The organism is Paenibacillus sp. JNUCC 35, assembly GCF_058269095.1.
Genome location: NZ_CM177771.1, coordinates 3,273,704 through 3,389,046 on the forward strand (window position 1 = coordinate 3,273,704; position 115,343 = coordinate 3,389,046).

At 53.0% G+C, this 115,343-nt stretch carries 97 protein-coding genes and 1 pseudogene (2 of these 98 running past the window's edge); 26 read left to right on the forward strand and 72 right to left on the reverse strand.

What is annotated here, in order from left to right; all coding sequences use genetic code 11:
* The 17 genes from cimA to AC2TF6_RS14940 all read right to left on the reverse strand — a co-directional run.
* Window positions 1-951, reverse strand: partial view of a citramalate synthase gene (gene cimA / locus AC2TF6_RS14860; RefSeq protein WP_491307397.1) — the 5' portion only. It extends 672 nt beyond the left edge of the window; 951 of the gene's 1,623 nt are visible here — the first part of the coding sequence; it begins with the start codon at window positions 949-951; its stop codon lies off the left edge, out of view.
* Window positions 952-1,033: 82 nt separating this feature from the next.
* Window positions 1,034-1,852, reverse strand: coding sequence for a methyltransferase domain-containing protein (locus tag AC2TF6_RS14865; protein ID WP_491307398.1), 819 nt, complete (start codon window positions 1,850-1,852; stop codon window positions 1,034-1,036).
* 32 nt (window positions 1,853-1,884) lie between these two features.
* Complete coding sequence (locus tag AC2TF6_RS14870; RefSeq protein ID WP_491307399.1) at window positions 1,885-3,645, reverse strand: thiamine pyrophosphate-binding protein; 1,761 nt, start codon at window positions 3,643-3,645, stop codon at window positions 1,885-1,887.
* Window positions 3,646-3,707: 62 nt separating this feature from the next.
* The gene (locus AC2TF6_RS14875) at window positions 3,708-4,394 is read right to left on the reverse strand and encodes an RraA family protein (RefSeq protein ID WP_009673861.1); all 687 of its coding nucleotides are present in this window, start codon (window positions 4,392-4,394) and stop codon (window positions 3,708-3,710) included.
* 21 nt (window positions 4,395-4,415) lie between these two features.
* Window positions 4,416-5,597 carry an aminotransferase class III-fold pyridoxal phosphate-dependent enzyme gene (locus AC2TF6_RS14880; RefSeq protein WP_491307400.1) on the reverse strand — a complete coding sequence of 394 codons (1,182 nt, stop codon included), beginning with the start codon at window positions 5,595-5,597 and terminating at the stop codon, window positions 4,416-4,418.
* Between the two features lie 13 nt (window positions 5,598-5,610).
* Window positions 5,611-6,531 carry a 3-oxoacyl-ACP synthase gene (locus AC2TF6_RS14885; RefSeq protein ID WP_491307401.1) on the reverse strand — a complete coding sequence of 307 codons (921 nt, stop codon included), beginning with the start codon at window positions 6,529-6,531 and terminating at the stop codon, window positions 5,611-5,613.
* A gap of 34 nt (window positions 6,532-6,565) precedes the next feature.
* Entirely contained in the window at window positions 6,566-7,732 is a 1,167-nt protein-coding gene (locus AC2TF6_RS14890) for a cytochrome P450 (protein WP_491307402.1), read from the reverse strand.
* Between the two features lie 13 nt (window positions 7,733-7,745).
* A complete protein-coding gene (locus AC2TF6_RS14895; RefSeq protein WP_009673659.1) occupies window positions 7,746-8,006 on the reverse strand; it encodes an acyl carrier protein in 261 nt (86 codons plus the stop codon).
* A 14-nt stretch (window positions 8,007-8,020) separates the two neighbouring features.
* Window positions 8,021-9,580: an amino acid adenylation domain-containing protein gene (locus tag AC2TF6_RS14900; RefSeq protein WP_491307403.1), complete on the reverse strand. Its 1,560-nt coding sequence runs from the start codon at window positions 9,578-9,580 to the stop codon at window positions 8,021-8,023.
* Between the two features lie 256 nt (window positions 9,581-9,836).
* Entirely contained in the window at window positions 9,837-10,457 is a 621-nt protein-coding gene (locus AC2TF6_RS14905) for a response regulator transcription factor (RefSeq protein ID WP_009673854.1), read from the reverse strand.
* 155 nt (window positions 10,458-10,612) lie between these two features.
* On the reverse strand, window positions 10,613-11,464 hold the full coding sequence (locus AC2TF6_RS14910) for a 2-oxo acid dehydrogenase subunit E2 (RefSeq protein WP_491307404.1): 852 nt from the start codon (window positions 11,462-11,464) through the stop codon (window positions 10,613-10,615).
* Window positions 11,465-11,855: 391 nt separating this feature from the next.
* Window positions 11,856-12,389: a DoxX family membrane protein gene (locus AC2TF6_RS14915; RefSeq protein ID WP_491307405.1), complete on the reverse strand. Its 534-nt coding sequence runs from the start codon at window positions 12,387-12,389 to the stop codon at window positions 11,856-11,858.
* Between the two features lie 289 nt (window positions 12,390-12,678).
* Window positions 12,679-13,356 (reverse strand): DUF4166 domain-containing protein, encoded by a 678-nt coding sequence (locus AC2TF6_RS14920; protein WP_491307406.1) that lies wholly within the window; start codon window positions 13,354-13,356, stop codon window positions 12,679-12,681.
* Entirely contained in the window at window positions 13,329-14,285 is a 957-nt protein-coding gene (locus AC2TF6_RS14925) for a DoxX-like family protein (RefSeq protein ID WP_491307407.1), read from the reverse strand. Before AC2TF6_RS14925 ends, AC2TF6_RS14920 begins: the two co-directional genes overlap by 28 nt.
* Before the next feature lie 34 nt (window positions 14,286-14,319).
* The gene (locus tag AC2TF6_RS14930; protein ID WP_491307408.1) at window positions 14,320-14,775 is read right to left on the reverse strand and encodes a thiol-disulfide oxidoreductase DCC family protein; all 456 of its coding nucleotides are present in this window, start codon (window positions 14,773-14,775) and stop codon (window positions 14,320-14,322) included.
* Window positions 14,776-14,933: 158 nt separating this feature from the next.
* The gene (locus AC2TF6_RS14935; RefSeq protein WP_491307409.1) at window positions 14,934-15,572 is read right to left on the reverse strand and encodes a response regulator; all 639 of its coding nucleotides are present in this window, start codon (window positions 15,570-15,572) and stop codon (window positions 14,934-14,936) included.
* The gene (locus AC2TF6_RS14940; protein ID WP_491307410.1) at window positions 15,559-16,908 is read right to left on the reverse strand and encodes an ATP-binding protein; all 1,350 of its coding nucleotides are present in this window, start codon (window positions 16,906-16,908) and stop codon (window positions 15,559-15,561) included. The genes AC2TF6_RS14935 and AC2TF6_RS14940 overlap by 14 nt, the downstream gene beginning before the upstream one ends.
* 222 nt (window positions 16,909-17,130) lie before the next feature.
* Between AC2TF6_RS14940 and AC2TF6_RS14945 the strand changes: the two genes are divergently transcribed.
* The 3 genes from AC2TF6_RS14945 (at window position 17,131) to AC2TF6_RS14955 (ending at window position 19,249) form a co-directional block, all read left to right on the forward strand.
* Entirely contained in the window at window positions 17,131-17,568 is a 438-nt protein-coding gene (locus AC2TF6_RS14945; protein ID WP_491307411.1) for a GreA/GreB family elongation factor, read from the forward strand.
* An 86-nt stretch (window positions 17,569-17,654) separates the two neighbouring features.
* Entirely contained in the window at window positions 17,655-18,527 is an 873-nt protein-coding gene (locus tag AC2TF6_RS14950) for an S-layer homology domain-containing protein (protein ID WP_491307412.1), read from the forward strand.
* A gap of 197 nt (window positions 18,528-18,724) precedes the next feature.
* Window positions 18,725-19,249 carry a GNAT family N-acetyltransferase gene (locus AC2TF6_RS14955; RefSeq protein WP_491307413.1) on the forward strand — a complete coding sequence of 175 codons (525 nt, stop codon included), beginning with the start codon at window positions 18,725-18,727 and terminating at the stop codon, window positions 19,247-19,249.
* Between the two features lie 217 nt (window positions 19,250-19,466).
* Here the strand turns inward: AC2TF6_RS14955 and AC2TF6_RS14960 are convergent, their stop codons facing one another.
* Window positions 19,467-19,880: a VOC family protein gene (locus AC2TF6_RS14960; protein WP_491307414.1), complete on the reverse strand. Its 414-nt coding sequence runs from the start codon at window positions 19,878-19,880 to the stop codon at window positions 19,467-19,469.
* Between the two features lie 307 nt (window positions 19,881-20,187).
* Between AC2TF6_RS14960 and AC2TF6_RS14965 the strand changes: the two genes are divergently transcribed.
* Window positions 20,188-24,564, forward strand: a complete 4,377-nt coding sequence (locus tag AC2TF6_RS14965) for a family 10 glycosylhydrolase (RefSeq protein ID WP_491307415.1) — start codon at window positions 20,188-20,190, stop codon at window positions 24,562-24,564.
* 124 nt (window positions 24,565-24,688) lie between these two features.
* Here the strand turns inward: AC2TF6_RS14965 and AC2TF6_RS14970 are convergent, their stop codons facing one another.
* A complete protein-coding gene (locus AC2TF6_RS14970) occupies window positions 24,689-25,027 on the reverse strand; it encodes a winged helix-turn-helix transcriptional regulator (protein WP_491307416.1) in 339 nt (112 codons plus the stop codon).
* Between the two features lie 390 nt (window positions 25,028-25,417).
* Here AC2TF6_RS14970 and AC2TF6_RS14975 point away from each other — a divergent pair, with 390 nt between their 5' ends.
* Complete coding sequence (locus AC2TF6_RS14975) at window positions 25,418-25,993, forward strand: NAD(P)H oxidoreductase (RefSeq protein WP_491307417.1); 576 nt, start codon at window positions 25,418-25,420, stop codon at window positions 25,991-25,993.
* 124 nt (window positions 25,994-26,117) lie between these two features.
* Here AC2TF6_RS14975 and AC2TF6_RS14980 read toward each other — a convergent pair whose 3' ends face one another.
* Entirely contained in the window at window positions 26,118-26,684 is a 567-nt protein-coding gene (locus tag AC2TF6_RS14980; protein WP_491307418.1) for a CPBP family intramembrane glutamic endopeptidase, read from the reverse strand.
* A gap of 790 nt (window positions 26,685-27,474) precedes the next feature.
* On the opposite strand from AC2TF6_RS14980, the gene AC2TF6_RS14985 reads away from it, so the two are divergent.
* The 5 genes from AC2TF6_RS14985 to AC2TF6_RS15005 all read left to right on the forward strand — a co-directional run bounded on the left by AC2TF6_RS14985 (window position 27,475) and on the right by AC2TF6_RS15005 (window position 33,565).
* Entirely contained in the window at window positions 27,475-29,037 is a 1,563-nt protein-coding gene (locus AC2TF6_RS14985) for a glycosyl hydrolase family 18 protein (RefSeq protein WP_491307419.1), read from the forward strand.
* Between the two features lie 211 nt (window positions 29,038-29,248).
* Window positions 29,249-29,515 (forward strand): ArsR/SmtB family transcription factor, encoded by a 267-nt coding sequence (locus AC2TF6_RS14990; protein WP_491307420.1) that lies wholly within the window; start codon window positions 29,249-29,251, stop codon window positions 29,513-29,515.
* 162 nt (window positions 29,516-29,677) lie between these two features.
* Window positions 29,678-30,859 (forward strand): MFS transporter, encoded by a 1,182-nt coding sequence (locus tag AC2TF6_RS14995; protein ID WP_491307421.1) that lies wholly within the window; start codon window positions 29,678-29,680, stop codon window positions 30,857-30,859.
* Between the two features lie 333 nt (window positions 30,860-31,192).
* Window positions 31,193-31,972 (forward strand): GNAT family N-acetyltransferase, encoded by a 780-nt coding sequence (locus tag AC2TF6_RS15000; protein WP_491307422.1) that lies wholly within the window; start codon window positions 31,193-31,195, stop codon window positions 31,970-31,972.
* Window positions 31,973-32,110: 138 nt separating this feature from the next.
* On the forward strand, window positions 32,111-33,565 hold the full coding sequence (locus tag AC2TF6_RS15005) for an esterase-like activity of phytase family protein (protein ID WP_491307423.1): 1,455 nt from the start codon (window positions 32,111-32,113) through the stop codon (window positions 33,563-33,565).
* 141 nt (window positions 33,566-33,706) lie between these two features.
* Here the strand turns inward: AC2TF6_RS15005 and AC2TF6_RS15010 are convergent, their stop codons facing one another.
* From AC2TF6_RS15010 to AC2TF6_RS15025, 4 genes are all read right to left on the reverse strand, one after another.
* The gene (locus AC2TF6_RS15010) at window positions 33,707-35,152 is read right to left on the reverse strand and encodes an MFS transporter (RefSeq protein WP_491307424.1); all 1,446 of its coding nucleotides are present in this window, start codon (window positions 35,150-35,152) and stop codon (window positions 33,707-33,709) included.
* Between the two features lie 192 nt (window positions 35,153-35,344).
* Window positions 35,345-36,343 carry a helix-turn-helix transcriptional regulator gene (locus AC2TF6_RS15015; protein WP_491307425.1) on the reverse strand — a complete coding sequence of 333 codons (999 nt, stop codon included), beginning with the start codon at window positions 36,341-36,343 and terminating at the stop codon, window positions 35,345-35,347.
* Between the two features lie 76 nt (window positions 36,344-36,419).
* On the reverse strand, window positions 36,420-36,869 hold the full coding sequence (locus tag AC2TF6_RS15020) for a GNAT family N-acetyltransferase (protein WP_491307426.1): 450 nt from the start codon (window positions 36,867-36,869) through the stop codon (window positions 36,420-36,422).
* 109 nt (window positions 36,870-36,978) lie between these two features.
* Window positions 36,979-37,419, reverse strand: coding sequence for an Lrp/AsnC family transcriptional regulator (locus AC2TF6_RS15025; RefSeq protein WP_491307427.1), 441 nt, complete (start codon window positions 37,417-37,419; stop codon window positions 36,979-36,981).
* A 138-nt stretch (window positions 37,420-37,557) separates the two neighbouring features.
* Here AC2TF6_RS15025 and AC2TF6_RS15030 point away from each other — a divergent pair, with 138 nt between their 5' ends.
* Window positions 37,558-38,322, forward strand: a complete 765-nt coding sequence (locus tag AC2TF6_RS15030; RefSeq protein ID WP_491307428.1) for an SDR family oxidoreductase — start codon at window positions 37,558-37,560, stop codon at window positions 38,320-38,322.
* Between the two features lie 263 nt (window positions 38,323-38,585).
* Here AC2TF6_RS15030 and AC2TF6_RS15035 read toward each other — a convergent pair whose 3' ends face one another.
* The 11 genes from AC2TF6_RS15035 to AC2TF6_RS15085 form a co-directional block, all read right to left on the reverse strand.
* The gene (locus tag AC2TF6_RS15035) at window positions 38,586-39,452 is read right to left on the reverse strand and encodes a proline iminopeptidase-family hydrolase (protein WP_491307429.1); all 867 of its coding nucleotides are present in this window, start codon (window positions 39,450-39,452) and stop codon (window positions 38,586-38,588) included.
* A gap of 54 nt (window positions 39,453-39,506) precedes the next feature.
* On the reverse strand, window positions 39,507-40,706 hold the full coding sequence (locus AC2TF6_RS15040; protein WP_491307430.1) for an MFS transporter: 1,200 nt from the start codon (window positions 40,704-40,706) through the stop codon (window positions 39,507-39,509).
* A gap of 152 nt (window positions 40,707-40,858) precedes the next feature.
* Window positions 40,859-41,455, reverse strand: coding sequence for a TetR/AcrR family transcriptional regulator (locus AC2TF6_RS15045; RefSeq protein ID WP_491307431.1), 597 nt, complete (start codon window positions 41,453-41,455; stop codon window positions 40,859-40,861).
* A 239-nt stretch (window positions 41,456-41,694) separates the two neighbouring features.
* Window positions 41,695-43,572, reverse strand: a complete 1,878-nt coding sequence (locus AC2TF6_RS15050) for a chondroitinase-B domain-containing protein (RefSeq protein ID WP_491307432.1) — start codon at window positions 43,570-43,572, stop codon at window positions 41,695-41,697.
* Between the two features lie 174 nt (window positions 43,573-43,746).
* Window positions 43,747-44,397 (reverse strand): SGNH/GDSL hydrolase family protein, encoded by a 651-nt coding sequence (locus tag AC2TF6_RS15055; protein ID WP_491307433.1) that lies wholly within the window; start codon window positions 44,395-44,397, stop codon window positions 43,747-43,749.
* Entirely contained in the window at window positions 44,394-46,661 is a 2,268-nt protein-coding gene (locus tag AC2TF6_RS15060; protein WP_491307434.1) for a glycosyl hydrolase family 95 catalytic domain-containing protein, read from the reverse strand. The genes AC2TF6_RS15055 and AC2TF6_RS15060 overlap by 4 nt, the downstream gene beginning before the upstream one ends.
* Window positions 46,662-46,673: 12 nt before the next feature.
* Complete coding sequence (locus AC2TF6_RS15065) at window positions 46,674-47,549, reverse strand: carbohydrate ABC transporter permease (protein ID WP_491307435.1); 876 nt, start codon at window positions 47,547-47,549, stop codon at window positions 46,674-46,676.
* 18 nt (window positions 47,550-47,567) lie between these two features.
* On the reverse strand, window positions 47,568-48,524 hold the full coding sequence (locus AC2TF6_RS15070; protein ID WP_369996351.1) for an ABC transporter permease: 957 nt from the start codon (window positions 48,522-48,524) through the stop codon (window positions 47,568-47,570).
* A 95-nt stretch (window positions 48,525-48,619) separates the two neighbouring features.
* A complete protein-coding gene (locus tag AC2TF6_RS15075; RefSeq protein ID WP_491307436.1) occupies window positions 48,620-50,245 on the reverse strand; it encodes an extracellular solute-binding protein in 1,626 nt (541 codons plus the stop codon).
* A gap of 205 nt (window positions 50,246-50,450) precedes the next feature.
* Complete coding sequence (locus AC2TF6_RS15080) at window positions 50,451-52,769, reverse strand: helix-turn-helix domain-containing protein (protein WP_491307437.1); 2,319 nt, start codon at window positions 52,767-52,769, stop codon at window positions 50,451-50,453.
* A 188-nt stretch (window positions 52,770-52,957) separates the two neighbouring features.
* Window positions 52,958-53,995, reverse strand: coding sequence for an EamA family transporter (locus AC2TF6_RS15085; protein WP_491307438.1), 1,038 nt, complete (start codon window positions 53,993-53,995; stop codon window positions 52,958-52,960).
* Between the two features lie 495 nt (window positions 53,996-54,490).
* Between AC2TF6_RS15085 and AC2TF6_RS15090 the strand changes: the two genes are divergently transcribed.
* Window positions 54,491-55,204 carry a 2OG-Fe(II) oxygenase gene (locus AC2TF6_RS15090; RefSeq protein WP_491307439.1) on the forward strand — a complete coding sequence of 238 codons (714 nt, stop codon included), beginning with the start codon at window positions 54,491-54,493 and terminating at the stop codon, window positions 55,202-55,204.
* A gap of 156 nt (window positions 55,205-55,360) precedes the next feature.
* Window positions 55,361-55,897 carry a GNAT family N-acetyltransferase gene (locus AC2TF6_RS15095; RefSeq protein WP_491311663.1) on the forward strand — a complete coding sequence of 179 codons (537 nt, stop codon included), beginning with the start codon at window positions 55,361-55,363 and terminating at the stop codon, window positions 55,895-55,897.
* Between the two features lie 142 nt (window positions 55,898-56,039).
* Here AC2TF6_RS15095 and AC2TF6_RS15100 read toward each other — a convergent pair whose 3' ends face one another.
* Window positions 56,040-56,459: a CBM96 family carbohydrate-binding protein gene (locus AC2TF6_RS15100; RefSeq protein ID WP_491307440.1), complete on the reverse strand. Its 420-nt coding sequence runs from the start codon at window positions 56,457-56,459 to the stop codon at window positions 56,040-56,042.
* Between the two features lie 324 nt (window positions 56,460-56,783).
* On the opposite strand from AC2TF6_RS15100, the gene AC2TF6_RS15105 reads away from it, so the two are divergent.
* The 4 genes from AC2TF6_RS15105 to AC2TF6_RS15120 all read left to right on the forward strand — a co-directional run bounded on the left by AC2TF6_RS15105 (window position 56,784) and on the right by AC2TF6_RS15120 (window position 59,980).
* On the forward strand, window positions 56,784-57,335 hold the full coding sequence (locus tag AC2TF6_RS15105) for a PepSY-associated TM helix domain-containing protein (RefSeq protein ID WP_491307441.1): 552 nt from the start codon (window positions 56,784-56,786) through the stop codon (window positions 57,333-57,335).
* Window positions 57,336-57,362: 27 nt separating this feature from the next.
* Window positions 57,363-58,463, forward strand: a complete 1,101-nt coding sequence (locus tag AC2TF6_RS15110) for a PLP-dependent cysteine synthase family protein (RefSeq protein WP_491307442.1) — start codon at window positions 57,363-57,365, stop codon at window positions 58,461-58,463.
* A complete protein-coding gene (gene cntE, locus AC2TF6_RS15115; protein ID WP_491307443.1) occupies window positions 58,456-59,667 on the forward strand; it encodes a staphylopine family metallophore export MFS transporter CntE in 1,212 nt (403 codons plus the stop codon). Before AC2TF6_RS15110 ends, cntE begins: the two co-directional genes overlap by 8 nt.
* A 139-nt stretch (window positions 59,668-59,806) precedes the next feature.
* Window positions 59,807-59,980 (forward strand): oleate hydratase, encoded by a 174-nt coding sequence (locus tag AC2TF6_RS15120; RefSeq protein ID WP_491307444.1) that lies wholly within the window; start codon window positions 59,807-59,809, stop codon window positions 59,978-59,980.
* A gap of 51 nt (window positions 59,981-60,031) precedes the next feature.
* On the opposite strand, the gene AC2TF6_RS15125 is transcribed toward AC2TF6_RS15120, so the two are convergent.
* From AC2TF6_RS15125 to AC2TF6_RS15140, 4 genes are all read right to left on the reverse strand, one after another.
* Window positions 60,032-60,517 carry an SDR family NAD(P)-dependent oxidoreductase gene (locus AC2TF6_RS15125; RefSeq protein WP_491307445.1) on the reverse strand — a complete coding sequence of 162 codons (486 nt, stop codon included), beginning with the start codon at window positions 60,515-60,517 and terminating at the stop codon, window positions 60,032-60,034.
* 92 nt (window positions 60,518-60,609) lie between these two features.
* Window positions 60,610-61,395, reverse strand: coding sequence for a delta-lactam-biosynthetic de-N-acetylase (gene pdaA, locus AC2TF6_RS15130; protein ID WP_491307446.1), 786 nt, complete (start codon window positions 61,393-61,395; stop codon window positions 60,610-60,612).
* 165 nt (window positions 61,396-61,560) lie between these two features.
* Window positions 61,561-62,397, reverse strand: coding sequence for a KPN_02809 family neutral zinc metallopeptidase (ypfJ, locus tag AC2TF6_RS15135; protein ID WP_369996334.1), 837 nt, complete (start codon window positions 62,395-62,397; stop codon window positions 61,561-61,563).
* Between the two features lie 207 nt (window positions 62,398-62,604).
* Window positions 62,605-63,021: a VOC family protein gene (locus AC2TF6_RS15140; RefSeq protein WP_491307447.1), complete on the reverse strand. Its 417-nt coding sequence runs from the start codon at window positions 63,019-63,021 to the stop codon at window positions 62,605-62,607.
* 239 nt (window positions 63,022-63,260) lie between these two features.
* Between AC2TF6_RS15140 and AC2TF6_RS15145 the strand changes: the two genes are divergently transcribed.
* Both AC2TF6_RS15145 and AC2TF6_RS15150 read left to right on the forward strand, forming a co-directional pair.
* Entirely contained in the window at window positions 63,261-63,860 is a 600-nt protein-coding gene (locus AC2TF6_RS15145) for a bifunctional transcriptional activator/DNA repair enzyme AdaA (RefSeq protein ID WP_491307448.1), read from the forward strand.
* 73 nt (window positions 63,861-63,933) lie between these two features.
* Complete coding sequence (locus AC2TF6_RS15150) at window positions 63,934-64,752, forward strand: SPL family radical SAM protein (protein ID WP_491307449.1); 819 nt, start codon at window positions 63,934-63,936, stop codon at window positions 64,750-64,752.
* A gap of 152 nt (window positions 64,753-64,904) precedes the next feature.
* Here the strand turns inward: AC2TF6_RS15150 and AC2TF6_RS15155 are convergent, their stop codons facing one another.
* From AC2TF6_RS15155 to AC2TF6_RS15165, 3 genes are all read right to left on the reverse strand, one after another.
* Window positions 64,905-65,324 carry a VOC family protein gene (locus AC2TF6_RS15155; RefSeq protein WP_491307450.1) on the reverse strand — a complete coding sequence of 140 codons (420 nt, stop codon included), beginning with the start codon at window positions 65,322-65,324 and terminating at the stop codon, window positions 64,905-64,907.
* A gap of 108 nt (window positions 65,325-65,432) precedes the next feature.
* A complete protein-coding gene (locus AC2TF6_RS15160) occupies window positions 65,433-66,227 on the reverse strand; it encodes a helix-turn-helix transcriptional regulator (protein WP_491307451.1) in 795 nt (264 codons plus the stop codon).
* A gap of 178 nt (window positions 66,228-66,405) precedes the next feature.
* The gene (locus AC2TF6_RS15165; protein ID WP_218230290.1) at window positions 66,406-67,962 is read right to left on the reverse strand and encodes an ABC-F family ATP-binding cassette domain-containing protein; all 1,557 of its coding nucleotides are present in this window, start codon (window positions 67,960-67,962) and stop codon (window positions 66,406-66,408) included.
* Window positions 67,963-68,325: 363 nt separating this feature from the next.
* On the opposite strand from AC2TF6_RS15165, the gene AC2TF6_RS15170 reads away from it, so the two are divergent.
* Window positions 68,326-69,690, forward strand: coding sequence for an Ig-like domain-containing protein (locus tag AC2TF6_RS15170; RefSeq protein ID WP_491307452.1), 1,365 nt, complete (start codon window positions 68,326-68,328; stop codon window positions 69,688-69,690).
* Window positions 69,691-69,743: 53 nt separating this feature from the next.
* Here the strand turns inward: AC2TF6_RS15170 and AC2TF6_RS15175 are convergent, their stop codons facing one another.
* Complete coding sequence (locus AC2TF6_RS15175) at window positions 69,744-70,073, reverse strand: DUF3892 domain-containing protein (protein WP_491307453.1); 330 nt, start codon at window positions 70,071-70,073, stop codon at window positions 69,744-69,746.
* Window positions 70,074-70,249: 176 nt separating this feature from the next.
* Entirely contained in the window at window positions 70,250-71,302 is a 1,053-nt protein-coding gene (locus AC2TF6_RS15180; RefSeq protein WP_491307454.1) for an acyl-CoA dehydrogenase family protein, read from the reverse strand.
* Between the two features lie 470 nt (window positions 71,303-71,772).
* On the opposite strand from AC2TF6_RS15180, the gene hflX reads away from it, so the two are divergent.
* Entirely contained in the window at window positions 71,773-73,065 is a 1,293-nt protein-coding gene (gene hflX / locus AC2TF6_RS15185; protein ID WP_491307455.1) for a GTPase HflX, read from the forward strand.
* 176 nt (window positions 73,066-73,241) lie between these two features.
* Here the strand turns inward: hflX and AC2TF6_RS15190 are convergent, their stop codons facing one another.
* The 5 genes from AC2TF6_RS15190 to AC2TF6_RS15210 form a co-directional block, all read right to left on the reverse strand.
* The gene (locus AC2TF6_RS15190; RefSeq protein ID WP_369996317.1) at window positions 73,242-74,519 is read right to left on the reverse strand and encodes an Nramp family divalent metal transporter; all 1,278 of its coding nucleotides are present in this window, start codon (window positions 74,517-74,519) and stop codon (window positions 73,242-73,244) included.
* Window positions 74,520-74,969: 450 nt separating this feature from the next.
* Window positions 74,970-77,525 carry a diguanylate cyclase domain-containing protein gene (locus AC2TF6_RS15195; RefSeq protein ID WP_491307456.1) on the reverse strand — a complete coding sequence of 852 codons (2,556 nt, stop codon included), beginning with the start codon at window positions 77,523-77,525 and terminating at the stop codon, window positions 74,970-74,972.
* Window positions 77,526-77,540: 15 nt separating this feature from the next.
* Window positions 77,541-78,158, reverse strand: coding sequence for a biliverdin-producing heme oxygenase (locus AC2TF6_RS15200; RefSeq protein WP_491307457.1), 618 nt, complete (start codon window positions 78,156-78,158; stop codon window positions 77,541-77,543).
* Window positions 78,159-78,423: 265 nt separating this feature from the next.
* Complete coding sequence (locus AC2TF6_RS15205) at window positions 78,424-80,241, reverse strand: APC family permease (protein ID WP_491307458.1); 1,818 nt, start codon at window positions 80,239-80,241, stop codon at window positions 78,424-78,426.
* Between the two features lie 352 nt (window positions 80,242-80,593).
* Window positions 80,594-81,493: a winged helix-turn-helix domain-containing protein gene (locus AC2TF6_RS15210; protein ID WP_491307459.1), complete on the reverse strand. Its 900-nt coding sequence runs from the start codon at window positions 81,491-81,493 to the stop codon at window positions 80,594-80,596.
* Between the two features lie 197 nt (window positions 81,494-81,690).
* On the opposite strand from AC2TF6_RS15210, the gene AC2TF6_RS15215 reads away from it, so the two are divergent.
* Window positions 81,691-82,965: an MFS transporter gene (locus AC2TF6_RS15215; protein ID WP_491307460.1), complete on the forward strand. Its 1,275-nt coding sequence runs from the start codon at window positions 81,691-81,693 to the stop codon at window positions 82,963-82,965.
* Between the two features lie 85 nt (window positions 82,966-83,050).
* Here the strand turns inward: AC2TF6_RS15215 and AC2TF6_RS15220 are convergent, their stop codons facing one another.
* Window positions 83,051-83,821, reverse strand: a complete 771-nt coding sequence (locus AC2TF6_RS15220) for a DeoR/GlpR family DNA-binding transcription regulator (RefSeq protein ID WP_491307461.1) — start codon at window positions 83,819-83,821, stop codon at window positions 83,051-83,053.
* A 325-nt stretch (window positions 83,822-84,146) separates the two neighbouring features.
* On the opposite strand from AC2TF6_RS15220, the gene AC2TF6_RS15225 reads away from it, so the two are divergent.
* Window positions 84,147-85,007, forward strand: coding sequence for an EamA family transporter (locus AC2TF6_RS15225; RefSeq protein WP_491307462.1), 861 nt, complete (start codon window positions 84,147-84,149; stop codon window positions 85,005-85,007).
* A gap of 206 nt (window positions 85,008-85,213) precedes the next feature.
* Here AC2TF6_RS15225 and AC2TF6_RS15230 read toward each other — a convergent pair whose 3' ends face one another.
* From AC2TF6_RS15230 to AC2TF6_RS15265, 8 genes and pseudogenes are all read right to left on the reverse strand, one after another.
* Window positions 85,214-86,161, reverse strand: coding sequence for a chitosanase (locus tag AC2TF6_RS15230; RefSeq protein ID WP_491307463.1), 948 nt, complete (start codon window positions 86,159-86,161; stop codon window positions 85,214-85,216).
* A 303-nt stretch (window positions 86,162-86,464) separates the two neighbouring features.
* Window positions 86,465-87,061, reverse strand: a complete 597-nt coding sequence (locus tag AC2TF6_RS15235; protein ID WP_491307464.1) for a TetR/AcrR family transcriptional regulator — start codon at window positions 87,059-87,061, stop codon at window positions 86,465-86,467.
* A gap of 46 nt (window positions 87,062-87,107) precedes the next feature.
* Window positions 87,108-88,598, reverse strand: a complete 1,491-nt coding sequence (locus AC2TF6_RS15240) for an NAD(P)/FAD-dependent oxidoreductase (RefSeq protein ID WP_491307465.1) — start codon at window positions 88,596-88,598, stop codon at window positions 87,108-87,110.
* A 197-nt stretch (window positions 88,599-88,795) separates the two neighbouring features.
* Window positions 88,796-89,818, reverse strand: a pseudogene (locus tag AC2TF6_RS15245) (ISL3 family transposase); the annotation flags it as partial.
* 362 nt (window positions 89,819-90,180) lie between these two features.
* Window positions 90,181-91,533 carry a DJ-1/PfpI family protein gene (locus AC2TF6_RS15250; RefSeq protein ID WP_491307466.1) on the reverse strand — a complete coding sequence of 451 codons (1,353 nt, stop codon included), beginning with the start codon at window positions 91,531-91,533 and terminating at the stop codon, window positions 90,181-90,183.
* Window positions 91,534-92,078: 545 nt separating this feature from the next.
* Window positions 92,079-92,627, reverse strand: coding sequence for a GNAT family N-acetyltransferase (locus AC2TF6_RS15255; RefSeq protein ID WP_491307467.1), 549 nt, complete (start codon window positions 92,625-92,627; stop codon window positions 92,079-92,081).
* 136 nt (window positions 92,628-92,763) lie between these two features.
* A complete protein-coding gene (locus tag AC2TF6_RS15260; RefSeq protein WP_491307468.1) occupies window positions 92,764-93,969 on the reverse strand; it encodes an MFS transporter in 1,206 nt (401 codons plus the stop codon).
* A 334-nt stretch (window positions 93,970-94,303) separates the two neighbouring features.
* A complete protein-coding gene (locus AC2TF6_RS15265; protein ID WP_491307469.1) occupies window positions 94,304-95,299 on the reverse strand; it encodes a helix-turn-helix transcriptional regulator in 996 nt (331 codons plus the stop codon).
* A 225-nt stretch (window positions 95,300-95,524) separates the two neighbouring features.
* Here AC2TF6_RS15265 and AC2TF6_RS15270 point away from each other — a divergent pair, with 225 nt between their 5' ends.
* Complete coding sequence (locus tag AC2TF6_RS15270; protein WP_491307470.1) at window positions 95,525-96,679, forward strand: oxalate decarboxylase family bicupin; 1,155 nt, start codon at window positions 95,525-95,527, stop codon at window positions 96,677-96,679.
* Window positions 96,680-96,980: 301 nt separating this feature from the next.
* Here AC2TF6_RS15270 and AC2TF6_RS15275 read toward each other — a convergent pair whose 3' ends face one another.
* From AC2TF6_RS15275 to AC2TF6_RS15290, 4 genes are all read right to left on the reverse strand, one after another.
* Window positions 96,981-98,489, reverse strand: a complete 1,509-nt coding sequence (locus tag AC2TF6_RS15275; RefSeq protein ID WP_491307471.1) for a sensor histidine kinase — start codon at window positions 98,487-98,489, stop codon at window positions 96,981-96,983.
* A 212-nt stretch (window positions 98,490-98,701) separates the two neighbouring features.
* Entirely contained in the window at window positions 98,702-99,544 is an 843-nt protein-coding gene (locus AC2TF6_RS15280) for an aldo/keto reductase (protein ID WP_491307472.1), read from the reverse strand.
* 251 nt (window positions 99,545-99,795) lie between these two features.
* Entirely contained in the window at window positions 99,796-101,028 is a 1,233-nt protein-coding gene (locus AC2TF6_RS15285) for a family 16 glycosylhydrolase (RefSeq protein ID WP_491307473.1), read from the reverse strand.
* A gap of 125 nt (window positions 101,029-101,153) precedes the next feature.
* The gene (locus AC2TF6_RS15290) at window positions 101,154-102,053 is read right to left on the reverse strand and encodes a DMT family transporter (RefSeq protein ID WP_491307474.1); all 900 of its coding nucleotides are present in this window, start codon (window positions 102,051-102,053) and stop codon (window positions 101,154-101,156) included.
* Between the two features lie 309 nt (window positions 102,054-102,362).
* Here AC2TF6_RS15290 and AC2TF6_RS15295 point away from each other — a divergent pair, with 309 nt between their 5' ends.
* Together AC2TF6_RS15295 and AC2TF6_RS15300 are read left to right on the forward strand one after the other, a co-directional pair.
* Window positions 102,363-103,361, forward strand: coding sequence for an ABC transporter substrate-binding protein (locus tag AC2TF6_RS15295; protein ID WP_491307475.1), 999 nt, complete (start codon window positions 102,363-102,365; stop codon window positions 103,359-103,361).
* Between the two features lie 151 nt (window positions 103,362-103,512).
* Window positions 103,513-105,231: a helix-turn-helix domain-containing protein gene (locus AC2TF6_RS15300; protein ID WP_491307476.1), complete on the forward strand. Its 1,719-nt coding sequence runs from the start codon at window positions 103,513-103,515 to the stop codon at window positions 105,229-105,231.
* 52 nt (window positions 105,232-105,283) lie between these two features.
* On the opposite strand, the gene AC2TF6_RS15305 is transcribed toward AC2TF6_RS15300, so the two are convergent.
* From AC2TF6_RS15305 to AC2TF6_RS15345, 9 genes are all read right to left on the reverse strand, one after another.
* Window positions 105,284-106,087 (reverse strand): ABC transporter ATP-binding protein, encoded by an 804-nt coding sequence (locus AC2TF6_RS15305; protein WP_491307477.1) that lies wholly within the window; start codon window positions 106,085-106,087, stop codon window positions 105,284-105,286.
* 196 nt (window positions 106,088-106,283) lie between these two features.
* Window positions 106,284-108,035 (reverse strand): ABC transporter ATP-binding protein, encoded by a 1,752-nt coding sequence (locus AC2TF6_RS15310; RefSeq protein WP_491307478.1) that lies wholly within the window; start codon window positions 108,033-108,035, stop codon window positions 106,284-106,286.
* A 54-nt stretch (window positions 108,036-108,089) separates the two neighbouring features.
* Window positions 108,090-109,109 (reverse strand): FecCD family ABC transporter permease, encoded by a 1,020-nt coding sequence (locus AC2TF6_RS15315; RefSeq protein WP_491311664.1) that lies wholly within the window; start codon window positions 109,107-109,109, stop codon window positions 108,090-108,092.
* Between the two features lie 31 nt (window positions 109,110-109,140).
* Entirely contained in the window at window positions 109,141-110,193 is a 1,053-nt protein-coding gene (locus AC2TF6_RS15320) for a FecCD family ABC transporter permease (RefSeq protein WP_491307479.1), read from the reverse strand.
* A gap of 311 nt (window positions 110,194-110,504) precedes the next feature.
* Entirely contained in the window at window positions 110,505-112,019 is a 1,515-nt protein-coding gene (locus AC2TF6_RS15325) for an FAD-dependent monooxygenase (protein ID WP_491307480.1), read from the reverse strand.
* A gap of 394 nt (window positions 112,020-112,413) precedes the next feature.
* On the reverse strand, window positions 112,414-113,475 hold the full coding sequence (gene rlmN / locus AC2TF6_RS15330; RefSeq protein WP_491307481.1) for a dual-specificity RNA methyltransferase RlmN: 1,062 nt from the start codon (window positions 113,473-113,475) through the stop codon (window positions 112,414-112,416).
* Window positions 113,476-113,638: 163 nt separating this feature from the next.
* Complete coding sequence (locus AC2TF6_RS15335; RefSeq protein WP_491307482.1) at window positions 113,639-114,397, reverse strand: AAA family ATPase; 759 nt, start codon at window positions 114,395-114,397, stop codon at window positions 113,639-113,641.
* A gap of 126 nt (window positions 114,398-114,523) precedes the next feature.
* Entirely contained in the window at window positions 114,524-114,724 is a 201-nt protein-coding gene (locus AC2TF6_RS15340; RefSeq protein ID WP_491311665.1) for a DinB family protein, read from the reverse strand.
* 225 nt (window positions 114,725-114,949) lie between these two features.
* A protein-coding gene (locus tag AC2TF6_RS15345; protein WP_491307483.1) for a DUF418 domain-containing protein crosses the window boundary here: on the reverse strand, window positions 114,950-115,343 show its end. 608 nt of this gene lie beyond the right edge of the window; only the last 394 of its 1,002 coding nucleotides appear in the window; the start codon falls outside the window, past its right edge; it ends in the stop codon at window positions 114,950-114,952.

Here is a 115,343-nt window from a genome sequence, read left to right on the forward strand (position 1 = left end):
TATGTGCTCATACGTGCTCGAATCGCGCAAAATAGCCGAGACATGGACACCGCCCTTGTGAGCAAAGGCCGCATGTCCGGCAAAAGGCTGATTGACGGGCATATGCATGTTCGCAATCTCGCTCACATAACGCGCCGTACTTGTAAGTCCGGCAAGCTGCTCCGCGGTTATAACCGGCAGACCCAGCTTGAGCTGGAGGTTCGGAATAACCGAGATGAGATTTGCGTTGCCGCATCTTTCGCCATAGCCGTTGATCGTTCCCTGCACCTGTGCGGCGCCCGCCATGACGGCGGCAATCGTATTCGCCACGGCGAGCTCGCAATCGTTATGGGCATGAATGCCGAGCGGGCAGTCCAATTGTTCTTTCACGGAAGCGACTATCGCCGCGATCTCGTGAGGGAGTGTTCCCCCGTTCGTATCGCAGAGAACGATCCAGTCGGCCCCGGCTTCGTAAGCTTTGCGAATGGTCGACATGGCGTAAGCGCGGTTGCTCTTGTAGCCGTCGAAAAAATGCTCCGCATCGTAGATCACACCGGTTCCGCTGCGTTTAAGAAACCGGACCGTGTCTTCGATCATGCTCAAGTTTTCGGAAAGCGTCGTCTGGATCGCCGTTTGGACCTGAAAGTCCCACGATTTACCGAAAATCGCCGCCGTGCCTACCCCGATATCCAGCAGCTGCCGGAGGTTCGCGTCACGTTCGGCCGAGCTGTTCTTGCGCCTGGTGGAGCCGAATGCCGTAATTCTGGCCTGGTGCAGGTTCAACTCTCTGGCGCGGATAAAAAATTCCACATCCTTGTGGTTGCTCCCGGGCCAGCCCCCTTCGATGAAAGCAATACCCAGCATATCCAGCCGTTTGGCGATTTTCAGCTTATCCTCGACTGTCAGGCTGACACCTTCTCCTTGCGTGCCGTCCCGCAATGTCGTATCCAAGATCGTAATCCGATTGTCCATATCTCCCTCCCGCTTGAAAATCTCCGCCGACCACTGCCGGGGACCGCCTGCCAGACAGCCCCCGGTCCGTTTTCGGCTGGGATTATTCCGGCTTAACTCCCTCGACGGCAAGCATATACATCGTCTGAGAGACCGCTTCCGTCTGCACCCACTGCCGGTACTCGGTTTCGGCGGCCGCCCGTTCCTGCTCGGACAAGTAGCCGTCCGCAACCATCTGGACACCGCGGGTTGCCGCAACGTCCGCCCAGATTCCGGCTTGCTGGAGGAAGTTCCCGTCTTCACGCGTCACGGTTTCGTGCTGTTCGCTGCTTCGGATATCCACGAGCCCCAGGTCCGCGAAAACGCCGGGAAGCTCGTCGGCTATCCCGTTGCGCATTCCCGCATCGGAACGCCATTTCAGAAAGGCCGCATAGAAGGCCTTCATGCTTGGGGGCGGCTCCGGCTGCCAGCTGATCTTGTCGTGATTATAGTCCAGCACGATCACGCGGCCGCCCGGTTTCGCGGCTTCGATGAGCTGGCCGAGCGCCTGCCGGGGATCGGCCAGCCATTGAAGCACGCGGGCCGTCGTCACGATGTCGAATTCGCCCCTGTACGGCAAATAGTGGATGTCCGCCGTTTCGAAGGCAAGCGGCGCCTGCCCGCCGAAGGTTTCCCGGGCGTAAGAGATCAGTCCTTCGTTATTGTCGATTCCGACGACACGGCCTTCTTCACCGACCGCCTCCGCGATGCCTTTCGTAATAGCTCCAGTCCCGCAGCCGGCATCGAGTACCGACTGTCCCGGCTCGAGAAGCTCAGCCAGTCTCCGGTGCGAGGATCCCACCGTCCTTGCGTCGAACACGCTCCGCACACTGGCCGCGGAACCGTCCAGTCTGGCTCTGTTCTCCGTTATTCCACCGCTCATAAGCGCGTCTCCTTTCGTGCGTACCCCGCTTTTTAATACCGGTTTTTCAGAAAATAACTGACGATTTCTTTCATATCCTCGGAAGACTTCCGGCTTGTCGTGAGCTTCCATGTTTTGTACCTGGCAAGCTGTCTGAATTTAGGCGCGGATACGACCGAACCCACGATTTGAATATCCAAAAGCAGCGGCCGCTCTGCATGAAGAAACGATTTAGCCGCCTCCTGAAGCTCCTCTACCGTTGTTACACGGATCGTATCGATCAGCATCGACTCGCCAAAGGCCACATAGTCGATCGGTTTATACGACGTTCCTACCACGTTCCCTTTGTAGTAGGATTTCTGCGCGTTGTTGATGGACTCGAACTTCTCGTTGTTCAAATTGAGCCAGAGCACCGGTATTTCGTGGGACGTGGCCGTCGCCATCTCCAGCGCCGTCTGGCGGAAGCCGCCGTCACCGAAGATGGAGACGACATACGAATCGGGTTTGGCGCATTTGGCGCCGATCGCGGCCGGAGGCGCATACCCGATAGCCGCACCGTTCAAGCCTTCGATATACGTGCCCGCGCCTTTCGAAAGCAAATGGGTTTCGGTCCACGAGACCGGGTCCGTTACCCAGATCGTATTATCGAGCGGAAGCAGTTTTTGCAGCGTTTCGATGACCTGCACCGGATGCAGCTTGCCTTCGACGGCGGAGACGTAAGACAAATCCTTCTCGCGGTCGGCATCGGCAAATTTGTGCTTGGACTGCCGCAGCGCCGCCGTCGCTTTCTCCCACGAAGCTTCCTCCAGCAGATCGTACAGAGCAAGCAGGAAAGTCTCCGAATCCGCAGCAATGCCTATGCGCACCTTGTAGTTTTTGCCGATCTGCTTCGGGTCGATGTCGACCTGCACAAGCGGAGCTTTATCGAAAATGGAATCCCAGCCCTGCGTCGTAAACTCGCTCATGGACACGCCGACCGCGATGACGAGATCCGCTTCCCGGTACAAATAATAATTGGCGGCCGATTTCCCGTGCAGCCCCGTACAGCCGAGAGCATGCGGATGATTTTCGCTGAGAATCCCCTTTCCTCTGAGCGTCGTGGCTACCGGAATTCCCAGGTCCGCAATCTGCTCGACGACTTCTTCGTTGTGGCTGTAGTTTGCACCGGCTCCGAGCAGCAGCAAGGGCTTCTGCGATTCTTTCAGCAGATTTCCGAGCCGGCTCACTTCTTCTCCGGCCGCGTCAACGATTTCAGTCGGTTTCGGGAAGGCGAACGGCTCAAACCCTTCAAAATGTATTTCCGTGAACTGAACGTCAATCGGTATGCAGATATGTACGGGCCCTTTGCGTCCCGACCATAGGTGCATCTCCGCTTCCTTCAACGTATCGAGCAGGTGGTCTGCAGACTCGACCAGTTTGGAATACTTGGTCACGTTGGACATCAAAGCTTCCAGATCGAACGTGCGCCCCTCGCCGACGCACTCCTGGAGGGCGCCTTTCCCGTAAGTCGATATGGGAACCTGACCGGTCAGAAGTATAACGGGCTGCGAATCTGTGAAAGAGTTCACAATGCCGCTGAGCGCATTCGTGGCTCCTATCCCCGTCGTCGTGATGACGCAGGCGGGTACTGCGCCGGCTTTGGCAAATCCGTCCGCCATCAGCGCCGCACCGTACTCGTGCTGAGAAAGCACAAACCGGATTTCCTTGCGCGAAATTTCGTCGATCATCGGAAGCACATAGCTTCCGGGGATTCCGAAGACCGTATGGATGCCCATCCGTTTTAACCAAAGCGCGACAATTTCCTTGATATACATCGTTTTATTCCCCTTCTTCTAACGGAAATGGAAGAATAACGGGACGGATGCGAAATCCCGCCCTAGACATCAAATTTCAGCGGTCCCTTGCCGGCGAGATAATCGTCCAGCCCCGTAAGGGATGCCATGCTTTTGCCGCTTAAAATTTCTTTCTTCAATTCTTCTTCCCTCTGTTCGACATAAAGGGCTCCCTGAAGAACCGCGTTTAAATATTTGCGCTTAATGAGCAGCAGCCCGTCGTTATCTCCAAAAATCCAGTCCTGCGGCTCGATAACGATATCCCCGGCCTGAACCGTGTCCGGCACTTTCGTCGCAGGCTTAACCGCCGTTTTGGCCGATACGTAAGTGACTTCCGTAGAGAAGACGGGAAAGTCCAGTTTGTTGATATCGTCGATATCCCGGACGGCGCCGTTGATGACAAGACCGCCCAGCTTCCGGCGGATCGCTTCCAGGACGTAAATATCTCCCGCAAGCGCTTCGGAACGTTCGTTCACATTGTTCAAGAACAAGACGCTACCCTGAGGTGCCTTGCTGAGCGCCTCCAAACCCGGCAGCATGTCGTTGTCCGTGTTGACCGTATACACAGGTCCGCACAGCTTAAGATGACGCGTCCGGTTCTGAAATGTCGTCGGAAACGGAACGGTATACTTCTGGGAAGCATCGTTAAGCTGAGCGCAGCCGATGTTGGCAAACTGGCGTCTGACCTGCTCGATCGTAGATAAGTCGATGCCCTTCTCTTCCGTAATCATGTTCAGCACACTCCTTCAGGGTTATAGGGTATGAACTGCGCCTGCGTGCGTCAGCACATCGGCAAGCTGTTTGATGGCGTACACCAGATTCGTCTTCTCAATCGTCAGAGGCGGGGCGAAACGGATTCGTTGTCCGACAGGGCCGCCCGTGAAAATCAGAATTCCGCGTTCGAGGCACTGCTGGACGATGGACTTCCCGGAAACCCCTTCGACTTCGAAGGAAAGAGTCGGACCCGTCAGATGAACGTCCCGCAGCAGGGGAAGCTCGAATGGGAAATGCTCGCGGATCAGCGCCTCGATCTCGCCGCACAGCTCTTCCGGTCGGCTGGCGTCGATATATTCGGCGACCGCCATCGCCGCGAAGCAGCCCAGCGATGAAGTCTGGAACGTATGCGCGAGAAACAGCGAGCCCGGGATCGATTCCTTCAACGAGCCCCGGTATACAACGGCGGAGAACGGGTACAGCCCGTTGGTCATCGACTTGCTGAACAAGTAAATGTCCGCTTCTATTCCGAGATGGCAGGACACGCTTAGGTGACCATGACGGTAAAAGCCGCACTGGATCTCATCGGAAACGACGACCACACCATGCCGCCTGGCTTCGGCGGCCGTATCGGTCAGCCACTTCGCCGGGAGGGGGATGTAGCCGTTGGCTCCCTGCACCGGCTCGTAGATAAAGGTCGAAATCGTCTCCCACGGAATATCCGTCTGCCCCGGCTCGATTTCGATGCAGTGCTTTTCAAGCTCGCCCAACAGGGACGTTTGCTGCAAGGCAAAATTTTTGTGCACACTCGTAACGGCAAGCGCATCAAGGCCCAGTCCGTGGAAAGAGCCTTTGAGATAGGCGATTTTGCCTTCTCTCACGCGCTGGCCGATGGAAAGTGCCGTAGATACGGCCATACTGCCGCCGACTTGAAACAGGAGCTCGTAGCCGGGAGCCTTGAGCTTGCCGAGAAGCCACTGTGCATACTGCTCCGCTTCTTTCGGGTAAAAGCAGGCCGCAATATCCGAGCGCAGCTCGCGGAACGGAGCGATATCCGGGTTGCAGTGACCGAAATTCACCGATGCGTAGGCGCTCATGCAGTCGATATAATGCTTCCGTCTTCCTTCGCGATCTTCCAGGATCAGAAATTCGTTCTTGGAACCGGCCAGATAATAATCCGCACCATAAATTGACTTTTCATCAAAAACGCTCAACGTCATGGGCTCAGCTCCTTCAATTTTTAGTCAATAGCGTTCCCATCCACGAATGGGGAGCCGGAAAGAACGTCAGGATCGAATCTCCCCTGGAAATAATTCCAGCCGTCTTCATATCCAGAAGATTGATAAACACGTCTCCGGCCGGACAGTGAGCCGTTCTCGGGATGTTCAGGCTGAAAAATTTCTCGTACGGAATTTCCCAGTACACCGAAAGGTTTTTGGAAATGGTGAAATTAAAATTGTTCGTCACCACATGATGAATGCTCTCTTTGGGCAGGTTGTTCGCTTCGAGAACCCGCGAGATGACAAGACGGGAATTCGTAAGAAAACTGTCCTGCAGCCCTTTCTTCTCCTGGCCGTACATTAGCCGCCATGAAGAAGAATCCTGAAGCGTCTGAAAAGGAGTCATCGTAAACTGGGGATTCCGGCCCGTCACGATGCAGGAAACGGCACCATCGCTGTGCAGGCCGATCACGCCGGGGATGATGCGCACGATAGGTCCGTAATCGAGGATTTTATCCGCGCTCACGAGCAGGACGTTCGTGCCGTTCGCTTCCGCAAACTGCCCCGCCAGTTGAAGGGCTGCCGCAACGCTTGCGCAGTACTGCATGAATACCCCGTAAAAAAACGCGCTGCCAAGTCCAAGCTCGTCTAGAAGCCGCCCGGCAAAATCCTCTTCGTGCAGCTCCTTGCAGTGATGATTGCCAGTAGCGAAGAAAACGGCGCCGATCGAACTTTTGTCCAATCCGCTTTTTTCCAGAGTAGCCGTGGCCGTCTCCAGCGCGAGCTGGTACATGGTCTTATACGACCCGCAGTATTGACGGACCCCGTTGATCCGGAATTTGGCTAAATTTTCTTTGGAAGTATCCATCTCCGGGATCTCCGTCAAAGGTTTGTAATCGCCCAACACATAATGCACATGACTGATTCCGACCATAGCTAACCTCGTTTCTTCTCTATCGCATCCTGCTTTACGAAAAGGTAAGCAGAAGCTTCTGCGGTATACGGAAAGTTTGTCCTTGAATGACAGGACGCTCGTTTTGGGCAAGCTTTACTCCGCTGAACCGGTTGAACAGCTGCAGGAACGTTTCCTCAAGCTCCAGCTTCGCCAGGTTAAACCCGAGGCAATTGTGGGAGCCCATCGAGAACGATAAATTCGCTTTTTCTTTGCGGGAAGGAATCCACTGGGCCGGATTATCGTACATCTCCTCATCCCGGTTGGCGCTGGCCAAAAGAAGGATAACAAACTTCCCTTTCGGGATGACAACCCCGTCCAGCTCATAATCTTTTTTGCATATCCGGGTCGTCGTATGAAGAGGGGGCTGCCAACGCAGGCTTTCCTGAACAGCAGACTTCAGATACTCGCCATCCTCCATCACGCGCGCCAGCTCTTCCGGTTTGTCCAGCAGAATGGCCATGATATTGGCAATAGAGCAGGCCGTCGTCTCGGAACCGGCAGACAGCAGAAGCAGAATGTGGCGGTTCATATCTTCCTGAGTCCACTGCCCCTTCTCCACAGCCGCACGGAAATGGGCGATCATGCCCCGGGAAGTTCCGCCACGCACGAAGTTCTCGATGTAAGCGTACAGTTCATCGCTAGCTTCCAGGGCGGCCTGAAAATGGCTTTTGGGATTATCCAGATGGATAATAATCGGCCGCATCTTGTGATAGACCCACATGGCATCCTCCGCCGGCAGACCGATTGCTTCCATGATGATGGTCATCGGAATGGGAATCGCGACTTCTTGGATAAAATCGACCTCACGGCCGGAAGGAATTCCGTCCACAATCCGCTTAATGACCTGCCTGACGGCGTCTTCCATCCCTTTTTGCATCGCGCTGGGCTTGAACTGGTTGCTCATGATCGGGCGTCTTTCACTGTGCTTCTTGCCGTCCATATCAATGATCGTGGAGCCGAACAAATGGCGGGTCGTCCGGAACGGATGCTCGACCGTAAAGTTTTCCGTATCGAGCAGGATCTGCTTGATATGTTTAAACTTGCTGAGAAAGTAACACTGCTGTTTTTCCGACCAGTGAATCGGCTCCTCCTGTCTTAAAGCGGTATACAGCGGCCAGGGGTCCTGCCGGAACTCGGTGGACATATAATCAATGACGAGAGGAGTCGCTTCGCTTCTCATAAGATCACCATCCTCAATTGGAGGAAACCAGATGATCTTGGAAGAAGGTTTCGTAAATCGATTTCAGCGTATAAAACTTGCGGATATCATAATCTTCGATCACGATTTCGCGTCCGACCTGTTCCTCCAGAAACACAATCATATCCACCATCGACAAGGAGTCGATATACCCGTGCTCCAGCAGATTATCGTTCTCGTCGATCTGCAGGTCTTCCACCTGATTCGTTTTTTGAATGTGCTCCACAAATTTTGCATACACGTCTTCTTTAGTCACAATCCATCATCTCCTTAACGGGTTAGGGTTGGAATCTGCATTCCTTTAAGCGCCTTCCGGTCGACTTTGCCGTTTGTGTTGAGAGGGAATTCTTTGAGGAAGCTGAAACGCGAAGGAATCATGTAAGACGGCAGCATTTCCGCGCAATAAGCCCGCAATTGCTGCTGTACGGTTTGGGTGTTTTCCTGATCTGTCAGGACCATGAAAGCGTGAAGCTCCGTTTTGTTCCCCTCGTGTACAATCAGACATACGCCGTCGACCTTCGGATGTGAAAGAAGTCTTCTCTCCACCTCCTCCAATTCGACCCGGTAGCCCATAATTTTGACCTGGTTATCGGTCCGGCTGACATAATAAAATTCGCCGTTCTCGTCCATGTACGCCAGGTCGCCGGTTTTGAACACTTTCTCTCCCGTGCAAGGCGTTTCCGGATGAGGGACCAGCCGGCTGCTCGTCAATTCTTCCTCGAGCCAATAGCCTGAGAACAGACAAGCTCCCCGCAGATAAATTTCACCGGTGACTCCCGGCTCGCGAATGATTTTGCCCGCTTCATCGACGAGCAGCATTTCGGTGTTATGCATCCCCGAACCGACGGAGATCGATTCCGTCTCAGGGAGCGGAAGGGGTAAATCCTTAAACGAACACGCAATGGATTCCGATTGCCCGAAACAGTTAATAATCCGCTTCAAGCCGAGCAGAGACTGCAGTTTGCGAAGATCTCGCGCCGAGCAGTACTCGCCCCCGTAGAGGATCGAATGGAGATGAATGTCTTCGACAGGCTGGCGCTCATGAGCGAGGACATTCTTCCAGATGGAAGGAACGCCGCTCATCAAGTCCACCCGCTGCTGATGCAGGTGCTCCAGAAACCGTCTGGGCTGGAAAATGAGCGAACGGGGTACGATGACGAGGGTTCCCCCGGTGCCGAATGCCAGCCCCATATCCACCAGACTGAAATCGAACTGCAGGGACGATACCGAACCGACCCGCGTGTTCTGCGGCAGGGCGCACTGGGCGTTCATCCCGTCGAAATAAGACACCACCGCCCGGTGAGTCATCATGATGCCTTTGGGCTGACCCGTCGTGCCCGAGGTAAAAATAAGATAAACGAGATTCGTATCCAGCAGTTTGGAATCGGTTGACAGATCGTCCGCAGCTTGGCTTACTTCCGGCACAAGCAAATGGCCTTCATCGAGGTAGGCTTGCCCTGCTTCCGCTTGCGGCGAAAGCTTCCGGGAACGGCCTTTTTGAATATGCAGTCTGGCTCCCGTGCGCGTGAGGATGGATTCGAGCCGCTCCTGGGGAGTGTCCGGATTCAAGGGAATGAACACGAATCCCCGGATCGAGCACGCAATCATAACGGCAATCGCCTCCGCAGACGGGTCGAGTTCGAGCACGACCCGGTCTCCGGTACGCAGACCGGCTATTTTCAGCCGTTCCGCATAATCACGGGATTTATCGGCCAGACGGGCGTACGTCCACTTCTCGGAATGGTGCACAATAGCTAAGGATTCCGGGGTTTTCTCGGCAAATTTCAAGAAATAATCATGCAGAAATTTAGGTTCGTCAGAGCGATACATACAGACCTCCACTTAGCGTCAAGTTCGTGTGCCTAGTCATCAGCTGAACGAAGCGATGAGTTCTCGCATGGCTTTTTGCCGTTGTCCGGTCACATCCTTTGCGCATTTAGTCGGGGTGTTCAGAGGGGTTGCTGTCCTTAAATTATCACTACCCCTACCGAAATTAAAATGTGGTCACCCACATAAAAAATGTGGTTCTGTTCCCATCAAAAAAGGCTCCCTGCACCGGATAAAGCCCGGCGGGGAACCTTTTTGCTCACTTCATTTGCATAATTTTCTTTACGGCGCCTCTACGCGAAGACACTTCCAGCTTGTCGTAGATTTTGGTCAGCCGGCTCTCTACTGTCCGTATGGTCACGTTCAGTTCCTTGGCCATCTGGGCGTTGGTATACTCGAGAGCAATCAGCTCCAGCGTCTGGATTTCCACTTCCGTGAATACCGACGAAATATGATTTAACAAATGATAGAAAGAATACGGCAGGAAGAAATGCCCGTCCAGCGTGCACTCGATCACTTGAGCCACCTGTTCCGGTTTCGTATCCATATTCAAGATATTGTTGACTCCCGCTTCCATAAGCGTATGGAAAAACAGGACGTAATTGTATTCGGACAGTACGATGATCCGCAGATCCGCGTAGGTTTTTTTCATTTTCTTAATCCATAAAATATCACAATGCGGGGAGTCACTCATAAGCATAACGACAACGAACGGTTCGGGCAGCACGCCCAAGTGAGTAAAAGACGCCGATTTCATTCCCGTGTCGATTCCGGCAATCTGAAACTGATCGGACTGGCTGAGATAGTCCGCAATCGCGGGATTTTTCCCGGAACTGTTATCCACAATGAAGACATGAATTGGCTTGTTTTTCTCTCTCATCACACATTCTCCGTTTTTGATTCTTATTTTTAAACAGTTCCATCCTCTTGTTCTGCATCCGCCTTAGGACATAGCGGATCAACTCCTTGTCTTGTGGAGTATCGTGAACGGCTTGACCCGGAGTGTAGTGAGCATACGGATAGGAAGCCGGAGCCTCAATAGATTTGGTTCTCCGGATGGAAAGCCTCCAGATTTTCCTTGACTCTCTGCAGGAATTGGCCGGTCACACGGCCTTCGAGGATCCGGTTATCGCTGGAGAGGCAGAGATTGGCCATGGATCGGACGGCAATCATCTCGTCGACGACCCGGGGTCTTTTTACAATCGATTCGATCGTCAGAATAGCTGCCTGGGGGTAATTGATAGTCGGAGAGGAAAGAATGGAACCGAATGCGCCCGTGTTGTTGATCGTGAACGTTCCGTCCTGCATATCGTCCAGAGTGAGGCGGCCCGTCCGTGCTTTCTGCGTAAGGCTTGCGATTTCCAGAGCGATCCCCGAGACGCTTTTCTGGTCCGCGAATTTAATAACGGGGGCAAGGACGGAATCTTCCGTCCCGATGAGCAGGGAAATGTGGACATTTCGCTTCATGATGATTTTATCGACGGCCCACACGGAGTTCATCACCGGATAATCCTTGATGGCCGATACGACCGCTTGAATAAAAAAAGCCAGATAAGTTAAATTAACGCCTTCTCGGCTCATAAAGTCATCTTTAAGCTTCGTCCGGAGCTTTACCAGATCCGTTACATCCGTCTCAATCGACGTCAAGGCGTGGGGAATTTCCCGGACGCTTTGCAGCGTGCGCATGGCTATCGTATGACGGACGGGCGTGACTTTGATAAAATCCTCCGCCTCGCCGACTGTCTCCGCTTCCGTTTGACCAAACGGGGTTGGAGGATTGTCCGACAGATGGATGCCGGTGCTTCTAACGTGAACAGGCTTTTCTTTCGATTCCGTATGGCTTGTCTCGCCTTTCTCCATATGCTCCCGCTCCTTTTCCAAACTCATAACCGGAACAGCCGCCTTTCTTTTGTATAATCCGCATACCTATCCTTCCATTAATGGTTATGACTGCCTTTTATTGTTTAAAAATTGTACCCCACACGTTTACAGCCTGTCAATTGATTCGCAAGCATCCACAAAGTCTCCTTATATCCGACAAAAACCGCCAAATCTCTCTCAATAAAAGAAAAAATCTAGCTAGGCAGCGATTAAATTGGATACAACTGGTAATTACGAGAATATATGATACAATATAGGAATAAATATTAAATAAGTCCTATTCTTGTTTTAGGACGCACATTCTAAGGTGGGCCGACCCGATCCCAGACAAAAAAAAGCCCTGCCGCTAAGGCAAGGCTAATAGACCCGTTTGTAAACTTGCGTAAAGCGTAGAGATTCAACCGTGTTCAAAAGCCGGCTTGTTATCCTTGTCGAAAACAACCGCTTTTCTCTTCCGGCCCGCCTTAGAAGCTAAATACGGAAGCAGGTAATAATCAAGACCGAATCTTCCTGCGTTTGCCCCTGCGGCAGCCACGAAAAACCCGAGCAGGATCATCCACGGATTCGAGCTCACCGTTCCCGCAAACATATACATAAAGTTCATCAGCATTCCGAACGTGGCCGCTACGGCCGTCAGACCGCCAAGTATCAGACCGAGACCGACCAGTAATTCACCCCAGGGAACCAGGATGTTAAACGCTTTAACGCCCGGCAGCGCCACATTTTCCAGAAAAGCCTGGTAGGTCGGATACACAAGCTCATTAGTCGCCTTATCCATCACCGGCTTCGCGATGGCGCCCTTCATAAAACCGCTTGCATCGAAACCGCCCGTAATCTTGCCCCATCCCGCACTTGCCCACTTCCACCCAATATACAGACGAAGCAACAACAGCAAACCCGAAGCGTAAACATTTGTTCTTAACCAATTCATCAAAATGATCATCTCCTTTTGGTATGGCTCTGCATGAACATGTCAGAGCTGTGATTTGGCGAAAATCTCCTTCCAATAGATCCAGACTGGATATAGATACCCTCCTTTCCATGTAATGGTAAAAGATGCCTTAATTGTACTTGATTTTTAAAACGCTATCAATTTATTTTTTGCCATTAAATAATGGACTATTTTGACTCCTACATGGAATGTGAAGCACAACTCCCGCCAATTCAGACTGAAATAAAAAAGCCCCGTGTTAGCCGGGGTAAATTTAATGTAAATGCCCTCACTCCCGAATCTCTTCCCGCAGAGGTTTTACATGATCGGGAATATCGGTCATTCTGCAAGGCACCAGCTGCGCCCGGAACGTTCCTTGATAGCCGAAGACCGGACCGAAGACGGGATTGCTCACATTTACGGAAATTTTATAAGCGTCTTCGGCGTCATCGAACCACTCGCATACTTCGGCCGTCCCCGTCAAACCTGCGGGAAAAGGAAACTGGAGCCAGCCTTCATAAAACCGCTGGTCTCCCGACCGGATGCGGATACCGCCGTTGGGAGCCGCCGCAAGTTCAAGATCTACAGCGAGATGCTGCTTGTTCCCCAAGTAATCGACTATTCGCCGGCGCCGGCTGCTATAGATCATCGTAGCGTCGAAATGCCGGACCCTGGACCTGAACGTGAAGTGCCGGTTCCACGTTACCGTCTCCCGGCCGTAGCCGTCCCGGTAGGCGAAATTTTCGATAGTGAAAGGAATTTCGATGCCGCTCTCCGGAAACATGATGTGCCGCGAGGTGCCGATCAGCAGCGGGAGGGCCGTCCACTTACTGGCCCAGATGCGGTGCATCACGCCTTCGCCAACGGAAGCAACGCCGTCCCCGCTGCTGAAGCCGAACCGCTCCCGGATGCGGGGATGCAGCCTGCCGAATTCCTCTCCTAGCGCCCGCTCGTATATGGATGCCATTTTAGTTCCCCTTCCTTGTGATTGCCGCGCGGCTTACGCAAGCATCTTCCGGCTTGCGGCAGTTCCCGCCTCGACCAGAACGCCAGCAGGCACAAGCCGGCCATCGCTCCGCTGAAGGTCAGCGGATTAAACGGCGCCTGCAGCAGCTGGGGACTCCGGGCGAGGGCGATTGCGGGCAGCACCAGCAGCAGCGCCGCCTGCACGATGTATACGCCCGCCTGTCTGTGTGCCGCCGCCGCAAGCAGGCCGATGCCGATCTCGCCCGCGCCCAGCAGGGCGAGTACAGGCTTTTCGCCTCCGGGGAACCACCCGGCCGCCTGCAGGATGGCCAGCTCGCCTCCCCCGGGGAAGAGCAGCTTCGGCACCAGCCCCTGGTACACCCACAGCAGTGCGAGTAGTCCCGCACTGACATAGTGCATCAGGGCGCGCTGGATGCTGACCGAAGGCGGAATGCCTTTTTCCAGCCAGATGCGGAGCATGTCAAAGCTCCAAGCGGTCGCATAGCCGAAAAGCGGGCGGAACAAGAACCGGTCGAACCAGCGCCCCGCCGCTCCGAAGCGTGTATCGTACGTATAGCGCGTCGCAAACGTCACACCGCCGCCTTTGGGCGAATACTTCCAGTATCCGCTCCCGCTGCGGATCAGCGAGATCCGCTGGGGGGAGCCGAACTTCAAGCCCGACATGCGTTCCCCGGTCAGCAGGTTCATTTTGGTTTTCGTTTCGCCCGTTCCCGCGATATTCATTCCAAAGCCGATTCTTGTCCGGTAATGAAACCGCTGCGGCTCTCTATCCCCGCTTCGGGGCAGGTAGGCGATTTCCGTAAAGCGCAGATCCCACTGCCGATGCAGTTCCGGAGTCTGAGTCGCTTTCCACAGCGTTTCCATGTCCGTTTGAATGTCAAGCTCCACATAGATCGGTTTTGCCGCCATTCTTTATTCCTCCTCCGCGTCCGGACGACGCTCTTCAGATTCCAGTCCCGTCCGTTTCCCGCCCTTCGTCAATAAATCTCTTCCGGATGTCCGAATCGGGGAGAAGGCAGTGCTCCCTCCGTCCGAACCACCTGTAACGGCCCCGCGCAATCCAAGCGTAAACCCGGTCTCTTACCGAAACGGGCACGATTGCGGCCAAACTCAGAACCGGCCAGAACCCCGGCATGCAGCGGAACACGCGCAGAGCCGCCGCGGACTTCGTGTAAGCCCGGCCATCCTGGATCAGCACGAACGTATCCGGGTCGCCGGCCGTCAGCCCCTGCGTCTTCAGGAGGCGTCTGCCTGCCTCCGACTGGATGGCGGCGAACCGAAACCGCCGCGTGGGGTCCCTGCGGATTACAAACCGGGTGATCCCGTGACACAAGATGCAGGATCCGTCGATCAAGAGGATGACGGAATCCTTCGGACAGGCCTTTTGTCGTCTCCCCATAATTCCGCTCCCCGGCAGCTGTTTTCTATCTTCGCTGTCTTAACGCCAGTATAGGGCAGAATAGCGCTTTTGCTCAGTTCTAACTTATTTAGAACGCAGCAAAAAGAGGTTCTACAAATCATAGAACCTCTTACCTGCCGTCCTGTCGGTTGATGAGCTCAGTCCGACTGTTTATCTCGCGAAATCCCCCGTCGCCGCACTTTTTCCACGGCTTCTTTGCTGCTTTTGACTCCCAACTTTTTAAGCATTTTGTTCACCTGATTTTTCAGAGTGCTCTCCGCCTTCACGAGCTTTTTCTCGATCTGGGACTGCGTGTAGCCTTCTTCGATCAGCTCGTATACTTCCCGTTCTGCGGCCGTCAGCTTCTTCAACTGCTCCTCCCTTTTCAACCGGGCAAATTCCCTGAGAAGAGCGTCCATGGCGGCGGGATGACGATAGGCGCTGCGTATGGCGTGCGGCACTTCACGGAACCTCGTTTTTTCAATATAATTGACGGCCCCCGCGGTAAAAGCTTCCGTCATCACATGTTCGTCCGACATGGAAGTCAGCATAATGATTTTGACCGGGCGAAGTTCCAGTATTTCCACGGCCGTATAGATGCCGTCAAGTCCGCGGTCGGTCAGCTGAATGTCCATCAGAACTACGTCAAAATCAAGTTTCCCCGCCATACTGACCGCCTCATCGGGATGAACGGCCGCGCCGACGACGATAAGATCGTCTTCCTTATTTAAATAGGAAGTCATCGCTTTGATCCAATCCGGATCATCCTCCACCAGCAAGACTTTAATGAGTTCCATCGGGCTTCTCTCCGTTTAGTTGAACAATTTTGTTGCGCGGAAAATAAAGACGCACGCACGTTCCGGCTCCCGGTTTGCTAGAAATCTCCACTGAGCCTCCGGATTTCTGCATCACGTTATACACGTACGACAAACCGAGCCCGTAATTGGCCGCTTTTTTCTTCGTCGTATAAAACGGCTCAAATACGCGCGACAGCCGGTCGGAAGGAATTCCGCCGCCTGTATCGGCGACGCTCAGCACCGCGCCATGACGGGCCGATGCCAGCGTCACGGTAAGCGTCCCGCCGTCCGGCATCGCTTCGGCCGCATTGCCGAGCAAATTGCCGATGACCTCCGTCAGATGCACGGGATCGAACCGGACAACCGGACGCCAGTCGAAGACGGTTCTGACCGTAATCCCCTGCCGTGCAAATAACTGTCCGTGCCGGCGGACAACTTCCATGGCCAGCTCGTCGAAGGGGACCGGCCGTTCCTTAAGCGCAATCTCCTTCGTCCGGTTATGAATGCGGCCTACCATTTCGAGCATGTGATCGGAGGCGGCTGCGATAATCCGCAGATGTTCCTTCGCTTCCTCGTCCTTCTCGCCCAGGCCTTCCTGCAAATTCACCGTGCTGAGCGCTATTTTGCCCAGCTCGTTTTTGATCGAATGGTTGAGCAGCGTCGTACCGGATGTGACCGCCTGCATGGTCGTATCGAGCGAATCCCTTTCAAAACGGAGCCGGATGCCCAATACGCCGTATACAAAAACGCAGAGCAGCGCCACCGCGAACGAATACATCATAAAGACGGAAACATAGCTGAAAAAATCGAATTCCGGCGAGAACACCCGCGCCACGTTAATAAACAGCAGTACGCCAAGCAGTGTGGGAACAATGATCAGCGTCGTGATGAGCCGGTTTCTTTTGCGGACGGGATTCCCTTCTCTCCGGAGAGAAAGGACGAGCAGCGAACAGGCGCCCAGATAATAAGGAGCCGTCCACAAAAGCAGCGGACCGTAATGGATGGCAAACGCATCCCGCGAGACCGTATAGATCAGCATGGCCGGAACAGGCAGAAGCAGCAGCCCTTTGGCCGCCCGCCGGGCCCGAGGTCTGTTTTCCAATACGCCCGAGTACACGAGACTAAAGACAAGCACCCCGTAAGGCGTCAGGGTATGATTGATAAATTCCGATGCGTGAGCGAGTTCCGTAAAGCCTTGCTGCCGGAGCAGCCCGGTCAATCCACCTATGGAAGCGCTAAAAAGAAAAAACGCCGCCCACCGGTTCGTCTCTTTATGAAGGTACGGAATCAGAACAATTAGCGAGGCCAGCGAGAGAGCCAGAAAATAATAAAGCATACGATCACCTTCATGGAAGCAGTTATGTTTATCCTACCATATTCCTCCAAGGAAATCCGATCACGGATAGCTTTTACGGAAAATTCTGATAGTATAGAAGGAAGGGCTCCTACCGGGAGTCTTATTTTTACATAAGGAGGCACACCCCTATGACGACAAACTGGAAAGAAAGGCTGACCGGCATTACCGGCGCGGATTTGGGGATGGAAGGAGGAATCTACTATGAACCTTAGTCTGACAGGTTCCCGGCATCAGCTCATCAATCAGCTCGTCTATTTCGATGAGGAACTGCATCAGTTTCTGGAGCTCTACTTCCCCTCCCCTACGAAATCGCGAACCTATACCGAAGAGCGGCTTCAGGAGTATTCCGAAGCTCTCACCGATCTGATCAGCGAATTCAGCGAGGAGCTTCTGCATTCCAAGGTGCTTATTGGCAGCAAGGTACAGATTCGCTACTTGGATGATAACCAGTCGGATACGTATTCGATCGTTTTCCCTTCCAAAACGGACCCTTCCAGCAACCGGATTTCTTTCTTATCCCCTATCGGAAGCCATCTCCTGCTGGGGACGCGGGAACAGACGTTTACGATCCAGACACCGTCCGGCGAATGCAGTGTGCTGATTGAAGATATCCGGTATATGAACGCCGGAGACGTTTAACCGGCATACGCTTCGTATCGACGGTTTGAAAACAAGCAACCTTCTAGAAATTTTTTCCGTCAGTAAGGTTGAGGTGAACTAAAACGATGAAAACTAAAAAGAACATGATTGCAGCGCTGACTCTAGGATGTTCCCTGTTGGCTGCTTCTTCCGCTTCTGCGTTCTCCGATGTTCAGGGAGTGGATGCCGCCGTTGTCACGTCCTTGCAGAGCAAAGGAGTGATTCAGGGCGTGTCGGAGGACGAATTTGCGCCTCAAGGCAAACTGACGTCCGTGCAGGGCGTACATTTGATCGTCAAGGCACTCCAGTTAAAGTCAGTGGACGGAACTTTGCCTAACCCGAACGCGCCCTGGTATGCCGAATCGCTTGAAATCGCCGCAAAAAACGGACTTCCCGTCGAACTCGCGGCAGACCCGTCGGCCGAGTTGACCCGGGAACAGTTCGCACAACTTCTGTATAAAGGAATCCAGGCGACCGGAGATTATCCGCTGATCAAAATGTATATTCAGGTCGCGGATGAAGATCAGATGACCCCGTCGTATCAAGGCAGCATTCAGAACCTGCTGCTTATGAAGGTCGCCGCGCTCGACGATAAAAGCTTGTTCCATCCGCAGGACCGCATTACCCGGATCGAAGCGGCGGGCATGATCGCCAAAGCGATTGATTTTACCGACCGCCACAAGGAACAGACGGACAATCAAGAAAATGAGGAAGTAAGTTTTACGATCGAAAAGGTAAACGCGGATATCAACAAAATCGTACTCACCCGCAGAGAGCAGCCCAGTCCCGGATACGGGCTTTCGATTACGAAAATCGAGATGAACGACAGCAGTCAAGCGAAAATCCATTATAAGCTGACTTCTCCAGAACCGGGTAAAATGTATCCTCAAGTCCTATGGACATCGAAAACGGAAACCTATCTTTCGAGCAAATATAAAGTGGAAATCCAAGCGAACTGACAAACAGGCGCCGCCTCCGGTTATGGAGAGCGGCGCTCTTTTGTCGTTCGCATATGGATTCGATGCGAGCGGATAAACCCTCGGCTGCCCTATATGGCAAGCGTTAATTATACGGATTGAAAATAAATAACGCTTGAAATATAAGAACATTTGTTCTAATATAGAAATATTAGGAAATAACGGAGGGAACGCTAACGATGAACACACCCCATTCCGGCAAACCGGAGAGCTTTGAAATTTCCGTCCGTCCCTGGTCTGAAAATGACCTTACTCTGCTCAAGCGCATGAATACGGCAGAAATGTGGGCCCATCTTGGAGGCCCTGAATCGGAAGAAGCTTTAGCTTCCAGGCATCAGAGATACATGAAAGCCGTACCGGGCAAGGTTCGCATGTTTACGATTCTTTTCGGAGACGAAGCTGTGGGCAACGTAGGCTACTGGGCGCAGCACTGGAGAGATCAGGACGTTTTTGAAGTGGGTTGGGGCGTACTGCAGGAGTTTCAGGGGCACGGTATTGCCATGACCGCAACTTCTGCAATGCTGGATATCCTACGAGACGATGGGCCCGGCGCGATCGTTTATGCGTTTCCCGGTGTGTCCAACTCCCCCTCGAACGCCATTTGCAGGAAGCTCGGCTTCACTCTCGCGGGAGAAACGGAAGTGGAGTTCCCCAAAGGTTCCTGGATGAAGTCTAACGAATGGAGACTTGAATTTCCCGGATAGTCAGGGGAACCTTACTGTTTAAATTTGCTTCTTTTTCTTCTTTTGAAGAACGGCCGTGATCCATTCCGGCGCATAAGGCGTCGTACAGCCCCTGTGTACAGGCCGCGTGTCCACTCTTCCTATCCTCTCTCCGATTTCCATACCTACTATCATCCAGCCACTTTCGGCTTAATTCGCTGCGATAAATAAGGATAACGGCAACGGATTCCTTCCTTTCTTAGCTGCCGGTCAACTGCAGTTGCCAAGTGACTCCGTAACGGTCGCTAATCCAGCCGAACATTTTACTGAACGGATAAGAGGCCAAAGGCATTAATATCTGTCCTCCCCGGGACAACTCTTCGTACACCCGCTGAATTTCTTCCTCTGTCTCGAAAAACGAATGAAGTGAAATAGCGGGGGTAAACGTCCAGTCGTGTTTCACACTGCTGTCTATGCACATGAAGGCTTGTCCGTTTAAGGAAAACGATGCATGCATGACGCTTCCTTCCTCGCCGTGTTCACCCGGACCATACCGCGTAATCCGGATGATTTCGGAGTTTTCGAATACCGATGTATACAGTTTCATAGCTTCCTCCGCCCGCCCTGTAAAGGCCAGGAAAGGTGTTACCGCTGACGGTTTGACTTGACTCATTCCAACCACTCCTTCAGATAGTTATTATACAGCTTCATTCCATCTTCATTTCACTGACTATGGGGTTAAGTATGCGGAGGCGCGGCTCAAAGTTCAATCCGAGGAAAGGCTCGCGCAGGTGTAAGGCGTTTCCTTTTTATTTACACACAAGAAAAATAAAATGGATTGATTCTCCAAATATGTTTTTCTATAATAGAGCTGATTGCCAAAGCAGAAAGGAGGTCTCATCCTACATTCTAAGTGCTCATACAGATTGAGCATTTCCAAAAGCTGACCCTTTTAAAATCAGAGAAGGAGTGATATTTGATTGGATCGCACATTTAGGAGCTACCGTCCCACTCTCTCGTTATTTCTGGCCTTCGCACTCTTGACCGGCTTATTCCCTTCCATTTCTGCAAGCGCTCACTCTCCCTCATCTTCTTCTCTCCCGGTTAGTTCAGTAACCAGCGTCACCTATAATTCGCTCGCCCTGACTCCCAATCCTGTAACCGTTACACCTTCCTCCTTGCAGCAGTTTGCCGTATCTGCCTACGATGCCAACGGGAGTGCAGTTCCCCTGCAGGCTGGTGATGTCAGCTGGTCCGCCGACAGTGCCATCGGCACGATTGATTCGAGCGGCTTGCTGACGGCAGCGGCGGGCGGCGGCGGATTCAAGGCCGGTTACGTCACCGCTGCTTACGGAGGGCTAAGCACCCGAGCGCTCGTAATGGTCGGAAGTAAAGCGACAGCCGTAATTGAAGACTTTGAAACCGTTAACAACGGTAAAGCGCTGTTGAGCGCGGGAACCGCGGGCGCGGCGGGTACGAAGAGTTCCATCAGTTTGGCGGAAAGACCCGAGCCCGTGCTTTACGGCAGCCGCTCCCTTAAATTTGCTTATGATATGAGAGGAACCGCGGGTACGTCCGCCGCATTCGTCAGTCTCCGCAATCCCGATACGGGAGCTCTCGACAGACCGATCGAAGGCACACCGAACAAAATCGGCGTCTGGGTTTACGGGGACGAAAGCAGTCATTGGCTGCGCGCCAGACTCAGAAATCAGGCCGGCGTTTCTTTTACCGTTGATTTTACCAGCAGCACCGGCTTTAACTGGAAAGGATGGCGCTACGTAACCGCAGAGATTCCTTCCTCACAGCCAGGTCCTTTCAAGTTTATGGACCTTTATCTGGTCGAAACGAAAGATACGAACAAAAACGCCGGCGTTCTTTATTACGACCGGTTGAGCGCGATTTATTCCAACACCGAAATTACGGGACTCGACCTGACCGGACTGACTCCGATGAGAACAGGTCAGAGCAAAACCACAGAGGTCTATATGACCAAATCCAACAGCACTTCGCCTCAAAAAGTTGAAAACGGAGTCAGTTTTTACAGCAGCAATCCGGATGTGGCCGTCGTTGACGGCATCGGCCGGGTAAGCACGCTCAAAGCCGGAAAAGCGGTTATTGCCGCCCTCTATTCCGATAGTCAGCCCGCCGCATTTGAATTGGACGTCACCGATGACGAACCGCAGGTGCTGAGCATCCAGGCATTCGCACCGGATCAGCTGGAAGCTGGACGGACCGGTACTCCCAAAGTTTTCGCATCTTACGCCAATAGAGCCGATTCTCTCGAAGTCACGAAAGAAACCCGGTTTGTAAGTTCCAACCCTTCTGTAGCCGAAATATCGGTTGATGGGAAGATTGTGGCAAAATCGCCCGGTTCCGCTTCGGTGACCGTTACTTTCACAGATCGGCAGGCGGTAATACCCGTAACGGTTATCGAACCCGTTTCGGTTCTGACTAAAATCCAGCTGACCGACATGAAATCGATGAATATCGGAGCCGTGCGACAGGCTAAAGTGCTCGCCACCTATACTCTGCTTGACGTTCCCCAGCCACCGGCGGCAGCGACAAGCGGCGTGACTTATAAAAGCAGCAATCCCGCAGTAGCCGAGATCGACGCCAGCGGGACACTCACGGCCAAAACCATAGGTGTCACGACAATCAGTGCCTCGCTAAACGGCAAAACGGACACTTATTCACTCGTCGTTAACAAAGAAACCGGCGCTCCGAAACATGAAATGAGAGCCGCCTGGATTGCGACCGTCGAAAATATCGATTGGCCCGTTAAAGGAACCTACGATGCCGAGCAGCAGAAACGGCAGCTGATCCATTTGCTTGACGAGCTCGAAGCCACCGGAATCAATACGGTGATTTATCAGGTCCGTCCCACTTCGGACGCTTTCTACCGTTCCGCTTTAAATCCCTGGTCAGCCTGGCTGACGGGAACTCAAGGCAAGGACCCGGGATACGATCCTCTTGCCTTCGCCATACAGGAAGCTCATAAACGGAACATGGAGCTTCATGCCTGGTTCAACCCTTACCGTATCAGCAACGATACGGATAAAAGCAAGCTGGCGGATACGAATCCCGCGGTAAGGCACCCCGACTGGGCCGTCTCTTATGGAGGCAAGCTCGGCTATAATCCGGGTAAACCGGAAGTCAAGCGGTATATTATCGACAGCATCATGGAAGTGGTAAACAATTACGATATCGATGCGGTACATTTTGACGACTATTTCTACCCGTATCCTGTAACCGGCGTGGATTATCCCGATGCTGCAGAATATGCGGCCTACGGATCGGGCATGAGCATTGCGGATTGGCGCCGCAGCAACGTAGACTCCCTGATCCGGCAGCTCTCCGCCGAGATTAAAAATTCCAAATCTTATGTCCAATTCGGGATTAGTCCGTTCGGGATCTGGAAAAACAAAGCGAACGACCCGGCAGGCTCCGAGACGAACGGATTGGAAAGCTACTCGGCGATCTATGCGGACAGCAAGAAATGGGTGGATGAACAATGGATCGACTACATCACGCCCCAGCTTTACTGGAACATCAACTACAGTCCCGCCGCCTACGATAAGCTTATCGACTGGTGGAAACGGCAGGTAGAGGGGAAACATGTCCTGCTCTATGCGGGCCACGGCGTTCATAAGATCGGAGCCGACGATCCGAACTGGCTGGATCCGGACCAGCTGCCGAACCAAATCTTATTCAACCGGAACTTCGCGGACGTTAAAGGAAGTATGTTCTTCTCCGCCGTGCAGGTTCTCGAAAATAAACTCGGCTTCCAGGACCGGTTAAAAACCGATTTGTATAAATACCCGTCCCTCATGCCGGAAATGAGCTGGCTTTCCAAGTCGCTTCCGGCCGCCCCGGCCGTAACGGCCGCTGCCGAAGGCAATGCCATCAAGCTGAATATTCAAAAAGAGGCGAGCAGCACGGCCGGCACCTATGTGATTTACAGATCAGCTGGCACCGGCGCACCCGACACGTCGGATCCTGCTCATATCTGGAAACAGGTCAAAGCTGGACCGGCGGGGGTTCAAACTGTCGTTGACAACACCGTTAAGACCGGTACGACATACACGTACGTCGTTACGGCTCTCGAACGCGGAAGCAGCTTGGAAAGCAACGGTACCACCCTTGCGGCAACCGCGCAATCTTCGACGGGCTCCGACGGTTCCGGTTCCGGCGGTACCGGATCAGTTGGCGGATCCGGACCGACAGATCCGTCCGTGCCTACGCCTCCGCCAACACCCGGAGACGGGGTTCTAGTCATAGAACCCGCTAATCTTAAGGAAACGGAGGGCAAAGTTACCGTATCCGTTCCAGCCGGCATCCGCGAAGTTCATCTGCCGGCTGATACGGGCACGACGATTGGCAATAGCCGTCCGCTGCTTCTTCGGTTTGCCAATGTGAGCGTATCGATACCGAACCCGGTAATACAGCAGTGGCAGAATTTGACCGCCGATACAGGTGCGAGGCTCGTTTTCAAAGCGGAGCCCGTCGAAGGGGGTCAACTGCAAGCTTTGGTTCGAGCCGCTGAAAATAAGCTGGGCGCTGAAATCCGCTCCCGGGGAATGTACGACTTCCGGATGGAAGTCCGGGCCGGAGGCAAGACTGCAGCGGTGATGGACCGCTTCTCTACTCCGCTTGAGATCTCGTTTCAGTCCGCGAAAGGAAGCGACCTGAGCCGTACGGGGCTCTATCACTTAGCCGGAGACGGAACGCTTCAGTATATCGCCGATCAGAAACCGTCCGGCAGCGGAACGATCCTGGCGAGTATCCGCCATTTCAGTACTTACGGCCTGCTGGAGGTAACCAAATCGTTCCAAGATGTAAATGCCGATCATTGGGCGTATCCGGCAATCAGCGAGCTGAGCCGCAAGTTGATTGTAACCGGTGTTACCGAGGATCAGTTCAGTCCCCAGCATCAGGTGACCCGGGCCGAATTCGCCGCCCTGCTAGTTCGCGCTCTGGGATTGCCTGCAAAAGCAGCCTCTCCCTTTTCCGACGTAAAAGCAGGAGACTGGTTTGCCGGAGAAGTCGCCGCAGCATTTGATGCGGGAATCGTAACCGGCATGACGGATTCGCTGTTTGAGCCCGGCGGAGCGGTCACCCGCGAGCAGATGGCGGCGATGTTGATCCGCGCTTACGAAGCGAAGCACGGGAAGCTGTCCGCTGAATCACCTTCTGTCTCCTTCACGGATGCCGGCAGCATCCGTGAATGGGCCAAGGGCGATGTCGCGAAAGCTGCCGCCGCCGGGCTGCTGAACGGACGCGAAGGAAACCTATTCGCGCCGCAAGCCGTCCTTACCCGCGCGGAAAGCGCGCAGGCGGTTTACAATCTTTTGAAATAAACGGCCCATTGGGTCCGTGTTCACGACAAAACAAGCTGGCACCGGTTAAGACCGGGCCAGCTTGTTTTATGGGATGGAATGACTGCGTTTTTCTTGTTCCGTTTGCCTTACTTGATATGCTGCCTTACTTGATATGCTCCTTGATATACTGGTCTCCCCAGTCGCACATTAGATCCAGAATCGATTCTAACGACCAGCCGAGCGGGCTTAGTTCGTACACCACTTTAGGCGGAACCTGATTGTATACGGTCCTGGTGATAATTTCGTCTCCCACAAGCTCTTTGAGCTGCTGAGTCAACATCTTCTGGGTGATGGCCGGTATATCTTTTTTCAATTCGCTCGTTCTTTTGGGGCCTTCGGTCAAGCAGCACAAAATAACGGTTTTCCACTTTCCTCCGATAACATCCAAGGTCGCTTCCACCGGAATATTGTACGTGCGCTTATTTTTTGGTTTCGCGGGCATTGGTTGCTGCACATCCTTATTTATCCGAATGTCTATCGTTCGATTCTTACGCCCATTTTAACCTACCCCGGTGCGATTAACCAGTATTTGTCTAAAATGTGAACCCGGCTCCGCTAAGGAGCAAGGCCGGAAAAAAGCCCGGCTGCAAAGGGAATTTTCACGCACCGATTGGTGCCTAGGATACTTTTTGGTAGCAATAAGACGAAAAAGTGCGTACTTCCCCTTTCCCATCCCACGATGCATAATTCCCTTGTACCGATAAAAGGAGGGAATACTCCATGCCTTTGAAAATATGGATAGCCAGCGGTGTGGGCGGTATCCTTGAACGGCATGTCCGGAACCTTTCAAACAATTCGGCGTACACCTATTTCCTACTGAGGAGGTAAAAAAATGAAAGTGCTCACGGTTGTTGCCCACCCCAGAACCGATTCCTTGACCATGGCGGTTACCGACCGCTTCATACGCGGCCTTCAGGACGCAGGCCATGAAACGGAGCTGCTGGATCTTTACCGCAGCGGGTTCAACCCCGTCCTGAATGAACCGGATGAGCCAGACTGGACGGACAGCGGCAAACAGTATTCCGTTGAAGTGATGGCCGAAATAGAACGCATGAAACGACACGACGGTTTGGCTTACATTTTCCCGCTCTGGTGGTACGGCTTGCCGGCCACGCTGAAAGGATACATCGAACGTGTATGGAACCACGGATTCGCCTATGGCCCCCAAAAACTGCCTCATCGGAAAGTATTGTGGCTCAGCCTTGCGGCCCTGACACCCGAGCAATTAGCAAAAAGAAACTACGACCAGATGATCAACCATCAGCTCAATGTCGGCTTGGCGGAATATGCCGGAATTCCAACTTCCAAAGTTGAATTTCTGTATGATACTTTAAGCTCCAATCCAGACCATATTCAGAATTTGCTTCAGCAGGCTTACGAGCACGGGCTTCATTACGGATGCGAATAAGGGTGGGGATTTTTTCCCCGATAAAAAACGGCGCATTCCCCCTTACGGGGCGTATGTGCCGTTTTTCCCAAAATCCTTCCGTACCGCTTGCTTCCGCCTCAACAAATCAAAGCGGCCTGTAAGCCTATTCTCCAATCTCCTTCTGCCGGTTTCTGTTCCGGTACGTCCAGTACAGCAGCACAAGAATACCGATCGTTACAGAACCGAGCGACACCAGATAGCTTCCGTAAGGCGACAAATACTCCACTTCAATAAGAGCAGAGTCCGAAGGAACAATCACAAAACGGACTATTTCCAGCCAAGCCAGATGAAATCCGATACACATCCACAAACTTCCGGTAAAGATCCGGCACAATTGAAGCGCGGTACCGAAGGCAAGCAAGTTAACGACATAGTCGAACGTAATCAGATCCCAGGTGCCTACTCCGGCGGCAACCATGACGGCTGTCAGTGCGACAGGGGCAAGCACAAAGAGAATAATCTGAAGCAGCAGTGCCAGCCATCTGGTGAATCGTGCGCTCAGGTTGCTATATAGATAGCCACGGAACGTTGCTTCTTCCGGAAACGCTTCGTAGAAAAAAGCGATCGGAATGTTAATCAGAATGATGAGCAGAGTCTCCGTAGGCAAGTGAACATCTACCACCCGGATCCAGCCCGCCAGCGTTCCCGCGAGCAGAGCTATGCCCATCATGGCGCGGAAGCGGGCTCAGTCCCAATCCGCTCCAAGGCCGGTTGTCGGCATAGCGTCTCAACAAATAAATGAGCGGCACGGCAATACCCGAAGTCACGACCGCAAGGATAATTTGCTGGGCCAGGACCGGGAATCCGTAATTTTGCGCGGTTAAGGTAACGGCTACAGCCACTCCCAATGCGGCGACGAACGACAGCCAGCCGAGCACGATGCGCCAGACCAAGTGAATTCTTCCTTCCGTATCCCGGATAAAGCCCGTGGATGCACGGCCACCTTGAGTTTCAAGTGAAGGTTTAATCGCCCATTCTCCTCTCCTAAACTATCTGGGTGTCTTTCAACTTTTGATCTCGACACATTCTATATATAGCAGGTTTAAAAGGATTGTGTTCTTGGGAGGTACCCATTTACTCGGCAATTCCCCGAAAATAGCCGGCTGTCCCCGCTTACTGCGTGCTTCAAGACTTGTCCCCAATCGGCCTATGCCTTTTGATGAAAAATGTCAAAAAAGAGAAAATTTCTCCCTGATAATAAAAAAATCCCCCTTTTTCTGGTAAAAATATTAAACGATAATAGGAGAGCAAGCGGATTCATAGACTTGCAGCAGCAACCTTTACAAGAATAAAGGGCTCCCGCTTTCGCATGTCGGAGTATCCGGTCGTTGTTTGCGGATTCCTGCTAGCCTTTTATTGGCCTGAACAAAGGATCGGGAGCCTTTACAAAGCGAGGTGAAGAAGCGAAAAGAAATAATGTAAGCGGTATCACATTTATTCATTAAAGGAGGCTATATGTAATGAATTGGCAATCTATCCGCTCTCAATCTCCCAAGCAGGTCCTGTTCCGTGTTCTGCTGATCGCGTCCCTGCTAGTTTCTCTGCTGCCTTTCCTTGGTTTGAATACCCAGCAGGCTTCCGCGGCTGCAAACGTTTCGGCTGCGGCTGCCGCTTGTACGGATGCGGCCTGGGACTCTACCAAAGTCTACACAGGCGGACAAAAAGTTTCCTACAACGGGAAAGTATTCGAAGCGAAATGGTGGACGCAGGGCGAAACGCCTTCCGAGACAAATACATGGGGCAGCTGGAAATACGTCAGTGACTGCACAGGCAGCGGCACGCCGGATACAACGGCACCGACAGCTCCTACAGCACTGGCCTTGACCAGCAAAACTTCCACAAGTGTTACCCTTTCGTGGAATGCTTCCACGGATAATGTCGGCGTAACCGGCTACAACGTTTACAACGGTTCCGCGCTGGCTACCTCGGTAACCGGCACAACCGCTACGGTAACCGGCCTGGCAGCCAATACGGCTTACTCTTTCAGCGTTAAAGCGAAAGACGCGGCCGGCAACTTGTCGGCAGCAAGCAATGTTCTTGCGGTGACTACGTCCTCGGACGGAGGCGGTACGACGCCTCTGGCTAAAATCAACGGCGCTTACGTTGCTTCCTGGCATTTCCCTGCCGTGAACACGGTTCCCGCCAACAAATTGACGCACATCTTCTATGCATTTGCGGATGTCGCCAATAACGGCGTCAGCGGCGGAGATACTTCGCAAATCGCTCAACTGGTCACGCTGAAACAGAAAAATCCGGACTTGAAGGTTCTGATTTCCGTAGGCGGCTGGGGCCGTTCCGATGGTTTCACGAGCGCAGCTTCCACGGATGCGAACCGTACGGCTTTCGCTAACAGCGCCCTGCAGTATATCCGTACCAACAAACTCGACGGAATCGATCTGGACTGGGAGTATCCGACAACGGCGGATAAACAAAACTACACCCTTTTCCTGAAAAAGCTTCGTGAAGTTCTCGATGCCGGGAGCGCGGCCGACGGCCGTACCGGTACTAAAAAGTATGAAATTACAGCGGCTACGGGCGCTTCCGAGTACGGAGTACAAGGAATCGACCTGGGAAGCGTACACCCTTACTTCACCTTCATTAACATTATGACCTACGACATGCAGGTCGGCGCCAACACCCACCACACGAACCTGTACACGTCTTCCCTGAATTCCAGCTACAGCGTGGACAATGCGGTGAAGCTTTACAAGGGACGCGGCGTTCCATCCGAAAAAATCGTAATCGGCGGAGCTTTCTATTCCCACGGTGCCGGAGATTACACGTATGACGAGCTCAAAGCCAGCTATATCAACAAAAACGGCTGGACCCGCCAATGGGATGACGTTGCCAAAGCCCCTTACCTCACTAACGGCAGCAGCATGCTGAGCTACGATGACGCGGAGTCTCTGACTCAAAAAGTCAACTATCTCAAAAGCAACAACCTGGGCGGCATCATGTTCTGGGAGTATGGTCAGAACCTGGGCGCAGAACTTTTGGATGCCATCTATACGGCATTGAAATAAACCTTCGTTCCGTTCCGGAATAGCAAAAAGCTGTCCCGACGTCCTCCTTGGACGCGGGCAGCTTTTTATTTTTATTGTTAAAATCGTTCAATGGCTTGGTCGCAAGCCGTTTACTTTTGAACGAAGGCATGGTATAGTTGTTTCGAAAAGTTTGGAAATATGAAAAGCGGCAAGCAGCGTGTAAGGCCGGAAGAAAAAGGGTGTAGAACGCATGGAAACCAATCAAGCCGTTAAAGTGCACAGGGCACTAGGTGAGCATACCCGCTATAAAATCGTTCAAATTTTGACCAAGGAAAGCAATCTCTGTCCCGCGGATCTCGAGAGCCGCTTAGAATCGATCGCTCTTTCCACTTTGTCTCATCATTTGAAACAATTATCGGACTGCGGATTGCTTCGCTCCCAGAAAAAAGGGACCTACATTTACTACAGTTTGAATGAAGATACGGTCAAAAAATTTGCGCCTTATTTAACCGAATAGTTTTTTTGTTCGTTATTTCGATATAACTAGAAATATCAAAAATGCGTACTTTTAAAGTTCTGTCTTAAACGCTTATGTGCCTAAACAGCTTTTAACGCCGCTGCCCTTTTTTGTTTCTATATTTCTAGAAATACAATATTATTGAGAAATGAGGATGACCACATGTTTAAAACATGGAAAATTTACATGCTTGCCCTGATCAGCTTTCTGGTGGGAACGTCCGAGTACATCATTGCCGGCATTCTGGATAAAATCGCAGCCAGCCTCGACATCTCACTGGTTGCCGCAGGACAGCTGATTACCGTTTTTTCGCTCGTATACGGGCTGGGGACACCCTTTCTGATCGCTTGGACCGCCCGCTGGGAACGGCGCAAATTACTGATCTATTCACTCGGACTTTTTGTCGTCGCGAACGTACTCGCATTTATCCTGCCGGGCTTTGCCGCATTTATAGGCGCCCGTGTTCTGATGGCGTTCGGTGCGGGGGTGGTCGTCGTAACCGCTTTGACCGTTGCAGCCAAAATTGCGCCCTCCGGTAAGCAGGCAAGCGCGATTGCGACCGTCATTATGGGCTTTACCGCTTCTCTCATCGTGGGCGTTCCGCCCGGAAGGCTGGTTGCGGCGGCTTACGACTGGAAAACGGTTTTCGCCGGAATCGGTGCACTCGGCCTGCTGGCGATGTTCGTCTTGTCCGTTACCATACCGAAAACGGAAGGTGACGCTCCCGTTCCTCTGCGCGAGCAGATGGCTCTTCTCAAACAACCCAGAATCCTTCTGGCTTTATCGGTAAGTTTCTTTTGGCTGGGGGGATACTCCATCGCGTACACCTATATCTCCCCTTATCTGCTGACAATTACCGGAATGAACGAGAAAATGTTAAGCGCCGCACTGCTCGCATTCGGCATCGCCAGCCTAGCCGGTTCCAAGATCGGCGGCTACAGCGCAGATAAATGGGGAGTGCACCGCACGCTCATGTCCGGCATGACGCTGCACGTCATCACACTGCTTCTGCTGACGCTGGCCGCCCACTCCCCTGTCGTCGTATTCGCCGTGCTGATTTTGTGGTCGTTCGCCGCCTGGTCTTCCGGCCCGACCCAGCAGTATAATCTCGTCACAATGGCGCCCGAATCAACCGGAATTATGCTCAGCCTGAACAATTCCGTGATGCAGCTTTCCATGGCGGCCGGTGCCGGAATCGGCGGCATTATCGTCGGGAGCATCTCCCTGAATGCCGTGACATGGATCGGAGCGGTAGGGGTCGCGGCGGCAATCGCCATTAACTTCGTCTCTTTCAAGCTTTCCGTTGGCGAAAAACGCAAGGCGGAGAACATCCGGCACGCCTGAATGAATGCCTGAATGCAGGTGATAAGCTATCCCGGCCGCCCAAAGCGCGGCTTTCCGGGCGCGGTAGCCGACGTATCGGCTGCCGCGTCCCGTTCTTTTTTTGCCCAAATGAGAAGCGATTTTCCAAAGAATGGTGTTTCGGCGGTATATGATGAGCAAGGATTATGCCTGAACTATAACATCGTCAGTGGCGACAACAAGGTAACTCTGCCCAATAGTGGAACGATCGTTTTTGCCACGATTTGGACACTTTAAATTGTGGAAAATTCGATTAAATTCAAACATTCCCAAGCTAATCTTTTCATTATTTTGATACGATTGGAGCAATTATAAATGTCTAAGGAAGTGAACATATTGACAAATCAACAAATTCGAATAAAAAATATGCCTTTATTTTCACAAACGATAACTGACTTTTGGCAGATGCAATTTTTGAACGGAGACGTCCTCTACAGCGATGAAGTCTTTACTATCGTCATCAACCCAGACCTGGAGGAAGACAGTCGGGTCATGGTGCTGGAAACCATCGACGGTCGAGTTATGGCGGTCATTACGCCTGCGGTAGCCGATAAGCTAGGCCTTTATCAACGACAAGACCTGTCTGAAAAGATCTTTCGCCAGAAATTGAATGAAGCAGGAGTCACTCTGCATGGCGCAGATTATCTCTTTTATTTTTCAGAAACCGATAAGAACGTATTGCTGCAAGAAAACCTGGAAGGTGACTTGCGCCGGTTAACAGAGCAAGATGATGCGGTTTTCTCCGAGTTCGAGTCCTCCGCCTCGGAACAAGACTTGGACGACGCTTATGTGGAATTGGATCACTGGGCGGTGTTCGGTTCTTTTGAGGAAAACCGCCTGGTCAGCGCCGCGAGCATGTATCCCTGGGAAAATGCGAAAATTGCGGATCTCGGCGTATTGACGCTTACGTCCTTCAGAGGAAAAGGTCACGCCCGCAAAGTGGTGCGTTCTATCTATAAGTATGCCTGTAAGCAGGGATATGAACCCCAGTACCGATGTCAGCTTGATAACCAGGCGTCTACGTTGCTGGCTAAATCGGCGGGTTTGACGCTCTTTGGAAAGTGGGATGTGATTTCTCCCGACTCCACGGACTGAGAGTCATTGACAGCTGGCCACTCTGCCCCGCCTTTACAAAATCTCTATCATCCACTTACTCAACGTTAACAATGCCCTGCTATAGTCAGGCTTAGTAATTCATACATACTATCCGACTTATGAAGGGGATCTGCAAAAATGAAAAAGAACTGGCTTATCGCCGCATCGGCAGCACTTACGCTCATATCCGGAACAGCGTCCGCATTTGCCGCGGATCTGAAAGGCTCTACGGCGGACTCGGTCACCTACACTAACAACGGGAAAGCCGTTGCTCCGTCCGTTCCGGCCGTTAACATCGACGGCAGCCTGTATCTGCCTTTTCGCGCAATCAGCGAAGCGACCGGCAAATACGTCGATTGGGACGAGTTCCGCAGCCGTGTCTCTCTGACGGACAAGCCTGCACTGACAGGCAAATACAAGCTGAATGCTCCCGATCTGGTAAAAGGGCTCAAAATGGGCATCGGCTCCTCGCTGACCCACCTGCCGGGCGATCCCGACAATGTATTCTACACAACGGCGGACCGCGGTCCGAACGGAGAAGTCGATGTAAAAGGAACCATGGTCCGTACGTTCCCGCTCGCCGATTATACCCCGACCATTTACAAAATCGAAATTAAAGACGGCCAAATCAACATTCTCGACCAATTCCCTCTTAAATTGAACGGCATCAATCCGGCAACAGGGAAAGCCAACATCAGCGGTTTGCCAAACATCAAAGGCCGGGACGAAGCGCCTTTCGACGCCAAAGCCGAGAAAGAACTCGCTTACGATCCGTACGGTCTTGACGTTGAAGGCCTGGCCTACAACCCCAAAGACGATACGTTCTGGATTTCGGACGAATACGGCCCCTCCCTGGTGCATGTAAAACGGGACGGCACCCTGATCGAGCGCATCGTGCCCAAAGGCTGGGCCGCTCAAGTTTCCACACCGCTTGTGCCAGCCCGTGAAACACTGCCGGCCGTCTATAACAAGCTCCGCCAAAACCGCGGCGCCGAAGCGGTAGGCATCACACCGGACGGCCGCTACATGTTCATGGCGATGCAGAGCCCGCTGCGCAGCCCGAACAAGGAATCCGACAATTCGCGTCAACTGCGTATCATCAAATTTAATCTGCAAACGCTGGAGCCGGTGGCCGAATTCGCTTATCTTTCGGAAGACGCCAAAGACTTCAAGGGATTAAAGCAAGCCGATATCGTCATTTCGGACCTTGTGGTGGTGGATGAAAATACGCTGCTTATCGACGAACGCGACAAAAACGCGGGAGACAAAGCGCAGCTGAAGCGTATCTATTCCATCGACCTGTCCAACGCGACCAACATTCTCGGCAAATACGACGATACCAAGGCAGCCGGTAAAACACTGGAGCAAATGTCCCCGGCCGAGCTGAAAGGCCAGAACATCCTTCCTCCTTCCAAACGGACGCTGCTCGATCTGGTCCCTTTCAAATATCCGTATGAGAAAGTCGAAGGCGTTTCTCTCGTAAACGGGAATACGCTTGTCATTGTGAACGACAACGATTTCGGCGTCGACAGCAGCTCCCCGGAAAACGGCACCGAGCTCTGGACGTTCAAGCTCCCATATACCATCAAGTAAAACATGCAAAATCAGCAAACCCGGTCAGGACCTTTTCGGTCCGCCGGGTTTTTAGTTTTTTGAATCGGTTCGAGTAAATAACCAACTATGCCAAGCAGCTCATTTCCGTAAACTTCAAGTAAGTTACTCACATCAGTCGCATCACTTCTCTTTTAACATACAAATGCATGCACAAGCGGCGAAAGCCAGCACTCCGCTCGCAGCGGTTGAAACGGAAAAAGCTCTGACATAATCCCCCAGCCCAGCTTCGGCAAGGGGCGAATTCAGCGCAGCGGAAAACAAAATGCTGATCCATGCTACACCCAAAACGTTCGCCACATACATAAAAGTCGTAAACAGCCCCGAACCGGTTCCGCCCGATGCCGCCGGCACGCGATTCAAGATTGTATGGGCAAGCGGTGTTGTCGCCATGCCCAGACCCAGCCCGTATACCGACAAAATCAATATATTTTGAAAATGAAAGAAATGCACGGCATCGGCATGCAGAGACCAAATCAGCATAAATAAGCTCGCTCCCATCGTAAGCGTCCCTGTTTTTAATACGGCATCTCCCCATCTTTTCACCAACCACGCCGACATGAATGAAGTGGCGAAAAACCCCAAGCCAAGCGGTAAAAAAACAAGGCTGGTCGATTCAAGATCGAATTTCAGTCCCGCCTGCAAATAATAATTTAAAATGAAAAAGAAAGAGAACATACTGAGATAGACAACGACCTCTGTGATGATTCCGATCCGGAATGAACCTATTTTGAACATGGAAAGCTCCATCAACGGCGCGCGTCCCGCCTCTTCTCTCCGTTTCTGATGAAGCACGAATAGAAGCAGTAGCACGAGCGATAAAAGCAAGCATCCCGAGGTCCATATCGGCCATCCTTGTTTTTGCCCGATCGTTAACGGATATATGAGCAAAAGCAATCCGGACACAACAAGAATAATGCCGAACCAGTCGATACTCGGGTCGGAATGCCCTCGTGATTCGGGAACGATCGGCAGTCCCAACATCACAAGCAGTCCAAAAGGCACATTAACTAGAAAAACGATCCTCCAGCTAAGGCCGAACAGGTTCCAGTCCACCAAAAGCCCGCCCAAAATCAGGCCAAGGGTGAAGCCTAGGCCGATAACGGCCCCATAGATGGCAAAAACCAACCCTTTTTCCCGCGGGAGGAAGATGCTCTGCATAATGGACAAAACCTGTGGTTGGATCATCGCTGCCGATAAACCCTGGATGATGCGAATGACAAGGAGTAGAGTCGGGTTCGATACCAATGCGCCGAGCAGGCACATACAGGTAAAACCCGAAACCCCGATCCGTAACAGGCGTTTTCGGCCATATAAGTCACCCAATTTTCCGCCTAAAATCAAAGCACCGGCAAGACCTAACGAATATCCCGAGAAAATAAGCTGCGCTTCGGCAAAGCTGGCATGGACGCTCGCCTGCATCACCGGAAGTGCCACCTGCATCATGTAATTGTTCAGCGAAATCAGAAGCGTCGGCAGCAAAATTAGGACTAAAGCCATCCAGCGGCGTGGATCGGGGTGCGGTGCCGCATCGGGTTCTCTTGTACGTGCAGGAATCAAATCATCCATTGTTAATCCCCCCCATTCAGCGCCAAATTAAGATCAACCAGCATGACCAATTGATCCTTATTATCAGCGAGAATGAAACGGTGTTCTACCTGCACAGGTATTTTCTCTCCCTATAGAAGGAATGGGAGGAACAAAAAAAGATTCCGAACATGATACCTATGTCCGAAATCCCTTTTAAACGGTTAAACTGATCTATTCTGTTTTTGCATCCCGATGGGATAACATCTTGAGGTGTTCACTCGGATTATATCCATAAATTTTATGGAAGGCTGCCGCGAAATTGCTGAAATTGCTGTAGCCGACGGACACCGCCGTTTCCCCGACGTTCATCCGCTGCACTTCCATACAATAAAGCGCCTTTTCCATCCTCTGCTTGCGGACCAGTTCAAATACAGTCATGCCAAAACGTTCCCGAAAACCTTTTTTCAGCTTGAATTCATTGAGTCCGACCTTTCTCGCCAGCTCCCGAATCGATAACGGCTGTTCGAAATGACGAATCACCAGTTCCCTGGCTTGATCCAGCTTCGCGAGATCATCCCGGTTCAAAAACTGTTTTCCAATCTCCGCTTCATAGCCTTCTACTTCCCCGAACAAAGCGATCAGCTCCATGGCTTTGCTCTCCATGTAAAGCCGTTTCATCGCTCCAACATAAGAACAGTTTAGCATATCCGACACACAGTGATGGATTTCCGGCGTATTCGGGTATTTATCGATGTTGCCCTTATGCCGCTGCAGCCAGGATTCCATCCTCTGTTTCTCGGTAAGATCGGCCGCATAATGAAACAGCTCCTGCGGAGACAAGCGGATTTCCAGCATATGATTGCGGACACCCGCCTTTTTCTCTTCATATACCAATTCATTCTCGAAAAATAGCACGTTGCCCGTCCAATGATTGGTATAGCTCTCCTTGCCGCCCCACTCGCAATAAATATCGCCGCTAAGGCAATAACTTAACTCAAACAACGGACATGCCTCCTGAATACGCAGCTTCATATCCTGCGCATAGGTCAGGTCCGTTATCACGATTTCCATGCCAGGACGGATTTGCGTCCTGAGGATGCTTCCTTGTCCAATCTCGTGCGGAATCGTAATATGCTGCTCCCATGCCCGAAGCCGGGATTGTCCTTGAATCAGATCCGTAAATTGATCGAAAAGGCTGTGCACCTCGCTATTAACTATATATAAAGTCAAATGGACACCTTCTTGCCTGATTACTCTAGAGATTATCTGCATTACCAAATGCCCGATTCGGAAATCCGGTGATCGTTTAACTGAAATAATGGAGCGAGTAAAAACCGTCTGAATCCGGTTCCGGATTTTCATAGGTATACCCGGCAGCCTGAAAGCATTTCAGACATGCCGTGTTGTCTTTCTCGATTCCGGCGTACCATTTCCGGACGGCCTTCATCTCAGACAGAGCCATCATTTTCCGGATCAGTTCCCTGCCGTATCCCCTGCCTCGCAAGGAGGGGTCAACGAGCACCGCTATACTGCTCGTAAAATTTTCCTCCATTTCGGCCATCACGATTCCTACCGGCCTATCCTCTTCCCATGCCAACCAAACCCGGTACGTAGGATTATCACGGATAAAACCGTACCATTTCCGAAGAGGGAGCATTCCCCCCAATCGCCGGTAAACCTCTCTGTCTTCAAACCACGTCTCCAAGATCTCAAGGTTCTGCTCCTCTAAGGCTTTAAACCCCTGTCCGTTTGCCATTTTGTCTACTCCTATCTGTATTTTGTGCCTGAGTCTCAAACGGGAACAGGCCTGGCTTCATTTGTAAAAAAACCGGAACATGTTCCCGGATATTATTTGTCCGGGTGAGTCAAAACGGACTTTTATCCTCCACGTGAGCGTGCATGATGATCAGCGTATTCGATACTCCGTAAACCATCATCGCGTCCTGGAACTCGGCAAGCGATTCCATCGATTCGCTCCTCGTTTTCAGCATATAATTGAACTCCCCGCTTATCCGGTACAGCTCGGCAACCTCCGGGGAAGATTCGCAATAACGGACAAACTCCCGGCATTTAACGGTTTTAAACAACATAAATGCCTGTATGCCCCGGTCTAATTTACCGGGATCGAATTTGGCTTTGTAGGCGGTAATAATCCCCTGCTCTTCGAGCTTTTGGATGCGTTCTCTCACTGCCGGCTGGGTCATGGAGATGTGGCGGCCGATTTCGGCAACCGGCATGCGTGCGTTCGTATGCAGTAAGTTCATGATTTTGCGGTCGGTATCGTCGGGCTTTGCCGTTTCTCTCATCCATCATCCTCCTAAAGCGGTTTAGCGGTTTTACTTATAAAACGGAAAGTGATTCGGCATGAATCCCTTTGATTATACCTGTCTCCTCACCCGAATTTCCATATAATTAACTGTATAGAACCGGAAAGGATGATTGGCATGCAGAATTTGCGCGAAATAACGGCACTCGTCACCGGAGCAAGCCGCGGAATCGGAAAGGCGATCGCCAAGAGATTGGCCCATGACGGTGCATGGGTAGCCGTTCATTACGGCCGGGACAAGAAGGCGGCGGAACAGACCGTTGCCGAAATTACGGAATCCGGCGGAAGAGCTTTTAGCGTACAGGCCGATCTGGGCTCCATGCAGGGCGTGGAACGGTTGTTCGAGCAGCTGGACACGCTCACCATCAAACATACGGGCAGCACATCCCTCGATATTCTCGTCAACAATGCCGGAATCGGCACACAAGGGTCCATCGAAACCACGACCGAGAAACAGTTTGATGAGCTGATCGCCGTTAACATCAAGGCACCGTTTTTCATTATTCAAAAAGCGCTGCCCCGGCTGCGCACCGGAGGACGCATCGTGAACATTTCCTCCGCCGAAACCCGCATCGCGTTCCCCGCTTCCATTGCCTACGGGTTGACGAAAGGCGCTTTAAACACCATGACCCTGCCGCTGGCGAAACAGCTGGGCGAAAGGGGCATTACCGTGAACACGATCCTTCCCGGCTACACGGAAACCGATATCAACGCGGACATCCTGAGCGATCCGTCGGTCCGGGAGTACGCGGCAGGCATGTCCGCCTTCGGCCGGCTCGGACAAGTCGGAGATATCGCGGATGCGGCGGCCTTTCTGGCGTCAGAGGACAGCCGCTGGGTCACCGCCCAGATTCTCGATGTATCCGGCGGCGCCCGCCTCTAAGAACCGGGCAGCGACGTTAGTCCAGAGCTGCGGAGCGAGCGGTTAAGGGACGAGCACCCCTTGGTAAATCTAAGGGTGCGATGCGGGCCGGATATCACGTGTTAAACCTCGGCAACCGTGTCGTCTTCCTTTCGGATGGCAGACTGCTGGTTACCCCCGGGTCCCCTTCAGTCACCATCCCGCCCTCAGCGCTTGAATACCCGTTTTCCAACTTAAAAGACAGACTTCCTTTTTAAGAAAGTCTGTCTTTTTTGTCAGCCTGCTTATGAAGTTAAAAAGCGCCGTACGATACGGACATACTCCTCCGGTTCTTCCAGATATCCCGCATGGGAGCTGTTCTCCAGCACTTGAAAGCCCGACTGAGGGACAAGCGAGTGATAGTAAAACGTAGACTCCGGCGCCGCTTCGTCATACCGGCCGCACAGGAACAGCGACGGCACGTTAATTTCATGAAGCCGCGGTGTCACGTCGTACGTTTTCAGACTGCCGGTCGGACAAAACTCGGAAGGGCCCCACATGGACATGTAAATGTCCTTATTAGCCTTGCCCCGGCTTTCCAGCACGACCGCAGGCAGAGGGTCGATTCGGCATACGTGCCTTTTGTAATATTCCTTCATCGCATCCCGATACTCATCCGAATTCGTTGTGCCCTGCTCCTCGCTGCGCGCAATGACCGCTTGGACTTTATCCGGCAATTCAGCCAGGAACCGGTCCGCGTCTTCTTTCCAGCGTGCCGCACTCAGGCAGGGACTGGAGAAAATGACGCTCCGCACTCCGGTTGGCTTGCGTTCGATCAAATAGGAAGCCGCGAGCATCGTGCCCCAGGAATGCCCGAGTATATGAACTTCATCCAGGCCGAGAGCTTCTCTCACACAGGCCAGCTCTTCGATAAACCGTTCCGTACGCCATAAGGAGGCATCTCCCGGTCTGTCCGAATTCCCTCCGCCGAGCTGATCGTAGAAAATAACCGGCCTTTCGTCTCCCAGCACGTGAAGGGCCGCTTTCAGCGGATCATGAGTGTTGCCCGGGCCGCCGTGTAGAACGAGCAGGGGCGTTCCGCCGCCTTCTCCTGCCGAGCTGTACCACACTTTGCCGCCGGGTACCTCGATATAGCCTTCTGTATGCCGCATCCTGCATGCCTCCCGCTTTCTTTTCATCTTTCTAGTATAAAGCTTTCTGCGGCTTTACGAAATACCGGATGCCGATCCTCTTCTTCCCGCCCGCAAGGACAAGGCGAAGCATAGAAACAAGATCAGGGCCGCCGACACATACGGATAATTCAAATTCCGGTCGAAAAGAACCCCGGCCACGATCGGACCCGTAATATTTCCGAGACTGGTATAAGCCGAATTCAGGCCCGCTACATATCCCTGATGCTCGTTCGCCATTTTAGACATCTGAGTACCAATCGCCGGACGCAAAATATCGATCGACAAAAATACGATAAACGTCACGACAACAATCATCCAGTATTGATGGACGAACAGAGTCAATAAAACGAACAGACCGGCCATAGCGAGACAGACCGATATGACGGTTCTTTCCCCGAAACGATTCAAGATCCAGCCGAAAATCGTGACCTGCACGACCGCTCCGGAAATAGAACCGAACGTAATGATAAAAGCGATATCTTTAGGTGTAAATCCGAATTTATGATCCACGAAAAGTCCGAAAACCGTCTCGTAATTCGCCAGGCCGAAAGACATCACGAAGACGATGACAAGGCTGATGAAATACGGTTCCCGGAACGAACTCAGCATCTGGGCCATAAAGCTCTGCTTCTGCGCAGGAACCGCTCCGGCTTTGACGGGCGGTTCCACCGGTTTCGATTCGGGCAGAATAAACAGCGTGACAACCGCCGCGACGGCGCCGACGGCCGCAGCCGCGTAGAAAGGCGCACGTATGCCGAATTCCGCGATAAAGCCGCCGATGCCCGGGCCGATGATGAAGCCCGTCGTGATCGCGGCGTTGATAAATCCCATTCCTTTGGCCCGTTCCGCGGTTGTAGTGACATCGGCTATGTAAGCCATAATCGAAGGCATGATCAGCGCCGCGCCTATCCCTCCGAGCATTCTGGAAGCGAAAAGCAGAACGGGCGAACTCACTACGCCGAATAGCAGCTCGGACACGGTGAAGATGACCATACCGGCCACGATCATTTTCTTCCGGCCCAGCGAATCGGAAAGCCTGCCCGCGAGCGGCGAGAAAATGAGCTGGGTCAGCGAAAACGCGGCCACGAGGAAGCCCATAATGCTCCCGTTTAAATGAAGTTCGTCCATATAAGTCGGCATGATCGGAATAACGAGTCCGATACCGGTAAATACGAGAAAAATATTAAGCATGAGAAGCAGTACGGCTCCTCGATTTTTAAGCAGCAAATCCACTTCCATCCCCTCCTCCACAAATCTGTCTATTTAGTCTATCCCGGGTTCCCTTAATTTCATATACTGAACGTTCGTTCAGTATGAAGGCGTAATAAAAGACGCCAAAGCGCCGAATCGAAAATTTCCTCAGCTGTCACCGGCAGTCTGCCTTGTCAGCTCGGTTTCGCTACTCCGTGCAGGAAGACGCCGAAAGCCAGCCGGTACAGCTTCAATGCTTCCGCCGTGGACGATTTCCGCGACATCTGGCTCAGCCCCATGATCAGACTTTCCAGAATCACCGCAAGAGGTTCCACCTCGGCGCCTTTGAATTCACCGCTGTCCATCCCCTGTTGAATCAGGACTTGATTGAATTTTAAATGCCGGTTCACCAGCTCGGCGATCCGTTCTTCCACGTCGTTCGTTTTCTCTTCGTTATTAAAAAACTCGTCGGCCGCTTGGGTCAAGGGATGGTTCAAATCTTCGATAACCATCTGTTCCGCCATTCCCAAGAGCTTCTCGGTCGTTGTTTTGTAAAGCGGTTCTTTTTCCATCCACTTTTCTTCCCATTCGCGTTCCCATTCGTCGACCAGATAAAGAAATAAGCCTTCTTTACTTTTGAAATGATAATAAATGTTCCCTTTGCTGCTGCCCGTGGCCTCCACGATATCTTCGATAGAAGTGGCTTTGTACCCCTTCTGGACGAACAAGGTCCTGGCAGCATCGGCAACCCGTTTTTTTGTCTGTTCGCTTTGCAGCTGCTTTTTATTCATCCGCTCCGCTTCACTCCTTCGTGGATGGTTTGACGGCATCCGTACCTGCCGGTCGTGTTCACAGGACAATAATACTGAACGTTCGTTCTGTATCTTATCAAAAACAGCCGATTAAGGCAAATTTTTTATTCTTCGCTTTCGTTTCAAGTCATGGAAAAAAACCGGCACAATCTGTGCCGGCTCCATTACATATCCCCCTGCAGACTGCGGATAGCGAAGCTTTCTTTCCCCCTTAAAAGTCAGGGAGCATCCGGGCCCACTTCCGCTTGAGTCAGCGGATGATTCGTAAAGCTTGACGCGCTCGAACGCTCATCGGCTCCGGCATCGTTAACCGAGCGGGTTTCCCCGTCCATGTCCTCCTGGACAAAAGGATAGGAGCCTTTGGCATAATCGATCGCCGGGCTGGAAGCCGATAATTTCTGCAGCCCCTGCACGGCCGTCAGCAGCGGATTCTTATTCCAGATCTCAGCGGACGTTCTGCCTTTGTTTGTCACGGTCCCTCCGTATCCGATGTTGCCTTCGAATACCGTATTGGTCGTTGCCGCCTCGTTATAGAGAATACCGGAGCTGTTTTTCACGATATTGTTGGCTACTCTGCTGTTTACCGGAGTGAACGCTTTGCCCGAACCGACTACGATACCGGTCGTGCTGTTGACGATCGTGTTGTTGACTACCAGGGCACGGTAAATTCTCCACTGAGCTCTCAGATCGTCTTCGCTCGGATTCGAAGGATAACCGCCCGTTCCGCCGTCGTAATTGCCGTTGTCGAGAATAATCGCGCTGTTCGTCAGATTTTCCATGTAATTGTTATAAATCTTATGATCGTTCCCGTAGATGCGGATGCCCGCCTGTTCCGATTCTACCCCGTCGCCCAGAAAGAAGTTCCCGTAGAAACTGTTGCTATGGCCATGTCTGGAAGTAAGTCCGCCCTTGGAAGTTTTGAACGTATTGTAGCGTACGGTATTATTGCTGCTCTTTACGGATACGATTTCCGGTTCGCCGTCCGTATTTTCAAACAGATTATACTGGATTTTGTTGAAACCGTCGGAAAGCGAGATTTTGGACAATCCCAGCCGGATCGTTTCTTTGCCGTTCGCCACCCATGGTCCTACATCGTGAAAATAATTGTATTCAATCACGTCATGTTGGGAAATATTCCCTTGTCCATCCCCTTCATAGGCGATCAGAGGATTGGTATCCGTTTTATTGCCGAAATCGTTGCGGTCGATCTGGTTATGATGGCTGTTCGCACCGCTAACCTGAAGCCAGATGGTGGCTACCCCCCGGGCAGGTAAAGCAAACTGGTTCCGCGTCAGCCGGATATGATGGGAACCGTTCAATAAGACGCCCTTGTCGGCCGAATTGGCAAATTTTAAGCCCTCGATTGTAACGTAAGAGGAATTTTTGACTTCGAAAGTGGTCGAGCCTGTAATGACGGCCTTCCCCCGGTTTGCGGCTTTGATCGTAATGGGGCTTGCCTCTGTTCCGTTTCTATTTTGAATTAAAATCGACGGATTATTACCGCTAACCGTGTAATTACCGTCCGCCAGCACAATCGTTTGTCCGGCGCTTGCGGTTTTCAGAGCCGCTGCCAGTCCTTCCGAAGTGGACACGGGGATTCCCCCCTGGCTGTCGTCTTCCCCGTAAATTTCGACTTCCGTGTAGCTGTTCCACAAATTGACGGAGTTGCCGTGCCCGACAAGTTTCACGTAACGCACCGAGGATACATCCGCGAAATCAAATGTCTGAAGCTGCGCGTTCAGGCTGCTCGTCACATTTGTTTTCACATTCGTGTACGTAACGTTGTCCGCCGAAGTCTGAATATCGAAAGTCGATGTTCTCGTGTCACCGGTCAGGAAGGCAACCTTGATATAGGCGACTTTACGGAGTGAACCGAGATCGAAACGAATCCACTCGCCGTTACCGTTTGCGGACCAGCGGGTCGATAGGTTTCCGTCCACCGTATTAGCCGGCAGGTTGCCGTCATGGCTGCTCGCCGTTACGGCGGAAGCGGGTACGGAAAGTTTCGTATTCGCCGCATAGCCCTGAGCGGGAATCAGCATAAGAAGCAGACAAAGAGACAAAATGAGAGAAAAGGTACGATTACCGGCGTTCATCACAGCACATCCTTTTGAGCGTATTTTTCAGCGCCTGACTTGCAGTTCTTTACTCCTTCCGTGAAACAGGTTGCAGAGTGCGCACTCTACTTCCTGTATACCGCAAACGTCCCGTAAAAGCTATCTTCAATTCTCGAAAAGACTCCTCAAAATCCGGAATATCGGCGTTCTTCTTTAAAAAAGCTTCACCTTCATCGTCTCCAGCCATGCCCGGGCTATCAGTCCGTGGCCGGCGGCCGACGGGTGTACCCCATCCGGAGCCCAGTAGCTGGCCGGCGCTTCCGTGGAAGCGCCGGCAAACAAGCCGTCGAGCGGAACCAGCCTAGCTCCGAATTCCCGGGCCAGCTCCCGTACGACTCCGATCTTCGGATCGAGATCTTCCCGCCACGCCTTGCGGTCTTCCGGCACGGGAAGGACGAAAGGCTCCATCAGCACGATCCGGGCTCCCGTTTCTTCCGTCGTGCGCGTCAGAAGCTGCCGGTATCCCGCGGCAAACGTCTCCAGGGACGTGGGATCATTGCGGTCATACCTTCTCCAGCAATCGTTGATCCCGATGTAAATGGTGACCCAATCCGGCTTCAAGTCGATACAGTCCTGCTGCCAGCGGTTTTGCAAATCCTTGACGCGGTTTCCGCTTATCCCCTTGTTGAGAAAAGTGACCCGGCTTCCGGGACAAGCGGCGCCGAACAAGCCTGCTATCATCTGAACATAGCCTTTTCCCAGGTCCGCATGATTTTCGCGGTTTCTGCTGGTATCCGTAATGCTGTCTCCTTGAAAAAGAAGAAGCTCTCCCCTTCCGACCGTCCTATCTTTGTGCTCCTTCATGTCCGATCCTCCTCTAATAAATTGCGGAACGGAAATCCGTGCAGACGCCAAGGCTTGGAACCACCGAAATACCGGACGGGTCCCGTCTTAGCCTCAACGGGTCCGATCCGCAGCTCGGGTTCTTCGCCGGCCGGATAAAGAATCGCTTCCTCCCCCTGTTTTAGCGGAAGTATAACCGATTCCCGGCTGTCCGTCACCTGCACATCATGACGCACGGCCTCTCCGGCCAGCCGCCAGTGAACCGTGCCAGTCCAGCCCGTCTGGATTTCGCAAGGCTCCCCCGCCAGACTCTTGACCCTCACGAAAGACGTGGCCCCGGCGCGGCGGACGGCGCTGACGAGGAAGGCGCCCTCGGCGCGCAAGTCGTGGAAGGCGGCCTCTCGCCACTCTTCCGGCACAGCGGGGAAGATCCGGATCGTGCCGCCCCAGCTTTGCAGCAGCATATCGTGCAGCGATTCGGCCCCGGCAAGTGGGGTTTCGATGACAGGCCCGGCTTCTTTGTACATCGTGTTCGGCTTGATAAGGCCGAGAAGTGTATGAAGCAGGCGCAAAGCCTCGTCCCCCCAGCCGAGTGCAGCGGCGATCGAAGCTGCCCCGGTAAAGCTGAAGCCGCGCAGGTCGCCTTCGCTGTCCAGCCAGTGCCGGAGGGAACGGGCGATCACTTCCCGTTCCTCTTCCCGGTCCGGGCTGGCCAGGTGCAGCGGAAAAACCGCCAACAGGTGGCTGAAGTGCCTGTGCCCGAAGGCAAGGGGGACCCCGCGGCCGACCATATAGCCGCTTTCGTCCACCGGCAGCGGCGTCAGGTTGTCCAGCGCTTCCCGCCACCTGCCGGCAAGGGGATCGCCGCTTCCGAGCCGTGCGTCTGCGGCAAGCAGCGTCTCGCATCCCCACCGGAGCAGCGCGAGGTCGTAATGGCAGTCGCTGACGGTCAGCCGTTTGAACGAGCCGTATTCCGGCGAGATTGACGGAGGCAGATGCAGCTTCCCGTCCTCGCCCGCGTGAAGCAGATGCAAGTAGTAATTTACGCTTCCGCGCAGCACGGGATACAGGACATCCCGCAGCAGCCCGTCGTCCATGGAATAACGGTACTGCCGCCACAGACAGTGGCAGAGCCAAGTCAAGTTCCCGATTTCCTCGCCTACCTCGCTGCGGAGGTCAAAGCTGCCGCTTCTCCCAAGGCCAGCGGAATCATGGCGGTACGGCTGCGGAACGTTTTCCCTCAGATGCTCTCTGTTATCCGCTACCGCTTTGACCATCGACTCTCCGATCGCGAGACGGTTGGACGCGTACACCGGGGAATAACTCATCTGGACGTTCATGTTGAACCAGTTCCCGGCCCAGGGGGTCGGTGCAATCCAAGGACCCTGATTGTCCAGCAGGACACTGTCCGCCCTTGCCGCCGAGGCCAGTTTATACATCTGAATCCAGTAAAAACTTTCCAGACGCCGGTCGGGGATGGAAAGAAAGCTTTGGCGGTAATAGTCGTGCCACCACCTGCGGTGAGCGGACACCCATTCGCCGAAATCGGCGGACGCCGCTTTCCGGACGGCTTCCGCCGCGTTCTTTCTCGCCTCTTCGGTGCAGCTGTTCTGGATGGAGACGAAGGCAGCTCTCCGTCCTTCAGGCAATTGCGTGACTTTCCAGGCGGTGACGCACCCTTCCCCGCATTCTTCCCCTCCCGCGAAACGCTGGATAGCAAAAGTCACTCCATCTTCCCAAGACGTCTCGTGCACGGCAAGCGGAATGTACTGATTCACGTTGACTCCGTCGGCAAACTTGAGCACATCGTCTACTTCGGAGTGAGGCACCCATTCCAGGCGTGCCTCCCTTTCCTCCTCCGATGTTTCAAGTTCAATGGACATGACCGCTTCTTCGGCATGCACAAGCGCCCTGATGCGCACTTCTCCGCATGTCGTAGTCAGCGAGCCCCGAAGCTCGGCGTTCCACAAATCCACCCTCAGCCGTGCGGGATTATAAATCAGACCCGCCAGCTCCAGGTTCATTTCGCCTATCGGCACACGGGGTTTAAAATCATCACGATCCGTACGGGTTGCCGTCACATCCGTGCGGCCCATAACAAATCGGAGCGTCCGCCGCTTTTTCGCATTTTCCGCTCCGTAGACCATCGCTCCGATCGTTCCGTTCCCGATGTAAGCGCCTTCATTCCAGCTCGTCGGTTTCACGACCCATTCCATATCGTGCTCCGCCATAAAAGCCCGCCAATCGAGATCCAGACGCGGACGGTCTGTTACGGATTGCTTCATGAAGCGTCACTCCTATCCTTTTATCGCTCCGATGAGAGCTCCTTTTACGAAATATTTCTGTAAAAACGGATACACGAGCAGGATCGGCACCGTTGCGACGATAATGGTCGCGTACTTAAGCGTGACGGTGAGCATAGCCACGTCGCCTTCGGATGCGCCCAGATTGGCATTCGCTTCCCCCTGCAGAAGAATCTCGCGCAAAATGAGCTGCAAAGGAAACATGGATCTTTCCTGCAGGAAGATGAGGGCGTTAAACCACGCGTTCCAGTGGCCGACGCCGTAATAGAGCAGCATGACGGCAAGGACCGGAAGCGAAAGCGGCAGGACGATCCGGAACAAAATAACGAAATCATTCGCCCCGTCGATTTTGGCCGACTCCTCCAGTGCATCCGGGATGCCCTCGAAAGCCGTTTTCATCAGAATCAGATTAAATGTGTTGACCGCCGTCGGAATGATAAGCGCCCACAGCGTATTCGCAAGCCCCACCCCTTTGACCGTCAAATAAAAAGGGATGAGCCCGCCGCTGAAAAACATCGTGAACACGATGAACAGCATGATCCGTTTGCGGTAAGCGAGACTTTTGCGGGACAGCGCGTAGGCGCCGAGCGAAGTCAGCAAAATGTTGAACGTAAGACCCAGGACGACTACGAAAAACGTGTTGGCGTAGCCTTTCAGAATCATGGGATTGCGGAAAACGTTCGCGTACGCGTCCAGCGAGAAGCCGACCGGCTTCCACAAAAAACCTTTGTGCGCAAGAAGCCCTCCCGCATCGCTGAGCGAGGCGAACACAACATACACAAGAGGATAGATCGTTACGAGCATGAGCAGAGTAAGCAAAAGCAGATTGAAGCCGTCAAACGCCCGTTCGGAGAAAGTCCGTCTGTTCACTAAGGATTCCTTCCTTTCCTACCAGAGACTCGTGCTGTTCAGCTTCCGGCTGATCCAGTTGGAACCGAGAAGCAGCGTGAAGTTCACCGCGGAGTTAAATAGACCGACCGCAGAGCTGAAGCTGTAATTAAACTCCTGGAGCCCTACACGATACACATAGGAAGACACGACGTCTGCGGTATCGAACGTGCTCGGATTGTAGAGCAGGATGATCTTCTCGAAACCGACGTTCATCATACGGCCCAGCTCCAGAATCAGCAGGATAATGATGGTCGGCATCAGTCCGGGCAGCGTAACGTTCAGCATCTGCTTCCAGCGCCCGGCGCCGTCCATTTTGGCCGCTTCGTATTGTTCCTGATCGATGCCGGTCAAGGCGGCCAAATAGATGATGGTCCCCCATCCGATATGCTGCCAAATGCCCGAGGACACATAAATGGTACGAAACCACTCCGGTTCCAACAGAAGCGTTAAGCGTTCGCCGCCGAAAAAAGCGATGATATCGTTAATTACGCCGCTGCTGGCCGTAAAATCTTTAATGATGCCGCAGATCACGACGAGGGAAATAAAATAAGGCATGTAAGTCACAGTCTGAACCGTCCGCTTAAAAACCGAGTTCCGCACTTCGTTCAGCAGCAGGGCCAGAATGATCGGCGCCGGAAATCCGAAGACAAGTTCGTTCAAGCTGATCAGAATCGTATTTTTGATCGTCCTCCAGAAATAAGCCCCGGAGAAAAAACTCTCGAAATGGGCGAATCCGACCCATTCGCTTCCCCAGATGCCCAGCCTCGGCGAGAAATCTTTAAAAGCGATAATAGCGCCGTACATGGGAGCATAGTGAAAGACGGCATAGTAAAGCAGCACCGGCAGCAGCATCACATACAAAAGCTTGTTTTTGCGGATATCGAGCAGGAGGCCGGTCCGGGCCTGTTTTTTTGCGGCCGGGTACGGCAGAGCTTCCTGATTTATGGCAGCCATGACACAATTCCTCCGTTCGTATCGGCAGCTCCGGCCGTGAGACGTACTTGTTCACACGGTAAAATCCGATTAACGGGCTGCCGCAAAGCATATTATTAGCGCTTGTTGTAGCGGTCGAAGGCATCCTGGTAAATCTTCGTCACTTTATCGATCCCCATCTCCTTGATCCGCTTTACGTACTCGTCGAATTTATCCAGAGGCTCTTTTCCCATCACGAACTTGATAAACATTTCTTCCTTGTAGCTCGTAATAGCCGTGTTCAGCTTGGCGATTTCTTTGCTCTCCTCTACGGTCGGCGTAATAAACTGCGGCAAAACATGCTTCGCCGCATCGGTCTCGGACCATATTTTCAGGGCCTCGTCCTGCTGCTTGAATGTATTGAAGTTCTTCCGGCTGTCCCCGAGGTAAGGGCCGTTCGGTTTCGTGTATTGGGAAATCATTTGCTGAAGGGTGTATTTCCCGTCCTTCGCTATTTTATCGGTAAATGCAGGCGTGCCGTTGTTCAGGGTATAGCTGTCGCCTTCCGTCCCGAAGTTAAAAAGCAGACTGCCCTTCTCACCGTACGCGTAATCCAGCCACCTCACGGCCAGCTCCGGATTTTTAGAGGCATCCGAAACCGCTTTGCTGGCAGCCGGATTATACTTGAAATCCCGCTGGCCGATGAACGGGCGCTCGCCTTTGGTCAGCGTCGGATAAGGAGCGGCGACGAGCTGAAAATTCGGATTCTTCTTCTTTCCCGTATCCATCCATCTTCCCATTCCGCCGCTCAGGAGATGAACCGTCGCACCGGTGCTGTCGTTCAGCATTTTCGTATCCAGTGATTTGGAATCCGTATTGAGGGCGAAATCTTTATCGATCAGCCCCTCCGCATACCACTTGCGCAGAAGCGTCAGCGCCTCTTTGAATTGAGGATCGACCGGACCGTACCTAACTTTCCCCTGGTCGTCGATATAGTAACGGTTTGCCGTTTTGTAGGCGCCGATAAAAGCGTCCTGGATGTTAAACTCGTTCTGGTATAAGGCGGAAAACGGCGAGGCCGCCCCTTTGCGCTCTTTAAACGCTTTCAAAACGGTGTACCAGTCGTCGATCGTCACCGGAACGTCCAATTTCAATTCGTCCAGCCAGTCCTTCCGGATCATGGGTCCCCGGAATACGAGTCCGTTCTCCGGGCGGATCATCGGAAACACGTAATAATTACCGCTGTCCGTTTTGATCATTTTGTCCAGCTCTTTGTCTTTCTCCAGCAGCTTTTTCAAGTTCGGGGCGTACTTGTCGATATACGAATTGAGCGGAATGATCACCTTATCGGCGATAGCTTTCTCCGGTCCGCCCGGGTACGATCCGCTGCCGCCGCTCCAGTTGTACTCGATCACATCGGGCAAATTGTTGGACGCGATCAAGAGATTGAACTGGTCTTTGGACTGACCGTCCGCCGGGTGCGTGTACTTGACTTTGATGCCCGTTTCTTTCTCCAGCTGTTTGCCGAACGGTGAGTCCGCCAGATTCGTTACGAACGCGGAAAGGTTCGTGTCCATCGGCTCCCACGAGGTTAGCGTTTCTTCCGCACGAACCGGGTATTTGCCGGGTTCCGAATCCACCGCCGATTGTTTCTCTTCCTTCCCTCCTCTTCCACCGGCCGAACAAGCTGCGAGCATAACCGAAGCTGCCAGAATGACGATGACGCCCGAGCGGCTGTTTCTTCTTCCCGAATGTCTGACCATGCAAACCCTCCTCTTCAAAATCACGTATGCACGGTTGTGTCGCGCATCTCAGTGTCAGTATGACTTGCCGCTGCCTCCAAAAGATATCTTCAAAAACCGGAATGGCCCATCAATTTGCCGAAATCCGGGTTGACCGGCAGCCTGTAAAAACCACAATCCGTCTGTAAAAAGCACACAAAAGCGTAAAAACCGCACGGGGCGGCTTCTACAGGATTTCTTTGTATTTGCCCGGTGTGACGCCTTCGAATTTTTTGAAAATCCGGTTGAAAGTATTGATATCGGAATAGCCGACTTTCCGGGCAATTTCAATGATCGGGTCGCTTGATTGCGACAGCAGTTTCTTGGCTTCCGCAAGGCGGACTTTCTGGATCACGTCCAGCAGCGCTTCGCCCGTCTGCGCTTTGAACTGCTTGGACAAATAAGAAGGCGTGAGACCGAACGCTTCTCCGATCATGCTGATATTCAGATTTTCCGAGCTGTAGTTCTGCCGCACATACTCCGTTACCTGCCGGCTGAGCTGATCGTGCTCCGGTTTGCGGCTTTCCTGGATAAACCCGCATACGCGTGACAGCACCTCCCGCATTCCGGCCGTCATTTCCTGGAGCGTCTCCGAGCCCGCCAGCCGTTCGGCCGGATTCAGTTCGCGGATCAGCTCCCGTTTGCCCGGCAGTCCGATTTCATCGAGCGCTTTGAGCAGAGTGCCGACCAGATCGAACAGCAGACAGCGGCTTAGCGGCACGGAAAGCGTCTTCTGCACCACATTGCGCTCAATAACTTGTTCGACGAGCGCATTCGCTTGCCCGAAATCCCCCGTTTTCACGAAGTTGATCAGCTGCTGTTCCACATGCATCGGATAGGAATAGAAAGCCGCCTCCCCGGACTCGTCTCCCCCGGGCAAATCCCCATAGGCGATCACTTCCCCGCTTCCCATGACGATGCGGTATTCCATCGCGGCCAGCGCTTCTTGATAAGCGAGAGGAACGCCCGCGAGACCTGCATGAACGCCGCTGATCGCGATCGTTAACCGGACCTGAAAATGGTCCGACAGAAACGCTTTCACCTGCTGAGCGAGCCGCCGGATCTCTTGTTCGTCGGCTTCGGGACTGATATTCAGAATGCAGGCCTGCATATCGTCTATCCCGGCAGTGACCGCACTGCAGCTTCCGGCCGCAGCCGTTTCTTCCGCCACGTTCATCAGAAGGAAATGAATCTGCCGGATTTTTTTGGCGTCGCCTCCGCCGGGCTCGTCCCACTTTCCGAATTGATCGATCCGGAAAAGCAGGACGGCATAGTGTTCATGCGGGAATCCGATATCATGAGCGGCCAGGGATTCATGAACCGGCACATTGGGATCGAGCCTGCCTTTGAGAAGCCCCTGCAGAAAGTAGGACCGGATCGCATCCCGATGCTGCATCAACCTTCTGCTGACGATCTCCTTCTCGGCAAAAGCGTTGTTCAACGCGTTCTGGACAAAGCCGTATTCATTGGACCCTTCTTCGAACGCCAGACCTGACTTGGTGGAGAGATTGCGGATCAGAACATGGATGGGGCTGTAGTTCTTTTTCAGGAATAGGAATGTCAAAATCCCCCCGATCAAGAGGCTCAAAAACAAGTTCACAAAAATAAGAACCGACATATGCTTCATCTTCTCGTCAAAAATCTCCGCCGGCATCATCGACACGTACTTCCAGCCGGTCTGCTCGGATGTGGTGTAAGACACGGCCAGCTTCCTTCCGGCCGATTCTTTGTAAACGAGCCCGCTCTTGCCGGAGAGCTCCCCGTAGGCCGGATAATCGGTCTTTGGGCCGGTGCCGGAGGAAGCCAGCAGCCGGTTTTTCTCGTCCAGCACGGCCACGGAGGAATTATGAACCGGCGCGAGATTAGCCAGAAGCTTGGACTCTTTAATCACAAAAAGAATGACACCGCCGGGGAGATCGGGATTGTCCAGAATAACCGATTTGGCGTACAGGACGGCGCCGGTTTTGCTGCCGTTCTCCGTAAGCGTCACCGGCGCATACTCCTGGATAAATCTTTTATCGAAAAAAGATTTCCATTCGCCGTAGCCCGTGCCTTCGTTTTCGCGTAAAGTCTCATACAAGGCACGGCTGTCCGTGCGTTCACGGGATGATATGACCGTATCGCTGTTTTTGTAATAAATATAAATCTGATCGATAAAATCGTTGGCCACCTTATATACGCCCAGATCGCCCGCAATGCCGATCAGTTCATAGTGATCGTTGTCCGTCAGAGGGCTGCCCGCATGGATAAACCCCGCAAGCCGTTTGTTGAGCGCCATTTCGACGCTAAGCCTTTCGATGCCTTTCAAATGATTGTCGATCGCCTGCTCCATCTGCTTGATCACGGCTTCATTGGACCGGTTGACTTCCGTTTCGACCACATTCCACGTCACCATATAAATCACACCATTGATCAGAACGGGAACAAGCAGCACGGTTATGTAGGAAATGAGCCAGGTTACAATAACGCTGCGTCGGTTAAATCGTATTCTCTTCAGGCTGTACACTCCCCCGCCACCTTGTAATGTAAACGCTTTATTGAACATTATACCGAAAAGGAGAACCGGGAACATGAACGCGGGTCATGCTTCTTTTATGATTTTTTTGTAAAGGTGCGTAAAAAAAGCCAGTGTTCTCAGTGGAACAGGCTGGCAGTATGATATCTCCGCTTCATTATAAATGCGGCAGCGCCGCGTCATGACGCCAGTCTTACCACAAGTATACCGGCCAAGGCCAGAAGCATGCCGCACGCTTCTCTTCCGGAGATGTTTTCTTTGAGGTAGAACTGCGCGTACAGCAGAACCAGCACGACGTTCATCGCACTGATGGCGGATACGATCCCCGTCACGCCTCCCCGGAATGCGGGGATGATGAACAGCATCCCGGCCAGGTTCGTGATGCCCACGGTCATCCCCCAAAGCACGGTCCGTTTCATCGACCACGCAGGAGATGCCGGATTGTCCGTGCCGCCCGTGGCAGGGTGCGACCGGCGATCGTCTTCGCTGCCGGGAAGACTCTTGTCCCCGTCGGAGTGCCGGGAAATCCGGGCGTGCTGCGCATCGGGGCCGTAACCGGTCTCCCGGTCGTGCAGGCTCTCGTGCGGCGAACCGACCGCCGTGATTTTCTGCCCCGTCTTCGCCGGAACCTTCAGCCTGGACAACAGGTACATGCATGCGAACAGGATCGTGCCTGTCCCGTACATGACGGTTAATACAGGCAAAGTATTCGCTGCCGATAAGGTCGCCTGTTTGGACGATAAATCCGTAAAGCCGAAGAACAGCATCGTCAGCAGCCCCCACTGGATTCCTTGCAGCTGACCCAGCTTCAGATCATGCGAATATCGGATGACGAGCAGGCCGAGAATGACGATGCAAAAACCGGCCAGCTGCACGATGCCGAGCGCTTCTCCCCACAGGAAATAGGCAAGAGTCGCCACAACCACCGGCGGCAGACCCGTAAACAGCGCGATCAGAGAGGCTCGGCCGACCGAATAGCCTTTATACATCGACGCGTTCGCAATAAAGGAGAAAAGCCCCATTGGAACCCCGAGCCACACACCATAGCTCCATGCCTGGTTAACAAACAAATTAACGGCAAACGAGATCAGGGCGCCGGACAAATAAACGCCGAATAGCAGCACATTCCGGTCGGTGCGCCGCTGGGAAGTCCATTGGTACAAAATTCCGCGTAGCCCGAATGAGACCGCGGCAAGTGAAGCATACATAAACCACATTGTTTGTTTCCTCCGCTCCATACAATCAACCATGTTGTAATGCCTATCATCTTTATAGACATAATAGCCTTTCATACCGCCGGCTGTATACCCGGTCCCGGGCAAGCTTTTTCTGCTCACTGCAGTTTCCGGGTTACGCCGGCACTTGATTTCCGCAGGATGCCGGCCGATCTTTTATGCAAATGTTTCATTAGCTGGGCCCGCATTTCGTTATCTTGCGGTTTCATTCCGGAACCGGTACGCAACTGTCCTTCCGGAGGTATACTGTTTTGGGATAGCCCAAAACGCTGTACCCCGTTATTAACCGAGAGAAAGGATCATCTGTCATGAAAAATCATTCCGTTGATTTTGTCCTGCACCGGACTTTTTTGCAGGCCCGGACAAAAGGTTCGCTTATCCCGACATCGTCGGAACCGGTCCGTACAAACACTGCCATACACGCCATCTTCGCAGCCAATGTAAGCGGCGGCTTATGTACCGGAGGAGGGGCCCGTCATGCCGGATAATATAGCGGATCGTATCGCCGGACTGGACTGGGATTCGATCCGGCAGTCCTTGGACGAGCACGGATATGCGAAACTCCCTCCTATGCTCGAATCCTCGCAGTGCGAGGAGCTTATCGGCGGCTACGGGGAGGAGCGGCTTTACCGCAGCACGATCAATATGGCCCGGTATCGTTTCGGGCTCGGCGAGTACAAATACTACCGCGCTCCCCTTCCGGATGTGATTCAGGAGATGCGCGAAGCGTTTTATCCGCCGCTGGCGGACATCGCAAACTCCTGGCTGAAGCGGCTGAACCAAGAGACCCTGTACCCGGACTCGTTATCCGGGTTCTTGGAACAGTGCCGCCGGGAGGATCAAACACGCCCTACCCCGCTCATCCTGAAGTATGAAGCCGGAGGCTACAACTGCCTGCATCAGGATGTATACGGAAGCGTGTTCTTCCCCTTCCAGGTCGTATTTGCGCTGAATCAGAAAGAGCAGGATTACACGGGCGGAGAATTTCTGCTGGTGGAACAGCGGCCTCGCGCGCAGAGCAGAGGACATGTCCTTACGCTGGAGCGCGGCGAGGGGCTGATTTTCCCGACGACCCATCGTCCGGTGTCCGGCTCCCGGGGGGACTACAAGACTACGCTCCGGCATGGCGTAAGCACTGTAACGACGGGCATACGCTACAGTCTGGGACTTGTTTTTCACGATGCCGAGTAACAGCCTTGTCTTTTCCGGGCCTATAAGTCCGACTCATGCAGAAATCCCGTCATTGAGGTATACTGGATATATCTACATAGAGGAAGGACTGAACGATGCGCAGATATCAATACTTTAACCCGCCGAAAATTAACGAAACTGGAGGTAAAGCTATTGATGAAAGACAAGATGGAATCGGAAAGACTGTTACTGCGGACCTTGACGGAAGCGGATGCCCCCCGTCTCTTCGAGATCTGGTCTTCTCCCGATGTAACGAAATTTATGGATATCGCCCCGTTTACGGAGGTTAAACAGGCAGCGGATATGATCGCCTTTCTGAACGGACTGGCCCTGGAAAACAAGGCGGTCCGCTATGCGGTCATCGAGAAGGAATCGGATGCCATTATAGGTTCCTGCGGGTTCAATGAACTCGATTCCGGACAACGCAGAGCGGAAATCGGTTACGATCTGGACTCTGCTTACTGGGGAAAAGGCTACGCGCCCGAGGCGATCGGATGCCTGCTTGCTTACGCGTTCGGCGAGCTTGGAATGAACCTCATCGAAGCCAAAGTCGAGCCTGAAAACGTCAATTCGATTAAAGTTTTGCGGAAGCTGCGTTTTACTTTCGCAGGCACGCTCAGCAGCGGGGAAGACGCCGATTCCGGCCCTTCTTCACCGCCTTTAAACCTGTATACGAGAAGCCGGGAAGACTGACTCGCACCGGCCCGATCACACAGCAAAGGCTGCCGCACATCCGCGGCAGCCTTTTTGGCGCTTTTTCGCCTGACTCGCGTATCTTGGAGCATTCCAGCAGTCTAAATTAGCACTTGTGCGCTATGCGGCGGCTAGTTCACGGCTAATCCACGACCAGTTCGGGCTTGTTAGCGGGATTCTCCCGGCTGTTAAACTGGATCGTACGGTCCTGATCGGACACTCCTTCCACGATCAGCGTGACGATGCCGTCGGAGAGCTGGTCCTTGACGAAAGACGTGACATCCAGTTCATAGTACGTCAGCGTCCCGCCGACCTGGATGGTGGACAAGGCACCGGTGGCGGCGGCAGGCGCGTTGTTCCAGGTTAGCCCCGTCTCCGTCCAGCCGTCTGCGGCCGCTCCCGACACTTTGACTTGGACGTTCGAAGCGTCCTGCGTGTTGCCGCCGAACAGGCGGAGCTTGGCAGAAGTCACGGCGGTCAGACCGCTGACGTCGAATTTGAGGTAAGCCTTCCGGGTGTAGCCTGCCGCTGCGGCTGCCGTCGCCACAATAAGCGCCGACACGACGATGATTCGGGCGATCCGATTATTCTTTCCGCCCGTTTTTAGTCCGGGCGTGTTTTTTTTTGCCCATTCGACTCCCTCCTTTCAAGGTTCAGCTTTGTTTTTCCCTATCTTAAGAAAGACCGGGCCGATTTGCCAGGAACTTCGTTGACTTTTTGATCCGAAAATGTGAACAATTTTGACTTTTTTCCCTACATAATCCCATAATTCGGCAAAATAACCTCTCCTATATAGCCCAGTTGAGTCATGTTAATTTTCACATTCATGGATATAATTGGTTTACGGAAATTCCGTATATACAAAAGAGGAGGAAGAAAGACATTCATGAAAACACGTAAATATCATTTGTGGGTGGGATTGATCGCTTCGATTTTTATTTTTGTGGAAGCGCTAACAGGAATCCTTCTGGTCCACACGAGCACCATGGGTTTCAACAAGCAGGTTCAGACGTACGAAGCTCCCGCAGCTTCAAACTCCGGTCAGCAGACTTTAAATGTGGCCGAAGCCGTTTTAAAGGCGAGCCAATCAGGCGCTTTCGATCTCTCGGAGGCCCGGCTCGTCATGAACCATACGCTGGGAGACGGCCATCACGGACAAGCGGGCGATTACAAAGTCCGACTGCGTGACGACGATCAGACCCTGTACGTCATTGATCTGTACGGAAACGTGATCCGCAAAGAAGTAAACGCTACCAACAATTTTGTCAGGGATCTCCACTTCGGTGAACTGTACGGCAAAGATATTACCTGGTTCGTCGATATCGCGGCCATTTCCATTATGTTCCTGACCGCCACCGGCGTCGTGCTTTCCATCCGTGTTCTGAAAGCGGGGTCGATACGCAAAAGCAAGCGCAAAAAGGCGGAAGCCGCAGGCTAGATCTGAACTTTGGAGGAGGTATGGATAATGTCTACGATTCTCGATACGATCGGCAACTCCCCTCTTATACGGTTAAACCGTCTTGTCGAGTCGGCGGATTCGGAAATTTATTTGAAAATGGAGCGGACCAATCCCGGCGGAAGTATCAAGGACCGTCCCGCGCTTTACATTATCGAAGAGGCGGAAAGAAGGGGCTGGCTGAAACCCGGCGGCACGCTTATCGAATCGTCATCGGGCAATTTCGGCATCTCGCTGGCCATGATCGGCGCAGCCAAAGGGTATCGCGTCATCGTGCTGGTGGACCCGAAAACGACTCCCGTCAATCTGGCCATGATGAAAGCGTACGGAGCGGAGGTGATCGTGGTCACCGAACAGGACGACAGCGGGTCTTATCACAAAACCCGGATCGCGCTGGCCAACAAGCTGCACCGGGAAATTCCCGGCTCGTTCCGGCCGGATCAGTGCTTTAACCCGTGGAACGGGGAAGCCCATTATGTCCAGACGGCGAAAGAGCTGATGGATCAAAGCGATCACCGGATTGATGCCGTTATCGTCACCGTCAGCACAGGCGGTCAGATCGGCGGCCTCTCGCGTTACATCAAGGAGTACGCCCCGCATGTGAAAGTGATTGCGGTCGATGCGGTCGGTTCGACCATTTTCGGCGGCAAGGCGCATGCCTATCTTCTGCCCGGCATGGGGCTGAGCTGGACGCCGACCAATGTGGACGATTTGCAGCGCATCGACGAAATTTACAAAGTGCCGGACGAGGATGCGTTCCTCATGTGCCGTATGCTTGCCAAGCACGAAGGCATACTGGGCGGAGGCTCGACGGGAGCGGGGATGGTCGCCGCCTGGAAACTGGCGCAGCTCATGGGAAGGGGCAAACGGATCGTTTGCGTCGCCTCCGACAACGGGGAACGATACCTGCCGACCATCTATAATGACGATTGGCTGCAGGAACGCGGAATTTTGACGGATATCGGACTTCAGGAAATGAAGGTACGCGTCCGCGAGCTGCCTCCCTACAGCAGAAATCCCGCCGAAACGGCCAACTACAAACCCGAGCTGGCCGAACAGCTCGATTCCCCCAGCCGCCTGATCTCAAGGGAGCTGTTCCGGCATGGATAATCCGTATTCCTTCCGCTCTCTTCAAGTGTATGCGGTTACAATACTGTTTTACTGCATTGTCTACATGGTGCTGATGATTCTTCCCTTCTATGCCATCACGGCCGGTGCCGGCGAAATGGAAATCGGTCTTATCATGGGGACGACGATGTTCGCCTCCATGATCTGCAGACCCATTGCCGGAACCGTTATCGACCGGTACGGGACCCGGAAAGTATTTGTGCTTGCGCTGCTTCTTTTCACCGTTTCTTTAGCGGGCTATTTCATTCCGAATCTGTGGCTTTTCGGTTTGGTCCGGGCGGTTCAAGGCATCGTAGCCGCATTCTTTTCCACGGCCATGGAGATTATCACGATGGACCTGCTTTCCGAAAAAATGAGAGCGCAGGGCTTGTCCCTTTATTCTCTGGCGACCATGATTCCCTCGACATTCGGGCCTACCATCGCACTGCTTCTGAAAGACTGGCTGCCGATGATTTGGATTTTCGGTTCGTTATTTATGATGAGTATGGGAATATTCCTATTCGGTCTATCTCTTTCCAGGCAAATGAAGTCGTCAGCCGCTGCGCCCCCGGCAGAAATTCCGGATGATCCGGCAGCCAGTCCTCTTTCCCGGAAAGGCGTATGGAAAAGCCGGACCCTGCTTCTCTCCTCCGCCGTTATGCTTCTCGCCTCGGTCGCCAACGGCGCCATTTTCACCTTTCTGCCCTTGTATCTGGAGAAACAAGGTCTGAAATTTGCCGAGCTTTATTTCCTCATTCAGACACTTGTGCTGGTCTTGACGCGGTTTGCGGGCCGGAAGTATATTCCTTCCGACGGGAGCTTTCCGGGCCGGATTCTGTTCCCCTCGCTCGCTTTGGCAAGCCTCGGCTCGCTGATTCTGGGAATCAGCCTGTCACCCGCCGCGCTGGCGGCTGCGGCTGTTTTTAACGGCATCGCGTTCGCTCTGCTGTACCCGGCGCTGCTGACCTACGTGTCTTTCTCCGTTCCGCATTTTGCGCGGGGGATGCTGATCGGTCTTTTTATCGGGGCCGCCGATCTCGGATTTTCGCTGGGAGCTTTAGCCATGGGACCTGTTGCTTCTTCCTTCTCGTTTCCGGTCATGTTTATTACGGGAGGCGCGCTTTGTTTGCTTGCAGGATTTGCGGGCTTAGGATTTCGCGCGCGGCAAACGGAAAACGGAAAGGAGAGGACGGCAGCCGGATTGTAAACTCCGCTGTTATTGCGGCTCCGGCTTGTTGCGTACGACAAAACCCGGAAATTGTCTAGTTTATTCCTCTCCGCCTCGTCGATAAAGACCGGAATATCGTCGACGTGGAGCATATGCTCTTTTTATTACGAGTCAGTTCATGCCCCGCGAAGAAGGGGACCGTCCGCAAGATGTGCCGGATGGCTCAGGAAATTTCGCATTTATCGGGCAATATACCGAAATACCCGACGATGACAAAAAGATTCCCGGGATGTACCGCGGGAACCGTCATGCGAAGGTCCTCTTCGATCCGGTGGTGACGATGGTCAAATAGCTTGTCCCGAGAAGCTCCCGCCGGAACGGCGGGGGCTTTTCGGGGCGCCCGCTACATTTCCCCGCCCCCGCTGACAGACAGGTAAGTGCCCGTCAAATAAGAGCTGTCTTCGCTGGCGTAAAAAGCGATCGCCCGGGCGATATCCTCCGGCCGGCCGATTCTTCCGAGCGGCAAATACGCCGCCTGCTGCTGTTTAAACGCATCCGGTATCGACGCGGTCGCATCCGTGTCCACCATACCGGGCGAAACGATATTGGCGGTAATCCCGGCGCCGCCGAACTCCCGAGCGATATACCGGACAAAGCTGTTTAAGGCTCCCTTGGAGGTGCCGTGCGATATGAACAGCCGAGCCGCATGATTGCCAAGTGCGCTGGACACATAAACGAGCTTCCCGGACTTCTGCTTTTTCATAAAAGGCAGTACGGCCTTGGTCGAAACGAAAGCGGCTTGAAGCTCGTCGTTCGTCTTCTGGATAAACTCCTCCCAGGACATATCTTCGAAGGACTTCTGAACAAAATGAACGAAGTGTCTCTGCATGCATCCGTATTCTTCTCGCTAGTCAGGGAATGCAGCTCCTTCTCAAAAAAGAAGAAACCAGCTCCGCATAGAAGCTGATTACTTGGTCTATTTCATTCGGTTTTTTTGTTTAAGTTTTCCAGACTCTTGAACTCATACCCCTGCTTTTTTGCTTCATCAATAATTTTGTCCAAGGCATCCGTATTGTCCTTTGAAATGGAGTGCAGCAGAATGACCGCGCCGGGATGAAGCTGGGCAATGACTTTATCGTAGGCATATTTCCAGCCCTTCTGATCTTTGACGTCCCAGTCTTTATAAGCAACCGACCAAAATACGTTAGTGTACCCGTGTTGTTTGCTTACCTCTAACACCCGGTCGCTGAAAATTCCGCGGGGCGGACGCATGAAAGACATCGTTTGCCCCCCCGTCAGATTGGCGACGGCATCTTTGACCCGGTCCAGTTCGGTCTTTATTTTCTCGTCGGAAATTCGGGACATGTCCGGATGACTCCAGGAATGGTTGCCGATAAGATGACCTTCGGCCGTCATTCGTTTAACCAATTCAGGCTTATCCTCGACAAAATGACCGGTTACGAAAAAAGCTGCGGGCACCTGCTTCGCTTTTAATACATCGAGTATTTTGGGCGTACATCCGTTTTCATACCCGTTATCGAAAGTTAGATAAAGTTCTTTTTTGGCGGTATCCCCAAGAAAAACCGCTTCATGTTTCTCCAAAATACTCTTGAATCCTTCTTCATCAATGGAGGCCGGCTTCCCTTGTTTGCTCTTTTTGAATCCGAAGTGATACGTCTTATTCCCCCCATCGGCTGCCAAGGTATCTAATGGAAAAACCGTGATGAAAATTGTCAATAAAGCAAAAACGATCGTAACCCTTTTCATGATTCGCCTCCGTTTTCATAACTTTGATGCATTGGTAATATGTCTCTAATCGGAGAGATTCATGCGATTCCGTTCTTTGGAAATTTGTGGATTGTAAAAATAAAAAGTTCCGCAGGGTGACGGATATTTCCTTTTCTATGAATGATTCTGGATATTTTTCGTATTTTACTTATTCGAAAAAGTATCTCCGTCCTCTATTCTTCCCGATTGATAGCCTTTGCTGAACCAGGATTTTCTTTGTTCCGATGTGCCGTGCGTAAAGCTTTCGGGAACCACGTAGCCGCGCGCTCTTTTCTGAATCGTATCATCCCCGACCGCACTGGCGGCCGTTAACGCTTCCTCCAGATCCCCTTCTTCAAGCACATCCATCCCTTTGGCATGATGCGCCCAGACGCCGGCGAAATAATCGGCCTGCAGCTCAAAACGGACCAGATATTTATTGAATTCCGCTTCACTCATCTTTTGGCGCAGCGGCATAATCTTATCGGATGTCCCGAGCAGTGTCTGCACATGATGTCCGACTTCATGAGCGATTACGTAGGCCATGGCAAAGTCCCCCGGCGCTTTAAACTCCTGCTTAAGCTCGTTATAGAAGCTTAGATCGATGTATAGCTTGCGGTCACCCGGGCAATAAAACGGTCCCGTTGACGAACCGGCCGTTCCGCAGGCGGATTGCACCTGGTCCGTGTACAGAACAAGCGTCGGCTTCTCATAAACGAGGCCCCGCTCCTTAAACTGGGCGGTCCACACGTCTTCCGTGTCGGCCAGGACAACAGAGACAAACTGGGAAAGCTCCTTCTCCTGCTGCGTTTCCTCGTACGGCGCGTTTGACCCGGAGCCTGCACCTGTCAGATCACTCAGCAGATCGCCGGGATTTCCCCCAAGCAAAGTCATGAGGAGCACGATAATGATCCCGCCGATCCCGCCTCCGACTAGCGTTTTGCCGCCGACTCCCCTCCGGTCTTCCACGTTTGAACTTCCTCTTCTTCCCTGCCACTTCATCGCTTGTCCTCCCCCTGGTGTATAGAAACAAGTCCGTCAGAATGAATGATTTTATATGGTAATATACCCGATCTGCACAGTCAGAAACTTTGTAAAAGTACGCCGCAGGATTAGCCATCCAATCCTTTCCAGGCAAACAAAAAGAACCGCGCATACCGCGGCTCTTTCAGAAGAAATTCTGTTTCCTTTATTTCCCGAATCGGCACCTTACCCCTGAGCAGCCGCACTCTCATCCATATAGATGAACTCCCAATGATGTCCGTCTATATCCCGGAAGCTCCACGTGTACATAAAGCCATGGTCCACTTTATCATTCATCGGACTCCCCCCCGCTTCCAGCGCCTTGTTTACAATCTCGTCCACCTGCTCTTTGCTGTCCGCAGATAATGCCACAATGACTTCGGCACTTTTTCCCGTATCGACAATCTCCTTATTCGTAAACGTTTTGAAGAAATCTTCAACCAGAAGCATCACAAAAATGCTATCACTGACAACCATGCAGGTTGCATTCTCGTCTGTAAATTGGGCATTGAATTCATAGCCGAGCGCCGTGAAAAATTGTACCGATTTGTCCAAATTTTTAACCGGTAAATTCACAAAAATTTTATCCGCTTTAGTTGCCATTAAGAAATACCTCCACGTCATCTATTGTGTTTTTCCGAAAAATTCTTCCGGTTGCTTTAATTGTAGCATGGGCTTCACGGAAGCATTTCTCTTAAATTGCGCTTTTAGTTAGTGAAGTTATGTATAGCAGGTTCTGTGTGGTAACTTGGTTTAGCGATATGTTGCTGTCTCATTCATTTATACGTACATACGTTCACTTTAGAGGTATAATGGATAGGTAAAAGGAGGTGTTTCCAGCTATGTCAGAACGGTTTCGGAAAGCGACAAACTTGGATAGTCCCTCAGCCGATAAATGGCAGGCCATTATCAGTAATGATTCTTCTTACGACGGCATCTTTTTTTACGGAGTGAAAACAACCGGCATTTTTTGCCGTCCCTCCTGCAAATCCAAAGAACCGAAACGGGAAAATACCTGCATATTCCAAGATGCCGAACAAGCCCTGCAGGCCCAATTTCGTCCGTGCAAAAGATGCAAACCGACCGGCAGACGCCTCCCTGAAGACGACTGGATCGAACAAATCGCCCATTATGCGGACAACCACTACAAACAACCGCTGACGCTCAGAACCTTCTCGGAAATTTGCCACGGCAGTCCTTATCATCTACAGCGTACGTTCAAGCGAATTAAAGGAATAACTCCGCTGGAATACCTTCAGCACATTCGCATCGAGAATGCCAAAAGTCTGCTCGGGAATTCACAGCTATCGGTGTCCGACATCGGATCTAAAGTCGGTATTCCGAACACCTCCTATTTCATTACGCTGTTTAAAAAGAAAACCGGTTATACACCCGCAGGTTACCGGCAGTCCCAAAGCTTAAGCCGGACGATAGAAAGCTAAGTACCATCAGCGGAAACAGATGCAACCCATCGTTATAAATCAAGTCGGAAGCAATCAGAGGAACGGAGCGACTATGAAACTGGAATACCGGAATAAAACGCCTAAAACACTGCTGAATAAAGGAACGGGGTTTCTTGCCGGCTATACCCATTCATTAAATCCTTACACCGGCTGTTCCTTCGGCTGTTCATATTGTTATGTAAGAAAAATGCCTGTCTCCACTTTCCGCGGAGCCGAATGGGGAACCTGGGTGGATGTCAAGAAAGAAGCGGCCGAACTTTTCCGCAAAGAGCTTCGCCGAGCGAAAAGTAAAGGTCCCGTCACGATCTTTATGTCCTCCAGCACGGATCCTTATCAGCCGATTGAATACAAAGAAGAAGTCACCCGGTCGCTGCTCGAAGTGATGACCGAAGATCCACCCGATTTTGTGCTGCTCCAAACAAGGAGCCCTTTAGTAGAGCGGGACATGGATCTGCTGCTTCAATTGAAAAACCGGGTCCGTGTCAGCATGACGGTAGAAACGGACTTGGACGAGATAAGAAAGCGGTTCTCCCCGGCGGCGCCGCCTATACAAGCACGCTTAAAGACTCTTCAAGCGTTAAAAGCCGCCGGAGTACCCGCACAAGCTGCGATTGCTCCTCTCCTGCCAAGCAGTGAGGCATTTCCGGACCTGTTAAAATCGGTTGTGAACCGGGTTTGCGTTGACGATTATTTTATGGGGGACGGCAGCGGCGGAAGACGTACGCGGAGTTTGAACATGGAAACCGTCTATAAGGAGTTAGGACTGGAAGATTGGTATCATCCTCATGCTTGTCAGCGTATGGTAGAACGCTTGAAGAGAGTGTTTACCGAGAATCAGATCTTTATAAGCCAGAAAGGTTTCGAACCTTAGGATCCAAATCCGGCCGCTGAATGCAAATAGTTAATGAAGGCAAAAATCCGCGGGAATGCGGATTTTTGCTTTTTTTGTCATAGAGGAGATTTGTCGGGGGAGCAAAAAGGCTACTGCAAGTCGCTATCGTAACTGGCTAGCGGCGGCTTGATTTACTGGGATTCCCTGCAAGCCGAGAGGTCGGACGTGATCATCCAAGTGATGCCGTATTTATCCTCCAGCTGTCCGAATAAGGCGCCCCAGAAAGCCGGCTCCAGAGGTTGATTAACTTTACCGTCCTTCGACAGATTGTTAAAAGCCGAGTGAGCTTCTTCTTCGGTAGCGAATTCAAGACAGAGACTTAACACATTTCCCGGTATCAACGCTTCAAACATCGAATCCGACATGAGAAAAGTAACGCCGGCCGCAACAAAGCTCAGGTTGATGACTTTGTCTTTTAGCTCTTCTTCCTTCGCGCCCGGAACCTGACCGTACGTGGTCACGGACGTAATCTCGCCTCCCAGCGCCTGTATGTAAAATTCAGCTTGAGCCCGCGCATCCTCGGAAAAAATATACGTCGTATGCTTAGCCATGCATCAACATCCTCTCAAAAGGTATATGTGGTTCCTGTACATATCGTAACACCGATTAAAAGCCGACGTTTCTTATAAATTGCGGTAATGCGGCGGAAAACTCTCCGGTTAGGTGCTGCCTGGTGAACTTGCTCGCCTGAGGAAATTATTCATGAGGACCGGCAGAGAGATCAAAATCGGTGGATCGTCATAGCGCGGAACGTGCAGGGTTATGAGCTGCTGCGGTACGGGAATTCCCGGTTCAACGACGATCGGTTCCCTCGAACGGGTGCGCAGCGTCGCTTCCGGCAAAAGAAAGTCAACCGCTTTCGTCCCCCAGGAGACCGAGGTTGCCATCAGGTAATAGGTGCCCGGCTTAACGCCCGGAATACAGAAGCTTCCGAGCGAGGAGAGCAGTGTGCCGTACAGCGGCAGCCCTTCCGGAATCGGTTTGGCGAACAGTCCGATCAGAATGACGCCCTCGAACGGTATCGTGGCTTGAACGATTCCTTCGATATTTCCGAAGGGCAGTGCAGCTGTTTCGGGCATCGACCAGCCATCCAGCTTCTTAAGGGAGTGAAAGTGACTGTCGGCTAAAAATGCGGAATTCCGGAATTCCGAAGGGGTCATTCCGACTTTTTCGGTGAATCTTGTTGTGAAGGTGCCCAGGCTTTGCTGTCCGATTTCAAGGCCGATGTCACGGATGCTCAAATTTGTGCGCAGCAGCAGGTCTTTGGCTTTCTGAAGACGAAGCGAAGAAACGTAGTATTGAGGAGTAAGTCCGATTTTTGATTTGAAAAGTCTTGTAAAGTGATAAGGGCTGTAGGCGGCGTAAGAGGCCAATTGATTAAGCGAGAGTGGCTCGTAAATGTTCCTCTGAATGTACAAAATAACCTCATCAATTTCGGAATACCGGTCAGTCAAACGATTCACCTTCCTTGTATTCTTTGCCCATTCATTTTACCACATTCTTCCTGGGATTTGTACGAACAAAACATTAAGAATCGAATGTTTGTTCCCTTTTTTGATTATAAAAAAAGCCCTGCCTCAGCAATTGCTTGGCAGGACTTTTTCTGAACGGCAGGGAACCCGGCCGGGACGGTTAGAACACTTTCGTCGTCCAGGATTCGCAGTTCCAAGTCTCCGTAACAACTTCACGATAAAATTCAGGTTCATGGGAAATGAGCAGGATGCTGCCTTTGTAAGCTTTGAGCGCGCGGGCTAATTCTTCCTTCGCATCCACGTCCAAGTGGTTGGTCGGCTCGTCGAATACAAGCAGGTTGGTTTCGTTGTTGATCAGCTTGCAGAGACGAACTTTGGCTTTCTCTCCGCCGCTTAGCACTGTGATTTTGCTCTCGATATGCTTGGTCGTCAAACCGCATTTCGCCAGAGCGGCCCGCACTTCAAACTGAGTGTAGGAAGGAAATTCTTTCCAGATCTCTTCGATACACGTGTTGTAGTTGGCGTCTTTCATTTCCTGTTCGAAGTAGCCGATGCTCAGGTTTTCCCCAAGCTGCACGGACCCGGATAAAGCGGGAATCTCGCCTAGAATGCTGCGCAAGAGCGTCGTTTTACCGATTCCGTTCGCACCGACCAGAGCGATCTTCTGCCCTCTTTCCATGCGGAGATTGAGCGGTCTGGACAACGGCTCTTCATACCCGATGACAAGATCTTTCGTTTCGAAAATCAGTTTACCTGGCGTTCTGCCCTCTTTGAAGTTAAACTGCGGTTTCGGTTTCTCTTTGGCCAGTTCGATAACGTCCATTTTGTCGAGTTTCTTTTGCCGGGACATGGCCATATTCCGAGTGGCGACGCTCGCTTTGTTGCGGGCCACGAAGTCTTTCAGATCCGCGATTTCCTGCTGCTGGCGTTTATAAGCCGATTCCAGCTGCTGTTTTTTCATTTCATAAACTTGCTTGAAGTGATCGTAGTCGCCTACGTAGCGGTTTAATTCCTGGTTTTCCATATGATAAATCAGGTTAATGACGCTGTTCAGGAACGGAATGTCGTGCGAAATCAGAATAAAGGCATTCTCGTACTCCTGCAGGTAGCGCTTCAGCCATTCGATATGCTGCTCGTCCAGATAGTTGGTAGGCTCGTCGAGGAGAAGGATATCCGGCTTCTCCAGAAGCAGCTTCGCCAGCAGGACCTTCGTCCGCTGACCGCCGCTGAGGTCATTGACGTCCTTGTCCAGCCCGATATCCGTAAGGCCGAGGCCGCGGGCGGTTTCTTCGATTTTGGCGTCGATCATATAAAAATCCTGATTGGTCAGCGTATCCTGGATCGTGCCGACGTCTTCGAGCAGCTGCTCCAGTTCTTCCGGAGTGACATCCGCCATTTTCTCGTACATGCCGTTCATTTCCTGTTCCATGTCGAACAGATATTGAAAAGCTCCTTTAAGCACATCGCGGATGGTCATGCCTTTGCTGAGAACCGCATGTTGATCCAAATACCCGACCCGCATCCGTTTCGACCATTCCACTTTGCCGTCATCCGGCTGGAGCTTGCCCGTAATAATGTTCATGAAGGTAGACTTACCTTCTCCGTTGGCACCGATGAGTCCGATATGCTCGCCTTTCAGGAGGCGGAAAGATACGTCGTTAAAGATCGCGCGGTCTCCAAAACCGTGGCTCAGTCGTTCTACGTTTAATATGCTCATGAATAGACACCTTTTCTTATAAACTTTTTACTCGCTTTATTATAAGCGTTACGGGGTGGACAACTCAATGCACGATTGAAAAAAAGCCGTTTTCTTTCAAAGTTTTACGTATCGGCGGATTCTTTAAAAATAAGGCTAAAGTAGGAGATGGAATTTATTGACAGGCAAAAATCGCGCATGCTAGAATTTTGGTAAATGTTGGTACGGATTTTGGTTCTATCATTCTCCCTCTTCCTTTCTCCGGATGTTATGGCAACACGGCAGTTTATACCCGACTGATAAAGTCTTCCGATATGAAGCGTTTTTCGCTTACATATAAACCGCCTGCGCGGTAATTTTATGGAGAAGGTGAGGAAGAAACACATGTTGAAGAAATGGTTTTTGTCTCTCGCTATCGCAGGCTCGGCCCTATTAAGCGGGCTAGCCGGACAAGCGGAAGCGTCCGCGTCGGTACAACCTGCAGCAACGCCGCCTGTCGTAAAGGGAGGGGAATTAACCTCTCCGGCCGATTTCAAGTCCCAGCGCGATGCTCTGCCGGAATCCCGCAAGCCTCTTGAATCTCCTCTGTCGCTGGATAAAGCGGCTCGGGGTCAGGGATTATCCGTGAACGTGAATGCCGCACTCAACAACAATCCGAACAATGCGGTACAAGTCGTAACGGGAGCTGTTTATGCGGATAAAATTACGGAAGCGGGCGGACAGCGGTGGTACGTCTTCCAAACGAACTCTCCGGGCAAACTGACCGCATATCTTCAAACGATTCCTTCCGCCTCCATTGATTACGATCTTCACTTATTCCGATATGACCCGGCAACGAGCAGTTTGGTGGAGCAGGAGACTTCCTCCTACGGTCCTCAATCCAATGAGCAAATCAGCCGGATAGCACCCGCAGGTATTTACTTCCTGGCGGTTTCGGCCTACACGGGATTCGATGCCAATACGTCTTATTACTTTACGGTTGTAGAATCGGCATCCTACGATGCGGCTGAGCCGGACGATAACATCTGGCATGCCCAGCAGAAAACCGATTCGTTTACGGTCAGCGGCCAGACGATCGACAACAGCCTGGACGCCGATTGGATCAAATATACAGTTACCGCCGCAAAATCTTTCCATATCAAACTGGCCAACAGCGCACCGGGCACAACCTATCAGCTGCAGATTTTCAACCAGAATTTAGGATCGCTCGGTACAGTGGACCAGAATAAAGATGTGGACGGCTCCCTGACCCCCGGCACCTATTATCTGCGGGTTGTATCCCTGAATTCGTTTAATGCTTCCGTTCCGTATTCACTTACTTTCAGCGAATACAAAGCACCGACTTCGGTCGAAATCGTAAGCATCCAATCCGAAAAGAATGTCGACGCCGGAAAACGGATCGATTATGGGGAAGGCAATAAATGGAGGATCCAGAATTACATGACCGTGACCGGTCTCGCCAAAGACGCTTCGGGAGCACCTGCTTTCAATGCTCCGATTACCGTCTATATACAAACCAAGCTTAACAACAAAATTTATAGCGGATCGGGTACGACGAGCAGCAACGGAACCTTCAGCGTAACGATCAACGGAATACAGCCTGCCATCGGACAAAATTTGTTCTACGGCTACGCTTCAACCCACTATTACGATATTATCCCTCTTCTCGTATATTCCGGCGGAACACAGCTGAACGCCAACGATAATTCGCTTTATCATTTCGCATATTCGATTTACAGCCCTCATTGACTATTTCGCACGTAAAAAAGAGCCCGACCTCGTCGGGCTCTTCTGCATGCTCCCTAAAAAGGAGGCAGCTGATCCAGATTATTCGACTTAACTCCGTCGGGCTCGCTGCGGAGAATATCCCGGCCGTACCGGTGAAACACGTCCACATGGGCCAAGGCGCCGGACTTGGCTTCATTCAAGGCGGAGACATAGTCGAGCTCGCGTCCGGAAGACGTTTTAACGGCAATAATGTCCCCGTCCCCGTTTTTGCGGACCGCCACGATCGATTCCAAACCGTCCGAAGCCGCGGCTTCCGTCTGCTCCTGAACGGCCTGCAGCTCTCCCTGCTGCTTGTAATTCTCGTAAATCGCTTCGAAATCGGTATTCGCCGGTCCTTCATTCATCGGAATCACCTCGGTTATAGCATGCCTGTTTTTACTTACTTTTATAAAAGGCGGCGGACTGAATCATCCAACGGATAGGTATGCTTTATTTTTATTCATCAGAGCGTGAATCGTATCGGAAACAGTTTTCTCGCGAGGCGTCCAAATGATCGGACCGATTTCCTTCTCATACTTCCTTATTCTTCCGGAAAAAGCAGGCTGTGCTGACATACGGTTTGCAGATCTCTCCATGTCCGGTTAACCGGACTGTCTTCCATAGCCGCCGACAAACCCAGCAGCGAAAACAGCTCAAACGTACCGGTCAGCACGCTCCGTATGGCACTCAGGCACTGTTCGGATACCTGCTTCTCGTCAGCCTCGGACATGCTTCCGTGCAGGACAAGCTCGTCCCATGAGCGCGTTATTGCCGAATAGAAAGCGGATTCGGTCCTGCTCAGAAGAGCCTCCTGCTCTTCCAGCTTCCTCTGAACGTTCGCTTTCCGCTCCTTCACGCGGATATAGTCGCGGGCCGCTTCAGCGAAATGAGCGGCGATGCCTAGGGCAACCGCGGCAAAAGAAGCCTGGGCAAACGGGATAAACGGGTACCGGTAGATAAGCTCGTCTCCGTAGGCGTGCACTTCCGTGAAGAGAAACGTCATTCTGTCCGGGACGAACTGGTCCGCAACGGAAACGCTGTGGCTTCCCGTCCCCTTGAGGCCGAATGTATTCCAGTCCCAGTGAATACGGACTTGATCCGGCGTGAAAATAAACGAACGGATTTCTGCGCTCTCTACCTGCTCCAAACCATCCTGCGCTTCAACCACACAGTTTGCGGTAAACATCGTGGCATGAGCGGCCCCGCTGCAGTATTTCCAGCGGCCGCTCACCAGATAGCCGCCTTCGACCCGCTTGGCTGTACCGGTTGGCGCGCCGCTGCCCGCAACGACGGCTTTCTCGCCGGCGAACAAGGCGGTGCCGACTTCCGGCTTCATTAAGGAAGCGAAAAAACCGCCGCCCGCTCCGATGGTCACCAGCCAGCCGAAACTTCCGTCTGCCCGCGAGCATTCCCGGAAAATCCGGAGAGCGTCCGGAAGAGAAGTCATGCGGCCGTTCAAATCGTCGGGGACGAACAGTTTAAACCATCTGTTTTGATAAATGAGGTTAAGCAGTTCTTCGGTAAGAGCTCCCTCCGACTCCATGCCTGGCGATTGTTCTCTGATCCGCTGTACTTCCTCTAGGGTGAATATCATAGATACCGCTTCCTTTTGTATGTTTTTGAATGGACTTTTTTGGTTTTTAAGCTCTATGTATTTTAACACGGGATGGCGCATCGTTCACGGCGATTTGCTGACGGCCGCTTTTATAAGACCTGTAAAGAATGGCTATAAAGGAAACTCTCCCTCGGAAGGCGGCAGCGGCTGTGATAAAGTAATTGTATCTTGGCAGAGGAGGCGTTACGTGTGGTGGATTTTATCCGGGTCAGATCTTTGCACATCTAAGGATGGCGTCAAAGACTCTGTGTGTTGTGTGCAGAGGACTACGGGATAGGTCTGTCATTTTACAGGTAACCCTCGACGGTTAAACGAAGAGGTTCATCCATAGACCCTATATATCCGCAGGGCAGGAAATCCGCGCGATTTCTGTGCCCGGTCCTCTTGTATCTTCAGCACGGGAAATATTCTTGTGCTGTTTTTATTTTTGTATCGAGAGGATGATTAGTTTGGAACGACAAAAACAAAAAGCGATACTTATCGGGATTCATCCGGGTAACCGTACGGATTTCGGCTATTTTATGGAGGAGCTCGCTAATCTGGCCGCCGCGGCCGGGATCGAAGAAGCCGGCATGCTGACCCAAAAGCTGGCCCGCAGCAATCCTTCCCACTATATCGGGAAAGGGAAAATCGAAGAGCTGCTGGAACTCATCGAAACGCACGGTGCCGATCTCGTCATCTGCAACGACGAACTCACCCCTTCCCAGCTCCGCAATCTGGAAGCCGCCTTGAACCGGACCGTGATGGACCGGACGGCCTTGATTCTCGCGATTTTCGCGGAGAGAGCCCGTACCAGAGAAGCCCAGCTTCAAGTCGAGGTTGCCCGGCTCCACTATATGCTCCCCCGCCTGGTCGGTTTGCGCGAGTCGCTCGGACGGCAGGGCGGCGGCTCGGGGCTTAAGAACAGAGGCGCCGGGGAAACGAAGCTGGAGCTGGACCGGCGCAGAATCGAAGAGCGGATCGTCATGCTTCAAAAGGAGCTGGATCAGCTCGTCAGCCATCGCCAAACTCAGCGCAAGAAACGCCGCAAGACCGAAGTTCCCGTCGTCTGTCTCGTCGGCTATACGAATGCGGGCAAATCCAGTCTGATGAACGCCATGATGGAGGCGCACAATCCCGGCCCCGGCAAGCAGGTTATGGCGGAAGACCGGCTGTTCGCCACGCTGGAGACATCGGTGCGCAGCATTCGGCTGCAGGACAGCAGATCGTTCCTGCTGACCGACACGGTCGGATTTGTCAGCCAGCTTCCCCACCATCTCGTTAAAGCGTTCCGCTCCACGCTGGAAGAAGTTGCGGAAGCGGATTTGCTGCTTCACGTCGTCGACAGTTCCAGCCCGGTGTATGAGCGGCAGATGGCGGTAACGGAGGAAACGCTCAAGGAGCTTGGAGCCGATCATATCCCCAAGCTGTTCGTGTACAACAAGGCGGACCTGTCCTCTCTTGAGTTTCCTTCCGCGGATAACGGCAATGTCGTGATTTCCGCCAAACTAAGAGCCGGAATATCCGAATTGACGGAGCAGATCCGGGAGCGTATCTTCCGGCACGAGGTTCAGTGCGAGCTGCTCGTTCCTTACGACCAGAGCCATGTGGCCGCTTATTTCAATGAATTCGCCCGCGTCCGGTCTATCCGCTACGAGGCGGACGGCGCACGGTTTACCGTGGAATGTCCGGAATCCGTTCTGGAACGCTACCGCGGTTCCTACATTCCGCTTTCGGAAGGCCAGGCTTACCCGGGCCATTAAAACGATTGCTTTTAGCAGGTTCGACTGTCGAAACGAACGAAATAAGATACCCCTCGTTGTCCGCCTGACGCGGCAGCGGCGGGTATCTTTTCTTTTTAGCCTGACGGGGCCCCATAGAAAAAAGCCTCTCTGAATCAGAGAGGCTTTGCTGTGCCGGCCAGCACGGCTGGTGCCGGTTAAATGAACGTGGTAACCAACAGAAATAAATTTAGTAAAATAACGATTGCGGCGATGATCCAACCGAGAACCGTCGTCCATCGCTGATTGACGAGGCCTCCCATAATCGAGCGGTTGCTCGTAAACAACAGAAGGGGCACCAACGCGAAGGCGATGCCGAATGATAACACAACTTGGCTCATAATAAGCGCTCTGGTCGCGTCGATTCCCATAATGATAATAACCAGCGGAGGAATGGTCGTAATGGCGCGGCGCAGATATAAATTAATCCGCTTGTTGATAAAGCCCTGCATGACCACGTCCCCGGCTAACGTTCCGACGGATGCGCTGGAAAGACCCGCGATCAAGAGGGCCAGACCGAACGATACGGCGGATACCGGACCGGCCAGCTCGTAAAACTTGTGGAACGCTTCGTCCAGCTCCTCCACACCGAGTCCGTTTTTGAAAAACAAGGCGGCGGATATAATGACCATCGCCATGTTCACCGCGCCCGCGATCACCATCGCCAGAACGATATCGATAAATTCAAGTTTGAAAATCCGTTTTTTCTCCTGCTCGTTCTTGCCGACAATCCGTTTCTGAGTCAAAGACGAGTGCAAATAAATGGCATGCGGCATAACGGTTGCCCCCAGCATACCCGCCGCGAGCAAAATGCTGTCGACCCCCTGGAATTTCGGAGTGAAAATACCCGCGGCGACCGCCCCCGCATCCGGCTGCGCGTTGATCACCTGAAGCGCAAAGGAGCAGACGACAATCAAGATCATGCCGGCTATTCCGGCCTCCAGGGATCTGTACCCCCGCCGCTGCAGTTCAAGGATGGCGAAGGAACCTACCGCCGTAATCAGCGCGGCTGGCAGCATCGGAATGCCGAACAACAGATACAGGCCCAAGGCCGCACCTATGAATTCGGCCAGATCCGTCGCGATGATGACCAGCTCACTTTGAATCCACAAGAAGATCGAGACCGGCTTCGGAAACCGCTCGCGCGCGACTTCCGGCAGATTCATGCCTGTCGCAATGCCGAGTTTCGCCGATAAAGCCTGAATAAGAACCGCCATCAGATTCGAGACGGCAATTACCCAGAGCAGCATATAGCCGTATTTAGAACCCGCCGTAATATTGGTTGCAAAATTTCCGGGGTCCAGATAAGCGACCGCTGCGATAAAAGCCGGGCCCAGAAAAGGAAGCAATCGTTTAAGTCCCTTCACGTCCCCGCTCAAAACGGATTCCGCGGTAAGAGGTGTTCGTTTATATTTCGTGATGTCCTGTTCAGCCATGGTACTCACCTCTTGCCTAAAAGTTACCTACGTGCATAAATGTTTCTCGCACGCAAAATATTAACTCGATTATAGTCCCTTCTCTTCCTCTTGTAAACCGTCAAACATATCTAGGAGACCCGGCTTTCACCTATTCTCTGAACTATTGTATGTAATTATTACGTCTGGGCGCCGTTTCCTGAACGTCTTTAACCTTTTCTTTAGAGAGAAAAAAATATACCCTTTCACATCAGGCATCCTATGCAATGTTCTCGGAAGGTGTGCTCTGGATCGGCACCTACACGAAAGGGGGCACCTGCACAACCACCGGGCCGCAAGGAACGGTGTACGGGTACCGCCTTTCGGCTAATGAAGATCTCGCCTCAAAAGCCAATTACACGTGAAAGACCCTGATCGGAGCCAAAAGACCCTGCAAAGCTTTAAGCCTTTGCAGGGTCTTTCTGCGCGCACTTATACAGGCGAGATAACCGATACCCGGTTTCTGCCTTCGTTTTTCGCTTTCTGCAGCGCACGTTCCGCCGCATAGACGAGATTTTCCGGACCGCTCCCCGGCTCCGGATAAGCCGATGCCACACCCAGACTGACGGTGAGGTAATCACCGCTGTCGCTATGCGTCTGCGGGATTTTCATGGAGAGGACGCCGAGCCGGATCTGTTCCGCCAAATCGACGGCCTTCTCAATCGCAGCTTCCAGCCGGAGGACGAACGTCCCTCCGCTGTACCGGGCGATTATCGCTTCGTTCGGCTTGCCGATCGCAACGAGGACGTCCGACATCCACTGCAGGCAGGTGTCTCCTCCCTGATAGCCGTACAAGGCGTTGTAGGCTTTGAAATGGTCGATGTCCATCAGAATCAGGGAAACCGGCGTTCCCGCGCCTGCGGCGCGCTTCCACTCCTCCTCCAGATTCTCGTCGAAGAAGCGGCGGTTGGGCATTTCGGTCAGGGAGTCCGTGTTAATTAACGTCTGCAACTGGTTGCTGACTTCCGAGAACACCTCTTTCTCCCCTTCCTCTCTGCGCCGCGCGATGGCAAACAAGGAAGGCTTGCCGCCGTAAATGACGCTCGCCATCGTAATCTCAAGCTGCAGCTCCCCTCCCGTGACGGTTACGTATCTGCCGCTCATCGAAAACAACGAAAGCGCCGAGGTGTCCAGCTCCGCCATTTTCTGCTGCAGAACCGGAAGAAAATCGGGATGGACGAATTCCGCCACCGATTTGCCGATCAGGTCTTCCGGGTTCGCGGCTTGAAAAAGCTCCGCCCCCTGTTCGTTGCAGTAAACGACACGTTTGTCCGTGATCGTGAAGAAGGCGACGGGTGAAAGCTCCATAAGCTGCAAATACCTTTTCTCGTTTTCCTTAAGAATGCGGGAATTTTGCTGAGCCTGTTCCTCCGCCTGCCTCATCTGGTTTTCCGTCTGCTTGAGCACGATGGATTTCAGATCGGACAACTGCCGCAGCTCCTGGATTTTCCATGGCAGAGACGACGACTCGACCACCTGTCTCCATTTCTCGAACGATTTGCGCGGCGATAGCCGGACACCGTCGTTCTCCCTAAGCACGGCTTTGGAAGGGTCCCCCGCCCAGTTGACGACTTGCACGACTTCGGGCCGGAACCAGATCACATAATCTTTGCCGTCCGGCGACAGGGCCAAATAAAGCGCCCCGGAGGCGGTTTTCTTGTATGCGGCCGCAGGCGGATGCTCCTGACTGAGCCTCGATGTATGATATTCGTAATCTTCGGCTTGTCTGGACATCCAGAACGCCAGTTCCCGGATTTGCTCTTTTTCCGGGGTGACGCCGAATAAGGCCAGCTTATCCTTGTAGCTGACTGCGACACCGGAGGCGTTCATCACCCGGAGAAGCGATTTTTCCTCCAGTTTAAGCTGCTCTATGACGCGATTCGCGCTGGTATTTCCGATAAAAATATTGGAAATCCGGTTCGCCATCGTCTTCAGTTCGATTTCGGTCTGATAGTCGTCAAGCTGCTGTCTTTGATAGAGTTCACTGGAGAAGAAGAAACCCAGGAAGTTGCACAGATTGCGGACCCTATGCGTGATATATTTCGGTGAATAGTGGTGGCAGGTAACCAGACCCCACAGCTTGTTGTCATGAATAAGCGAGATCGTTGTCGTCGCTCCCACTCCCATGTTCTGCAAATATTCGATATGCAGAGGGGATACGCTCCGCAGCACGGATAAGCTGAGATTGAGCGGTCTGCCTGTAGCGGGATGAAGCGTGGGAACAATTTCGACCGGCTTGTAATACACATCGACGATCATCCTCAACCAGTTTCTCAAATACAGCTCCCGGGCCTGCTTGGGGATGTCGGATGCGGGATAGTGATGGCCCAAAAACGGTTCCAGCCCCTCTTCTTTCGCTTCCGCGATCACCTTGCCGTTCCATTCCTCGTCGAATTCGTACACCATCACCCGGTCGTAGCCCAGCATCTCCTTGATCTGTTCCGCCGCCATCTGGCTGGCTTCCACCCGGTTGCCCGCCCGCTTCATTTTGCAGAAGAACGTTTGGATCCATTCGTAATCCTGATCGTTCGTCTCTTCCTTATCGGACGCAGGTTCGAGTTCAAGAATAAGCAGATCTTCGCTTTCATGCATAATCCCGTAAAAGGAGACGGTTTCGCCCCCGACTTCAATGCTGATATTCATATAATGAAGCCTGGAAGGATCGAACGTCCGGCTTCCGAGTTCTTGCTGCAAAGCGGCAAGCTGCGCCTTTCCCACAACCTCCTCCAGCGGCCGTCCCAGAAGCTCCTCCGTAGTCCGGCCCAACAAGAGATCGACATTCCGGCTGCATTGGACGATTAAAGGCTGCTCCGTCGTGTTGGTAACGGCAAGAAGGACACCGTGCGGCTGAATAAGGCCGGGAATATGAATAGGCTCCTTGTCACAATTGGTCAGGTCAATCTCTTCATTCAGGGAGGCAAAATTCCCTTCCGTTAAAAGAGTCCGGTTCAGAACCTCCGGATCTTTCGCTTTGCTTCTATCCGTCATAAAGGCATCCGCCCCTTATTTTAAAATTACAGCCGCTTGACTCCCGTGGGCTTCCTTCAGCCATTGATCCAGGAGGATAAAGGTTTCTTTGGCCGCGGCAAGGACCTGTTCCTGCTCTTCTTCCTTCACATTCTCCAAAAGAAACTCGCGGAATTCGCTCCACTTGGTCCGGAGCTCCGCTCCATAGCTGTTGAAATAACGTCCGTTCACTTCCGGATCTATCGAAAGAATCGCCTTCAATTGCTTTGTAATCAATTGCCCGCCAAGCGTGGAGCCTTCCAGCACGTACAAATAGCCGAGGGCGCGGGGCAGTGTGGAGACATCCGGAAGATTGCCGCACTGAGGCAGTTCTTCGATGTGCCGCTTCGTCAGGCCAAGCTGCTCCAAATCGTTTTCGAGTAGGGGCGTTTTCAGACGCGATTCGATATCGAAACCGAGCTTCTCCCATTCAGGCAGCGCGCTAAGCGCTTTTTCCGACGGCAGAATAAAGCCATAAAATTTCTCGAGATAAGTCTTGTAAGTTTCGATCGTTAGAGATTTGTCCATAATCGCTTTCGCATACGCGTTCTGTTCGATCTGGTCGTGAAAGGGCGCCGTTTCTTCTCTTAACCGGCTGACGATAGTAGTTGTCATTACGATTTCCCCTTATCCTTTTTTTTATAATGATAGCAAAAGCTCGGGATAAAAGCATCCAAGCCGGTACAGCGCTCTAAAGAAGTCCGGCGCTTTCCCGCAAAATATGGGATAGTTCCCATCTTCATTTTCCAGCGAATCAGTTGTATGAAAGAGCCGGTTCCCATCCCTGGAGCAGCGGCGCGGGATCTGACCGGGAAAACATCGTATACTTTCCCTGGAAATAAAAAAATCCGCGTGCTCCGCGGATTTTTCGAGTTATTTTTCACTTGTTCAAGTGATAAGGAACCGTCGCGATGACCACATCTTTGCGGTTAAACAGGTAGGCTCTAAGCAGCAGGCTGGTCTGATTGTGCAGGATATGCTGCCACCAGTGTTTGGTGATAAACTGCGGGATCAGCACCGTGATATGGTCGGTTTCCGCCGTTTTCCACTCCACCGTATCGACAAACTTGATGAGCGGCCGGATAATGCTGCGGTAGCTCGAACGAAGTACGATCAGCCGCACGCCGGGGTCCCACTCCTCCCACTTCTTCTCCATGCGCTCGATATCCTCATCGTTAAAACCGACATAGACGGCCACCACGTTGTCCGTAACGGATTTGGCGTAACCGAGCGATTGTTTCACGACTTGAGTGATTCCGGCGATCGGGACGACAATCGTGTTGCCTTTGATCAGCGGTTTGTCGCGGGCAAGGTCGATGCGGAGCTGGTCGGCCGTATTTTCGTAATGCCGTTGGGTCTGGATAAAAATAAAGATGACAAGCGGCAGGAAGAAGAACACCATCCAGATCTGGCTGAACTTCGTGAAAACAAAGATCAGGGAAATCGTTAACGTCGTTAACATGCCGATCGTGTTGACGATAAAGCGCCCGAGCCAGCCGGACGGCTTCAGTTTGATCCAGCGGACCATCATCCCGAGCTGGGAAAGCGTGAAGGGGATAAACACCCCCAAGGCGTACAGAGGGATCAAGTTTTCGGTATCCCCGTTGAATACGATAACGAGCAGCGCGGACAAGACGCCCAGATTGATAATCCCGTTCGAAAATCCGAGACGGTCCCCGCGGACCATAAACATCCGGGGCATGAATTTGTCCTTGGCCAGCATAAAGGCAAGCAGCGGAAAAGCCGAATACGCCGTATTGGCGGCCAAAAACAAGATCAGCGCCGTAACGCCCTGAATGAAGTAATAAATAAATCCGCGGCCGAAGGTGGCGTTCGCGATTTGCGAAACGACGGTCTCCTTCTCGCTGGGGGCAATGCCGTACCAGTACGCGAGAAGGCTGATCCCGATGAACATGGCACCGAGAATCGTGCCCATCATGACCAGTGTCGCCGCCGCGTTGCGTTCGGCCGGTTTTTTGAAGTTCGGAATGGCGTTCGAGACCGCTTCGACTCCGGTCAGCGCCGAGCAGCCCGAACTGAATGCTTTCAAGATCAGGAACAGGCTGATGTTCGATACGGTCGTACTCATCTCCGGTACGGCGGCATGAACGCCGCCGGTGAAATATTTGACCACGCCGGAAATAATCAGCACAAAGATCGAAACGACGAACAAATAAACCGGAAGAGCGAGCACCGATGCGGATTCCGTTATGCCTCTCAAGTTCATGATCGTCAGAAAGAGGATCATCGTCAGCGCGATCAGCACCCGGTGATCGTGCAGGGACGGAAACGCCGACGTAATGGCGTCCGTTCCCGCGGAAGAACTCACGGCTACCGTGAGGATGTAGTCCACGAGCAGCGAGCCGCCGGCCAGCAGGCCGGTATGAACGCCGAGATTATTTTTTGCGACGATATAGGCGCCGCCCCCGGTAGGATAGGCAAAAATGGTTTGCCGGTAGGACAAGATGAGAATAAGCAGCAGACCGAGTACGCCCAGTGAAATGGGAACCGAATACCAGAGTGCCGTAAAACCTGCGGCCATCAGGACGATGAGGATTTGCTCGGTCCCGTATGCGACGGAAGACAGCGCATCGGAAGACAGGACGGCAAGCGCCTTGAGCTTGTTAAGTTTCTCTCCTTCGATTTCCGCGCTTTTCATAGGGCGTCCGATTAGCAATCTTTTAAATTTACCGACCATGGCGATACTTCCTCTCCATTTTCTTCTGCCCTGAACGCCTTTGCTTCACAGCGTATGTCCCGCTTTTCAGGTTATTATTTTATTTTTAACGCCGGGATATCCAATTAAAAACAAAAAAATTCGGGACCAAAAAACCGCGGGAACGTGAGATTCCGGCGGCATCGGGTACGCAGCTTATGAAGCGGTTGAGCAAAATTAAGTATAGCCACCCCAAGGCGGCGACGGCGGAAGAAAGAGGCGTAAAATCTGGCAAATCGGATCGTTTTGCATGGAAAAAAAAGCTTTTCTTCGAGCAACCCCGTCTTCGGCTCATTATCTGATCGATTTACGAGTTTTTTGGCGGTATGCCGGATCAACCCTTTAAAACATGGTCCAGTTGATGCTTCAATCTCTCCGACAAGCCCGGCCGTAAGGCCAGGAAAGTGGCATCGTCGGTTAGATGGACACTGACAAGCCCCGCCATCCGAAGGGTCATGAGATGGTGGTGAACGTTGCCTTTTGCCCCGCCGATCTCTTTCGAGATGTCTGTGAACGATCTTCTTTGAACGGATAAAAGCTTCAGAATCTCCAGCCTTTTCTCGTCGGACAAAGCTTTGGCGGCAGCGGAAACAGTAAAGATATCGGGTTTCTCTATATCATGCGGGTACAAAATATTGATTTTGTCTTTGAGGACGGCAAACGTATGCAGAGGCCGGAAATGATACGCCGGGATCAGGTGAACTTTCCGGATCGCGGTCAGTTCGATCCGCATTCCGGTCACGAAAGTATCCACGATATCCTCCGCCTTCTTGCCTGTGCGCACCGCCTCTTCTACCTCCCGCGCTCCTTCTCTTAGAGCATCCATGCCCGTCCACCGGTCCATATACTTCTCCTGCCAGACCGAGAGCAGCTCCGTGAACAAATCTCTTTGCTCCCCCAAATGGAGCCAGACGGGGTTCTTTCCGTCCGCCATATAGGAAGCGAGCCGTTCGTAGAGCTCTCCCGCCGAAAGCGTGCTTACCCATTCCAGGAAGATCTCCATAGAAGTTGCGTCCGGGCACTGATCTACCAGCACCGAGAGCAGATCGACGAACGTAAGATCGTCCAGCGAGTCCAGCTTATCCAGATAAGAAGGTTCCATTATATCCTGAATCTGCTGGTGCCAGGAAGGTCCGACGTACAAATATTTGATGTTCTGTCTTCGTTTATATAAAAGGAAACTGAGCAGACATTCGTGAACCGGTGAGAACGCGGTTTCGATCTCGTAGGTCATTTTCTCTTCAAACCCCTTTCACAAACTTCGATACGACTAGATTACCATATCCGGCAAACTTATCCCAACGGTTTCGGATTACAGTATTTTAAATTATGTTCTAATTTTACAGACCAATAATTTAGTTCTTGTTTCATTGAACTATATATGCTATTTTATAACCATCACTCATACTGGAAAAAAGAGGAGCCTGAATTATGCAAACGGATACTCTGCTCGGTCTGTTCAAAAACCGCAATTATGCCTATCTTTTCGGAGCGCAGCTTCTGTCGCAGATCGGCTCGGTTACCGGGCTGACGGCATTTGCTTTTTACATGCTGGATAAATTCAGCACGCAGCCGGCCTACGCGACCCTGACGGAAATGATGTACTCCCTCCCCACCTTGTTTCTCTTCTTCTTGACCGGCGTTGCCGCGGACCGTTTCGACCGGCAAAAAATCGCGGTAAGCTGCGATGCCGTCAATGCCGCGCTGAGCCTGCTGCTGTTAGGCGCTATAGCGTGGGGGTGGATGCCTCTCGTTTTCGCCGTTCTGTTTATCCGAAGCGCCGTCAGCAAAATGTTTCATCCGGCGAATGCGGCCTTGGTGCGGGGCGTCCTTGATCCGGCGCAAATGCCTGCGGCAATGGGGATGAATCAGATGCTGATGAGCGCCTTCGTTCTGCTTGGCACCAGCCTGGGGGCGGTGAGCTACTGGTACTCCGGAATCCTCGGATCGGTCGCGATCGACATGGTCAGCTTTGTGATTTCCGCCCTGCTTATCATGCGCTGCAATATTCCCCAGGAAGTGCGGCAGCCTAACGGGCCCGCGTCCTGGCGGCAGCTGAAAATCAAACAAGTGGGCCAAGACTTCGCCAGCGGGCTCCTTTACGTCCGGCGTCACTCCATCGTGCTTTCGCTACTGGCCGGCATCCTTATTCTCGGACTGGCAAACGGAGGCGGCAGCGTCATGTACCTGTTCAGCCTCAAGTACAAGCTGGCCCCGGATACTTACGAATCGCTGCAGATCGGGATGACTGCCGTGCTCGGTGCCGGCATGCTGATCGGCAGTATCGTTTCCGTCCGGCTGGCCAAAAAAATCCCGCTGTACGGCATGATCATCGCCAGCTTCTTCCTGGGCGCCGTTACCCATCTCCTGCAGGCGCTGGCGTCGAATACAGTGACGTTCATGGCGCTGTATCTGCTCTACGCTTTGTCTATCCCGCTGTGCAACGTCGCGTTCTTCGGCTGGCTTGCCCAGGTGACCGAAGCCCGTATGATGGGCCGGGTTCAAGCGCTTATTCAGCCGATTATGATGCTTACATTCACGGCTATGCAGGCATGGATCGCCTACGCCTTTCCGGCGCACATGTCCGTCGAATCCATTTTCTATGTCGTGGGAGCGGCCGAATTGGCTCTAGGCTTGTATTACCTGCTCGTTCTTCCCCCTCTGGCGAGGAAAAGAGCGGAGCAAGCGGCGGAGGGGACCGCCTGAACGACCCAAATAGACAGGAGCTTATTCGCTCCTGTCTTTTCCCATTGGCACCGTTATCCGATCCGAATTACGTTCGTGCCGCTTCTTATGAACTTATCCGCATTTCGATTCCGAGCGCCTCCACACTGTCGATCCAGTCCCGCGGACACCCCGAATCCGTAATCACCATCGAAACTTCCTCCAGCTTGGACACACGGGCAAAGGTCGTCACGCCGAATTTGGTGTGGTCCGCCACGAGAATGGACTCCTCCGCCCGCTGCATAATTTTCCGAGACAGAACGGCTTCGTCCAGATGATAATCGGTAATGCCGTCGACCAGCGATATCCCTCCGACCGAGATAAAAGCTTTGTTCACCTTAAACTGATCGAGCAGCTGATCCGTCAAAGCGCCGGTTGCGGCCTGATAATGCCGATTGATTTCGCCTCCGGCAAAAATGATTTTGCCCGCAAACGTATCCATCGCAGCCGTTAATATCGGCACGGAATGCGTGATCAGCGTCACGTCGGGACGGTTCTGGAGATGACGCAAAATTTCGATCGTCGTCGTCCCGTTATCCAGAATGACGGTCTCTCCCTCGCCGATCAGCGAAGCCGCAAGTTTGCCGATGGAAACTTTCTCCCGCTGCATCATCTGTGCGCGCTTAAGAAACGGCGGCTCAACCCGGTCGGACCTGACTTTAACGGCACCGCCGTAAACTTTGCGCAGCTTGCCTTCTTTCTCCAGACGATCCAAATCCCTGCGGACCGTTTCCGTCGAGACGTTAAATTCTGCGGAAAGCAGGTGAACCTGTACTTTTCCTTCCATGTCCAATTGCTTTAAGATCGTGCTCCTTCTGTCTTCATAAGTTAAGGACATAAGCGGCCTCCGGTAACAACCATTTCCATTTCACATGTTGAATGATGTTGTTTTTCTACAGTGTAAAAGCTGGTCTCTCTTCTGTCAACTTTCCGCATCGCGTCGGATTTATAAGTGATTATCCATGTTTACGGCACATTCGACTGGAAGAACCCAGGCTGTTGTATCGTTTGTTTTTCACATTGACACCTCGATGATATAAGAATACAATTACATTCAAAACCACACAAAACATCATAATACCACATTTTACAACAACGTCGCCCGGCAAAAAAGAACGCCAAACCTAATTCGCCGGGCGGATGACAGCTACGGAGATGATTCCATGATCCTGCTTGCCTTTTTACTCGTCGTACTTTCGGGCCTCACTCATTCAATCTGGAGCCTGTTCGCCAAAAGCAGCCGCAACAAGAGCGTTTTTTTGTGGTGCATCGCCATGATCGCCGCCGTTGCCCTTTTTCCCCCGTTCATCCAGGAAATAGGGTCCGCATCGCTCGATAGCGGGGCCTGGTTCCTGCTTCTGGCCTCTGCCGGGCTCCAGGCCGTCTACGGACTCCTGCTATCCCGTACATATCAGATGGGAGATTTGTCCCAAGTATATCCGATCATGAGGGGTACCAACACCCTGCTCATTCCGGCATTCGGCGTCGCTTTTCTCGGTGAAACTCTGTCCGTTCCCGGCTGGATCGGACTTCTCTGCATGATTATCGGCTTCGTTATGCTCAGCGGTCTGCTGACGCGCAGATCCGTCTCACACGGAGAAGGATTCTCGCCGGCTCCCGTGCTGATGGCCTTGGGAGTCGGTCTATGTACGACTTCCTACGTACTTGTAGATAAAATCAACTTGCAGCACGTTTCCGCGCTTACCCTGCTCGAGGTAACCAATATCGGCTTCGCCGCCGGATTAACTCCCGCGGTCCTGTCGTCCCGGCAGCTCTCTTCCGAATGGAAGCTCAACGGGAAGCGGATTGTGCTCGGCGCCGTCTTAAATACCGGCTCCTACCTGCTGTTTTTGCTCGCGCTCGCCTATGCGCCGGTCGCACATGTGTCGCCCGTCCGCGAAATCGGAACCGTGTTCGCCACCCTGCTCGGTATTTTCGTCCTGAAGGAAAAACAGGGCACGCTGCGGATCCTAAGCTCCCTGGTAATAACCGCCGGGATCATGCTGATCGGATTTTTCGGCTGAACAGAACCGGCGTCTGTTGACGCTTCGGCAGCTGTTCGCCAGCCTCCGTAAGTGCGCAGCATACACGTTCCCGAAAACTCCTGCACGGCTTGTGAGAAGCCACCTTGGTTGAATTCAAGGCGCTTGGCCCGTAAAAAAAGCCCGGAGACCCGGTTCCGGAAGGAACCTTGTCTCCAGGCTCGGCTGCATGCGCCGCTTTTTTGCGTTTACTTCATGATCCAGTTCGTTACTTTCTTAACCGCCGCATCCGCATCTTTTAAATCCGTTTCTCCCGTGTTAAGAAGCGAACTCCACTGCTTTACCCGGTTTTTGCCGTTGGGAGGCTGGTTGTATTCGTTCGTGTCCACTACCAGCGTACGTTTGGCATAGAAGTTCGTCATGAATGTTTTCTCGTTCGTGCTGCTGCCGGATTTGGCCAGAATGCCCGCCAGACTTCCCGAGTCTCCCTCGGCCCCTTGATTCAAAGCCGTATCCACAAAAGATCCGATCGTCAGAGCCGAATTAAATCCGCGATTGCGCGCCTGCTCGACGCTGTATTTGATATACACGTTATAGAACGTGTGCCACATGGCTTCCCTCCAGGCCGGATCGTCCTCCAGACCTTTGATTTTGCCGCAGAAAACCTTCTCGCTGTCGGTAATTTTCAGGATCGATCCTTTCATGGAGCCGTGAGCTCCGATCCGGGCAAGGCCGCCTTCCACGGATGGGTTTGAAGCTCCTTTTACGGCATCATATTCCTTGAACAGCGCCGGTCCGTCCGGGCCCGTATCGTTGGGACCCCCTGTCGTCGCCCCGAAAATACCGATCGTATAACCGCGGTCATCGTCGATGTCTTCGCAGTACCCGTAGTACTCGGTCCATTTCAGCGAGTCTTGTTCGGCTTTGTTCACCAGTTTCATAATGTTGTCCCACTGCTCTCCGTCCAGACCGGTCTTCGATTTTAAAAATTGAAGGGTGGACGGAGAAAAGTTCGAGTCGTGGGAGCTCGCCGGCGCTGCGTATGCTTCTCCTTGTGCCGGATTCGAGTTCGCAAGAGCGTTCCCGGGCAACAAGACGGACGTAAGCAGAAGTGTGCCCGCCAAACCGACACTTAAAGCAGCATTCATACATGATTTCACCCGTTTACGTACGGATACCGATTGTTTCGTTTGCAAGTTAATTCCTCCTTGGAATCCTAATGAGTTAAAGCGCTTTAACTTTTAAAAAAGGAAGGCCTCCTTACTCTGAACCTATTCGGCCGTCCGGCGCCCTATTCCTCTTTTGCCTGTTTGAAGAATTTGTAAATTATTTCTTGACCGCTTAATCATAAGCAGCCCAGCCCCCGCAAAAAGCTCCCGCCGGTTTCCCGGACGAGAGCCCTTTATAAAACGCGCCGCCTCCGGCAGTCAGCCGCAGCTTAAGCGGCATTGCAAGAAATTCGCCTTGCCTGATCGGGCGCAGCTGCGTCAGTGACGCTCTTACCGCTTCGTTATCATCCTTAGCAGACGATCCACCGGGGGAACCCGGTAATCATCGTTCCCGTCGGCCGTCACCACCATAAGTCCCGACAATACGGAAACGTAAGACGCGATCATTTCCTCCGTATCGCCGGCATCCAGCTCGCCCCGTTCCTGCCCTTCCCGGAACAGCGGCAGCAGCTGCTCCACGTACGTATCCAAGGAGTAATCCCGCATGAGCTGATTTACCTTATCCGGTACTCCCTCCGAGGTCCTAGCCTGGTGAATGAGCAAATAATAAGGCGCACCGCTCTTATCCAGCATCTCTTCGGATAATCTCCTGATTTTATCAAGCGGCGTGCCCGGAAGCAGGTAAACTTCCTTCATGGCTTCTTTCGAGGCTTCCATTGCTCCTTGGACAAGCGTAGTAAACAACTCTTCTTTCGAAGTAAAGTAATGGTAGAGCAGACCGTGACTGATTCCGGCCTCCGCGGCGATCATGCTCATTTTCGTGCCGATGATTCCCCTTCTCGCAAAAACGCGAAGCGCTGCCCCCATAATTTGTATTCTGCGTTCATCCCGTATCTGATTTAACTGTTGATCGTTTAATGGTGCCACTGTAATCCTCCACTTCACGTGCTGATGCCCAAATTATATCATCCTTTCAGACCGTTTCGTAAGCCGTTTCGGAAAACGCCGGGACGATCTCTTCCAGCACGGCGGCCAGGGAACCGGAGCCCTCCGGAAGAAGCTCGTCAAGCAGCCTTCTGCCTTCCTCGGAGGAAGACAGCACCTCCCGCACCATGTCCGGATGGAACAGATGACCCGGCGGCAGGGCAAGCGTATTGACGGCCCAGTACAGCCCGAAAAGTTTCATATTCTTTTCCCCGGTCGCGTATTTCAGCACCAGATTCATGTATCTCCGCCCGAACTCGATTCCTTTCAGGGACGCGGCACCCGAATACGTCACGCCTTCCCAGCGGAGGTCGGCCGCGCAGTTTAACCACCAGGCTGGCTCAATCACATCCTGGAGACGGCGCAGCACGTTGCGTTCGAACGCGGGAGAAGGCACCGGCGCCAGACTCTGCTTCCGCAGACAGGCTTCAAGGGTCTCCGCTTCGATGGCCGCCACCGTCATCCCCTGCCCGAAGATCGGATCGTAGATGCAGTAGGCGTCGCCGAGCACAAGCAGCCCCTCGGGCCAGTCCGTCATCTGCTCGAAATGCCGGCGGTACAGCTGCGGCACGCGGAATCCTCTCGGAGACGCGGCCGGTTCCAGCTCTCCGAGAATTTCCGCGATGACCGAGTCGGGGAGATCCGCGGTTGCCTTTTCGTATTCGTCTTCTTTCGTTGGCGGGTACTGTCCTCCCGGGCGGTACAGCAGCATTTCCGCCACGTTATTTTCGATGAAGGACAAAACACCCGTAAACGACCCTTTAGCCGGCTGTCCGGCGATATTAATCATATCCCACTCCTTGACCAGATGATCCTTAGCGGCCGGCACCCGGTACCTGCGGGTACTGTAACCGAGCTCTACGTTCAAATAATCGGATGAGGGCACTTCCAGCCCCATAAATTCCAGCCACTTGGTCAGCTTGGACAGCCGTCCGCCCGTATCGACAACGAGAGCCGCCTGACAGGGCTTCTCTTCTCCGCCGCTGCTCCTTCCCCGTATAACCGCGCCCGTCACCTTCTTCCGGTCCGGGGTGCTCATGAGCTGAACCGCCTCATGACCGGGCAGGAAAGACACCTGGGGAATGCGTTTCACCCGCTCGCGGATCACCCACTCCAGGAGAGCTCTGCTGAACTTGAGGTCATTGCGCTGGTAAGGGCCGCTGATCGTTCCGTACTCGTTCGTGTTCGTCACGGTTTTGTTCAGTGAAGACAGCGCGCCCAGTTGAAGCAGATCCTCCTCGTAGCCGGGGAAAAAACGCTCGACAATCGTCTTCCCGCGCGTCGTAAAACGATGAGGATGGTAGCCTTGCGGCGTCCCGGAACGGTCGGCGGGTTCCCCGGGAAATTCGTCTTTGTCGATCACAAGCACCTCATCATAAAAATCCGCGAGCACTCTTGCGGTTAACAATCCTCCTATGCTCCCGCCGATTACAAGCGCTTTTCTTTTCTCGCGATTCCCGGTCTCATACGTGTTCATCATTTTCGCTCCTTTATTTTGATTGATCAGTTTAGTCAACTACTTTGCAAAAAAAGATCGGTCGTACTACTCTATAATTTATGATTGACTAATTCAGTCAATTTCAGAATAAGCAAGTTTTTTCCATTTGTCAATAGACTTTCCCAGCAGGCCGGACCGTGAAATAAAAAGGGTATTCGGAATATGTGGTGGAAAAGGGCTTATAATTCGCCCTTCTCCAATTTCTCAATCAAGGTGGAAAGATCGATACCTAGCAGGGTTATTTCTTCTGGCTCACGTATAACGGGTGGCATTTTAAACATCGGGAAGTTTTCTTCCCGTTCGTAGTTATCGATTCGCCGCTGATACTTAGGCTTACGTTGCTTTGCAAGCCCCTCTGTAAAGAGTATTTTGGCTCGTAGGGCTTCGAATGAATAGCCTCTACCCAAACGGTTAACGATTCTTTCAATTCGTAGGCAATGCCGAGAGAGGGAAGATTCTTCGTCCACAGTTCAAGTGTGACCTTCTCCATCTCGGTTAGCTCTTTGTGGCGTTTCAAAAGGATAAAACGGTCATGCATTAGTCCGCGTCGCTCCTTCGGGGATAATCCCTCCCTAAGCTGTTTACGGATGGTTTCTAACGCTTGGTTCGCCATACGTACAATGTGGAACTTATCGACGATGACAGTTGCTTTGGGCAGTACAGTATTCACAGCGTCCTTATAAGGCCGCCACATATCCATTGTGACGTACTATATTCGTGCCTTGTTAGGAAGTCTAGAAAGATAAGTTATGACCGTATCCTTATTACGATTCGGTAGAAGGTCGACAAGTGTTCTTTCCTCGATGTTGGTTATGACGCATCTTGGCTTGATAATGTGGATTTCATCGATACCGAGCCAGTTAGGAGTTTCAAAGCTAACCGTTTTTTCCAGACGGTTGATGTAGTCACGAAAGATATTCCGGACCGTCTTTTCGTTCATCCCAACGTCATCGGAAATGCTGACAAATGTTCGTTTAAGACTTTGCTTTTCAACATAAGACAGGAGACGCTTAGTACAGCTTCTCTTTTCGTCTATGGTATGGTCTAATCGCTCCCAAAAGGTTTGATTACACTCACGGCATTTATACCGCTGACGCTTAATTTAGAAGCCCTACACGCTTTCCGTGAATCGGTAAATCCATGCAAAGCTGCTCTCTGTTGCTGTGCTTGTAGAGGTTCGCTACGCACCCACAAAGAGGGCAATGAGAAGTTAGTTGACCCCAATAATTGAAGCAGCGGCAGTCATGGACGACAAAATAAAGTCCTAGACTAACCGCTGTTGTATTGAACTATTGTTTCCCATTAGTTGAATCAGCCACTTATAGTCTCTCTATTCCAAAATCCGCATTCGATCAGCACTTTCAGTCTAAAGCTTTATTTTCTTTTTTCACTTACTCCCCACCCGCCGAAATCGGATTCCCCTCATAAGAAACCCAGTTGCTCCAACTGACCCCATATAGCTTAGACCGAACCATCTGGTTGAGATGTACGAAACGCTGACTTTCAACCAGCCTCCTGCCCCGGCTGCCCTTTGTCGGATGAACCGTTTCACTCGATGCGCGAGCTATCCTTTTTTCCTGCCGATAAGACGCCTATCGATGAACCGAGCGACAAGCAAAGACAGGATACCGAGCAAAATCGGTATGCCAAACGCTTCAAAGGAGAAAGGGTGGCCCTCCAGCTTCAGGTGGTCGGTGGCACGATATTCAAGCCGCTTAGCGGCAAATTTCGCTGTCTGGATATCCTCCTGTTTTGCCAAATCCTCGAATGCAGGGTCCATTGCAAACCGGCCCGACATATCACGATGCAAGAACATCAGCTTCGCACTATTGCCGCTGTTATTCCACTGCTTGATATCCTCGGCAGCTTCAGATTCGGCATCGGCACCGACGACAATCATTTTCTCGAGCTTCGGCACGTCTTTTGTTTGATAACGCGCGACCAGGTTCAGGCCGTGTTTCGTTACGATGGCTTCATTCTTGCTGGAAACCGTTAGTGTGGTTGTCGTACCGGAAGCGGCATACGTGTCAAATGCGGCTGACAAATCCAGCTCATCTGCGCCGTTATAGAGAAGCACGCCCGCTTTGACTTTGTTCCATTGATAAGCATTATTCAGTACGTACGTTATATCACTCAACCCGGCATTGAATGGCTTCATTTTCGGATTTGTCACGTAATCGTAAGAAGGATAATTCATATTTTCCGCTACTTTTCTCGCAACCGCATCGCCCAACTGCTGAGAGATGACATATAGCGTTGCGTCGATCCCTGATGTCAGACCGGCAGAAGATACGATATTACCTTGCGGAACGTAGCGCTGATCTTTCACCCACTGAATGTCTGGATATTTTTTGATAAGCCGGTTAATGTCTCCCCAGTGCGTCGCGGCTGATTTGCCGTTCAGCAAGCCAGTATCCGCCAGATTTTCTGCTCCGTTGCAAATAGAGAGCAGTGTCGTATTAACGTCCGAGTGCTTTCGAATCCATTCTCGGACAGGTACATATTTATTATCATCCAAAATCGGCATAAACGGAATGACGATAATGTCCGGACTTTTGCCTAGCATCGCGTCCATTTCATCAAATGAATAATGTGGGACAACATCGAGTCCCCCGGTTAGGGATTTAATTTCGCGGTCAGGGGCAACGCCATATACATTGTAAGCCTCTGTCATCGCAAACATCTCGTACGGGACGAGAAAGTCGAACACTTCCGTCACTTCGTTCGCCAGTAGCACAGCCACTGTCGGTTTGCCGGCATCATGTTTCGGTACCTGCACATTCGTTAATGCGGGGACGGCTTTATCGTAAATCGACATTCCGTTATTCATTGTGTTGATGAATCCGATCGCTCCTGCCCCTCCCACGACAACGACAAAAACGATGAGATAAATCGTGATGCGTAATACAACTTTCACTTGTCATTTCTCCTTTAGCTCCGGCTTCTTTACCAAACAAAATATAACAAACCAAGATGAATTTATCATCGATCTATGGTCGGTTAGAGGAGCTCGACCAATGTTGGAACGGATGCTGGACCTAAGACTGTTCTACTTTTTTTGCAAGACTCGATAGGGCTATAATTTTTCTGAAAAGGGCGAAACATCAACGAAATTTCTACAAATTTCCCATATGCACGTTCTCATGAATTGGGGGCGATGTACCTGATGGTGGAACACGTATTTGCGGATGGACAAAAGCCTTTATGTACCTGTTCCTCATCATCGACTGATATTGCCGCAAAGTCATCACTTTACGACGTAAAAACATTGTCACTACACCTACCTTTTGACACTACAAAATGAGGAATTATCCTACCTATATTTCACTATAAAAAGAATTTTCCACCATAATAATCCGATTTTATCGTATAATGTCATCGAGAGCTATTCCACCACATATTCCGAATAGCCAATAAAAAAAGCTCCCGCCCTTTTGGAGGACGGGAACGAAAGCGGGATATTCAGCGCACGGGCAGCATGTTTTCGTACAGGCTGAATCCGTCCGACTCGCCGATATACGTGTAGCCGCACGTTTTGTAAAAGGCGTTTAAGGTCTCGTTGCTGCTGATACAGTCCAGACGAATCCGGTCTTTGCCCGGAAACGACATTTCCTGCCGGATCCAGTCCATCACCGTTTTGCCCAGGCTTCTGCCCGCTTGCCCGCGGTTAACGGTCAGCCGGTGAAGATAAATTGCCGTGCCGGACTCCCCGGGGGGCAGCCGCCATAGTTTGCGGTCCCAGTCCTCCGCTTCCTGCTGGAGAATCGCGCACGCCAGAAGGGTGCCTTCCGCTGCTTTGAACACAACCACCTCTTCGCGTTCCAAAGCCCCCGCCATATCGTGATCGTCACTGCCCGACAGCAGTCCCGACCACTGGGTCGATCCTTTGCTCCGCAGCCATTTCGCGGTCTCCACCATCAGCCGCTCAATTTCCGGATATTCTTCCGCTCCGGCTATACTCGCTTTGATTTCAGGACTTACCTGATCGTTTAGGAGAATCATATTCGGCATAAGGCACCTCTATTTCAGCTTGTATAATTGCCGTCTCGTCCGGCTACGTGATTGTACCATAACCGGCGGCGGCATTTCTAACAGCCGGTGGCGGTAAGGACGGGATTAGAGGAACGGGCTGCCTAAGCGCGAGCCTTTAATGGGTCCGGTCGGACGGAGCGGAAGCAGCTTGGCGGAAAGCGCCCGGGCGGGTCCGGGCCCATACAGCGAGGACAATCACGGCTGTCAGCAGCGCACAGACGGCATAAGGGACCGATGTGTGCAGGGAGTAGAGCAGCGTTCCCGTCAACGGTCCCGCAAACGAGCCGACGCCTTGTACCGCCGCCGTGAAGGAAGCGACGGACGGCTGCTCCTCCTCTGTGACCGCGAGCGATGCCGCCGTAATGTAACCGGGAAGCGTAAACCCGATACCGATGCCGAACAGGAGGAAAACAAGCAGGTACATCGCGGGCCAGAGCAGGAACAGCAGAAAGGCCGCGCACAGGGCCGACAGGCCGATCTTGAGGAGCCTGCCCGTCGGCCACTTCAGATAGCGGCCGATCAGCAGCTGAATGACGACCACGAGCACCCCCGCCGACGAAAGCCCGAGGCCGATGTACCGCGCGGCGGCCTCTGAAGTGACGGACAAGCGGTCCTGGATGAAAATGCCGCAGGTCACCTGAAGAATAATCATGACGATGGACAAGGTCAGCCCGATCGACAGGTACAGCGAAATTCTCGGGTCGGCGGCCGACAGCTTGCCGGCGCGGGTACTTGCAACCGCCGGCCGGCCGCCGGGAATCATCAGCCAGAATGCGGCCGCCGTCAGTGCCAGCAGCACGGCGGAAGCATACATCGGCGCCGTAAGACCGACTGGCGTCAACAAGGCGCCGAGCGCGGGTCCGAGGACGAAGCCGAGCCCGTTCGCCCCTCCGAACAGCGCCATTCCGGAAGCGCGGTTTTCCGCCGTCGTCCACTCCATGAGATAGCTCTGCGCCATAGCGGGAATCGCTCCGAAGAAGAAACCTCCGGCCGCGCGCAGGAACAGCAGTTGAATGTAGAGCCAGGCGGGGTTATGATCCCCGCTGCGGGCGAGGTCGGATAGGACGGCAAACGCCGCCAGGGTCACAATATAACCGAGCAGGGCGGTAATCATCACCAGCTTCCGGCCCGTTCGCGCCCATTTTGCCCACAAGAACGTCCCCGTGATCCAGAACAAGCCCGTTACCGATACCAGACTGCCGGTCTGGATTTCACTCAGCCCCATACTTCTGGCTAACAGCCCGAGGATCGGATTAAACGTCGCGATTGAAGTCATAGCGGCCAGCACGGTCAAAAAAATAAGCAGAAACCGTTTTTTCATAGACTTTGTCTCCTTTCCCGGTCGAACGGCATTCGTACGTTTTTCATTATCGTTCAAGCCCGGAAAAACCCGCTACCTGCCGGCGAAGCAATTTTGCCTGTTGAAGGAGCAGGTACGGCAAAAATCCCTTTGCCGCAGGCGGCAAGGGGATCGTTACAGGCAATTCTGATAGGAAGCTGCTTTGGCACCTGATCTGCCTGGGTTACGCCAGTGGTCCGCCGAGTACCGGGTTAAGGCGCACATAGGGAGCTGTACCGGCCGAACAGGGGACAACAAGCTTTACTCGGAAAGTCAGCCATGGACAATAACGGCCAAACACATTCCTCCGCCAGCCTCACAAACGGACTCGTTCTTGATTGGCTTGTTTTAGATATTGCCCCGGATTCAAACCGAACTGTTTCCGGAACGCAGCCGTGAAATTACTCATGTTCGCATAACCGAGCTGAACGGCCGCTTCGCTCACATTCATTCCCCGGTCCATATATTCGGCCGCTCTCTTCATCCGTTCTCTGCGTACCAGTTCATAAACGGTCGTGCCGAACAACGAGCGAAAGCCTTTTTTCAGCTTGTATTCATTGACTCCGCACAGCCGTGCCAGCTCCGGGATAGAAGGCGGACTATCCAGCCGGTCCAGCACGTGCCTTCTCGCCTCCGACAGGCGGTTCCGGTCGTCCGGTGTCAAGCTGATCCCCGGAGCTTCCTTGGCGTCGTCGTCTTCCGGCTGACTGATCAGCGCGATCAGCTCCATCGCTTTACTCTCCGCGTACCATCTGCGCATGCTCCCCAGACGTCCGGACTGCAAAAGATCCCTGACCCCCTGCCGGATAAGCGGTGTATCCGTAAACCTTCCGATCCTGCCCCGGCTGCGCGAGAGCAGATGACGAATCTGCTCCGTCTCTTCGGGCCCTCTCGCACAGCGGAGCAGCAGCTCGGGATGCAGCCGGATTTCCAGCGTCCGGTTGCGGACGCCGCCTTTTTTCTCCATATACACGTTCATATTCTCCATAAAAAAGACATTGCCGCTGAGACTGCCGGTTTGCAGCTCGTTTCCTTCCCAGGCGCAGTAAATGTCCCCTTCCAGACAATAGTTCAGCTCGAACAGGCTGTAAGACCCGTGAACCTGCACTTTAAGATCACGGATTAATTCGAAATCCGAAATGACAATTTCCATACCCGTTCTAATGGGAATCCGGGTCAGAGTCCCCTCTCCCAGCCTCGGAGAAAGCAGAAGCGTCCGCTCCCCGCCGCTGCCGGAAATCTGCCCCTCCATATGCTCGGAAAAACGGTCGAAATAATCATGCATCCTATCGATTTGTATGGCCGACGGCATAAGCGCTTCCCCCTTTCGATCTTATAATTGAGAATTATTATCAATAAAGTTTTGTGTTCATTGTAGGAAATTTCCGCTTCTTTTGCAACCCCGCAGCTAAACGGCTTCCGCCATACAGGGCAATCCTGTGGCAATTTTATATCTACCGGACAAACGGTGCCGCATATGTATAGGCTTGATAAGCTTGGCGAGATACCTCTTCGCCTGAACGAAGGAGCGGATGTCATGAGCAAGCCGGTAAAAGAAGACTTTCAAATCCCCCAGCCCATCCGGGCCGACGGTGCGGGAGCCACCGACCCCGGTCCGCGCGATATTTTGCGCGATCTGGAAAATCCGAACATGCTGGTCCCTCCCGCTACCGATGCGGGTCTGATCCCGAACATGAAATTCTCGTTCTCGGATGCTCATATGCAGCTGAACCACGGAGGCTGGTCCCGTGAAGTTACGGTCCGCGAGCTTCCCGTCGCCAAGACGCTTGCAGGCGTCGATATGCGTCTGACCCCCGGCGGCGTGCGCGAGCTGCACTGGCACCAGCAGGCCGAGTGGGCGTACATGCTCACGGGAAAAGCGAGAATTACGGCGGTGGACGAGAAAGGCCGCAATTTCATCGACGATGTGGGCGAAGGCGATCTGTGGTATTTCCCGCCGGGTATTCCCCATTCCATCCAGGGACTGGAGGAGGGGTGTGAATTTCTGCTCGTCTTCGACGACGGGAGCTTTTCCGATCTCAACACCTTGTCCATATCGGACTGGTTCGCCCACACGCCCCCGGACGTTCTCGCGGCTAATTTCGGAGTGGACGAGAGCGCTTTCGAGAACATACCGTCCGGGCAGGTATATATTTTCCAGGACAAAGTTCCCGGCTCTATTGCCTCCCAGGAAATCGAGTCCCCCTACGGCGCAATTCCCCGGAGCTTCAAGCACAGGCTTCTTGCGCAAACGCCGACGGTCATGCCCGGGGGCAGCGTGCGGGTCGTGGATTCCTCCAACTTCCCCGTCTCCGTAACGGTTGCCGCCGCCCTGGTCGAGCTGAAGCCCGGCGCCATGCGCGAGCTGCACTGGCATCCCAACCAGGACGAATGGCAGTACTACCTGTCCGGCCAGGCACGGATGACCGTCTTCGGCGGGAACGGCTCCGCCCGCACCTTCGACTACCGGGCGGGCGATGTCGGCTACGTCCCGTTCGCCTACGGCCACTATATCCAGAACACGGGCGAAGAGACCGTCTGGTTTCTGGAAATGTTCAAAAGCGACCGGTTCGAGGACGTCTCGCTTAACCAGTGGATGGCGCTGACTCCGCGGGACCTGGTCCGCGATAACCTGCACGTGGGACCGGAATTGCTCGACTCGCTGCGCAAACGGAAGCGGCCCGTTGTCTGATCGTGTTTCCGGCCGGTGTCTTAAATGCCCTTGGCATCGACCCGGAAAGTTATGCGGTCTCCCTTCATACCGCAGCCGAAGGGGATGCGGCGAACCGCCGGGACGGTATTGTCCTCGATTGCACCGCTGACGGTCAAGACACGCTTCATGTAAGCCTGTGGCCGGATAAGACAAAGGTCCGATTCAATTAACGTCATTAATCATTTTCATTAATGGCATTAATCATATGACAGCCCTTACTGCAATTCGCGCAAAAAAAGGCCGCTGAAGCTTCAGCGGCTTTTCCCGTTTAGAACACTGATTATCCGTCGATCCGGGCGGAAGCAGCTTCACTCAAGGCGGGCATTCTTCCTTCCTCACGGATAGCGGGCACGACCGGAAGCCGGATCGTAAAACGGGTTCCTTCATTCCGGCGGCTTCGGATTTCGACGGTACCGTGATGTTCCTCCAGGATCCATTTCGCGATCGACAAGCCGAGTCCGGTCCCCGGCGTTTCGCCTCTTGAAGGATCGGCCCGGTAAAACCGGTCGAAGATATGCGGAATATCCGCTTCGTCCATGCCGATTCCGGTGTCTTCGATAATAAGCTCCGCATTTTCTCCCGCCGCCCTTGCGAAGAACCTCACACAGCCGTTTTCGGTATACTTGAAGGCATTTTCCACGAAAATAAACAAAAGCTGCTGCAGGTAATCCCTGTCGCCCACAATCTGCAAAGATTCCAGACCCTCCAGTGGACCGGCTTGAAACTCGGCGGATTTCGCAAGCACCTGGGATTTGCGGATGACATCCTGGACGACGGAGCCTATGCTCAGCCTGTCCTTTCTCAGATGAAGCCCCGAATCGGCACGCGCCAAAGTCAGCAGATTATGCACCAGCCTTCCCATCCGGCCGGCCTCGTCGGCAATATCGTGAATGGCTTCGATAGACAGTTCCAATTGGTCCTTGTCTATTCTCTGCTCCGGAGCCTGCCGGAACGACAGCCAGGCCTTTTGTAAAAATTCCGCATTGCCGCTTATCGTCGTCAAAGGCGTTCTTAATTCGTGGGAGGCGTCTGCCACAAACCTCCGCTGGGTCATGTAGGACTTGTCCAGTTCTCCGTACATATGCTGGATGCGTTCCAGCATGCCGTTGATGGTCGTCCCCAGCAGGCTGACTTCGTCTCCCGTCGGTTTAACGGCGATCCGGTTGCCGAGATCGTCGCTTTTCTGAATTTGGCGGGTCGCCTCAATCAAGGCGTATACGGGCTTCAGCGCCCGCTTGGAGGAGAGCCAGCCCATGAACGAGGCCATGCAGACGATCACCAGAGAGAGCAGAATCAGCACAAGCCGGAGTATGGACAGAAATTTATCGATCAAGCCGATATTATAGGCGGATTGCAGTACGCCTACGAGCTTCCCGTTCAGCAGCAGCGGCTGATTGTAGATGAGAAACGGCGATTGCTGGACCTCTTCGGTAATGTAGTAGCCCTCCGTTTTTTTACCGGCGGTATCTTTGGAGAACGGCAGTTCCACCTGGCCCAAATTCCGCGTCCTCGCCTTATCGCCGTTGATCAAATTGACAAGCTGCAGGTACATGCCCGACTGGACGGTATCGACATGGTCGAGCTGAATGTCCAGATCGGAGCCCAGGGGATCAACCTTAAGCTTATAGGTGACACTCTCCTGCAGCACATCCGTCTGCTCTCTGAGCGAATCTTTAAGGTCATTAATAAAATAAATCTGCAGAAAGCTGTACAGGACAATGCCGAACAGCAGCAGTGTAGCGGAAAGAATACCCGAATATAACAAAGTAAGCCGCATGCGTATAGACATAGCTTCCTCCAGGGTTTTTCCTTGATTATCCTCTCCGAATCTTAAAAGCAACTTAATAGAACCTAAAAATTGCTCCCGGGGAGCCGAAACGCAAAAAAGCCGTCCAAGGACGGCTTTTAGGAACTGCACAGCATCTGGGTCCCGGTGCATAAGCCGGACGGCAAAGCATCGGGACGGCACTGATCCGCTCGAGTTTTGAGCAAAATTCACGCTTAGAAATCAAAGTTGTCCGGGTCCGGACCGACTCTTTTATTTTCGTTCAAGTCGCTGATCCGGCTCATTTCATCCACCGTCAGCTCGAAATCGAACACGCTTGCGTTTTCGATAATGCGGTGCTCTTTCGTCGATTTCGGGATTGTCACCACGCCGTTTTGCAGATCCCATCTCAGAATAACCTGCGCGACGGATTTGCCGTGACGGCCCGCAATGGTCTTCAAAACCTCGTTATCCAGCAACTCGCCCTGCATAAGCGGAGACCACGCTTCAAACTGGATTCCCTGTTCGCGGCAGTAAGCCCGCAGCTCTTCCTGGGTCAAGCACGGATGAAATTCGACCTGGTCGACCATCGGCTTGATCTTCGCGTCCTGCAGAAGATCCTGCAAATGATGGACATGGAAGTTGCTGACTCCGATAGACCGGACTTTGCCCGACTCGTAAATGGCTTCAAGAGCGCGCCACGTGTCTTTGTATTTCCCTTGGACCGGCCAGTGGATCAGGTACAAATCGAGGTAGTCCAGGCCGAGCTTCCGCAGGCTGACTTCAAACGCCTGGAGAGCAGCCTCGTAACCCTGGTCCGCATTCCAGACTTTCGAAGTGACGAAAAGCTCTTCCCGGGAAAGGCCCGTTTCGGCCAGACCTTCCCTGATTCCTTGGCCGACCCCTTCCTCGTTGCCGTATACGGCGGCCGTATCGATACTCCGGTACCCGTTTTTGATAGCCGTTTTAACCGCTTCTACCAATTCGGGGCCTTCCTCTACTTTAAAAACGCCGAGACCGAGCCAAGGCATTTTAACTCCGTTGTGAAGAGTAGTTGTATCTTGCAGATGTTTAGTCATTCTCGGATGACCTCCTGTTGTGTAGGCTTAAAATGTAGCATATCCTATTATGCGCCCTGCTTACTCTTTCGTGAAGTAAGCACTTTAAAGTTCGATAGGTGCTTTTGCGCGCCTTAGGCACTCGGAAGTACCCCGGTCCGGGCTTGCGGTATTCGCTTCTTGCCAGCTTTCCGGTACAAAAAAAGACAGGAGCCTCCTTTACCCAAAGGAAACTCCTGTCATTGCCTGGCGTTTGGCCGGAGAGCGGCCGCTTACGGATTCTGCTTCACCAATACGAAGCTCTCCCACTTGCTGGCCGTGGCGCGGTTCGCGATCAGCGGGCTCGCGCCTTCGTTGTCGGCGCACACATATTGGTTGTTCGCCAGCGCTTTTAACGTCTGCTTGCCGTCCGCCGTCTTACCGAGCTCGAAAGTCTCCCAGGTGCCGATCGTTTCCCGGTTCGCAATGAGCGGGCTTCCTCCCGCATTGTCGGCGGAAACGTACCGGTTGTTGATAAGCGCTCTCAGGGCGACCTTACCGCCGCCGAGGTCGACCAGCTCGAACTTCTCCCAGCCGCTGACGGTCTGGGAACGGGCGATCAGCGGGCTGGCGCCTGCATGTTCGGCGGTCACGTATTTTCCGTTCGCTTCCGATTTCAGGGCAACGACGTTATAGCCTCCCGCGCGCTGCCATACACGGACATAGTCGATGTAATATTTTTGCGGGAAGACTGTCGTGCCGTCGGGGTAACCCGGCCAGTTGCCTCCCACAGCGAGGTTCAGCAGGAAGAAAAATTCCTTGTCGAACACCCAGGCATTCGTGCCTGCGTCCGCCAGCGTTCTCGTGTGAAACAGCTTGCCGTCCACGAACCACTTGAACACGCCGGGCTCCCACTCCAAAGCGAACGTGTGGTAGTCATTGCTCAAATTCTGCGGATGCAGATACGAACCGGAGAGGCCGCAGCAGCCGGAATAGCCCGGTCCGTGCAAAGTGCCGTACGCGCGGTTCGGTTCCAGAGCGCCGACATACTCCATAATGTCGATCTCGCCGCTGGCGGGCCAGCCTACAGTGCCGATGTCTTTGCCGAGCATCCAGAAAGCGGGCCAGATTCCTTTCCCGTAAGGCAGCTTGGCGCGCATTTCAACCCGCCCGTATTTGAGGTTGAATTTATTTTGCGTCGTGAGGCGTGCGGATGTGTAACCCGAGCCGTTATAGTTTTCTTTTAAAGCCTGAATGACCAGATTTCCGTTTTCCTGATAAGCGTTGGACGTGCGGTTGGTATAGTGCTGCAGCTCGTTATTTCCCCAGCCGCCGGCTCCGGTTTCCAGATTCCACTTCGAAGAATTCGGTCCCGACCCGTTCGGGCCGTTGAATTCATCGCTCCAGACCGGCACCCAATCGCTGGCTGAAGAAGCTCCGGCGGTCCGGCTGAACACAAAGGACGAGAAGAGACTGAGAAGCAGAAATACGGACAAGAGCAAGGAAAGCCGCTTGCGGTTCATCATCCATGATCCCCCTTTTCCTAATTGCGATCCCGTGTTCATCATACCGCCTTCCCGCCCTTTAAAACAGGTTCCGGATTACAGGTTTATTCTCCATTTTTTGGTTTTCGAGCCATAGGCTCCGCTGATCAGGCGGAATGATCTTTTTCAAAACGGGACGACCCGGCACCGGTTCGGGCAGGCGCCCAGTTTACGAGGAAGATACCGGCCAGAATCAGCAGACCTCCTCCGTACACATAAGAGCGGACGGTCTCGCCCAGCAGCAGCCAGCCCGAAAGCACGCCGAAGAACGGGGCGAGAAAAAGAAACGCGCTCGTCTTTCCGGGATCTCCCCTGCTCAGCAGATAATACCAGGCCGCAAACTGCACAATGGAGCCCAGAACCGCGAGATACAGAATGATCCATAGCGAATCCGCATTCAGCACAAAAAGCGGCTTTTCCACTAGCAGGCCGAGTATAAGCAGCGCCAGTCCGCCCGCCAGCATTTGAAAAGCGGTCATGACCCAAATATCGAAAGAAGCGCTCCAGCGTTTGACGAGCAGCGTCGCGGCCGCCCAGAATACTGCGGAACCCAGCCCGAACAGGGTGCCTGTTTTAAAATCCAGTTGGAACCCGAGCGTCACGGCGACTCCCAGAAATCCGACCCCTACGCCGGCCCACTGGGACCACCGATACTTCATCCCGAGAAAAAGAGTGCCCAGCAGCACGACCAGCAGCGGATTCACAAAGGTTAGCAGCGACGACTCTCCGGCGGAAATGGTTCTCAGGCTCAGAAAAATGCACGCCATCACTCCCGTTGTCTGAAAAAGGCCGATCAAGGCGATCCGTCCCCACCCGGCGGCCGTCTGCGGCATTCGCCTTCTCGTACCCAAAACCCATAGGGCCATCAGGGCCCCGGCCAGCGTAAAACGGACTCCCACAAGCAGCAGCGGCGAAACGTAGGCGAGTCCCATTTTGCCGACCGCAAACGAAGACCCCATAAGCAGCGTGGCTGTAACGACAAGACTGCCAAATTTTATCGGGTTCATCCTGTTTTCCCCTCTCCCATTCGTTCATTGAGAAAATCTTAGCACAGATACGGTTAGATGGGGACCGAAGAATGGATGTGAAGGATGAATGCGATTATCCGGCCGCTTGCTCATCCGCTTGCGATTTAAAATGAGCCGGCATTCTTTTTCAGCAGAACGTGCATCAGACTTCGCCGTCGTTTTTGCACAAAATCAAAAGCCGCGTCACGGATTTGTCCATTGTCGGCCGCATACGGGTACGATAAGATAACAGCAAGCGATAATGAGAATCATTATCGTTATATAAGACCGATGGAGGCTGACCGACTCATGAACTTGGCACGACCTGTTTCTACCTTATTTTTCACTGCGATACTAAGCGCCGCTTTATTAAGCGGATGCGCCGGCTCCGGTTCACAGAAAACCGGCGATACCGCAAGCCAACAAACCGCGAATCCTGCCGGCGCCCATACCGCCGCTGCCGATAAATCCGCCGCCTCTCCCCGCAAGGTTACGGATTACAAAGGGCATACGGCCGAAATTCCGGCCGCCGCCAAGAAGGTCATTTTTTACGGGGAGACGTTCAGCGATCTGGACGCACTGGGCGTGCAGGCCATCGGGACGGCAACCACCTGGCTCACAGGCACGGTATATGCGGACAAGCATAAAACCATTACGGACATCGGTTCTCCCATTAACCTGGAGAAAGTGCTGGAGCTGGGCCCGGATCTTATTCTCACGGGCAGTACCGACGAGAAAGAATACGAGCAGTTAAGCAAAATCGCGCCTACGCTCATGTTCAATACGTTCCTGCCCATGAAGGAACGGCTTCTTCTGCTCGGCGATCTTCTGGGTAAAAAGCCGGAGGCGGAAAAATGGCTGGCCGATTACGAAACACGTTCGGAAGCGATGTGGAAGACCCTGCATGACGCGGGAATAAAACCCGGCGAGACAGCCTCCGTTTTCACTTATTATCCCGGCAACCGGTTGTTTGTGATGGCAAGCACGGGACTTTCCCAGGTTCTCTACGACAAGAACGGATTCGTGCCGACTCCGCCGATCCGCGAAGTGCTGGACGAGAAAGCGGGTTTCAGGCAAATTTCGCCGGAGGTTCTCCCCCAAGTAGCCGGGGACCGGATTTTTATTCTGACCCCGGTAGCCAAAGAAGCGCAGCAGTCGACGGAAGAGCTTCTGAAAAGTCGGATCTGGCTCGATCTTCCGGCCGTGAAGAACGGACACGTCTACACGCTTGACATTCTCAAATCCGGCAGCGACGCCGCTACACGGGAATGGCTGTTGAACGAAATTCCGGTTCTGCTCAAAAAATAAGCCTGCTCTGACGGCATACGCCCTTCCGCAGCGTAACAACTCAGCGGTTCATTCAAAAAGAAGCTTTCAACCCCTGTTGAAAAGCTTCTTTGTTTTAGTTACAATGAATTTTATTGATAATGATTATCAATTTCAAATAGGATGTGATATCATGGTCCCTTCCGAGTCTGGCTCTCTTCCTGTCCGTTCTCTCCTGTTCCAATTCGCGGCTGCCGATAAAATCATGCCCGGTACCTGTGAACCGGCTGCAGGGCCCGACGTTGACGCGGGCGAAAAACCGGATATACATACTCTTCTGCTCATCAGCGCCGGCACCGGCACGCTGAGAGTGGCGGATGAAACTTTCTTCTGCACTCCCGACAAATGCTACATGATCCCGCCCGGGACTTCCTACCGGCTTAGGATGGACAGTGACCGGTGCCTGACGTACTACCGTATCACGTGCCGGATAGTTTACTGCAAAGGCTCCCATACGGCTTTATACCTGAAACCGCTCGTTCGGGGCCGCGTGGAATGGTCCGTCTATCCTTTCGCGAGAGCCGTGCGTTTTGCCGATCTGCTGACGGAATCCGACCCATCCGGAGAACTTCAGCACTTTTACCGGCAGCTGCAGTTTCAGGAATTGATGGGATTCCTGCTGGAACACAACGTGAACAGCCCCGAACCTTCAAGCTGCACACACGCGGTGGAGAACAGCATCCGCTACATTCAGGAGCATTACAGGCGGCCCATTACGGTAAAATTTCTGGCTGAGCAGGCCCGTGTCCCCCACTGGCAATACAGCACGATCTTTCAAGAGCTGACCGGGAAAAAGCCCTTGGATTACCTGAATGAGCTTAGAATCGAGAAAGCCAAGGAATGGCTTCAGTCTACACGGGAACCTCTGCGGGAAATCGCGAGACGGGTCGGCTTTGCCGACGAATATTACTTCAACCGGCGCTTCCGGCAGCTGACCGGCATTACACCGAGACAATACAGCCAATCTGTGCAAAAGCGGACCCGGATTAAAGACTGGACGGGTCATGAGGTCGAGATTCCGGCGCTCCCCCGCCGGGTCATTTACCACGGGGAAACATTCGGCGATCTCGCCGTTCTCGGCGTGGAAGCCATAGGCGGAGGCTATCCGTGGATTCATCAGTCCGGCCGCCTGAAGTCTCCCGTCAAGGATATCGGCTTCCCGATCAATCCTGCTGTTACCGAGGCGCTGAAGCCCGACCTTATCATCGTCTCCAGCGAAGACGAATCGCAGTATGACACGCTTCGCGCGATCGCCCCCACGCTCACGTTTGACTCATTCGCCCCGCTTGACGAGCGGATCGAGCTGCTGGGGACAATTCTCGGCAGACGCCGGGAAGCGGAAAATTGGCTCGCCCGCTATGAGAAGAAAGCCGCCGCCATGTGGAGCGGGCTTCGGGCCTCACTGCAGCCGGACGAGACTGCATCCGTGTTTACATTTGCAAGAGACCGCTTTTTTGTGATGGGCACCATCGGGCTGTCCTCCATGCTCTACCATCCGGACGGTTTCCGGCCTGCGGGCAGGACGCGCAGGCTCCTCGATAAGAAACTGTCTTATCTCGAACTTCTGCCGGAAGAAATGAAAGATTATGCGGGCGACCGGATATTTATGCTGCTCCCCGCAGATGCCGAATGCCGCACCGCCGCCGCCGAGTTAATGAAGTCTCCGCTCTGGATGGAGCTTCCCGCAGTCCGCCGCGGCTGCTGCTACGCAGTCGAAGCGGACGAGTGGAATTTCGCCGACGCCACGACGACGGAGAAATTCCTCGACGAACTCCCCCGTCTGCTCGGCAAAGAGCAGCCCGTACCCGCTCATGGCGGCGTTCGCCCCGGCCCTAAGCCGGAAGAAAGCTGAAAAACCTGCCGATCGCAATGGATCGGCAGGTTTTGTTTTGTACAGGGCCTTGTCACGCCTCCGGCGCCAGTTCATACGGCAGGCACAGCGGAACCCCCGTACGCGGGTCGGCAACGATGTCCGCATGAATCGAGAACACTTCGCGCAGCATATCTTGGTTCATCACGTCAACGGGGGAGCCTTCGCATATCACGCTGCCGGATTTGATGGCCACGATATGCTGGGCGTACCGGGAAGCGTGATTCAGATCGTGAATCACCATGACAATCGTTCTCTTCTCCTCGCTGTTCAGCTTATGCAGCAGTTGAAGAACTTCAAGCTGGTGGGCCATATCAAGAAAAGTCGTCGGTTCGTCCAGGAAGAGAATATCGGTCTGCTGGGCGAGCGCCATGGCGATCCAGGCGCGCTGCCTCTGCCCGCCGGAAAGCTGATCCACGGGTCTTGCGTGGAACGGCATCATCCCCGTTACTTCCAAAGCCCAGCCGATCACGCGCTTATCCTCCGAACTAACCGTGCCGAAGCCGGTCTGGTGGGGATACCTGCCGTAAGCGACCAGCTCCGTAACCGTCAATCCGGCAGGCGCCGACGGATTCTGCGGCAGAATGGCCAGATCTTTGGCCACTTCCCGCGTAGATTTGCTGTGGATCGACACCCCGTCGAGCAGCACGCCGCCCGAGGCCGGTTTCATGAGCCGTGCCATCGTTTTCAGGATGGTCGACTTCCCGGAACCGTTCGCGCCTACCAGCGCGGTTATTTTACCCTGCGGGATGGAAATATTCAGATCGTTCACGATACTGAGATCCCCGTAACCGATATGCAGGCTGGATGTATGCAGCCTTTCCTGTACTAACGTCATCCGATATTCCCTCCTTGGTTTTGCCTTTCCGTATAGGAGACGGCCAGCGTCCTTCCCTGTATTCCTGTGAGCTCTCGCCTGATCTTTATGTAAAACAATGAGACGTATGCCTCCGGATAAAGCTTGCGCTTGCAGCTCCGGGGCTCAGCGGGCAAGAACGCGAAGCGTGATCTCAAACAGTTCCGGCAGCCCGTTCTTAACCCGGCACTGCACTTCCGAGCTTGTTAAGCAGCTCGGCGCCGAATTGCGCCGCATACAGCTTGCTGTAGGCACCGCCTCCGGCAAGCAGCTCTTCGTGGCTTCCCTGTTCGGCGATGCCCTCCTTCGTGACCACGACGATCCGGTCGGCATGCTTCACCGTAGCGAGCCTGTGTGCGATAATGAGCGTCGTCCGTCCTTTCGAAAGCTCCCAGAGCGCTTCCTGAATGACCGCTTCGGTCTCGCTATCCAGCGCCGAAGTCGCCTCGTCGAGAATCAAGATCGGCGGATTTTTCAAAAACATGCGTGCGATGGAAAGCCGCTGCTTCTGTCCGCCGGAGAGCTTCACTCCCCGTTCGCCGATCCGCGTATCCAGCCCTTCGGGCAGGGATAGGATCAGCTCTTCGAGCTGGGCTCTTTTCGCTGCCTCCCGGATTTCTCCGTCGGAAGCCCCCAGCTTGCCGTAGGCGATATTTTCGCGGATGGTGCCGTCGAACAAGAACACTTCTTGCTGGACGATTCCGATATGGGAGCGCAGCGACTCCAGCTTCATCTCGCGGACATCAATGCCGTCAATGGTGATGGCGCCGTCCGTCACTTCGTAAAACCTCGGGAGGAGGCTGCACAAGGTCGTTTTGCCCGCGCCCGAAGGGCCGACGAAAGCGACCGTTTCCCCGGGCCGGATGGACAGGTTCAGTCCGTTCAGCACGTTCTCCTTGTTTTCGTAGCCGAAGCTCACATTCTGATACCGGATATTTCCCGCAAGCCGGTCAACGTCCCGCGCATCCGGAGCATCGGCGACATCGGGTTCAAGTCCCAAGATTTCGAGATATCTTTTGAAACCGGCAATCCCTTTCGGATACATTTCGATCACGGAATTGATCTGATTGATCGGTCCGAGAAATACGTTCGAAAGCATCACGAAGGCAATGAATTCGCCGTAGCTCATTTGTTTCGCCAGCACAAACCATGTTCCGCACAATAGAACGAACAAGGAAATGATTTTCATCAGCAGATAGCTGATAGATGAATTCCAGGCCATAATCCGGTAAGCCAGAAGCTTGCTCCGTCTGAACTGCCCGTTGTTGGAAGCGAACTTGGCGATTTCATAGTTCTCGTTCGTAAAAGCTTGAACGACGCGGATGCCGCTGACATTGTTCTCCACCCGGGCGTTGTAATCCGCAATGGATTCGAACATCTTATCGAAAGCGAGCGACATTTTACGGCTGAAATAAAGCGAAAGCGAGATCATCCCCGGCACGATAATAAAGGTCAACACGGCCAGTTTCCAGTTGATGCCGAGCATAATGCCGAATGCCCCTGCCAGGGTCATCACGGCTATAAACAAATCCTCCGGCCCGTGATGGGCGATCTCCCCGATATCCATGAGATCGTTGGTCATCCTGGAAACGAGATGCCCCGTCTTGTTGTTATCGAAGAAACGGAAAGAAAGTTTCTGCACGTGGTTAAACAGTTTGGTACGCATATCGCTTTCAATATTGATCCCGAGCTTATGCCCCCAATAAGTGACGACGTAATGCAGGGCGGCGCTGATCACATAAATGCCGAGAAGGCCTACGCACCCCCATGCGATCCATTCCCATTTGCCGCTCGGCAGAAGATCGTCGATGACCCGATTGACTGCCAGCGGAAAAGCGAGCTCAAGTACGGCGGCTATGATCGCGCAGCTAAAATCGAGCAGAAACAAGCCTTTGTACGGTTTGTAATAGGCAAAAAAACGGCGGAGCATAAAGCACCTCTCTTTCTGTAAACCTTCCTTGGCGGCAGTAGCCGGCAGGCTCTTCTACTCCGTCTTGGACCGCGCAAGCAGGTACAAGAAATAAGGAGCGCCGATGACCGCGACCACAATTCCGGCAGGCATTTCGGAAGGCTGCAGGACCCAGCGGCCGAGCGTGTCGGCTGCGCATACAAGCAGCGCCCCGGCAAGAGCTGCGGCCGGGAGAAGGACTTTGTGGCCCGGTCCCACCAGTCTGCGGGCCAGATGCGGGGCGATGAGCCCGACGAAGCCGATTCCGCCGCTTACCGCAACGCAGGAGCCCGCGAGACCGACGGCGGAAGCGAGGAGCAGCAACCGCTCCCTCTCCACGGGAGCGCCAAGTCCCAAGGCCAGCTGATCGCCCAGGTTGAGCACATCGAGCACCCGCGCTTTGCAGAATACGTAGATCGACAGGATGACGATCCAGGGAAGGAGCGCGATCACAAACTTCCAGGTCGTCCCCCAAATGCTTCCCGCCATCCACGTGGCCACGAACTGGTATTTCTCCGGAGAGATCCGTAGCGTCAGTACGATGGTCGCGGCGCTGATTCCGGCCGCCACGGCGATACCCGACAACAGGAGCCGGGTTGGAGACAACCCCTCGTTACGTTTGAACGCAAGCGTATAAATCAGCATCGCCGTCGCACCGGCGCCCGCCAGAGCGAGTACGGGAAGCAGGAAGACCGGAGCGGCAGCGGCAGAGGGATAGAAGCAGATAAATAGCAGAACCGCAAGTCCCGCTCCGGCATTGATGCCCAAAATTCCGGGATCGGCCAGCGCATTGCGCGAGATGCCCTGCAAAATGGCTCCGGATATCGCCAGACCCGCCCCCGCAAGCATCGAAAGCACGATGCGGGGCAGCCGGAAATCGAACAGGATCAAGGATTGCTTCCGTGTCCCTTCTCCGATAAGCGTTGTGAAAAGCTCCGTGGGAGAAAGCCGGATAAAGCCGATGTTCATACTGATGACAAACGTAAGGACAAGAAGCAGACCGAAAATAACGAGAATCGCGATATTTCTTCTTTTCCGCTTTTTCTCATGCGCCATAATGGGCGAGTAGTCCAGATTCAGGTTCACGTTACAGCTCCCTCCTTTCTTTGCGCGTCAGGTAGAGGAAGAACGGAACCCCGATTAGTGCGATCAGCGCCCCGATGGGCGTTTCGTAAGGGGGGTGGATCATTCTGGCCGCCAGATCGGACACGACGACCAGCAGGCTGCCGAGCACCGCTGAGCACGGTATGATCCAGCGGTAATCCACGCCGACCAGATAGCGCGTCAAATGCGGAATGATCAGCCCGACGAAGCCCACCGCTCCGACTACGGAGACGGACGCTCCCGCGAGGATGAGAACAACAACCGTGCCGCCCAGTTTAACGAGTCCGGTCCGCTGCCCCAATCCTTTGGCGATTTCGTCCCCCAGGCTGAGCATCGTAATCGAACGGGAAAGCGCGATGGCGCCAAGCAGCGCGGCCAAAAACCACGGCAGCATGACCTTGAGCTGAATCCAGGTGGTTCCGCTTACGCCTCCCGCATACCAGAAAGCAATGTCCTGGCCGATATGAAAATATAAGGCGATTCCTTCGCTCAGCGCGGAAAGAAGAGCGCTCAAAGCCGCTCCCGCGAGAACCAGCCGCAGGGGCGTCAAGCCGCCTTTGGCCATGGAGCCGATCCCGTAGATCAGCACGGCTCCGCCAGCCGCACCGAGAAACGACATGAGAATAAGCTTGGAATAGGCCAAGCCCGGGAAAAAAGCGAAGCAGAGCGCCAGCATAAAGCCCGCTCCCGCGTTCAGGCCGAGAAGACCCGAGTCCGCGAGGGGGTTCCTCGTCATGCCCTGCATGATCGCTCCGGCAACCGCAAAGCTCGCCCCTACCATGGCGCCGCCCAGCACGCGCGGCATCCTCAGATCGGCGATAATCTGATGCTGTGTAGATTCCGGGTTGAAATGAAAGACAGCTTCCCAGACTGTCGAGAATAAAATGTCGGCTGCCCCGAATGAAACCGATACCCCTATTCCCAATACCAGGAGGAGAATCCCCGCTGTGAGAATGAGGGCTGCGGCCAGCGGACGGGTGCGAAGCGGAACGGATGAAGCTGCTTGCGTTTCCCTTGCTGCATTTTGCTGAATCATACCTGCCACCCTGTACGTTAGTATTTGGTGAGACTCTTATCAGTGATATTGATTCTCATTATCACAAGATTCAGTTTAAGCGACATCTTTTTCCTGGGCAATGGACAAAAGCGAGAACTTTTTTGTACAAAAGAGAAAAGATTTGCAGCGCGCGGACCCTGTTATCAAAATCAAAACCGTTAAATGGCCGGACGGTTGTCTCCTTCCAACGAAAATAAGCCGCCCCTCCGGACGGCTTTGACTCAATTGCTTCTATAATATAAACAGATAAATTGTCGGAGGCACATTCGATGCACAGGATTAGCGGCGGCTCAAGACTTTCCGGAAAGGGAAACGATTTTATGCTTCGCCAGGTAAACGCGCAGCAGCGCGATATCCTGTTCGGCGTTAACGAAGCCGATGTGGCCGTCCGGCCGGACCAGATACAGGGCATCTTCCGCGAGTCCGGCTTTCTCCGTCTCCCGGCTCCATGAGAATTCGTGCAGGGGCAGCCCCAGCTCTTCCCCTGCTTCCCGGAGCAGCCGTCCCGCTCTGCCGTACACGTGAAGCTGCCAGTCCATCGATCCCAGCGGAGTGAAGTTCACTTCCGCATAAGGCAGACGGTCCCCTCCCTGCAGCAATCCCGCTTTTCCCGATGCAAGTGCGCTTCCCCGGTACGTGATCCTTATTTGCGAGATCAACCTGTACCATCTTCTGCGTAACGCCGGGCGGCGGAACAAGAACGGGCCCGCATACGGAAAGAGATGCTTTTTGACCAGTCTGCTCACCCTGCCGGTAGAGATCACCGCTTTGAAAACTCTGTCCGTCGTATCCACGAGAAGCTTTGCGAACGGAAGACGTTCCGCCTCGTAGGTATCGAGAACGGACGGGGCAGCCCGGTGCTGAACGACGGCAGCCAGCTTCCAGCCCAAATTTACGGCATCACCGATGCCCGTGTTCATTCCCTGACCGCCCGCGGGGCTGTGAATATGGCCGGCATCCCCGGCAATAAATACATTCCCTTCGCGGAAATGACGGGCAACGCGGTGATGGACATGATACTTGGAGAACCAGTTGACTTCAGCCGTGTTGAGACCGAGATTCCGGCGCAAATAAGGGTACATATCCTCGAAGGACAGCGGCTCCCGCTCCCGGAAAGCCGGGGGCACGACACCGATCAGCCGGTATGTCCCGCTGCTCCGCACGGGAAATACGAGGGCGAATTCTTCGTCCGCGAAGTGGATGCCCATGCTGCGCCCCGAAAACATTCCGCCCTCTCCGTGTAGGTCCGCCACATAAAAATCCTGTTCGTACTTCTCGCCTTCGAACGGGTTATCCATGCTTTTGCGCACCCGACTGTGGGCGCCGTCACAACCGCACAAATAACGGAACGTGCGGCTCTCTTCACCCTCCGGCCGTTTTAAGACGGCCTCGACTTCTCCGTCCCTTTGCGCGAAGGAGACCAATTCCGTGTTCCACTCCACTTCGGCGGACCGGTCTTTTAAAGCCTCGATAAGCAGACGCTCGTGGTCGTCCTGGGGAAACGTGAAGACGAACGGAAACGGACTCAGCCCCTCTCCCATTTTTTCGAATGGCAGGGTCCCTTTCTTTTGGTTTCCCGTCCAGATGTCCCCCCGGTCGACCCTGATGCCCCGGCTTACGACTTCCTCCGCCAGCCCCATCTGCTGGTAATACTCCAGCGTCCGCGAAGTAACCGCCATCGCCCTTGATGCCTCGCCGGGACCCGCATTTTTATCGATGATCCGAAACGGCACCCCGTAACGAGCCAGCTGAAGGGCAAGCACCAGACCAGTAGGACCGGCTCCCACAATCAGAACTTGTTCCATTGTTCATCTACTCCCGTCCGAACAAAATGTTCCGAGTTAGTGACGATCATCGTTGTAAACGTTACCATATAATACTTTAAACAATTGCTCGGTCAGCTTCCTCCTTTCTAATTGACTCCGGAAGAATGCCTTTTCCATATTTTCTGGTATCCTTTTGGTTACTATATTAGCTACGCAGGAAGAATATTTCAATGGGATCTGGATATGTTTCTGAATTTGATGATCACATGGTAACCTGTAAATGAATTTATCAGCATATCTTCCTCTACATGTGGTTGATCCCGTTATGCGACGCCCCAACGAACGCCGGAAGCTGCACACAGTCTGCAAAAAAAAGCGTATCCCGTCCGGGATACGCTTCATGTTTCCGTTTGATTTTATGTCCGGCTTCTTCTTAACCGGTCGCTTTGATTTGCTTGCTTCTTAACTGCCCGCAGGCGGCGTCAATATCCGCTCCATGCTCCAGCCGCACGCTGCAGCTTACATTCTGCTTCTTCAGAATATCGTAAAAAGCGCGGACGGATTCCTTCTCGCTCCGCTGATACTGGCTGTGCTCATCGACCGGGTTGTACGGGATGAGATTGACGTTGACCAGCGGACGACGGTCTCCGATCAATTCGGCCAGCTCCTCTGCATGCTCCCGGGCGTCGTTCACGTCTTTAAGCAGAATATATTCCAGGGTGAGTCTGCGGTTGGTTTTGCCCAAATAATAATCGATCGCATCCATCAATTTCTCAATGGGAATCGCTTTGTTGATTTTCATGATTCGCGTACGCAGCTCGTTGTTCGGCGCATGCAGCGAAACCGCCAGGTTCACATGGAGATCCGAATCGGCAAACTCGACGATTTTGTCGGCAAGTCCGCTTGTAGAGACCGTGATGTGTCTCGCGCCGATCGCCAGTCCTTTGTGGTCTTTGATGACGCGCAGGAAATCGGACAGATTCTCGAAATTGTCAAACGGCTCCCCGATCCCCATCACGACGATATGACTTACGCGCTCTTCCTTGCCCGCCTTGTCCAGATAGAACTGGACTTTCATGATTTGTTCCACGATTTCGCCGCCGGACAAGTCCCGGCTCTTCTTGAGAAGGCCGCTCGCGCAGAAGCTGCACCCGATATTGCAGCCGACCTGGGTCGTGACGCAGACGGATAATCCGAACTTGTGCCTCATCAGCACCGTTTCGATAAGGTTTCCGTCGGAAAGCCGGAACAGGAACTTGACGGTCCCATCGGAAGATTCCTGCTTCACGTGTTCCTCCAGCGTCTGGAGGACAAAGTGCTCTTCCAGCAGCCCCAGGCAATCTTTATTCACGTCCGTCATATCGGCAAAACTCGCCACGCGCTTCCGGTACAGCCAGTCCCAAATCTGGGAGGCCCGGAATTTCTTATGCCCGTAGGGCTGCAGCCAGGCGGTCAACTGATCAAATGTTAATCCATAGATGGATGGTTTGTTCATTCGTACTCCTCTTTTCAGCAAAACATATCAGCCGGTCGCACCCTGCCAAAGGGCGGAACACAGCTTTACATTCTATCATTGTGCCAAAATTCCAAACGTAACACAAGGGCTTAAGAACAGCTGCCAATTTATAGGCTCCTGCTTCCGCTCCGTCCGCCTCATTCTATTCACCGAACAATTCCCGCAGCATATTCTCTTTATTGTTGAGAAATTGCTTCATGATCACATAATGCTCCGTCTCCTCGAGCGTTGTTTCTTCGATCCCCTTCGCAGACAGGTGGTACATAGCAGCTTCGGGATATGCCATCAGGATGGGAGAATGGGTTGAAACGATAAACTGGGAGTTCCGGCCCACCAGCTCATGCATGCGCGCAAGCATGGCCATCTGTCTCAGCGGAGACAGCGCCGCTTCAGGTTCATCCAGAATGTAAAGGCCTTGGCCGCCGAAACGGTGAACAAAAGCGGCAAAAAACGATTCCCCGTGCGACTGTTCATGAAGTGAAACGCCCCCGTACGAGTCTTTGATGAGAGGCTGGGAGCACGGAGCCGCGTCAAGCTCGTCGATATTCGTAGCCAGGTTATAATAACTCTCCGCCCGGAAAAAGAAGCCGTCGCGCGCTTTCCTTACGCCCTTGGAGAGCCGGATGTACTCGTGGAGCTCCGAATGCGTGGGGTTTGTGGCAAAAGAAAAATTCAGCGTCCCACCTTCGGGATTGAACCCCCATGCCGTGGCTATCGCTTCCATAAGCGTGGACTTGCCCGTGCCGTTCTCGCCGACGATATACGTTACCTTCGGGTGAAAAACAAGTCGGTCCAAGCTCCGGACCGCATCAAGATCGAAGGGATATCGCTTCCAGGAGGGAACACTCTCCCTTTTCAGCTCGATGTGACGGAGAAACCGGTCATCGCTCCCGACATGCATGGGGCATCCTCCTCGCCTGCGCTGTCCGCTTTTCTACGGATTCACAGTTGGATTGATCGGAATTTCGGCAGGTTAGCCGCCTTTTTCATTAAAAAAAGGACGCGTCAGACGCATCCTCATTCCGTACTATTCAGTATACCAGTATAACGCATATTCGGTCATAACGGAAGACTGGCCGATTTGGCGCAGCATAGCCGAAAGATTCCCCCTGTGGTAAGTTCCGTGATTGGCCACCTGAAAAAGAACTTCGGCATAGCTCGTATCCCGCTTGCGCGTATACGGGTTGTCGAGAATAAACCGCTGATCGAGATCCTGTCCCTGAGCGATCCAGTCCTCATAGCACCTTCGTGATTGTGATCGTTAACATATTACTCCAACTTCACAGTGTGTTATCGTCCTTTAGGCGCTGAAAGCTTGGTCCAGCATGATAGATACAAGTGAATAGACTGGGCGCGATTCAAGTGGTACGCAATGATTTCTCCTTTATACCGAAAAAATGCACCTCCAATTGTTAGATGGTGTCTAACAATTGGAGGTGCACATCGGGAGCGGTTATCCTTTTACGGTCGTCTCGCCCATACCGGAGGAATGCCGGACGGACTTTTTCCCGTATGTCCCGAGCCGCCACACGTACTCCGCGGGTCCCATCCGGAAATAGCGGAACCACCATGTGCTTGCGGCCATCTGTATCAGGAGAATACCCGCCGCCGTCAAAGCCAGTTGACTGGAATGTATTCGCTGCGGCCAGTTAAAGAGCGCGCTCAGCGACAAGATCATCACGGTCTGCATGAGATAGTTGGTCAGCGCCATTCTCCCCAGATAGTTAAGGGGCGCCAGCAATCGCTGAGCCAGACGGCTCCGAAGTATTAGTGTCAGAGCCGTGACATAAAACACGCTGAACGAAAGACCGCCTGCCGCAAGAGCCACATCGACCATCCCCGTCCGC

Excerpts from the sequence above, each read along its gene's own strand:
- AC2TF6_RS15030 (WP_491307428.1), top strand. The coding sequence starts at position 37,558 with ATGCAGAATTTGCGCGAAATAACGGCACTCGTCACCGGAGCAAGCCGC.
- AC2TF6_RS14975 (WP_491307417.1), top strand. The coding sequence starts at position 25,418 with ATGAAAGTGCTCACGGTTGTTGCCCACCCCAGAACCGATTCCTTGACC.
- pdaA (WP_491307446.1), bottom strand. The coding sequence starts at position 61,395 with ATGAAAAGGGTTACGATCGTTTTTGCTTTATTGACAATTTTCATCACG.
- AC2TF6_RS15155 (WP_491307450.1), bottom strand. The coding sequence starts at position 65,324 with ATGGCTAAGCATACGACGTATATTTTTTCCGAGGATGCGCGGGCTCAA.
- AC2TF6_RS15140 (WP_491307447.1), bottom strand. The coding sequence starts at position 63,021 with ATGGCAACTAAAGCGGATAAAATTTTTGTGAATTTACCGGTTAAAAAT.
- AC2TF6_RS15320 (WP_491307479.1), bottom strand. The coding sequence starts at position 110,193 with ATGATTCAGCAAAATGCAGCAAGGGAAACGCAAGCAGCTTCATCCGTT.
- AC2TF6_RS15290 (WP_491307474.1), bottom strand. The coding sequence starts at position 102,053 with ATGAACCCGATAAAATTTGGCAGTCTTGTCGTTACAGCCACGCTGCTT.
- AC2TF6_RS15200 (WP_491307457.1), bottom strand. The coding sequence starts at position 78,158 with ATGACAACTACTATCGTCAGCCGGTTAAGAGAAGAAACGGCGCCCTTT.
- AC2TF6_RS15280 (WP_491307472.1), bottom strand. The coding sequence starts at position 99,544 with ATGACTAAACATCTGCAAGATACAACTACTCTTCACAACGGAGTTAAA.
- AC2TF6_RS15110 (WP_491307442.1), top strand. The coding sequence starts at position 57,363 with ATGTCTACGATTCTCGATACGATCGGCAACTCCCCTCTTATACGGTTA.
- AC2TF6_RS15300 (WP_491307476.1), top strand. The coding sequence starts at position 103,513 with ATGGTCCCTTCCGAGTCTGGCTCTCTTCCTGTCCGTTCTCTCCTGTTC.
- AC2TF6_RS14970 (WP_491307416.1), bottom strand. The coding sequence starts at position 25,027 with ATGCCCGCGAAACCAAAAAATAAGCGCACGTACAATATTCCGGTGGAA.
- AC2TF6_RS15120 (WP_491307444.1), top strand. The coding sequence starts at position 59,807 with ATGCCCCGCGAAGAAGGGGACCGTCCGCAAGATGTGCCGGATGGCTCA.
- AC2TF6_RS14885 (WP_491307401.1), bottom strand. The coding sequence starts at position 6,531 with ATGGTCGGAATCAGTCATGTGCATTATGTGTTGGGCGATTACAAACCT.
- AC2TF6_RS15270 (WP_491307470.1), top strand. The coding sequence starts at position 95,525 with ATGAGCAAGCCGGTAAAAGAAGACTTTCAAATCCCCCAGCCCATCCGG.
- AC2TF6_RS15125 (WP_491307445.1), bottom strand. The coding sequence starts at position 60,517 with ATGCAGAGACACTTCGTTCATTTTGTTCAGAAGTCCTTCGAAGATATG.
- AC2TF6_RS14905 (WP_009673854.1), bottom strand. The coding sequence starts at position 10,457 with ATGAGAGAGAAAAACAAGCCAATTCATGTCTTCATTGTGGATAACAGT.
- AC2TF6_RS15150 (WP_491307449.1), top strand. The coding sequence starts at position 63,934 with ATGAAACTGGAATACCGGAATAAAACGCCTAAAACACTGCTGAATAAA.
- AC2TF6_RS15050 (WP_491307432.1), bottom strand. The coding sequence starts at position 43,572 with ATGAACGCCGGTAATCGTACCTTTTCTCTCATTTTGTCTCTTTGTCTG.
- AC2TF6_RS14945 (WP_491307411.1), top strand. The coding sequence starts at position 17,131 with ATGAACCTTAGTCTGACAGGTTCCCGGCATCAGCTCATCAATCAGCTC.
- AC2TF6_RS14880 (WP_491307400.1), bottom strand. The coding sequence starts at position 5,597 with ATGACGTTGAGCGTTTTTGATGAAAAGTCAATTTATGGTGCGGATTAT.
- AC2TF6_RS14960 (WP_491307414.1), bottom strand. The coding sequence starts at position 19,880 with ATGAGTCAAGTCAAACCGTCAGCGGTAACACCTTTCCTGGCCTTTACA.
- AC2TF6_RS15260 (WP_491307468.1), bottom strand. The coding sequence starts at position 93,969 with ATGAAAAAACGGTTTCTGCTTATTTTTTTGACCGTGCTGGCCGCTATG.
- AC2TF6_RS15205 (WP_491307458.1), bottom strand. The coding sequence starts at position 80,241 with ATGGTCGGTAAATTTAAAAGATTGCTAATCGGACGCCCTATGAAAAGC.
- AC2TF6_RS14900 (WP_491307403.1), bottom strand. The coding sequence starts at position 9,580 with ATGTATCGCTCTGACGAACCTAAATTTCTGCATGATTATTTCTTGAAA.
- AC2TF6_RS15180 (WP_491307454.1), bottom strand. The coding sequence starts at position 71,302 with ATGATATTCACCCTAGAGGAAGTACAGCGGATCAGAGAACAATCGCCA.
- AC2TF6_RS15070 (WP_369996351.1), bottom strand. The coding sequence starts at position 48,524 with ATGGCTGCCATAAATCAGGAAGCTCTGCCGTACCCGGCCGCAAAAAAA.
- AC2TF6_RS14955 (WP_491307413.1), top strand. The coding sequence starts at position 18,725 with ATGAACACACCCCATTCCGGCAAACCGGAGAGCTTTGAAATTTCCGTC.
- ypfJ (WP_369996334.1), bottom strand. The coding sequence starts at position 62,397 with ATGAAGTGGCAGGGAAGAAGAGGAAGTTCAAACGTGGAAGACCGGAGG.
- AC2TF6_RS15010 (WP_491307424.1), bottom strand. The coding sequence starts at position 35,152 with ATGGATGATTTGATTCCTGCACGTACAAGAGAACCCGATGCGGCACCG.
- AC2TF6_RS15240 (WP_491307465.1), bottom strand. The coding sequence starts at position 88,598 with ATGATGAACACGTATGAGACCGGGAATCGCGAGAAAAGAAAAGCGCTT.
- AC2TF6_RS14930 (WP_491307408.1), bottom strand. The coding sequence starts at position 14,775 with ATGGGGAGACGACAAAAGGCCTGTCCGAAGGATTCCGTCATCCTCTTG.
- AC2TF6_RS15265 (WP_491307469.1), bottom strand. The coding sequence starts at position 95,299 with ATGCCGTCGGCCATACAAATCGATAGGATGCATGATTATTTCGACCGT.
- AC2TF6_RS14985 (WP_491307419.1), top strand. The coding sequence starts at position 27,475 with ATGAATTGGCAATCTATCCGCTCTCAATCTCCCAAGCAGGTCCTGTTC.
- AC2TF6_RS15055 (WP_491307433.1), bottom strand. The coding sequence starts at position 44,397 with ATGAAGGAGCACAAAGATAGGACGGTCGGAAGGGGAGAGCTTCTTCTT.
- AC2TF6_RS15220 (WP_491307461.1), bottom strand. The coding sequence starts at position 83,821 with ATGTCCTTAACTTATGAAGACAGAAGGAGCACGATCTTAAAGCAATTG.
- AC2TF6_RS14990 (WP_491307420.1), top strand. The coding sequence starts at position 29,249 with ATGGAAACCAATCAAGCCGTTAAAGTGCACAGGGCACTAGGTGAGCAT.
- AC2TF6_RS14925 (WP_491307407.1), bottom strand. The coding sequence starts at position 14,285 with ATGGCGGCAAAACCGATCTATGTGGAGCTTGACATTCAAACGGACATG.
- cntE (WP_491307443.1), top strand. The coding sequence starts at position 58,456 with ATGGATAATCCGTATTCCTTCCGCTCTCTTCAAGTGTATGCGGTTACA.
- AC2TF6_RS15035 (WP_491307429.1), bottom strand. The coding sequence starts at position 39,452 with ATGCGGCATACAGAAGGCTATATCGAGGTACCCGGCGGCAAAGTGTGG.
- AC2TF6_RS15075 (WP_491307436.1), bottom strand. The coding sequence starts at position 50,245 with ATGGTCAGACATTCGGGAAGAAGAAACAGCCGCTCGGGCGTCATCGTC.
- AC2TF6_RS15000 (WP_491307422.1), top strand. The coding sequence starts at position 31,193 with ATGTCTAAGGAAGTGAACATATTGACAAATCAACAAATTCGAATAAAA.
- AC2TF6_RS15045 (WP_491307431.1), bottom strand. The coding sequence starts at position 41,455 with ATGAATAAAAAGCAGCTGCAAAGCGAACAGACAAAAAAACGGGTTGCC.
- AC2TF6_RS15210 (WP_491307459.1), bottom strand. The coding sequence starts at position 81,493 with ATGACCTACGAGATCGAAACCGCGTTCTCACCGGTTCACGAATGTCTG.
- AC2TF6_RS14980 (WP_491307418.1), bottom strand. The coding sequence starts at position 26,684 with ATGATGGGCATAGCTCTGCTCGCGGGAACGCTGGCGGGCTGGATCCGG.
- AC2TF6_RS15335 (WP_491307482.1), bottom strand. The coding sequence starts at position 114,397 with ATGCATGTCGGGAGCGATGACCGGTTTCTCCGTCACATCGAGCTGAAA.
- AC2TF6_RS15005 (WP_491307423.1), top strand. The coding sequence starts at position 32,111 with ATGAAAAAGAACTGGCTTATCGCCGCATCGGCAGCACTTACGCTCATA.
- AC2TF6_RS14910 (WP_491307404.1), bottom strand. The coding sequence starts at position 11,464 with ATGAGTTTGGAAAAGGAGCGGGAGCATATGGAGAAAGGCGAGACAAGC.
- AC2TF6_RS15090 (WP_491307439.1), top strand. The coding sequence starts at position 54,491 with ATGCCGGATAATATAGCGGATCGTATCGCCGGACTGGACTGGGATTCG.
- AC2TF6_RS15305 (WP_491307477.1), bottom strand. The coding sequence starts at position 106,087 with ATGACGTTAGTACAGGAAAGGCTGCATACATCCAGCCTGCATATCGGT.
- AC2TF6_RS15060 (WP_491307434.1), bottom strand. The coding sequence starts at position 46,661 with ATGAAGCAATCCGTAACAGACCGTCCGCGTCTGGATCTCGATTGGCGG.
- AC2TF6_RS14920 (WP_491307406.1), bottom strand. The coding sequence starts at position 13,356 with ATGGCATCCATATACGAGCGGGCGCTAGGAGAGGAATTCGGCAGGCTG.
- AC2TF6_RS15145 (WP_491307448.1), top strand. The coding sequence starts at position 63,261 with ATGTCAGAACGGTTTCGGAAAGCGACAAACTTGGATAGTCCCTCAGCC.
- AC2TF6_RS14875 (WP_009673861.1), bottom strand. The coding sequence starts at position 4,394 with ATGATTACGGAAGAGAAGGGCATCGACTTATCTACGATCGAGCAGGTC.
- AC2TF6_RS15255 (WP_491307467.1), bottom strand. The coding sequence starts at position 92,627 with ATGCCGAATATGATTCTCCTAAACGATCAGGTAAGTCCTGAAATCAAA.
- AC2TF6_RS15225 (WP_491307462.1), top strand. The coding sequence starts at position 84,147 with ATGATCCTGCTTGCCTTTTTACTCGTCGTACTTTCGGGCCTCACTCAT.
- AC2TF6_RS15165 (WP_218230290.1), bottom strand. The coding sequence starts at position 67,962 with ATGAGCATATTAAACGTAGAACGACTGAGCCACGGTTTTGGAGACCGC.
- AC2TF6_RS15295 (WP_491307475.1), top strand. The coding sequence starts at position 102,363 with ATGAACTTGGCACGACCTGTTTCTACCTTATTTTTCACTGCGATACTA.
- AC2TF6_RS15025 (WP_491307427.1), bottom strand. The coding sequence starts at position 37,419 with ATGAGAGAAACGGCAAAGCCCGACGATACCGACCGCAAAATCATGAAC.
- AC2TF6_RS15095 (WP_491311663.1), top strand. The coding sequence starts at position 55,361 with ATGAAAGACAAGATGGAATCGGAAAGACTGTTACTGCGGACCTTGACG.
- AC2TF6_RS14890 (WP_491307402.1), bottom strand. The coding sequence starts at position 7,732 with ATGAGAAGCGAAGCGACTCCTCTCGTCATTGATTATATGTCCACCGAG.
- AC2TF6_RS15310 (WP_491307478.1), bottom strand. The coding sequence starts at position 108,035 with ATGCTCCGCCGTTTTTTTGCCTATTACAAACCGTACAAAGGCTTGTTT.
- AC2TF6_RS14935 (WP_491307409.1), bottom strand. The coding sequence starts at position 15,572 with ATGGAACTCATTAAAGTCTTGCTGGTGGAGGATGATCCGGATTGGATC.
- rlmN (WP_491307481.1), bottom strand. The coding sequence starts at position 113,475 with ATGAACAAACCATCCATCTATGGATTAACATTTGATCAGTTGACCGCC.
- AC2TF6_RS15020 (WP_491307426.1), bottom strand. The coding sequence starts at position 36,869 with ATGGCAAACGGACAGGGGTTTAAAGCCTTAGAGGAGCAGAACCTTGAG.
- AC2TF6_RS15170 (WP_491307452.1), top strand. The coding sequence starts at position 68,326 with ATGTTGAAGAAATGGTTTTTGTCTCTCGCTATCGCAGGCTCGGCCCTA.
- AC2TF6_RS15190 (WP_369996317.1), bottom strand. The coding sequence starts at position 74,519 with ATGGCTGAACAGGACATCACGAAATATAAACGAACACCTCTTACCGCG.
- AC2TF6_RS14915 (WP_491307405.1), bottom strand. The coding sequence starts at position 12,389 with ATGAATTGGTTAAGAACAAATGTTTACGCTTCGGGTTTGCTGTTGTTG.
- AC2TF6_RS15105 (WP_491307441.1), top strand. The coding sequence starts at position 56,784 with ATGAAAACACGTAAATATCATTTGTGGGTGGGATTGATCGCTTCGATT.
- AC2TF6_RS15175 (WP_491307453.1), bottom strand. The coding sequence starts at position 70,073 with ATGAATGAAGGACCGGCGAATACCGATTTCGAAGCGATTTACGAGAAT.
- AC2TF6_RS14950 (WP_491307412.1), top strand. The coding sequence starts at position 17,655 with ATGAAAACTAAAAAGAACATGATTGCAGCGCTGACTCTAGGATGTTCC.
- AC2TF6_RS15315 (WP_491311664.1), bottom strand. The coding sequence starts at position 109,109 with ATGGCGCATGAGAAAAAGCGGAAAAGAAGAAATATCGCGATTCTCGTT.
- AC2TF6_RS15085 (WP_491307438.1), bottom strand. The coding sequence starts at position 53,995 with ATGTGGTTTATGTATGCTTCACTTGCCGCGGTCTCATTCGGGCTACGC.
- AC2TF6_RS14870 (WP_491307399.1), bottom strand. The coding sequence starts at position 3,645 with ATGTATATCAAGGAAATTGTCGCGCTTTGGTTAAAACGGATGGGCATC.
- AC2TF6_RS15195 (WP_491307456.1), bottom strand. The coding sequence starts at position 77,525 with ATGACGGATAGAAGCAAAGCGAAAGATCCGGAGGTTCTGAACCGGACT.
- AC2TF6_RS14995 (WP_491307421.1), top strand. The coding sequence starts at position 29,678 with ATGTTTAAAACATGGAAAATTTACATGCTTGCCCTGATCAGCTTTCTG.
- AC2TF6_RS15325 (WP_491307480.1), bottom strand. The coding sequence starts at position 112,019 with ATGGAACAAGTTCTGATTGTGGGAGCCGGTCCTACTGGTCTGGTGCTT.
- AC2TF6_RS14940 (WP_491307410.1), bottom strand. The coding sequence starts at position 16,908 with ATGCTTTATTATTTTCTGGCTCTCTCGCTGGCCTCGCTAATTGTTCTG.
- AC2TF6_RS15215 (WP_491307460.1), top strand. The coding sequence starts at position 81,691 with ATGCAAACGGATACTCTGCTCGGTCTGTTCAAAAACCGCAATTATGCC.
- AC2TF6_RS15285 (WP_491307473.1), bottom strand. The coding sequence starts at position 101,028 with ATGATGAACCGCAAGCGGCTTTCCTTGCTCTTGTCCGTATTTCTGCTT.
- AC2TF6_RS15275 (WP_491307471.1), bottom strand. The coding sequence starts at position 98,489 with ATGTCTATACGCATGCGGCTTACTTTGTTATATTCGGGTATTCTTTCC.
- AC2TF6_RS14865 (WP_491307398.1), bottom strand. The coding sequence starts at position 1,852 with ATGAGCGGTGGAATAACGGAGAACAGAGCCAGACTGGACGGTTCCGCG.